The organism is Paenibacillus sp. JGP012 (assembly GCF_014203995.1).
GTDB classification, from domain to species: Bacteria; Bacillota; Bacilli; order Paenibacillales; family Paenibacillaceae; genus Paenibacillus; species Paenibacillus silvae.
Genome location: NZ_JACHKG010000001.1, coordinates 1 through 115,343 on the forward strand (window position 1 = coordinate 1; position 115,343 = coordinate 115,343).

At 47.8% G+C, this 115,343-nt stretch carries 102 protein-coding genes, 1 tRNA gene and 4 pseudogenes (1 of these 107 running past the window's edge); 80 read left to right on the forward strand and 27 right to left on the reverse strand.

Translation table 11 applies throughout. The features are described 5' to 3' along the window. The first annotated feature begins 214 nt into the window (after window positions 1-214). The 6 genes from HNR77_RS00005 to HNR77_RS00030 all read left to right on the forward strand — a co-directional run bounded on the left by HNR77_RS00005 (window position 215) and on the right by HNR77_RS00030 (window position 9,391). On the forward strand, window positions 215-1,216 hold the full coding sequence (locus HNR77_RS00005; RefSeq protein WP_184179405.1) for a globin-coupled sensor protein: 1,002 nt from the start codon (window positions 215-217) through the stop codon (window positions 1,214-1,216). Between the two features lie 136 nt (window positions 1,217-1,352). Then, on the forward strand, window positions 1,353-2,384 hold the full coding sequence (locus HNR77_RS00010; protein WP_184179408.1) for a LacI family DNA-binding transcriptional regulator: 1,032 nt from the start codon (window positions 1,353-1,355) through the stop codon (window positions 2,382-2,384). A gap of 376 nt (window positions 2,385-2,760) precedes the next feature. Then, window positions 2,761-6,021 carry an endo-1,4-beta-xylanase gene (locus HNR77_RS00015; protein WP_184179411.1) on the forward strand — a complete coding sequence of 1,087 codons (3,261 nt, stop codon included), beginning with the start codon at window positions 2,761-2,763 and terminating at the stop codon, window positions 6,019-6,021. A 294-nt stretch (window positions 6,022-6,315) separates the two neighbouring features. Next, window positions 6,316-8,799 carry a bifunctional diguanylate cyclase/phosphodiesterase gene (locus tag HNR77_RS00020; protein WP_184179414.1) on the forward strand — a complete coding sequence of 828 codons (2,484 nt, stop codon included), beginning with the start codon at window positions 6,316-6,318 and terminating at the stop codon, window positions 8,797-8,799. A 169-nt stretch (window positions 8,800-8,968) separates the two neighbouring features. Then, entirely contained in the window at window positions 8,969-9,202 is a 234-nt protein-coding gene (locus HNR77_RS00025; RefSeq protein WP_184179417.1) for a hypothetical protein, read from the forward strand. Between the two features lie 3 nt (window positions 9,203-9,205). After that, window positions 9,206-9,391, forward strand: coding sequence for a hypothetical protein (locus HNR77_RS00030; RefSeq protein ID WP_184179420.1), 186 nt, complete (start codon window positions 9,206-9,208; stop codon window positions 9,389-9,391). 225 nt (window positions 9,392-9,616) lie between these two features. On the opposite strand, the gene HNR77_RS00035 is transcribed toward HNR77_RS00030, so the two are convergent. Both HNR77_RS00035 and yhbH read right to left on the reverse strand, forming a co-directional pair. Beyond that, complete coding sequence (locus HNR77_RS00035; RefSeq protein ID WP_145403048.1) at window positions 9,617-11,053, reverse strand: SpoVR family protein; 1,437 nt, start codon at window positions 11,051-11,053, stop codon at window positions 9,617-9,619. Then, complete coding sequence (yhbH, locus tag HNR77_RS00040; RefSeq protein WP_145403047.1) at window positions 11,050-12,216, reverse strand: sporulation protein YhbH; 1,167 nt, start codon at window positions 12,214-12,216, stop codon at window positions 11,050-11,052. Before yhbH ends, HNR77_RS00035 begins: the two co-directional genes overlap by 4 nt. A 257-nt stretch (window positions 12,217-12,473) precedes the next feature. Between yhbH and HNR77_RS00045 the strand changes: the two genes are divergently transcribed. The 9 genes from HNR77_RS00045 to HNR77_RS00085 all read left to right on the forward strand — a co-directional run bounded on the left by HNR77_RS00045 (window position 12,474) and on the right by HNR77_RS00085 (window position 22,397). Continuing rightward, window positions 12,474-13,814 (forward strand): MFS transporter, encoded by a 1,341-nt coding sequence (locus HNR77_RS00045; RefSeq protein WP_184179423.1) that lies wholly within the window; start codon window positions 12,474-12,476, stop codon window positions 13,812-13,814. Window positions 13,815-14,125: 311 nt separating this feature from the next. Then, on the forward strand, window positions 14,126-15,397 hold the full coding sequence (locus tag HNR77_RS00050) for a sulfotransferase family protein (RefSeq protein WP_184179426.1): 1,272 nt from the start codon (window positions 14,126-14,128) through the stop codon (window positions 15,395-15,397). Further along, the gene (locus HNR77_RS00055; protein WP_184179430.1) at window positions 15,394-17,325 is read left to right on the forward strand and encodes an asparagine synthase-related protein; all 1,932 of its coding nucleotides are present in this window, start codon (window positions 15,394-15,396) and stop codon (window positions 17,323-17,325) included. Before HNR77_RS00050 ends, HNR77_RS00055 begins: the two co-directional genes overlap by 4 nt. 50 nt (window positions 17,326-17,375) lie before the next feature. Continuing rightward, on the forward strand, window positions 17,376-17,516 hold the full coding sequence (locus HNR77_RS00060) for a paeninodin family lasso peptide (protein WP_184179433.1): 141 nt from the start codon (window positions 17,376-17,378) through the stop codon (window positions 17,514-17,516). Window positions 17,517-17,651: 135 nt separating this feature from the next. Beyond that, window positions 17,652-18,596, forward strand: a complete 945-nt coding sequence (locus tag HNR77_RS00065) for an HPr kinase/phosphorylase (protein ID WP_184179436.1) — start codon at window positions 17,652-17,654, stop codon at window positions 18,594-18,596. Beyond that, window positions 18,593-18,898, forward strand: a complete 306-nt coding sequence (locus HNR77_RS00070) for a lasso peptide biosynthesis PqqD family chaperone (RefSeq protein WP_184179439.1) — start codon at window positions 18,593-18,595, stop codon at window positions 18,896-18,898. The genes HNR77_RS00065 and HNR77_RS00070 overlap by 4 nt, the downstream gene beginning before the upstream one ends. Window positions 18,899-18,902: 4 nt before the next feature. After that, window positions 18,903-19,385 carry a lasso peptide biosynthesis B2 protein gene (locus HNR77_RS00075; protein WP_184179443.1) on the forward strand — a complete coding sequence of 161 codons (483 nt, stop codon included), beginning with the start codon at window positions 18,903-18,905 and terminating at the stop codon, window positions 19,383-19,385. Further along, window positions 19,375-20,571, forward strand: a complete 1,197-nt coding sequence (locus tag HNR77_RS00080; RefSeq protein ID WP_184179446.1) for a nucleotidyltransferase domain-containing protein — start codon at window positions 19,375-19,377, stop codon at window positions 20,569-20,571. Before HNR77_RS00075 ends, HNR77_RS00080 begins: the two co-directional genes overlap by 11 nt. Beyond that, complete coding sequence (locus HNR77_RS00085) at window positions 20,568-22,397, forward strand: ABC transporter ATP-binding protein (protein ID WP_184179449.1); 1,830 nt, start codon at window positions 20,568-20,570, stop codon at window positions 22,395-22,397. The genes HNR77_RS00080 and HNR77_RS00085 overlap by 4 nt, the downstream gene beginning before the upstream one ends. Window positions 22,398-22,539: 142 nt before the next feature. Here the strand turns inward: HNR77_RS00085 and cysC are convergent, their stop codons facing one another. Further along, window positions 22,540-23,178, reverse strand: coding sequence for an adenylyl-sulfate kinase (gene cysC / locus HNR77_RS00090; protein ID WP_184179451.1), 639 nt, complete (start codon window positions 23,176-23,178; stop codon window positions 22,540-22,542). 147 nt (window positions 23,179-23,325) lie between these two features. Here cysC and HNR77_RS00095 point away from each other — a divergent pair, with 147 nt between their 5' ends. Beyond that, on the forward strand, window positions 23,326-23,733 hold the full coding sequence (locus tag HNR77_RS00095) for a hypothetical protein (RefSeq protein WP_184179455.1): 408 nt from the start codon (window positions 23,326-23,328) through the stop codon (window positions 23,731-23,733). A gap of 100 nt (window positions 23,734-23,833) precedes the next feature. Next, window positions 23,834-24,613, forward strand: coding sequence for a delta-lactam-biosynthetic de-N-acetylase (gene pdaA / locus HNR77_RS00100; protein WP_184179458.1), 780 nt, complete (start codon window positions 23,834-23,836; stop codon window positions 24,611-24,613). Between the two features lie 140 nt (window positions 24,614-24,753). Here the strand turns inward: pdaA and HNR77_RS00105 are convergent, their stop codons facing one another. Then, window positions 24,754-25,602 (reverse strand): DegV family protein, encoded by an 849-nt coding sequence (locus HNR77_RS00105; protein WP_184179460.1) that lies wholly within the window; start codon window positions 25,600-25,602, stop codon window positions 24,754-24,756. A 129-nt stretch (window positions 25,603-25,731) separates the two neighbouring features. Next, on the reverse strand, window positions 25,732-26,211 hold the full coding sequence (locus tag HNR77_RS00110; RefSeq protein WP_184179463.1) for a hypothetical protein: 480 nt from the start codon (window positions 26,209-26,211) through the stop codon (window positions 25,732-25,734). A 320-nt stretch (window positions 26,212-26,531) separates the two neighbouring features. Between HNR77_RS00110 and HNR77_RS00115 the strand changes: the two genes are divergently transcribed. After that, window positions 26,532-26,924, forward strand: a complete 393-nt coding sequence (locus HNR77_RS00115) for a DUF423 domain-containing protein (protein ID WP_184179466.1) — start codon at window positions 26,532-26,534, stop codon at window positions 26,922-26,924. Window positions 26,925-27,054: 130 nt separating this feature from the next. Here the strand turns inward: HNR77_RS00115 and HNR77_RS00120 are convergent, their stop codons facing one another. Next, window positions 27,055-27,591, reverse strand: a complete 537-nt coding sequence (locus HNR77_RS00120) for a hypothetical protein (RefSeq protein ID WP_184179469.1) — start codon at window positions 27,589-27,591, stop codon at window positions 27,055-27,057. Window positions 27,592-27,976: 385 nt separating this feature from the next. Between HNR77_RS00120 and HNR77_RS00125 the strand changes: the two genes are divergently transcribed. The 5 genes and pseudogenes from HNR77_RS00125 to ltrA all read left to right on the forward strand — a co-directional run bounded on the left by HNR77_RS00125 (window position 27,977) and on the right by ltrA (window position 31,315). Next, window positions 27,977-28,378, forward strand: a complete 402-nt coding sequence (locus tag HNR77_RS00125; RefSeq protein WP_184179473.1) for a sigma-70 family RNA polymerase sigma factor — start codon at window positions 27,977-27,979, stop codon at window positions 28,376-28,378. Continuing rightward, window positions 28,378-28,530: a YvrJ family protein gene (locus tag HNR77_RS00130; RefSeq protein WP_311768548.1), complete on the forward strand. Its 153-nt coding sequence runs from the start codon at window positions 28,378-28,380 to the stop codon at window positions 28,528-28,530. The genes HNR77_RS00125 and HNR77_RS00130 overlap by 1 nt, the downstream gene beginning before the upstream one ends. 4 nt (window positions 28,531-28,534) lie before the next feature. Further along, window positions 28,535-28,732: a helix-turn-helix domain-containing protein gene (locus HNR77_RS00135; RefSeq protein WP_184179479.1), complete on the forward strand. Its 198-nt coding sequence runs from the start codon at window positions 28,535-28,537 to the stop codon at window positions 28,730-28,732. Window positions 28,733-28,887: 155 nt separating this feature from the next. Continuing rightward, window positions 28,888-29,463, forward strand: a complete 576-nt coding sequence (locus HNR77_RS00140) for a lysozyme (protein WP_184179482.1) — start codon at window positions 28,888-28,890, stop codon at window positions 29,461-29,463. 619 nt (window positions 29,464-30,082) lie between these two features. Then, window positions 30,083-31,315 (forward strand): annotated as a pseudogene (ltrA, locus tag HNR77_RS00145) (group II intron reverse transcriptase/maturase). 78 nt (window positions 31,316-31,393) lie between these two features. Here the strand turns inward: ltrA and HNR77_RS00150 are convergent. Then, window positions 31,394-31,978, reverse strand: a complete 585-nt coding sequence (locus tag HNR77_RS00150) for a hypothetical protein (RefSeq protein ID WP_221443642.1) — start codon at window positions 31,976-31,978, stop codon at window positions 31,394-31,396. 385 nt (window positions 31,979-32,363) lie between these two features. Here HNR77_RS00150 and HNR77_RS00155 point away from each other — a divergent pair, with 385 nt between their 5' ends. After that, window positions 32,364-32,666, forward strand: a complete 303-nt coding sequence (locus HNR77_RS00155) for a YunC family protein (RefSeq protein WP_145403032.1) — start codon at window positions 32,364-32,366, stop codon at window positions 32,664-32,666. A gap of 923 nt (window positions 32,667-33,589) precedes the next feature. On the opposite strand, the gene mtnA is transcribed toward HNR77_RS00155, so the two are convergent. Next, window positions 33,590-34,678 carry an S-methyl-5-thioribose-1-phosphate isomerase gene (gene mtnA / locus HNR77_RS00160; protein WP_184179489.1) on the reverse strand — a complete coding sequence of 363 codons (1,089 nt, stop codon included), beginning with the start codon at window positions 34,676-34,678 and terminating at the stop codon, window positions 33,590-33,592. Window positions 34,679-34,682: 4 nt separating this feature from the next. Continuing rightward, window positions 34,683-35,900: an S-methyl-5-thioribose kinase gene (mtnK, locus tag HNR77_RS00165; RefSeq protein WP_184179492.1), complete on the reverse strand. Its 1,218-nt coding sequence runs from the start codon at window positions 35,898-35,900 to the stop codon at window positions 34,683-34,685. A gap of 340 nt (window positions 35,901-36,240) precedes the next feature. On the opposite strand from mtnK, the gene HNR77_RS00170 reads away from it, so the two are divergent. The 11 genes and pseudogenes from HNR77_RS00170 to HNR77_RS29895 all read left to right on the forward strand — a co-directional run bounded on the left by HNR77_RS00170 (window position 36,241) and on the right by HNR77_RS29895 (window position 45,083). Continuing rightward, the gene (locus HNR77_RS00170; RefSeq protein ID WP_184179495.1) at window positions 36,241-36,702 is read left to right on the forward strand and encodes a Dps family protein; all 462 of its coding nucleotides are present in this window, start codon (window positions 36,241-36,243) and stop codon (window positions 36,700-36,702) included. Between the two features lie 65 nt (window positions 36,703-36,767). After that, window positions 36,768-37,346, forward strand: coding sequence for a DUF1802 family protein (locus tag HNR77_RS00175; RefSeq protein WP_184179499.1), 579 nt, complete (start codon window positions 36,768-36,770; stop codon window positions 37,344-37,346). 438 nt (window positions 37,347-37,784) lie between these two features. Continuing rightward, window positions 37,785-38,567 carry a Fe-S cluster assembly ATPase SufC gene (gene sufC / locus HNR77_RS00180; RefSeq protein WP_145403029.1) on the forward strand — a complete coding sequence of 261 codons (783 nt, stop codon included), beginning with the start codon at window positions 37,785-37,787 and terminating at the stop codon, window positions 38,565-38,567. Between the two features lie 24 nt (window positions 38,568-38,591). Then, window positions 38,592-39,896 carry a Fe-S cluster assembly protein SufD gene (gene sufD / locus HNR77_RS00185; RefSeq protein ID WP_184179502.1) on the forward strand — a complete coding sequence of 435 codons (1,305 nt, stop codon included), beginning with the start codon at window positions 38,592-38,594 and terminating at the stop codon, window positions 39,894-39,896. After that, the gene (locus HNR77_RS00190; protein WP_184179505.1) at window positions 39,893-41,113 is read left to right on the forward strand and encodes a cysteine desulfurase; all 1,221 of its coding nucleotides are present in this window, start codon (window positions 39,893-39,895) and stop codon (window positions 41,111-41,113) included. Before sufD ends, HNR77_RS00190 begins: the two co-directional genes overlap by 4 nt. After that, window positions 41,103-41,534, forward strand: a complete 432-nt coding sequence (sufU, locus tag HNR77_RS00195; protein WP_184179508.1) for a Fe-S cluster assembly sulfur transfer protein SufU — start codon at window positions 41,103-41,105, stop codon at window positions 41,532-41,534. Before HNR77_RS00190 ends, sufU begins: the two co-directional genes overlap by 11 nt. A gap of 20 nt (window positions 41,535-41,554) precedes the next feature. After that, on the forward strand, window positions 41,555-42,952 hold the full coding sequence (gene sufB, locus HNR77_RS00200) for a Fe-S cluster assembly protein SufB (RefSeq protein WP_111271525.1): 1,398 nt from the start codon (window positions 41,555-41,557) through the stop codon (window positions 42,950-42,952). Between the two features lie 235 nt (window positions 42,953-43,187). Continuing rightward, window positions 43,188-43,400, forward strand: a pseudogene (locus tag HNR77_RS30040) (Crp/Fnr family transcriptional regulator); the annotation flags it as partial. 124 nt (window positions 43,401-43,524) lie between these two features. Then, window positions 43,525-43,864 (forward strand): annotated as a pseudogene (locus HNR77_RS00205) (darcynin family protein). Between the two features lie 175 nt (window positions 43,865-44,039). Next, window positions 44,040-44,753 carry a M23 family metallopeptidase gene (locus HNR77_RS30515; RefSeq protein WP_184179511.1) on the forward strand — a complete coding sequence of 238 codons (714 nt, stop codon included), beginning with the start codon at window positions 44,040-44,042 and terminating at the stop codon, window positions 44,751-44,753. A gap of 195 nt (window positions 44,754-44,948) precedes the next feature. After that, window positions 44,949-45,083, forward strand: coding sequence for a YjcZ family sporulation protein (locus HNR77_RS29895; RefSeq protein ID WP_216520192.1), 135 nt, complete (start codon window positions 44,949-44,951; stop codon window positions 45,081-45,083). An 87-nt stretch (window positions 45,084-45,170) separates the two neighbouring features. On the opposite strand, the gene HNR77_RS00215 is transcribed toward HNR77_RS29895, so the two are convergent. Next, on the reverse strand, window positions 45,171-46,217 hold the full coding sequence (locus tag HNR77_RS00215; RefSeq protein ID WP_184179514.1) for an HD-GYP domain-containing protein: 1,047 nt from the start codon (window positions 46,215-46,217) through the stop codon (window positions 45,171-45,173). Window positions 46,218-46,344: 127 nt separating this feature from the next. Further along, the gene (locus HNR77_RS00220; protein WP_184179517.1) at window positions 46,345-47,094 is read right to left on the reverse strand and encodes a molybdenum cofactor biosynthesis protein; all 750 of its coding nucleotides are present in this window, start codon (window positions 47,092-47,094) and stop codon (window positions 46,345-46,347) included. 120 nt (window positions 47,095-47,214) lie between these two features. Here HNR77_RS00220 and HNR77_RS00225 point away from each other — a divergent pair, with 120 nt between their 5' ends. The 7 genes from HNR77_RS00225 (at window position 47,215) to HNR77_RS00255 (ending at window position 53,918) form a co-directional block, all read left to right on the forward strand. Further along, window positions 47,215-48,645 carry a bifunctional metallophosphatase/5'-nucleotidase gene (locus HNR77_RS00225; protein WP_184179520.1) on the forward strand — a complete coding sequence of 477 codons (1,431 nt, stop codon included), beginning with the start codon at window positions 47,215-47,217 and terminating at the stop codon, window positions 48,643-48,645. A gap of 107 nt (window positions 48,646-48,752) precedes the next feature. Further along, window positions 48,753-49,838, forward strand: coding sequence for an HD-GYP domain-containing protein (locus HNR77_RS00230; protein ID WP_184179523.1), 1,086 nt, complete (start codon window positions 48,753-48,755; stop codon window positions 49,836-49,838). 210 nt (window positions 49,839-50,048) lie between these two features. Then, on the forward strand, window positions 50,049-51,185 hold the full coding sequence (yfkAB, locus tag HNR77_RS00235) for a radical SAM/CxCxxxxC motif protein YfkAB (protein ID WP_145403023.1): 1,137 nt from the start codon (window positions 50,049-50,051) through the stop codon (window positions 51,183-51,185). A gap of 46 nt (window positions 51,186-51,231) precedes the next feature. Next, entirely contained in the window at window positions 51,232-52,620 is a 1,389-nt protein-coding gene (locus HNR77_RS00240; protein ID WP_184179526.1) for a hemolysin family protein, read from the forward strand. A gap of 196 nt (window positions 52,621-52,816) precedes the next feature. Continuing rightward, a complete protein-coding gene (locus HNR77_RS00245) occupies window positions 52,817-53,077 on the forward strand; it encodes a spore coat associated protein CotJA (protein WP_145403021.1) in 261 nt (86 codons plus the stop codon). After that, window positions 53,046-53,324, forward strand: a complete 279-nt coding sequence (locus HNR77_RS00250) for a spore coat protein CotJB (protein ID WP_184179529.1) — start codon at window positions 53,046-53,048, stop codon at window positions 53,322-53,324. Before HNR77_RS00245 ends, HNR77_RS00250 begins: the two co-directional genes overlap by 32 nt. 24 nt (window positions 53,325-53,348) lie before the next feature. Beyond that, window positions 53,349-53,918, forward strand: coding sequence for a manganese catalase family protein (locus HNR77_RS00255; protein ID WP_184179532.1), 570 nt, complete (start codon window positions 53,349-53,351; stop codon window positions 53,916-53,918). Window positions 53,919-54,065: 147 nt separating this feature from the next. Here HNR77_RS00255 and HNR77_RS00260 read toward each other — a convergent pair whose 3' ends face one another. The 4 genes from HNR77_RS00260 to HNR77_RS30520 form a co-directional block, all read right to left on the reverse strand. Further along, a complete protein-coding gene (locus HNR77_RS00260) occupies window positions 54,066-55,058 on the reverse strand; it encodes a 3-oxoacyl-[acyl-carrier-protein] synthase III C-terminal domain-containing protein (RefSeq protein WP_184179535.1) in 993 nt (330 codons plus the stop codon). A 60-nt stretch (window positions 55,059-55,118) separates the two neighbouring features. After that, window positions 55,119-55,460 (reverse strand): hypothetical protein, encoded by a 342-nt coding sequence (locus HNR77_RS00265; RefSeq protein WP_145403017.1) that lies wholly within the window; start codon window positions 55,458-55,460, stop codon window positions 55,119-55,121. Between the two features lie 263 nt (window positions 55,461-55,723). Further along, complete coding sequence (locus HNR77_RS00270; RefSeq protein ID WP_184179537.1) at window positions 55,724-56,092, reverse strand: carboxymuconolactone decarboxylase family protein; 369 nt, start codon at window positions 56,090-56,092, stop codon at window positions 55,724-55,726. Between the two features lie 12 nt (window positions 56,093-56,104). Then, the gene (locus tag HNR77_RS30520; RefSeq protein ID WP_184179540.1) at window positions 56,105-57,742 is read right to left on the reverse strand and encodes a thiamine pyrophosphate-binding protein; all 1,638 of its coding nucleotides are present in this window, start codon (window positions 57,740-57,742) and stop codon (window positions 56,105-56,107) included. 345 nt (window positions 57,743-58,087) lie between these two features. Between HNR77_RS30520 and HNR77_RS00280 the strand changes: the two genes are divergently transcribed. The 9 genes from HNR77_RS00280 to HNR77_RS00320 all read left to right on the forward strand — a co-directional run bounded on the left by HNR77_RS00280 (window position 58,088) and on the right by HNR77_RS00320 (window position 69,107). Next, entirely contained in the window at window positions 58,088-59,065 is a 978-nt protein-coding gene (locus HNR77_RS00280; RefSeq protein WP_184179543.1) for a Gfo/Idh/MocA family protein, read from the forward strand. A gap of 18 nt (window positions 59,066-59,083) precedes the next feature. Further along, on the forward strand, window positions 59,084-59,770 hold the full coding sequence (locus HNR77_RS00285; protein WP_397365828.1) for an HAD family hydrolase: 687 nt from the start codon (window positions 59,084-59,086) through the stop codon (window positions 59,768-59,770). Window positions 59,771-59,956: 186 nt separating this feature from the next. Next, window positions 59,957-60,847 (forward strand): carbohydrate ABC transporter permease, encoded by an 891-nt coding sequence (locus HNR77_RS00290; protein ID WP_184179547.1) that lies wholly within the window; start codon window positions 59,957-59,959, stop codon window positions 60,845-60,847. 24 nt (window positions 60,848-60,871) lie between these two features. Continuing rightward, window positions 60,872-61,756 carry a carbohydrate ABC transporter permease gene (locus HNR77_RS00295; protein ID WP_184179550.1) on the forward strand — a complete coding sequence of 295 codons (885 nt, stop codon included), beginning with the start codon at window positions 60,872-60,874 and terminating at the stop codon, window positions 61,754-61,756. A gap of 120 nt (window positions 61,757-61,876) precedes the next feature. Continuing rightward, the gene (locus HNR77_RS00300) at window positions 61,877-63,619 is read left to right on the forward strand and encodes a sensor histidine kinase (RefSeq protein WP_221443631.1); all 1,743 of its coding nucleotides are present in this window, start codon (window positions 61,877-61,879) and stop codon (window positions 63,617-63,619) included. A gap of 14 nt (window positions 63,620-63,633) precedes the next feature. Next, the gene (locus tag HNR77_RS00305) at window positions 63,634-65,241 is read left to right on the forward strand and encodes a response regulator (RefSeq protein WP_184179553.1); all 1,608 of its coding nucleotides are present in this window, start codon (window positions 63,634-63,636) and stop codon (window positions 65,239-65,241) included. A gap of 132 nt (window positions 65,242-65,373) precedes the next feature. Beyond that, entirely contained in the window at window positions 65,374-66,774 is a 1,401-nt protein-coding gene (locus HNR77_RS00310; RefSeq protein WP_184179556.1) for an ABC transporter substrate-binding protein, read from the forward strand. A gap of 90 nt (window positions 66,775-66,864) precedes the next feature. Beyond that, a complete protein-coding gene (locus HNR77_RS00315) occupies window positions 66,865-67,200 on the forward strand; it encodes a cupin domain-containing protein (RefSeq protein WP_184179559.1) in 336 nt (111 codons plus the stop codon). Then, entirely contained in the window at window positions 67,197-69,107 is a 1,911-nt protein-coding gene (locus HNR77_RS00320; protein WP_184179562.1) for an alginate lyase family protein, read from the forward strand. Before HNR77_RS00315 ends, HNR77_RS00320 begins: the two co-directional genes overlap by 4 nt. A gap of 103 nt (window positions 69,108-69,210) precedes the next feature. Here the strand turns inward: HNR77_RS00320 and HNR77_RS00325 are convergent, their stop codons facing one another. Genes HNR77_RS00325 through HNR77_RS00345 form a run of 5 tightly spaced genes read right to left on the reverse strand, consistent with a single transcriptional unit; the run spans window position 69,211 to window position 75,559 of the window. Continuing rightward, on the reverse strand, window positions 69,211-70,386 hold the full coding sequence (locus HNR77_RS00325; protein ID WP_184179566.1) for a YheC/YheD family endospore coat-associated protein: 1,176 nt from the start codon (window positions 70,384-70,386) through the stop codon (window positions 69,211-69,213). 36 nt (window positions 70,387-70,422) lie between these two features. Next, the gene (locus tag HNR77_RS00330) at window positions 70,423-71,529 is read right to left on the reverse strand and encodes a YheC/YheD family endospore coat-associated protein (protein ID WP_184179569.1); all 1,107 of its coding nucleotides are present in this window, start codon (window positions 71,527-71,529) and stop codon (window positions 70,423-70,425) included. Beyond that, window positions 71,529-72,902 carry a YheC/YheD family endospore coat-associated protein gene (locus tag HNR77_RS00335; RefSeq protein WP_184179572.1) on the reverse strand — a complete coding sequence of 458 codons (1,374 nt, stop codon included), beginning with the start codon at window positions 72,900-72,902 and terminating at the stop codon, window positions 71,529-71,531. Before HNR77_RS00335 ends, HNR77_RS00330 begins: the two co-directional genes overlap by 1 nt. A 60-nt stretch (window positions 72,903-72,962) precedes the next feature. Further along, complete coding sequence (locus HNR77_RS00340) at window positions 72,963-74,162, reverse strand: YheC/YheD family endospore coat-associated protein (RefSeq protein ID WP_184179575.1); 1,200 nt, start codon at window positions 74,160-74,162, stop codon at window positions 72,963-72,965. A gap of 29 nt (window positions 74,163-74,191) precedes the next feature. After that, window positions 74,192-75,559, reverse strand: a complete 1,368-nt coding sequence (locus HNR77_RS00345) for a YheC/YheD family endospore coat-associated protein (protein WP_184179578.1) — start codon at window positions 75,557-75,559, stop codon at window positions 74,192-74,194. A gap of 231 nt (window positions 75,560-75,790) precedes the next feature. Here HNR77_RS00345 and HNR77_RS00350 point away from each other — a divergent pair, with 231 nt between their 5' ends. The 3 genes from HNR77_RS00350 (at window position 75,791) to HNR77_RS00360 (ending at window position 78,102) form a co-directional block, all read left to right on the forward strand. Then, complete coding sequence (locus HNR77_RS00350; protein ID WP_184179581.1) at window positions 75,791-76,138, forward strand: YlbF/YmcA family competence regulator; 348 nt, start codon at window positions 75,791-75,793, stop codon at window positions 76,136-76,138. A 111-nt stretch (window positions 76,139-76,249) separates the two neighbouring features. Beyond that, window positions 76,250-76,537, forward strand: a complete 288-nt coding sequence (locus HNR77_RS00355) for a hypothetical protein (protein ID WP_184179584.1) — start codon at window positions 76,250-76,252, stop codon at window positions 76,535-76,537. A gap of 230 nt (window positions 76,538-76,767) precedes the next feature. Continuing rightward, on the forward strand, window positions 76,768-78,102 hold the full coding sequence (locus tag HNR77_RS00360; protein WP_111271558.1) for a DRTGG domain-containing protein: 1,335 nt from the start codon (window positions 76,768-76,770) through the stop codon (window positions 78,100-78,102). Window positions 78,103-78,272: 170 nt separating this feature from the next. On the opposite strand, the gene HNR77_RS00365 is transcribed toward HNR77_RS00360, so the two are convergent. The 3 genes from HNR77_RS00365 to HNR77_RS00375 all read right to left on the reverse strand — a co-directional run bounded on the left by HNR77_RS00365 (window position 78,273) and on the right by HNR77_RS00375 (window position 79,527). After that, window positions 78,273-78,593, reverse strand: coding sequence for a YtpI family protein (locus HNR77_RS00365; protein WP_184179588.1), 321 nt, complete (start codon window positions 78,591-78,593; stop codon window positions 78,273-78,275). Window positions 78,594-78,687: 94 nt separating this feature from the next. Next, complete coding sequence (locus HNR77_RS00370) at window positions 78,688-79,176, reverse strand: sporulation membrane protein YtrI (protein ID WP_184179591.1); 489 nt, start codon at window positions 79,174-79,176, stop codon at window positions 78,688-78,690. A gap of 21 nt (window positions 79,177-79,197) precedes the next feature. Further along, entirely contained in the window at window positions 79,198-79,527 is a 330-nt protein-coding gene (locus HNR77_RS00375) for a YtrH family sporulation protein (protein ID WP_095288133.1), read from the reverse strand. Between the two features lie 287 nt (window positions 79,528-79,814). Between HNR77_RS00375 and HNR77_RS30060 the strand changes: the two genes are divergently transcribed. From HNR77_RS30060 to HNR77_RS00420, 8 genes are all read left to right on the forward strand, one after another. After that, window positions 79,815-84,194: a DNA polymerase III subunit alpha gene (locus HNR77_RS30060; RefSeq protein ID WP_260410197.1), complete on the forward strand. Its 4,380-nt coding sequence runs from the start codon at window positions 79,815-79,817 to the stop codon at window positions 84,192-84,194. A gap of 1,262 nt (window positions 84,195-85,456) precedes the next feature. Further along, window positions 85,457-85,948, forward strand: a complete 492-nt coding sequence (locus HNR77_RS00390) for a phosphatidylglycerophosphatase A family protein (protein ID WP_110893739.1) — start codon at window positions 85,457-85,459, stop codon at window positions 85,946-85,948. Between the two features lie 283 nt (window positions 85,949-86,231). After that, a complete protein-coding gene (locus HNR77_RS00395) occupies window positions 86,232-86,420 on the forward strand; it encodes a glutamate decarboxylase (RefSeq protein ID WP_090920220.1) in 189 nt (62 codons plus the stop codon). Window positions 86,421-86,825: 405 nt separating this feature from the next. Beyond that, on the forward strand, window positions 86,826-87,719 hold the full coding sequence (gene accD, locus HNR77_RS00400; RefSeq protein ID WP_184180413.1) for an acetyl-CoA carboxylase, carboxyltransferase subunit beta: 894 nt from the start codon (window positions 86,826-86,828) through the stop codon (window positions 87,717-87,719). Next, window positions 87,720-88,823 carry an acetyl-CoA carboxylase carboxyltransferase subunit alpha gene (locus HNR77_RS00405; RefSeq protein ID WP_184179594.1) on the forward strand — a complete coding sequence of 368 codons (1,104 nt, stop codon included), beginning with the start codon at window positions 87,720-87,722 and terminating at the stop codon, window positions 88,821-88,823. Window positions 88,824-88,930: 107 nt separating this feature from the next. After that, window positions 88,931-90,358 (forward strand): pyruvate kinase, encoded by a 1,428-nt coding sequence (gene pyk / locus HNR77_RS00410; protein ID WP_184179597.1) that lies wholly within the window; start codon window positions 88,931-88,933, stop codon window positions 90,356-90,358. A gap of 102 nt (window positions 90,359-90,460) precedes the next feature. Continuing rightward, a complete protein-coding gene (locus tag HNR77_RS00415; protein WP_184180415.1) occupies window positions 90,461-90,997 on the forward strand; it encodes an acyl-CoA thioesterase in 537 nt (178 codons plus the stop codon). A gap of 1 nt (window position 90,998) precedes the next feature. After that, the gene (locus HNR77_RS00420; RefSeq protein WP_184180417.1) at window positions 90,999-91,403 is read left to right on the forward strand and encodes an FxsA family protein; all 405 of its coding nucleotides are present in this window, start codon (window positions 90,999-91,001) and stop codon (window positions 91,401-91,403) included. Between the two features lie 84 nt (window positions 91,404-91,487). Here HNR77_RS00420 and ytvI read toward each other — a convergent pair whose 3' ends face one another. Then, window positions 91,488-92,606, reverse strand: a complete 1,119-nt coding sequence (gene ytvI / locus HNR77_RS00425; protein WP_184179601.1) for a sporulation integral membrane protein YtvI — start codon at window positions 92,604-92,606, stop codon at window positions 91,488-91,490. A gap of 474 nt (window positions 92,607-93,080) precedes the next feature. Between ytvI and citZ the strand changes: the two genes are divergently transcribed. The 4 genes from citZ to HNR77_RS00445 all read left to right on the forward strand — a co-directional run bounded on the left by citZ (window position 93,081) and on the right by HNR77_RS00445 (window position 97,163). Beyond that, entirely contained in the window at window positions 93,081-94,193 is a 1,113-nt protein-coding gene (gene citZ, locus HNR77_RS00430) for a citrate synthase (protein ID WP_184179604.1), read from the forward strand. 147 nt (window positions 94,194-94,340) lie between these two features. Next, window positions 94,341-95,633: an NADP-dependent isocitrate dehydrogenase gene (gene icd, locus HNR77_RS00435; RefSeq protein ID WP_111273158.1), complete on the forward strand. Its 1,293-nt coding sequence runs from the start codon at window positions 94,341-94,343 to the stop codon at window positions 95,631-95,633. Between the two features lie 28 nt (window positions 95,634-95,661). Then, on the forward strand, window positions 95,662-96,603 hold the full coding sequence (gene mdh / locus HNR77_RS00440; RefSeq protein WP_184179607.1) for a malate dehydrogenase: 942 nt from the start codon (window positions 95,662-95,664) through the stop codon (window positions 96,601-96,603). A gap of 134 nt (window positions 96,604-96,737) precedes the next feature. Further along, window positions 96,738-97,163: a hypothetical protein gene (locus tag HNR77_RS00445; RefSeq protein ID WP_184179610.1), complete on the forward strand. Its 426-nt coding sequence runs from the start codon at window positions 96,738-96,740 to the stop codon at window positions 97,161-97,163. Between the two features lie 216 nt (window positions 97,164-97,379). On the opposite strand, the gene HNR77_RS00450 is transcribed toward HNR77_RS00445, so the two are convergent. Next, entirely contained in the window at window positions 97,380-98,939 is a 1,560-nt protein-coding gene (locus HNR77_RS00450; RefSeq protein WP_184179614.1) for a histidine kinase N-terminal 7TM domain-containing diguanylate cyclase, read from the reverse strand. Window positions 98,940-99,311: 372 nt separating this feature from the next. Between HNR77_RS00450 and HNR77_RS00455 the strand changes: the two genes are divergently transcribed. The 12 genes and pseudogenes from HNR77_RS00455 (at window position 99,312) to HNR77_RS00510 (ending at window position 112,924) form a co-directional block, all read left to right on the forward strand. Beyond that, window positions 99,312-100,184: an SDR family oxidoreductase gene (locus HNR77_RS00455; protein ID WP_184179617.1), complete on the forward strand. Its 873-nt coding sequence runs from the start codon at window positions 99,312-99,314 to the stop codon at window positions 100,182-100,184. Between the two features lie 207 nt (window positions 100,185-100,391). Beyond that, window positions 100,392-100,733: pseudogene (locus HNR77_RS00460) on the forward strand (cupin domain-containing protein). 230 nt (window positions 100,734-100,963) lie between these two features. After that, a complete protein-coding gene (gene pnpS, locus HNR77_RS00465; protein ID WP_184179620.1) occupies window positions 100,964-102,793 on the forward strand; it encodes a two-component system histidine kinase PnpS in 1,830 nt (609 codons plus the stop codon). Between the two features lie 141 nt (window positions 102,794-102,934). Continuing rightward, window positions 102,935-103,663 carry a response regulator transcription factor gene (locus HNR77_RS00470; protein ID WP_110893600.1) on the forward strand — a complete coding sequence of 243 codons (729 nt, stop codon included), beginning with the start codon at window positions 102,935-102,937 and terminating at the stop codon, window positions 103,661-103,663. A 148-nt stretch (window positions 103,664-103,811) separates the two neighbouring features. Beyond that, window positions 103,812-105,260 (forward strand): methyl-accepting chemotaxis protein, encoded by a 1,449-nt coding sequence (locus HNR77_RS00475; protein WP_184179623.1) that lies wholly within the window; start codon window positions 103,812-103,814, stop codon window positions 105,258-105,260. Between the two features lie 216 nt (window positions 105,261-105,476). Continuing rightward, a complete protein-coding gene (gene pstB / locus HNR77_RS00480; RefSeq protein WP_184179626.1) occupies window positions 105,477-106,232 on the forward strand; it encodes a phosphate ABC transporter ATP-binding protein PstB in 756 nt (251 codons plus the stop codon). A 64-nt stretch (window positions 106,233-106,296) separates the two neighbouring features. After that, window positions 106,297-106,956: a phosphate signaling complex protein PhoU gene (phoU, locus tag HNR77_RS00485; protein ID WP_111273805.1), complete on the forward strand. Its 660-nt coding sequence runs from the start codon at window positions 106,297-106,299 to the stop codon at window positions 106,954-106,956. Window positions 106,957-107,244: 288 nt separating this feature from the next. Further along, window positions 107,245-109,899 carry a DNA polymerase I gene (polA, locus tag HNR77_RS00490; protein WP_184179629.1) on the forward strand — a complete coding sequence of 885 codons (2,655 nt, stop codon included), beginning with the start codon at window positions 107,245-107,247 and terminating at the stop codon, window positions 109,897-109,899. Between the two features lie 60 nt (window positions 109,900-109,959). Beyond that, on the forward strand, window positions 109,960-110,811 hold the full coding sequence (mutM, locus tag HNR77_RS00495) for a DNA-formamidopyrimidine glycosylase (protein WP_184179633.1): 852 nt from the start codon (window positions 109,960-109,962) through the stop codon (window positions 110,809-110,811). 135 nt (window positions 110,812-110,946) lie between these two features. Further along, on the forward strand, window positions 110,947-111,714 hold the full coding sequence (locus HNR77_RS00500) for an MntP/YtaF family protein (RefSeq protein WP_184180419.1): 768 nt from the start codon (window positions 110,947-110,949) through the stop codon (window positions 111,712-111,714). Window positions 111,715-111,767: 53 nt separating this feature from the next. Further along, window positions 111,768-112,364: a dephospho-CoA kinase gene (gene coaE / locus HNR77_RS00505; RefSeq protein ID WP_184179636.1), complete on the forward strand. Its 597-nt coding sequence runs from the start codon at window positions 111,768-111,770 to the stop codon at window positions 112,362-112,364. Next, complete coding sequence (locus HNR77_RS00510; protein ID WP_184179639.1) at window positions 112,361-112,924, forward strand: lytic transglycosylase domain-containing protein; 564 nt, start codon at window positions 112,361-112,363, stop codon at window positions 112,922-112,924. The genes coaE and HNR77_RS00510 overlap by 4 nt, the downstream gene beginning before the upstream one ends. A 97-nt stretch (window positions 112,925-113,021) precedes the next feature. On the opposite strand, the gene HNR77_RS00515 is transcribed toward HNR77_RS00510, so the two are convergent. After that, complete coding sequence (locus HNR77_RS00515) at window positions 113,022-113,243, reverse strand: alpha/beta-type small acid-soluble spore protein (protein ID WP_017689472.1); 222 nt, start codon at window positions 113,241-113,243, stop codon at window positions 113,022-113,024. Between the two features lie 115 nt (window positions 113,244-113,358). Here HNR77_RS00515 and nrdR point away from each other — a divergent pair, with 115 nt between their 5' ends. Beyond that, window positions 113,359-113,826 carry a transcriptional regulator NrdR gene (nrdR, locus tag HNR77_RS00520; RefSeq protein ID WP_111273799.1) on the forward strand — a complete coding sequence of 156 codons (468 nt, stop codon included), beginning with the start codon at window positions 113,359-113,361 and terminating at the stop codon, window positions 113,824-113,826. A gap of 191 nt (window positions 113,827-114,017) precedes the next feature. Then, a tRNA-Ala gene (locus tag HNR77_RS00525) sits at window positions 114,018-114,090 on the forward strand. Window positions 114,091-114,289: 199 nt separating this feature from the next. Here HNR77_RS00525 and HNR77_RS00530 read toward each other — a convergent pair. Next, window positions 114,290-115,343, reverse strand: the 3' portion of a protein-coding gene (locus tag HNR77_RS00530; RefSeq protein WP_184179642.1) for a site-specific integrase. Its footprint extends 77 nt past the window's final position; the window shows 1,054 of its 1,131 coding nt (coding positions 78-1,131); its start codon lies beyond the right edge, outside the window; it ends in the stop codon at window positions 114,290-114,292.

Sequence of the window (115,343 nt, forward strand, 5' to 3'; positions counted from 1 at the left end):
CCGCCGAATGGCGACTGGTGATGCAACATGAACATTTTTTAAGTTCGGTGTTTCAGCAAAATAAATTTACATAAATTAGATATTCAACACGCGTGATAGTTTCCAAGTGAATTAGTTCTTATGGTATATGAATATTTAGGTATTTTAGTCTATAATCAATTAACATATTTACAATTAGGAATAAAAAAATGACAAGGAGTTGATCTAATCAGATATGGGGAGCATTTCAGCAGATAGGCAGAAGCAATTGGATTATATGGGTTTAGGTGCAAGGGATTTGAAGCTGCTTGCGGACCATCGGCCTGTCTTTGAGAAGGTGGTTGAGGAAGTGGTGGATCATTTCTACAATCATGTAGGCAATTACCCGGAACTGATGGAACTGATTGCACGCTTCTCTAATATCGACCGGTTGAAGGAAACGCAGCGAATGTACTGGTTATCCATGACAGACGGCATTGTGGACGATGCTTATATTGAGCAGCGTATTGCAATCGGATTGGTTCATTCCCGAATCGGTTTATCTGAAGATTATTATCTGGGTACATATATGGTTTATTTGGACATTGCAACAAGTATATTTCAGCAGGTTATTCCGGATTCATGGCATCTGGTTGTACAGGCATTAAGCAAAATGTTTAATCTGGATTCACAGCTGGTGCTTGAAGCATATGAAAAAAAAGAGAAAGAGAAGCTTCACCAGCTCGCTGCAGATCAGAATAATACACTGCTGGCGATTACGCAGATTACCCAACAGCTTACGGGCATGATCAGTGAATTGAACGAAAATGCAATGTCCATCTCGAGTGTAGCAAATGAAACGGCAGTATCTCAGGAGCAGGCACATACACTTCTGGAGGAACTGACGGGAGAGATTCATCAAATAGGCAAAATGGGCGAGCTGATTCGTGAGATTTCGGATCAAAGTCATCTTGTCGGTTTGAACGCTGCGATTGAAGCAGCGCACGCAGGAGAATTCGGTCGCGGATTTGAAGTGGTCGCAAGCGAGGTCCGCAAACTGGCCGCCAGTTCCCGTGAGGCACAAGGTAAAATTCAGGCCAATCTGCAGGAGATTATGAGAAAACTGAGCAGTGTGCAGCTGGAGTCCGAGCGTACGTCCAAGGGCGCAAGAAGCCAGGCTTCACGTTCATCCGAACTTGCCGTATTTGCGACAACGATGGAGAAGCTGGCGCTGGATCTGAAAAAATTGGAGCAGTAACATGGATTCGCAGAGATTCATGTCGCATCGATTACCGTTTCGGCATGTAATAAGCTATAATGAGTAGACAAACCTGCCAATGGTATAGATAATATAGCCGAAGACAGGCGATTTATGAAGAGGTTGAGGTGATTAGATGGCTTCTATCCATGATGTGGCCAAAGAAGCGGGCGTATCCGTTGCAACCGTTTCCAAAGTAATAAATGACTACCCGGATGTTAGCGAAAAAACACGTAAAAAAGTGAATTCAGCCATCGAATTATTGAAATATCAACCCAATGTGGTCGCGCGTGGACTGGTTAAGCGCCGTTCATGGACAGTTGGTGTGCTGCTTACCGTTCCGTTTACGAATCCGTTTGTTGCCGAATTACTTGAAGGTATCAAAACAGCCTTGGAAAACAGCGGTTATGATCTCGTTCGCTTATCTACAAGATTTGATGATCCTACATATTCATTTATTAAGCATTGCCGCAGCCGAAACGTGGATGGTGTTGTTGTTTTCGGGGAAGGCCGGGAAAATACAAGTATTCAGGAACTGGTTACAGCCGAGATTCCAACCATGTTTATTGACACAGATTTGTTTGGCAAACGTGCAGGATACATCACAACGGACAATGTTAACGGGGTTGCCATGGCGGTCAAACATCTCTATGAGCTGGGGCATCGTAAAATTGCTTACATTTCAGGCACGCTGGGACCTGCTGTAGCTAATCTGCGTCTGGATGGGTACAAGGAAGGACTTCGTTTATGTGGTATTCCGTATGCAACGATATATCTCGAGGTATGTGACTATTCCTTTGATGGTGGTGCGAAGGCAGCACGGCGTTTATTGGCTCTTCGCGAACAGCCTACAGGTATGATCTGTGCATCTGATATGTCTGCCTTTGGAGCTATTCACGAGATTGAGAAGCATGGTTTTCGTGTGCCGGAGGATATATCAGTCGTTGGCTTTGATAATACGTATTACGCAGAAGTGTTCAAACCAAGTTTAACAACGGTGAATCAGAACATTTATACGATCGGCATTCGGGCGATCGAATATCTGATTGCTATGATTGAAAATCCATCTTACACACCGCCAGTGGTTACGGAGCCTTCGCATTTGATTGTTCGTCAAACGACAGCACCTGTGAATGAAATGTATTCTGAAGTACCTGCACAGCCATGAGGCTGTGCTTTTTTTTTTTGAGGCAGACAAGTCGGTTTTTCGTTATATAGACACATCAAAGGTAATCAGAAATATAAAAAGAGGGGGAAGGACACTAAATTTCCATATTTACAGTAAAATGCACAATGGCATAAATTTAATTATGTAATCGCTTACTTTTGTTAAGGGCAGGTTCCCCAGGGCATTATCGGGCTCACTTGAGGAGGTTAAGGACCGTGCATTGAATGTTCCTGATCCCACATCCGTGCAATCGTGTTACTGGTTGCCAGAGAATAAGGCAGCAGAGGATATCCATGCATGCAGAAGTGTGTCGTGAAAAGCCTGAAGTTTGACCGCGTTACAGGATGGATGAAGAAATTCATAAGGAGGAGTTTACGTGCGGGGAAAATGGTTGAGGTTATGCTTGGCAGCGGTTTTGATGGTTAGCTTGCTGCCAGGTCTCGGAGCAGGAGAATGGAAGGCAAGTGCAGCGAATGCGGGGGATATTCTGTTATCTCATTCGTTTGAAGATGGTACAACGCAAGGCTGGACAGCCCGAGGTGGAGTAAAAGTCGAAGTGACAGCTGATCAGGCGTATCAAGGCAAACAGTCCCTGCAAACAACGGGCCGTACAGAGGCTTGGAATGGTCCTTCGTTATCCTTGAGCGATGTCGTCCATAAGAATGAAGTTGTGGAAATCTCCGGTTACGTGAAACTGGTACCTGGCTCAGCTCCGGCTGATCTGAAATTTACTGTGGAGCGCCAGGATGGTAATGGGGATACACAATATGATCAGGTCAACGCAGCTGAGCAAGTGACGGATCAGAAATGGGTGAAGCTCCAAGGTCAGTACAGCTATGAGCAAGGCAGCAACCTGGTTCTTTATCTGGAAAGCACAGATGCAAAGGCTGCTTACCTGCTGGACGAATTCCAGATTCGTCTCGTTAAACCTGCGCCAGAGAATCCGGGTGAGCCGGGAGAACCAGGCCAAGCGCTGTTCAAGGCCGATTTTGAAGATGGAAATGTCGGGAACTGGCGTGCCCGGGGTACGGAGAAGCTGGAGGTTGTCAGCGGCATCGGACATAACAGCAACCGCAGCTTGAAAACCTCCTCCCGCAGCGAGACTTATCATGGACCGCTTGTAGAGGTTCTGCCTTCTCTGCAAAAGGGAAGCACGGTTCATATCTCCTTCTGGGCGATGTATGATGAAGGACCTGCAACACAGGTCATTAACGGTTCCCTGGAGAAGGAGTTCAATCGTGACACAGCTAACCTGGAATATGCTACGTTTGCCTCCACAACGCTGAACAAAGGCCAGTGGAAGAAAATTGAAGCAGACATTATTGTGCCAGCTGAAAGCACAGGCATCAGCGGCTTGCGCATGTATGCCGAAACACCGTGGAAGCAGTCTTCCGAAGTGACGGAAACAGATACGATTCCTTTTTATATTGATGATGTACAGATTACTGCTACCGAAGCGATTGCTATCGAGAAAAATATTCCGGACTTGGCCAAGACGCTAGGTACGTCGTATGCGCTTGGGGCTGCCATTGATCAGACGGCACTGGACCCTAAAGACCCGCACTCTGAACTGCTGACGAAACATTTCAAAAGCATTACGGCAGGGAACTTCATGAAAATGGATGCAATGCAGCCTACAGAGGGCAACTTTGTCTGGTCTGAGGCGGATAAGCTTGTCAACTTTGCTGCAGCGAACAACATGCAGGTGAGAGGTCATACGCTGCTCTGGCACAGCCAGGTGCCGGATTGGTTCTTCACCGATCCAAATGATCCATCGAAACCAGCGACGCGTGAACAGCTGCTGCAGCGCATGAAAACACATATTCAAACGATTGTGAGCCGTTACAAAGGTAAAGTACACACATGGGATGTAGTCAATGAAGTCATCTCGGACGGTGGCGGTCTGCGTAATCAGGCAAGCGGTTCGAAATGGCGTGATATCATCGGTGATGTGGACGGCGACGGGGATGACAGTGACTACATTGAACTGGCTTTCCGTTATGCACGAGAGGCTGATCCGGATGCGGTATTGGTCATCAATGATTATGGCATTGAAGGCAGCGTCAGCAAGATGAATGACATGGTTAAACTTGTGGAGAAGCTGCTGGCGAAAGGCACACCGATTGATGCCATTGGTTTCCAAATGCATGTATCCATGTATGGGCCAGACCTGAAACAAATCCGTGAGGCATTTAACCGTGCTGCGGCTCTGGGGGTTCACATTCAAGTGACGGAGCTGGATATGTCCATCTATTCCGGGAACTCCGAGCAGGAAAAACCGGTCACAGACGAGATGATGCTTGAGCAGGCATATCGTTATCGTGCACTGTTTGATCTGTTCAAGGAGTTTGATGATCGCGGTATAATGGATAGTGTAACGTTATGGGGACTTGCGGATGACGGCACATGGCTGGATGATTTCCCTGTCAAAGGCAGAAAAGATGCACCACTGCTGTTTGATCGCAAGCTGAAAGCCAAACCGGCTTACTGGGCACTGGTTGATCCTTCAACGTTACCCGTATATCGAAACGAGTGGACGGCATCCCAAGCGAAGGTATCCTTGCCTGATCGTAAAGGACAGGAGGATGTTCTCTGGGGAGCAGTCAGAGCTCTGCCATTCTCTCATGTTGTCGAAGGGGCTTCAGGCACAACTGGAGAAGTAAAAACGTTATGGGATGGAAAAAAACTGAATCTGCGCATTGAAGTGAAGGATGCTACACGTCTTAAAGGTGATCAGGTTGAGGTTTTTGTAAGCCCGGAGGATACGACCGCCGGCAAGAAAAACAGCACACCGAAGGACGGTCAATACATCTTTAACCGGGATGGCGGGAAAGGCAAGGATGAGAAGCTGTATCAGGTGAAGGAAAACAAGTCGGGATATGTTGTCTATGCATCCCTGCCGTTATCCTCTGCTGACCTGGCCGCAGGCAAGGTACTGTCTCTCGATTTCCGAATTACAGATAAACAGCCTAATGGCAAAACCTCGATTGTGGTATGGAATGACACGAACAATCAACAGCCGCAGAAAGCGGAGAATCGGGGCAAGCTCAAGTTAGGCTCTGACTTGAAACAAGCTAAAGTCACGTACGGAACACCAACGGTGGATGGCAAGGAAGATAAACTGTGGAAGAAAGCCGTGACAATTGCAACAGACGTCAAGGTAGAAGGCAATTCCGGTGCCAAGGCGAAGGCAAAGCTGCTGTGGGATGAAAAGTATCTTTATGTATGGGCTGAAGTCAAAGACCCGCTGCTTAGCAAAAAAAGCGCCAATGCACATGAGCAGGATTCCATTGAGCTGTTTATTGATCTGAACAAAAATCAGTCGAGCAGTTATGAGGACGACGATGCCCAGTACCGTGTCAATTTCAACAATGAAACTTCCTTTGGCGGCAGCCCGCGCAAAGAGCTGTTCAAATCAGCTGCCCGTCTGACGAAGGAAGGATATGTTGTTGAAGCGGCGATTCCACTGGAAAATGTTCGTGCCAAGGAAAGCAAATGGATTGGTTTCGATCTGCAGGTGAATGATGATGGTGCAGGAGACGGAAAACGCAGCAGCGTTTTCATGTGGAGTGACCCATCGGGCAATTCATACAGGGATACATCCGGTTTCGGCAGTTTGCTGCTGATGAAGAAATAGCATTGTTGTGTTCAAGCTCTGAAAAGGGTTGTTAAGACTAGGCTGAGACACCGTAAATGAGGGATAAACAGGCTCTGCTTCTGGAAATAAGTGTTGATTTTCAGGGCTGGGACGTTTAGACTATAGACATTCAACATAAGCGGGTTTCAGATGTATGCCATCGGTTTAAGACTAAGTCGCTGGTCGCAAAGTCAAATGATGCGGAGGGAGTGCCTGTCATCCGGACAGCGCACTCGCTTCTTTTTTACATTTAACATACATATGAGGTATTGCCCGGCTGAAAGGACAGAGTGAGTGGAGCACATACATGGAACGTACAATCTACAACTTGTTATTTTATCCTATATCATTGCTTCGTTAGCCTCTTATGCAGCACTTGATCTTGCAGGCCGTGTATCCATGACGAGCGGAAGGGCGCGTCACTGGTGGATTGCTTGCGGTGCCATCTCTATGGGACTGGGCATCTGGTCCATGCATTTTGTGGGCATGCTTGCGTTTGTGCTGCCTATGCACGTTTCGTATTCGACGGATAAAGTTATTTTATCCGTGCTGCTTGCTATTGCTGCATCGGGAGTCGCGCTTGATTTTGCTGGACGGAAGTCTAATAAAATAAGCAGGCTGGTTATTGCAGGGCTGCTCATGACCACTGGCATTACCTCTATGCATTATGTGGGGATGGCAGCAATGTCTACACCGGTGACATACAAGCCGCTGCTTGTGGTTTTATCGGCTGTCATTGCAGCTGTGGCTTCTTTTGCGGCGCTATGGCTCATGTTTTATTTTAACCGCCGCGATTCAAAGCATGACTGGGTCTACAAAATTGGCAGCGGACTCATCATGGGTGTGGGCATTACAGGCATGCATTATACCGGGATGGCAGCAGCTCATTTTCATCAAAGCACGGTAATTCCTGATACGTTGACCCGACAGATTGAGTCGGAGGTACTTGCATATTTGATTGCTGCGGGCACCATTATTGCGATCGGGCTTACGTTGTTCGGAAACTTTATCAATCAACGGATGTCCCAGAAGGATCAGCGTATTCGTGAGAACGAGCAGTGGTATCAGGCGCTGTACCATAATCATTCAGATGCCATCATTTCGGTGGACAGAGAAGGTATCATTAAAGGGATGAATGCAGCGGTAAGCACAATCACAGGCTACTCTGAGAGAAAGGTGATTGATCGCCCGGTTCATCAGATTGTAGAGCAAATTGAGATAGAGTGTACGAGTAGTGATAACATGTACGAATGGGATAGTCGGGATATGGAACAGAAGCACTATACGGCGAAAATGAGAAATACACAAAATGAACTGCTCGACTTGAGTATTGCAGTCATTCCAGTCATTATTGATGATTCCCATGTGGGCAGCCACATTCTGATTAAAGATATTACCGAGGAAACGCAGGCTCAGGAAAACATTCGTCATCAGGCTCTGCATGATCCACTTACAGGGCTGCCTAATCGGCGTAAATTGGATGAGGTACTGGCTAAGACGATTCACGTTTGCGGAGAAAAGCAAGCCAGATTCGCTGTTATGGTAATGGATATTGACCGCTTCAAGATGATTAACGATTCTCTGGGTCATTCCATCGGAGACGTGTTTCTCAAAGAAGTTAGCGACCGGATTGTAAGCACCATTGAAGCATCTCATCCTCAGGCGATGTCCAATGTTACGCTGGCCCGTATGGGCGGGGATGAATTTACGATGGTGGTTACAGGAGAGCAGGCGAACGAGCAAGAGATTATTCGGCTTGCCGAAGAAGTTGTTAAATCGATCCAGCAGCCGTATCGTTTGAAGGAAAATGATTTTTATGTTACTGCAAGCATTGGGATTGCGATGTATCCTGAGCACGGGGCAGGAACGGATGCGCTGATCAAACATGCAGACTCTGCGATGTATGAAGTGAAGAAAAATGGCAAGAACGGTTATCAGTTCTACACAGCCCAGCTCGACTCGGAACTGTATGAGCGGATTGAGCTGGAAGGGTATCTTCGGAAAGCGCTGGAGCGAAACGAGATGTTGCTGTACTATCAACCTCAGATTCGAACTCATGACAGCCGAATGATTGGAGTCGAGGCTTTGATTCGCTGGCAGCATCCAATGAAAGGGCTGCTTGCACCGAATGTATTTATCCCGCTCGCCGAGGAGACGGGGCTGATCTATGATATTGGTAACTGGACGCTGAGGGAAGCCTGCAGACAGATGAAGCTGTGGCATTCAAGCGGCGGGCCGCTCATACCGGTATCTGTGAACTTGTCCAGTCAGCAGTTTCACCAGTCGAACCTGGTGGAGCAGGTCAAAAATGCATTGATCGAGACGGGGCTGGAGGCCCAGTATCTGGAGCTGGAAATTACGGAGAGCATGATGATGGATGCTACCGTATCAACGGCAATTCTCAACGAGCTTACTGCCCTCGGTGTGAAGATCAGTCTGGATGATTTCGGTACGGGGTACAGCTCCCTGAGTTATCTGAAACATTTCCCGATTCACAAGCTCAAGATTGATCGCTCCTTTGTTACCGACATTACGGAAAGCCATAGCGATCAGGCGATCGTGGCTACGATTATCTCCATGGCTCAGAACCTCAAGATGGAGGTCATTGCTGAGGGGATTGAGACCAAAGGACAGCTGGACATCCTGATGCAAAATGATTGCAGAGAAATTCAGGGATATTATTTCAGTCGCCCGTTACCAGCAAGCGAAGTAGAGCACAGTTTCTTTGTACCGCTTCGAATGCTGGGAAATAGTAATGAGGCACTTCATTCTTTATAACATAGAAAAGCGGCAAATCTCGTTAATTAGAGATTTGCCGCTTATTCGTTCCGTAAATTTAATATAAAGTTGGGGTACATGTTAGAGTGCCTGTATTGTTGTTGTGCTATAATAATCAATAAGATTTTGATCAAAGGTTTTGTTATATGTTCAAAGGAGGTTGCAAGGGATGAACTTTAGTCTGAAGGCTCCTGATGGCACCGTCATTGAATCCTATGAGAAAGATCATAAGGAATTCATTCGAATTGCCGGCTTGGAATATGAAGTGTATAACCCGGTGGATGAGCTGGATTCCGATCCGGAAATACGACAAATGATTGAAGCATCTGAGAAAGACATCGAGCAGGGCAAGCTGTATTCAACAGATGATTTGATTGAACAGGTGAAGCGTGGTGAGCTGTAATTGATGGTTCAATGGACCGCAACGGCGATGAACCGACTTCGTCAGATTAAGAGTGAACATTTTACAGATCAGGAAACGATGGAATATAAAATGAATCTGATTCGCCGTGTGGAACAGAAGATAGTCACTATGGGCACATTAATGCCGTCCCGTGAGTACCGCAATACCTATTACTGTATCGTGGATTGATACGTTGTATCTTACAAAGTGTTGGACAAAGGTGAACGATATGTGATCACTTCATTTAAACATAGTGCAATGGATCGTAAATATCGATTTTAATCACAGAAGAAGCTATGCAAAAAAGATGATATAACATACTAAGCGGCAAGTTCCCGATTTTCAGCAGGGACTTGCCGCTTTTGTGTTACCGTAATATTAACACTAATGCTCAAGTAAGCTTAACTTCAATACTCACAAAAACTTGCGATGGTGCTTTTTGCCGTCATAGGTGAACCAGATCGGTTTTTCCTCCACACGGGTCTCGACGTGCACCGTGCGCCCCCAGAGGCGGTACAGATACGGAAGCGTACGCTCCATGTATTTCAGGTCCAGCTCAATGCCTTCATACTGGTGTTTCAGCACCAGCTCGCCAGTACGCAGATAGTCTGCGTCCTGTACGACCAGATACGGCGAACCGCCGTTAATGCGGGAGAATACAAGCTGGTCGCGGATGTTCTCCCAGGACTTGTCGGTAATCTTCCAGTCCGGGCCTTTTTTCTCGAACACGTAGAGATCCAGGTCTTCTGTTAACTTCTTGGTCATGTAGTTGCGGATGAAGGAGGTGTCCGAGTCGAACTCGCGTACCTCGAACATTTTGGCCCGGCCTTGACCCGGCTGTCGGCCCCAGCGTTCTTGCTCCTCACGCGTAGGGTGGTCCCAGCGGCGTTCGATGTCCTCGAAGATTTTCAGTCCCAGATAATATGGATTGAGGCTCTGCTTGGATGGCTGCACGACAGAAGAATTCAGCTTGGCAAATTCGATCGTATCCTCACTGCTCAGGTCGAGCTCGCGTATAATACGCTGATGCCAGTACGAAGCCCAGCCTTCGTTCATGATTTTGGTTTCCATCTGCGGCCAGAAGTAGAGCATTTCCTCGCGCATCATACTCATAATGTCCCGCTGCCAATCGGTGAGCACCTCGGAGAACTCCTGAATAAACCACATAATATCCTTCTCGGGCTCCGGCGGGAAATGATGCACCTGTACGCTGTCAGCAGGTTTTTCTTCAACCTGCAGCTGGTCGAGTGACCACAGGTCGTCATACTGACCTTCCGGTTTGGGTGTTTTCTCCCCACGCTGCTCACGGATTTTCATCTCCATGTACCGCTGTTTATCCAGGTGTCGCGGTTTGATGAGCTGCGGGTCTACATGCTCCTGAATGGCGAGAACGGCATCGATGAAGGATTCTACGGCCTCTGTACCGTACTCCATCTCATAGTTGCTGATGCGGTCTGCCGTGGCGGCCATGCTTTCGACCATATTGCGGTTGGACTTGGAGAAGCGGGCATTGTTTTTGAAAAAGTCGCAGTGAGCCAGCACGTGGGCTACAATCAGCTTGTTCTGGATCAAGGAGTTGCCATCGAGCAGAAAGGCGTAACAAGGGTTGGAGTTGATCACGAGCTCATAAATTTTGCTAAGACCAAAATCGTACTGCATCTTCATCTTGTGAAAGGTTTTGCCAAAGCTCCAGTGGCTGAACCTCGTTGGCATGCCGTACGCACCAAAGGTGTAGATGATATCCGACGGGCAGATCTCGTAGCGCATCGGGTAATAGTCGAGGCCGAATCCATCGGCAATCTCCATAATTTCGGCAATGGCGTATTCCAGTTCGCGGATTTCATCGGTCATCCCAGGCTGCCTCCTTCTCTTTTTTGAAAAAAGCTGCGAAGCGCTTTATACACTTCACCTTTTTCCTTGATGACGTAATACATAAACTGATCGATCTTGATATGGCGATAGGCGGACATCAGTGTGCTGCTGCGGTTGTACTGGTTCACCTCACCGTACCCGAACATGTTGCTGCGCTTCATCAGCTCTCCGATCAGCTTCACACATCTCTCATTATCCGAGGTCAAATTATCGCCGTCCGAGAAATGGAACGGGTAGATGTTATAGCTGGAAGGCGGGTAACGCTTATCGATAATATCCAGTGCTTTCATGTATACAGAGGAGCAGATCGTGCCGCCGCTTTCGCCGCGAGTGAAAAATTCCTCTTCGGTCACTTCCTTGGCTTCGGTATGGTGGGCCAGAAACACGATCTCAACTTTCTCGTACTGACGACGCAGGAAACGGGTCATCCAGAAGAAAAAGCTGCGGGCGCAATATTTTTCAAATGACCCCATCGACCCGGAGGTATCCATCATGGCAATAATGACCGCATTGGACTGAGGGATAATTTTGTCTTCCCATGTTTTGTAACGAAGATCGTCCGGACTGATATGGTGAATGCCCGGATTGCCCGTGGTTGCGTTGCGGCGCAGGTTCTCCAGTATCGTACGTTTCTTGTCGATGTTGGACTGCATGCCTTTTTTGCGAATATCGTTGAAAACGACGGTATGTGTCTCGATCAGATCTTTATCTTTCTGTTTCAGGTCCGGCAGCTCCAGCTCGGCAAACAGAATGTCTTCCAGTTCCTCGATGCTGACCTCGGCTTCAACAATGTCATGGCCAGGCTGATCGCCAGCCTTTTCGCCCTTGCCGGGCTTTTGAGACGCAGGGTCACGACCGATGACATCGCCAACCTGGCTGTCCCCGTCCCCTTGACCGACATGTTTTTGCTTCTGGTAGTTATACACAAAACGGTACTCATCCAGACTGCGGATTGGTACCTTGATGATTTGTTGTCCATCGGACATGATAATATTTTCCTCAGTAATCAGATCAGGCAGATTCTGCTTAATGACATCTTTCACCTTTTGCTGATGGCGCTGCTGGTCCTGGTACCCTTTGCGGTGAAGCGACCAATCTTCCCGGGATACGACGAACGAGTAAGGCTGGTGTGAATTTGACATGTAGGCACCCCCCATTGATTACGCGGCACAGTTTGGCCTGTCGGTAATTAAGTATATTCACGGGCAGGGACGATATGTGATGCGGACTCAACTAAAATGAATGAAATATGCCGGAATCGCTTTACGACACGCTGATCAACGGTACATGCCGAAATTTTACAAAAATCATGATCCGATGTGATGTCTTTCCTTTACAATAGAGGAAATAGACTGATTCTGAGCATCGAATTTTGATGCGTGTAAAGGAAGGATTATGTGTGGATAAACGTGCGGTAAAAGCCTGGATTATGTATGACTGGGCCAATTCGGCTTATGCAACAACGGTACTGGCAGCAGTGCTGCCTGTATTCTATGCTTCTGTAGCAGTGGCGACAGTCGATAAGGATACTGCAGCTTCCTACCTTGCCTACACACATTCGATCGGAATGCTGTGTGTGGCACTATTAACGCCTTTATTGGGAACGCTGGCTGATCTGTCTGGACGAAAAGGCAACTTTCTGCGTGTCTTTACGATCACTGGAGTTGTCGCCACATTAGGTTTCAGTGTAATCGGAGAAGGGGATTGGCTGCTTGCCTCTGCACTGCTGGTGTTATCCACGATTGGTTTCGCCGGTGGCAATACGTTCTATGATGCCATGCTGCCCGATCTTGTCCCGGCAGAACGAAGGGATATGGTGTCTTCCAAAGGGTATGCCTATGGTTATATTGGCGGTGGGCTGCTGCTCGCCATCAATCTGCTGATGATTCAGCAGCCAGGCTGGTTCGGGTTGCCGGATACACTGGCTGGCACGAGACTTGCATTTGTTTCGGTTGCGTTATGGTGGCTGCTGTTTTCCATCCCCATTTTCCGCCATGCACCGAGACGACCAGCATCTCCTGAGCTGCCTGCATCGTGGACGGGATATGCCAAGGTGGGCGTACGGCGCTTGCGTCAAACCTTTGGTCAGATTCGGCGTTTTCCGCAGCTGCTTCGCATGCTGGTGGCATTCTGGTTTTTCAATGATGGCATTAACACCATTATTCTCATGGCAACCATCTACGGCACAAGCATTGGCATAGGTACAAGTGACCTGATGCTGGCGCTGCTGCTTACACAGTTCATCGGTTTTCCGTGTACACTGCTGCTTGGTGCATGGGCTCAGCGGTGGGGAGCGAAGCGGGTGTTGATTGTAAGTTTAAGCGTATATATCTGTATTGTCGTTCTTGGATATTTTATGAACCAAGCGCTGCATTTCTATATTCTCGCCGGGCTCGTTGGGGTGGTGCAGGGGATAAGTCAATCGACCGCTCGTTCTCTGTTTAGCAACCTGATGCCGGCTGGTCGCACGGGAGAGTATTTTGGATTCGTTAATATAACAGGCAAATTCGCTTCGATCTTTGGTCCGTTCGTATTCGGTTATGTTGGACAGATTACGGGCTCCACGCGCTGGGGTATTCTGTCACTGATTTTCTTTTTTGCAGCAGGCATTGTCATGCTGTTGATGGTGAATGTGCAGAGAGGGATACAGGACGCCGGGTTAGCTGATCAGGAGGAACAGGAACGCATCCGAGGCATGAATATAGCGGGGAATGCGACAGGTGTGCCATTTACTCATTAAATGCAGTCCGGATTGTTCGCTGAAGTTTTATCAAGGCTCCAGACACTGCTCCTGACAGAACAGAGGTCCGGGGCCTTTTGGCATGCGCACATAAGCATCATTAAATGAAGAACCAGTGAACGTGAAGAAATTAAAATTATGAAAAGGTGAAAATAAAAGATTGACATGATACATATTGTATCATAGAGTAATGGTATAAATACATATTGTATCTGAGAGTGTCGAAACGGCCTGTCAATGACAAAACATGATCACCCGGTCGATCCGATCCCACACCGCATATTTATTAATATACAGAGGAGAGGCTGCCATTGATAGATACGCAAGGAAACGGACTTGTCTTTTTGTTATGCATTCCTCGAAGTGGCAGTTCGTTATCCACAGTGATGCTGCAAAATCACAGCCGTATATTTGCCACACAGGAGATGTGGTTCCTGATGAATCTTGTTGATTTATCCAGGGCTGACGCTCGCGCATACGGTGGTAGTTCCATTATTCGTCAATTTTATCAAGCGATGGTGTCCGAAGAACATTACGAAAAGGCATGCAGAAGCTTTGCTCTTGAAATATATAATGGGTTCCTGGAAGGGAGCGGAGCAGACTTCATCGTTGATAAATCTCCGCGGTATTATTATATGCTGGAATGGCTGGATCGTTTGTTCCCTCAGTCCAGACGTATTCACCTGCAGCGCAATCCCCTTTCTATAGCGGCATCCTTCAAAAAAGTAAATCGCAATATCGGCGAAGGCTTTAATCTGACGGAGAGTCTTCACAGCTCAAAGCTTAATATGAAGGCTATTGATCTTACACTTGGATTAGCTCGTTTAGATGCGTACTTCAGCGAGCCACATCGCTTAGCCTATGTATTGAAATATGAGCAGTTGGTGATGAGACCGCAGGAAGAGCTTGAGAAGTTATGTGTTTTTCTTGGTATTTCTTATGAACAGGGCATGGAACGGTACGGGCAGTATGTGAACAGTACCAAAGCGGACATGTTTTATAGTATGGGGGTGGGAGATCCTTTCCTTTCAACCCATGAGGAAGCACATCAGGATTCTGTTAACAACTGGAAAAACATACTTGATCGGCAAGAAATTGAATTGTACTGCCGTGTACTGGGAGCGAATCTGTTTCACCGGATGGGATATAGTGAGCAGCTGATGGAAGCGGAACAATGGACAGGAGTCCGGGTGGCAGCTGAGCCCGATCATGAAGTTATGGAGCGGCTTCACCGGCAGCTGGCCGCAGCAACGGGATGTAGCTGGGAGACGGACTACCGCATGAAGGCACCGGGCGAGGGTGACATCGTGAAAGTGGACTCGGTTCAAAGCGACGCAGGGGCTGAGCCTTCTGTGAAGCCGGACCCGACACTTGAGGCGATGGTTACGATTAGACAGCTTCAGGCGGCACTTAGGGCAGCAGATCAACGCCTGGAACATGGCTATACCGAACAGCAGCGTTTGAGGAAGCAGCTTGCCTCTGCTCACCATAAATTGCAGCGAATTAAATCATGGATACCATTTGGTCATCAGATCAGCGCGTGGGCATCCCAGCGTAAGATGGTTCGGGGAGGAAAGTCATGAGTGCCATAGCGGGAATTGTACATATGAATGGTCAACAGGCGCTATGGGAGGATAGCTGGCGGTTATATGCCAGCCTTGGACATATCCCGGCAGATACGACGGGGGTATGGAAGGGGGATGAAGCCTTTCTCAGCTGTCATGCACAGTGGATCACACCAGAGTCCATCTACGAGAGATTACCTCTGTATGACGAAGAGAGCAGATTGACGATTACCGCTGATGCCATTCTAGATAACCGTGAACAGCTGGCAGAGCAGCTGCGAATTTCAAGATCAGCACTCGTCGCTATGGCCGACAGTGAGTTGATAATGCTGGCATATCAGCGCTGGGGAGAAGAGGTGGCCTCATATTTGCTGGGCGACTTTGTGTTTGCAATCTGGGATGAACGCCGCCGCACACTGTTTGCTGCGAGAGATATTACAGGCATGAGAACCTTATATTACCGTCTTGATGGTCCGCGATTTGCATTCTGTACGTTGATGAAACCCTTGCTTGAACTTGAAGGGGTTCAGAAGTCACTTGATGAAACCTGGTTATCTGATTTTCTGGCTATACCTGACATGCTTGATACGGCAAATATTCACGCAACGGTGTATCGCGGAATAAATCAACTGCCCTCAGCGCATACACTCACGTTTCGAAGCGGCAAGGTCGAAATTAAGCAGTATCATCGCTGGGATAACGTGGAGCCGCTCAGGCTCAAATCAGATGATGAATATATAGAGGCTTTTCGTGATGTATTTAGCCAGGCTGTCGGAGCACGCTTGCGAACACATAGACAGGTCGCTGCCGCTTTAAGCGGTGGATTGGACTCAGGGTCCGTCGTTGGATTTGCATCTGGCACCCTTCGAAGCCAAGGAAAGCAGCTACATGCTTACAGCTATGTGCCTGTTCCGGATTTCACTGATTATACGTCGAAAACATTACTGGCAGATGAGCGCCCTTTCATTCAGTCTACGGTTAGTCATGTAGGCAATATCTCGGAAAACTATCTCGATTTCGAAGGTCGGAGTCCGCTCAGCGAAGTGGATACATGGCTGGATATGCTGGAGATGCCTTATAAATACTTTGAAAATTCATTTTGGATACGCGGATTTTATGAAAAAGCGAGTGAACAGGACGCAGGTGTTCTATTAACAGGAGCACGCGGTAATTTCACCATTTCATGGGGGCCTGCACTGGACTATTATGCCAGCTTGCTGAAAAGCGGCCGTTACTTCCGCTGGTTCCGCGAAATGCAGCAGTACAGCGGACGGACAGGTATGGCATTATCACGCATCGCCAGAATTACAGGCCGGAAGGCTTTCCCACAATGGTTTCAAACGAAAAATAAGGGTACAGCTCCGGCGTCAGGAGCACCATTGATACATCCGGACTTTGCCGCAAAAACAGGTGTGCTGGACCGACTCGGCTCCATCATCGTACAACAGGGTGGTGCACAGGCTGATGCGCTTAAAGTACGGGCCGACAAGTTCAATAATCTGGCGATTGCAAATAAAAATGGAACTGTCGCTACCAAATGCTCTCTTAGGTACAGAGCATGGGAGCGTGACCCGACGAGTGATCCGAGAGTCATTCGATTCTGTCTCGCTGTACCCATTGAGCAGTATGTGCGTCAAGGGACCGATCGCTCCTTGATCCGCCGCGCTGCATCACCGGAATTGCCGGATAAGGTGAGACTCAATCAGCGTGTAAGGGGAGTACAGCCTGCGGATTGGCTGCATCGCATCCTGCCTGATTGGGAGGCTTTTACTTCCGAACTTAGGACATTATGTTCTGACAGTCAGGTTGCAGGCATATTAAACACGGATCGGATTAGCACAGCTCTGTCTAACCTGCCGAGTCCGAGGCCTGAGCTGGCATCTCATCCAGACTTGCGGTTAATGATGCATAGCCTCATTGTATACCGGTTTATTCAGAAGTTCTGATTCATAGTAAAGAGCGCGTGGCCCAGTGCTCATGAAAGGAGGTGAATTCGATGCAAAACGAAAAAAAGGAATGGCAAGCTCCGGTACTTGAAGTATTGGAAGTTAATAAAACGATGGCAGGTACTGGCTACAGACAAATTGACTGGATTACGGATCATGATGCTGACTTATACGATCCAACAACGTCTTAATTCTGTTTTCCCATAGTAAAACCATACTTATAGGGCGGAATTGCAGCCAGTCAAGCTTTTTCGCCTCCGCCCTAATATTGAGCATATGAATATCAGGGCTTTTTCTTATATTTTTACACGAAGGAGGCATCCTTATTGTTGCCTGTGCATTATGAAGCTTACGGGTTAATCTGGTCGAGCCAGATATTTATGCCCGAATTGCAGCTTGCGACACCAGAAGCAGGGACGGAAAGGCAAGTTGATGTGCATATGGAGACCCGTGATCTGACGGACTTATGGACGAAATGGGATGTCGGGAGCGACAACTTTGTGGCACGGGACGGTTGTCTTTTTTTCAAAATCGAAGATACAGGTTTGTTTTTTATGGAGCAGGGCAAACGAATTATGGTATCCCCTGTACCGGGTGCGGATGAGAAAAAAATTCGGTTATTCCTCCTTGGGACATGTATGGCCGTCATTATGATGCAGCGTGGCATTCTTCCACTTCATGGAAGCGCTGTTGTTGTGGATGGATGGGCGTACGCATTTGTCGGGCATTCGGGTGCGGGGAAATCTACTTTATCCGCTGCGCTTGCTTCACGCGGTTACCCGCTTCTCACGGATGATGTCGTTGCGTTGACCTGGGACGCTGGTGGAAGAGCTATCGTATCGCCGGGATATCCGCAGCAGAAGTTATGGCAGCCCAGTCTGGATGGCTTTGGCATGGATAAGCAAAACTATGCAACTGTGCATGCAGAAATCACGAAGTATGCTATACCGGTCCAGCATTATTTTTACGAGAGACCCGTCCCGCTTGCAGCAATATTTGAGCTTGTACCACAGCCGGAGCACGAACCTGGACCCGTGCAGCTGGAGCAGGTTACTGGTCTGGAGCGTCTTCATTTGTTATGCTCGCATACGTTTCGCGGGGGACTGATCGCACGTCAGGGTTTGGCCCAATGGTTGTTTGAAACAGCTTCAAGACTTTCGGCCAGTGTCGAGGTTAACAGATTAAGCAGGACAGGTTCACATTTTACGGCATTTGAGATGGTAGAGCGAATCATTACTCATATACGCAAAGGGGTGCATACAGAATTATGACAGCCGGCACAAAAATCAATGCGAATGACCGGGTCAAACGTAAAGAGGGAAATCTGGTCAGTGATATGGGCGGGGAGAAGGTCATGATGAGCATCACTTCCGGCAAATATTACAATCTGGGAAACACAGGTGGACGGATATGGGAACTCATTGCCGAAGAGCAAACACTGGAGCAATTGATTCAGGCACTCGCGGCAGAATATGATATTGAGCCTGAACGATGCGGTGAGCAGGTTATGTCTTTTTTGGAGCATCTGCTGCGTGAAGATTTAATCGAAGTTACCGTATCCAGCGGAGTATGATGAGATGTTTCGTAAAATAAAAGCCTTTTTCAAGCTCTCCGGTTCGATGCGACGTTTGGTGTGGGAAGCTTATGTTCTTCTTGCCTGGGCACGGATACAGAAGGCGAAGCCGTTCGCTAAAATGGCTCAAGGGCTTGGCGCTCCGATGTTCGAAACGCCGATGACCGGGTTGAACCGCGATCAGATCGCTATGATAAAGAACATATCAAAGGCAGTTATAATTGCCGCCAAATATACGTTATGGGAAAGCCGCTGCCTTGTCATGGCTGTAGCCGCAATGAAGATGCTGGAACGACGTCATATTGAAAGCACGCTGTATATGGGGACAGCACGGAACGAGCAGGGACAACTGAAGGCTCACGCCTGGCTGCGAAGCGGAAAACTGATCGTGACTGGAGCAGACACGATGGACCAATACACGGTAGTTGGCGTATTTGGCAAACGATGTCCTGAGAAGGGAGCAGGGGAGATTGTCTATGACACATGAAAGCGAGCAGTATGCAGCAGAGTTCCCGAAGGAGCTCAGACTGATCTTGAGCATGCTTAGAGGGGATATGACAGCTCTGACTTCCGAGGAGATTGAGAGCCGACTGCATGGTGTGGATTGGTCGCTTTTTTTACGTCTTGTCTATCATCATCGACTGTATTCTGTAATGTATCTCTATTTGAAAAAGGAGACAGCGCTGCCCGTTCCTCAGGCGGTGATAGAAAGCTTGAAACAACAGTATACGATGAATACGTTCCGTATGCTGCATTTAACGGCCGAGATGGAGCAAGTTTGCGGAGCTTTTCGTGAGCATGGCATTCGAAACATTACACTGAAAGGTCCCGCAATGGCTCATGATCTGTATGGAGATGTGTCCATGCGAACCTCCAAAGACCTGGATATTTTAATTCCCGTTCAGGATGTGGAGGCTGCCGGAAGCATACTTCAGGGTCTTGGATACCAGTGCAAAGAGGGAGAACGAGCTCTGACGGTTCGCAGCTGGAAGTGGCGTGAGCATCATATCTGTTATATTCATCCGGTCAAGCGAACACAGATCGAGATTCACTGGCGGCTCAATCCGGACTCCGGCCGGGAAAGCGACTTTGAATCGTTGTGGCAGCGAAGCCGATTCAGTACGTATGCCCAGACACCTGTACGCATGCTGGAAGCGGAGGATTTATGGGTGTATCTGGTGACCCATGGCGCAAGGCATGGCTGGTTCAGGCTGCGCTGGCTGCTCGATATCGACCAGATGATTCGTACGATGCCACTGGATATGAAGAAGATCGAGCGGCGCTTGAAAGCAGAAGCACGTTTGTCCATCGGTTCGCAGACTTTACATCTCGTTTCGAATCTGCTGCATACCCCGCTGAATGATGCATATAGATCCATCATGTCGATGAATGCGCGTGCTGGAAAACGTTTGGCTAGAGAAGGTGTGCTGTTTATAAAGGATATGCTGGACAGTCCGGCAGATTTAAACCAGTATAATTCTTATTTATTTGCCCTGCGCAGCACCAGGCAGAAATGGTTTTTCTTTATTGAGCGTTTATATCCAAGCACATGGGATGTGCACCAGCTGCCGCTTCCACGTTCACTGTACTTTTTATATTTCCCGTTACGCCCGGTTCTCTGGTTCTGGCGGCGCTTGAAAAGGAGCACGGTGACAGAGAGGGGTAAAGTATGAAGTCGGAATTACGTTATTTTATGCGAAAGCTTCACCACGTTACGGGGCCTGTATTATATTGGAATCTGCTAGGTATGGTCTGCATTGGTTTAATGGAGGGCATCGGCATTTATATGCTAGTTCCAATGCTGAGTCTGATCGGCATTTTTGATATGGGCACTTCCGGAATACACATTCCTTGGTTAACCGACTTTCTCCATCGATTCTCGCAGCATTATCAATTAATCCTAGTATTGTTTACCTTTGTACTGATCGTGTCAGGACAGGCGTGGATGCAGCGCCTTCAGACGATTCGCAATGCCCGCATTCAGCAGCAATTTATACGAACGCTGCGTATGGAAACCTACAGCGCCATCCTGATGGCGAAATGGTCCTTTTTTCTCCAAAAACGAAAATCCGATTTTAACCATATATTAACGACCGAGCTTGCACGTGTCAGCCAGGGGACGAGTATTATGCTGCAAATGGCCGCTTCGCTTGTTTTTACTGCGATTCAGATTGGCCTGGCCTTCTGGTTATCTGCCAGGTTAACCGCGCTTGTACTTGTCTGCGGTCTCGTTTTATTTTTCCTGCTCAGAACGTTTGTGAAACGTGCGAAACGCATCGGAGATCAAACAACGGAATTGTCACAAATGTATTATAACGGGATCACCGAGCATTTTAATGGAATCAAAGACATCAAGAGTAACATGCTTGAGCATTCACATATCCATTGGTTTGATCGGATGTGCAGACGAATTGAGCGCAATGTTGTGCAGTTCAGTCAGCTCAATACGGGTACACAACTGATTCATCGTGTGTCTGCGGCGTTAATTATCGCAGCGTTTATCTATTTATCCCTACGTGTGATGTCAGTGCCTCCAGCCAGCTTGTTATTGATTATTTTGATTTTTTCACGATTATGGCCAAGATTTACAGCTATTCAGTCCAATCTGGAGTACATAAGTTCCATGCTGCCTGCATTTCGAATCGTGAGAGAACTGCAGGTACAAACCGGGAAAAGCCGTGAAATCAGTGACAGTATAGTTGCAGCCCCACAATCTGCTGCTGCATCGGCTCATTCTATCGTTCCCATGGATCTCAAGGACTCCATTATCTGTCAGGATGTATATTACCGTTACGAAGGAAATGATAACTATTCATTGTCGAATGTGTATGCAGCCATTCCAGCCAAAGGAATGACAGCGATTGTTGGTAAATCGGGGGCAGGCAAGAGTACATTAATTGACCTGATTATGGGGCTTATGCGGCCTGAGAGCGGGAACATCCTGATCGACGGGAAATCTTTGACCGAGGAACGACTGCTTAGCTGGCGCAGTTCCATTGGTTATGTATCCCAGGACCCTTTTTTGTTTCATACGAGCATTCGTGAAAATTTACGTCTGGTCGATCCTGACGCGAGTGAAGAACAGATGTGGCGGGCCCTTCAGTTTTCTGCTTCTGCCTCGTTTGTTCGCAAGCTCCCCCAGGGGCTGGATACAATCATAGGGGATCGCGGAATCCGCCTGTCAGGCGGTGAGCGTCAGCGTCTGGTGCTTGCCCGCACGATGCTCCGTAATCCTTCCGTGCTGGTTCTGGATGAAGCCACAAGTGCGCTGGACAGTGAAAATGAACAGTATATTCATGAAGCGCTTGAGCAATTAAAAGGGCATGTTACCATTATTGTTATTGCCCATCGCTTATCCACCATTCGTACGGCAGACCGCGTGATTGTTCTGGAGGAAGGACGTGTGATTCAGGAGGGCGGTTATCAGCAATTATCCGCAGATCCGGTGGGCACGTTCAGCAGATTGCTGAATATGCAGGCTGGTGCTGCCGGGCAGTAGAAGAAATGTATTGTGTATGAGGGGGATTCAATGATCTTGTTCTCGAATGAGTCAACGTTAGAGTGGATGAGTAAAGGCGTACCGTTTGCGGTACGCCTTTGGCACTTCAAGGTCTGCTTGGCATTAGAGTTTGAATTGGAAATTAACCGGTCAGGACCGAGCCGGGCTTCAAAGGTAGATGTAATGCTCCGATCTGCTGCAGATGCTGAATGATGTCCTGAACCGCTTCTTCAATGGTGCATTGTTCTGTATCTATGATGAGGGAAGGGCATTGCGGAACATCATAAGGGGCAGAGATGCCTGTAAAATGAGCAATTTCACCTCTGCGAGCTTTTTTGTAAAGGCCTTTGGGGTCACGTCGCTCACATTCTTCTATGGAACAACGTACATAGATTTCAATGAAATCATCTGGTTCAAACATGTTGCGAACCATGGCCCGATCCGAATCATGTGGAGAGATAAAGGCGGAGAGCACAAGCAATCCTGCATCAACCATCAGCTTGCACACTTCTCCGATCCGTCTCAGGTTTTCCTGCCGATCTGCTGCAGTAAAGCCAAGGTCCTTGTTCAGTCCATGCCTGACATTATCTCCGTCCAGTACATAACTGCGGACTCCCTGCTCGTGTAAGTATCTCTCTAGTGCAAAAGCAATGGAGGACTTGCCCGAACCGGATAAACCTGTAAACCACAATGTACGGCTGTGATGCCCGTTATTATTTTCGCGATCCTGCCGGCTTAGACTTGATGCTTGCCAGGTAATGTTGCGATCTTCGTTCGACATGTTATCCCGCCCTTTATACCTGTGATTTGTATAATATTTTAACATATTTACTAGATTATAGACTATGAATGTTTTCTGCAAAATAAGCGTGAAGGGTCTGTATATCGGGTATAGATGTTATACATATAGAGCAGGAGGCCAATATTTATGCGTGAACACATTCAAAACATACAAGTAGGATTCAAATGCCCTGATTGCGGGCATGACGTGAGCACGCATTTTCTACAGGAACAAGTAAGCACCGTTCGCTGCGAGGGCTGCAATCGAGCATATACGCTATTGAAGCCGACGATTGGAGATGAGATTTTGCTGGATTGGGAGCAGGAGGCGTTGTATCACAAGCTGCGGGCGGAGCGTTCGGAAAAGGACAACCATAACATGTCGGCACTTATTATCAAAGTCATTGAGTTGCTTACCTGGCGCGATCAGGGTGACGGTCAGACCCGTGCTATTCAAACAGTGAAGGAGTGGCTGGCTACCAGCGGCAAGCCGCAGACTTTGCTTGAACTGTTTCATCAACCTACATCCATTAAACGTGAAAATAAACGGTTGTAGCCTTAATGTTACATAATATAGATGCTCCTGCGGCATATTACCTGAAGGTGTTTGTAAAGCTATATATCAAACCGAATATTCAGGAACAGGAGCGGATAACATGAAGCGAATCGTTCGCTATCTGCTGCTCGGCTTGTTAACTGTTAGCATGCTGGCATCATATGCAGAGGCATCACCCATTAACGGAGCGTATCACTTTGGTTTTAAGAAAAGTCAGAACGGTCAGCTGCCTTCAATTGATCAGGAAGGGTTCAAATCCATACTAGAACATAATCATGCCATTTTTCTAGGGGATACCAAACAAAAAGAATTATATCTGACGTTTGATAACGGCTACGAAAATGGCTTTACCCCTGCCATATTGGATGTGCTGCGAGCCAAGAAGGTACCGGCGGCTTTTTTTGTCACAGGTCATTATCTCAAGGATCAGCCTGAGCTAGTGAAGCGAATGGCGGCTGAAGGCCATATCGTGGGCAACCATTCCTGGAGTCATCCTGATATGACTCGAATCTCCAATGGCCAGATTAAAGAGGAACTGGAGAAAGTAAAATCCGAGATAGAGCGGCTTACAGGGCAGAAGGACACCTTTTTACGTCCACCCCGTGGTATCTTTAACAACCGTACGCTTGCCGAGAGTTATGCGCAAGGATATATTAATGTGTTCTGGTCTGTAGCTTATAAAGACTGGGATACCAATGTTCAGCGGGGAGCACAGTACGCTCACCAGCAGGTGCTGAAGCAGCTTCATCCAGGGGCAGTGATTTTGCTGCATTCGGTGTCCAAGGACAATACCGAGGCACTTGGCTCCATTATTGATGAGGCACGAAAGCAGGGATATGCATTCAAAAGTCTGAATGATTTGAAAACAAAAACGTATTAATGTTGTCGGGTTAATTGGACGAGAATAAAGAACAAGGGCATGCCAGCGATTATGCTGAGCATGCCCTTTTTAGGTTATGCTGATCCAAGAGCGCCAACAGACATCCATATCAATTGAATATTTTCGAATATGAAGTTGTTCTAAAATGTTGTGTTATAAATGATACCGATCGTCTTGGGACCACAGTGACTGCAAATAACGCAGCCTGCCGTTGCTAACTCTACGCATGCACCCGTCTGTTCCTGGAGCGTTTGTTGCAATGCGATGGCATCTTCCTCCGCCATAGTATGAACAACAATCAATAAATCTCGATCAATCCGCTCCTTGTCACTGAGTGTATTTTGTAACATTTGCTCAAGCGCCTTTTCCCGTTTGCCACGCACTTTGTAGGCCGGGGTCATTTTACCGTCGGTTACGCGAATGACAGGGCGAATTTTAAGCAGGCTTCCAATCAGGTTCTGCATACCGGAGCAGCGTCCGCCTTTGTATAAATACTCGAGTGTATCGATTACAAATTCGGTGCGAACAGTTGGTTTCATCGCTTCAATCAGTTCTGTAATCTGTGCCAGATTCTGTCCTTGCTCCGCCGCATGGGCAGCTTTCATCACCATCAAGCCGATGCCTGAGGAGAGGTTTAGCGAATCGATGACAGAGATACGTGCCTCCGGAAATTCGGAGCTGGCGATCAGGGCATTTTGATAGGTGGATGAAAGTTCAGAAGATAAGGAAATATAGAGAATATCATCGCCTTGTTCTATGTAGGGTTGAAATGCTGCCATAAAATCTGCGGGTGAGGGAGCAGCAGTTTTAGGCAGAGCACCATCACGGCTTACACGTTCATATAATTGTTCTGGTTTAATCTCGGCTCCATCCTTCAGTGATTGCTCGCCAAATACGACATACAGAGGAATGATCCCGATATCATATTGCTGAACCCATTGGGGTGTCAGATCACTCGTGCTGTCCGCAAAAATTTTAATTCGTGCCATGTCAATCTCCTTTATCAATCCATATTTTTCTGCGAGTTATAAATGATTATAATTGTAGGTGGGGACCATTGCAGATCATGCACGGCCACTGAGTTTAATTATAAAGAAGCTGCTCTTTCATGCAAAGCATTACATCATGTATATGCCTCCGAGCAGCAGCCCTGCGAATAACAGAATGAGCAGGCCATTCAAAATGGTGCCGATGATAGCAAATACTTTTTTGCGATTTTTGAGCACCAATCCAATAACGCCCAGAATGATGCCGGCCAGGTTAAGAATCAGACAGATCAGGAAGGCTAATGATGCCAAAACGATGGCTGGATGGAAGGAAAGCTCTTCCCGACCTACTGATGAATCCAGAAGTTCAACGGAGCCGTACAATGCAAGAGAAGCCAGCACAAAGGTGATGATGTGCCCGATGAGTCCAACCAGACCCACAATGAAACTGGCTATGCCCGGACCTGAATGCTTGAGCCGTGCCGGAGGATGTGCTCCTGAATCAGAGGAAAGCATGTAATCGGTGTTACTGGAGCTATAGGGATCTGAATAGCCTGATTGGGAGGAGGAATTATTATTCCAGCCTGAATTTTGAGAGTTATGGTCATCCATGCGTAAGGACTCCTTTTTACAGATCATATAGTCTAAACAGCTTTACATAACTTATAATTTAAACAGCATAATGAAAACGTATTACCCCGTTTGCAGTGGAATGATTCGCATCTGCTCTGAATACGGCATTCCTTTCTACTTTTCCACAATTATCGAGAAAAAGCAAGGTTTCATGCATGAGGTTTGTAATAATTCGTTGGAAATATTCATGCGTAAAGTCTTGGAATCATGAGATGAGACATTTCAAGCTGGCTGGTAATGCGATCATGAATTAGCTACAATAATATGAAGTCAGAAATGAATCTAGGGAGAGAATGAATATGCAGCGAAAATGGATGATGTTTGGAGCGATTTTAACGATGCTGTCTGTAGGTATTGGTGCATTTGGTGCACATATGCTCAAAGACAAAATTGGGGCAAGTGCAATCGCTACATATGAAACCGGAGTGCAGTACCATATGATTCATGCTCTGGGTCTGCTTATTATTGGATTGACGGCAGGACAACTTGGCGAATCCCTGAAGCTGAAATGGGCGGCGCGTTTGCTGTTTGCCGGTATTATCATTTTTTCGGGCAGTCTGTATGTGCTGAGCATCTCGGGTATTAAAATTCTGGGGGCAATCACACCCATTGGCGGGGTAGCTTTTATCATTGGTTGGCTGCTTTTCGCAATAGATGTTTGGCAGCGAGGTCAGAGCAGGTCAGCGAACTAAAGTCATGCTATCGATCAAATGTTATGTTACAAGAATGGGATTATAATAAAAGCAACCTGCGATCGAATGTTTTGCATTCCAGCTCAGGTTGCTTTTTGTGTTTTTTCAATTAGCGTTATTTCATTGAAAGTTACAGCAAAAACTCATCAATTTCGTTTGTTCGGAAAGTATAGACCTGTTTTTCATCCACATGGTAGATACTTACCACATTATTATCCCGATCAAAATTAAGAATACGACAAGGAATGCTCTGATGTTTACCATTTTTGTTGTTCACTACAATTCGAGTGAGGCGATTTTCTTTAATCAAGGATTGAATCCAGGCTTCGAACGAATTGGTGTCAGCCACATGAGATGAGTCGGAAGCAGGAACAGAATCAGTCTTATCCGACTTGTTTGAGGTCTGCTGTCCATCGGGTACTTGTGGTTGTTGCTGCAAATCCAACTGAATGGGCTCAGTGGCGTTTGTTATGTTCTGCTGAAGCATCGCTTCAATAATGTTACCGAGTTCTATTCCGGAATGAATCCGAAAGTCCGCAATTTGTTCCTGTTTGTTGATGAACTCCATCAGGGACTGCAGTGCCAGTGCATTTGATCGGCTTTTGATAAGTATATCGACGTTAAATAAAAAGCCGATGTCATCTTGATTGGATACGGTTTGTTTCATTCATCCCAGCCCCGTTAAATAGTGTGTCAGCACAAACGTGCTCCAATACACTATAGCATTAATGTGCTGGAAATCATAGTACTAGAGACTTATGAAACAGGTATGAAACAGGTATGAAACAGGTATGAAACAGGTATGAAACTAGTGTGAAACTCTTCTATGTTGTGCGAATAGCCTTCTTTTTTCAGCCCGGAATCACCCCTTTTGCAGGCTTCACAAACCATTTACGCAGCTATAATTTAGTAAAGCAGGTCAGGAAGCAACAGGGGGAATAAATAATGAGCACTTCATATCACAATCGTTTGAGATACGTATTCAAGGTTACATCTTCCCGTATTCGAAAAGCGGATTATCATCTATCTTTAAGAAGAATGGGGTGCTTATATTGAAAACGGATGATGACTTGAATCGTCGTTTTATCACGTATATGGCCAATCTTATATACTACAACTCTATTAATTATGACAAAAAGAGACGAATGAAGGACAGCCGATTCCAGCTAACTTTAGACAACGATGAGAACTTAGATTCTGCCTTACTTGCAGCTTATGACTCAGAATCTGTGCCACCAAATTTAAAAGATCACATTGCGGATCAGTCACTTTATCAAGCGTATGAATCCCTTTCAGCACAACAACAACAGATTTTATCTTTTGCTTACGTACAAGGACTAAATGACAAGGAAATAGCCAGAATATTGGGAGTATCCCAGCAAAATGTCTCGAAACACCGCTTAAAAGCTCTCACTAAATTGCGCAACTTAATAACGGAAGGGAATGAATTATGATGGAGGGTGACATTGCTACTGTTATTGCTAATTTAGGCTTCCCGATTGCAATTACTTTGTATCTACTTATTCGATTTGAAAAGAAAATATCTGATCTGAGCGATGCTATTAATGGCTTAAAGAATGAAATACAAAAAAATGTAAAGAGGTGATTTTATGTTGGCCGAACTTTTAGTACAAGCACAGCAGCATCATGATCAGGAGGCAACATTACATATTCTAGAATCCTTCACACCTAAGATCAAAGCCTCCTTGCGACAAGTACCTGCCGATCATCGAGATGATCTAAAACAGGAACTCTATGTCAAAATGATTGAAGTGATACAGACTTTTAATATTAGTGCGTTGAAATAAAATTTAGAGAATGGTTGTAAAAAAAGAGACTCACTTCTCTTTATACATATGTGAAGGCAATACGGCATTGCAGAAAACTTGGGAATGGTTGTTCTCGCTATGATTCCTCCATATTGCCCACATAACTAATATAATAACATTAGGAGTGATTTATTATGGCAAATCTAAGCGCAAATGGAGTAGCTTTTATGAAAGGGCATGAGGGACTTAACTTAAAATTCTATGGCGATATTTATGGATATCCAACAGTTGGATATGGACATCTGATAACAAAGTCTAAAGTATATACCAAAAATACAAATTTAACGCAGGCACAAGCTGATGCTCTATCTAAAACTTTGGGGCTCAGTTATACTTCTCCAATTACTCAATCTCAGGCAGATACATTCTTTTCCAATGATACTGTAAGTGCTGTACAAGCAGTAAATAATCTGACACTTCCTGCCGGTATGTCGCTTTCACAAAATCAGTTTGATGCACTGGTTTCGCTCACTTTTAATGCAGGTCCTGGGGTCCTTAATACCAATGATGTAAAAAATCTGCTTGCTTACAAACTAATCTATTCATCTTTTCAAGGCCCACGTTCAGATGTAGAAAAAGATAATTGTTCGAAACTAGTCAGCAAAGCATTTTCATATGACAGAAACTTAACAAGACGAAGAAATGAAGAAGCAACTTTGTTTTGTAAAGGGCAGCCTTACACTCACAAATATCCAGTATATTCACTTTAGTTCAATCCTTTTGTAACATAACAAGAAGGTCAGCCTAGGCTGACCTTCTATCATTGTACGCCCAGCATGGGCGTCATCTCTAGGGTGAAAGTCCCGAGCGGGGGCTGGCAAGCGCCTACCGTTAGCCAAGGGCAAGGGTGTCCACCGTGAGGTGGAATCTAAAGGAAGCCGGAGGCATAAGCACGGCCTGAGGTACACGAACCCAATTTGAGGCGGCTGCAGCCGGATGAGTCACCCATACATGACAAAATCCAAAGCTGCCAAAGGCTACAGCCGTAGACTTGGGCAGGCGCAGGCGGAAAGATGACGTTCTTATCTGGGGAGGCCTGTCGGATAAGCAAGAAAAGAAAACTTGTAACCGTAGCTGAGAGGCTGCGCTGAACCGGCAGGAGTCAGCAGAGGCCATAGTACGTCAACTGTTGCAACAGTAAGGGCTGAACCGAAAGGAGAGAGGAAAGCGATGCGTTCGCATGAAGAGCAACGACAGCCGAATATCTCGCAAGAGAGCTGCCAGCAAAGATAAGCGGTGAAGCCGCCAGGGTATGCCGGAGCGCCGAGTTCTTCATCGGCACAAGCCTCCTCTTCCTCTCGCAAAGCAGAGAGCAACCTGCAGGAGCGAATGCTCGAAGGAGAAAACCTTCGACTCGCGTATAAACGAGTGGTACAGAACGGAGGAGCACCCGGTGTGGACCATGTAACGGTAGCGGATCTACAAGCTTACCTGAAAACACATTGGGAACCGGTGAAAGCCGAACTTCTAGCAGGTACCTACAGAAAAGCGCCAGTCAAACGAGTGGAAATCCCCAAACCCGGAGGCGGCGTAAGGCAGTTAGGTATTCCGACCGTGATGGACCGCTTTCTCCAGCAGGCTCTTCTACAAGTCATGAATCCGATCTTTGACGCAGGGTTCTCGTGGTACAGCTACGGCTTTCGGCCGGGGAAAAGCGCACATGACGCCGTGAAACAAGCACAAAGATACATCCAAAATGGCCTCAGATGGGTCGTAGATCTCGATCTGGAGAAATTCTTTGACCAGGTGAATCACGACATGCTCATGGCAAGAGTGGCGCGGAAAGTAGCAGACAAAAGAGTACTAAAACTGATTCGTGCTTACCTGAACGCAGGAGTGATGGTGGATGGAAAACGGGAAAGCAGCCGGGAAGGAACACCTCAAGGCGGTCCGCTAAGTCCACTTTTGGGGAACATCCTACTGGATGATCTGGATAAAGAATTGATGGGACGAGGGTTGCCATTCGTACGCTATGTTGACGACTGCAATATCTTTGTGGCGAGTAAGCGTGCCGGTGAGCGCGTCATGGAATTCGTAAGTCGATTTGTAGAAGGGGAGCTGAAACTGAAAGTGAACCGGGAGAAAGTGCGGTACCCAGACCCTGGAACCGGAAATTTCTAGGGTTCAGCTTCCTAAGCCAGAAACAGGCAACGATTCGCATAGAACCGAAGACCCTCTATGTATTTAAATAGAGGGTCCGCGAATTGACGAATCGAACAGAGTTCATTTCTATGGAGGAAAGAATTAACCGATTAAACCGCTATCTGACGGGGGGGGGGCGGCTATTTTCGTCTAGCCTCGGCCAAGACGCACTTCAAAAAGCTGGACCAGTGGATTCAGAGAAGACTGCGAATGTGCCTATGGAAGCAATGGAAACGAGTACGAACACGAATTCGAGAACTCCGTGCCCTTGGGGTCCCAGAGTGGGCTTGTTTTACAATGGCGAACTCAAGGCGAGGCGCATGGGAATTGTCCCGGAACACCAATAACGCCCTCCCGACTTCCTATTGGGAAGCGAAAGGGCTGAAAAGTTTACTTTCACGATATCTGGAACTTTGTTAACCTTTTGGAACCGCCGTATGCGGACCCGCATGTACGGTGGTGTGAGAGGACGGAGGCTTGCCGCCTCCTCCTACTCGATTAATCCGAAATTTTCTTAAGCTCAAAGATAGTTGCCTCTGATAACAAGATAAGCCTCTCGTTATTAACAACAAAAAAACTTAAACTTACAGGTATACTACGTTTTGTAGAAGGGTCAATTACATCTATTGCTTTTACTACATCATTTTTATTTAAGTCTGGAATATCTATTTTATATAATCTATAAAAAGAATCTGAGTTATTGCATGTCGTTGTAACCTCATATAATGGTTTTTTTAGTTCAGTTTGATATTGACTGTAATTTTTAATTCCTTTTGATGAAAAAAAGTCTTTTTTGATGATTATTTCATCTCCGATAAATTTCTGCCCTGTGGGATGTTCAGAAGCATCATTATATGAATTTGCAAATCCTAAAAGCTTCTCAACTTTCCAAGTTCCATAGAAATAATTTTCAGTTTCACTATCCAAACTTGTACGTTCTACAGTACAATCATCATTATTTTGCTGTGTTGTTACTTGTTTACTGGGGGACTCACCCGAACCTTGCGTATCGGTTGCAGGCTTATCTGGTCCACCACATCCTGAAAGTAAAACGAAGCTCAACATCATCAATACACCAAGCATTTTTTTCACCCTAAAATCTCCTTTCGTCTATTAGATGAAATTATATCAGAGCAAATGAACCTAAGAATGACATAACATTAACATTATTTACGATTAAAGTTAAATTTATGTTACATGATCGGAAACAATACTGCTCTTCGTCATTCACACTGGTTCTCAAATTTATTTACTTTGCCGCTATACCAGGAATGTCTTTACGATATCCTTTTTCCATGTATCCTTGAGCTTTCAAATATTTCATACCTCAAACCTATCGGTGAGAACAACTCTACTTCTGACGAAATAAATACACTTTTTCTTATCTCACGGCTGGTGTCCACACGGCGATCCGCCAAAAGGCATACACTTATCGTGATCTGTGGAAGAGGAGGTGGATCGGGAGATTATGGTGACAATGGAACCGATCGTAGTGGGAGACCATGTGCTCGTGGGGGTAGAAGTCAAACTTCCCAAAACGACACTGCTAACAATTAATACATCCAAAGGATACATTATGTGCGGAGCGCTTGATGTGGGGTTGTTGAATGAAAAGCTGGGGGATCGCAAGATCGTGGCCGCTAGGGCTGTGGGTGTTCGAACGTTAGAGCAGCTGCTGCATGCACCGATGGAATCGGTGACGACTGAGGCGGAGGCCATGGGAATTACAGTTGGCATGACAGGTGTAGAAGCATTGTTGAAAATGATGTAATGAAATGATGTGACATGAATGGTCTGATCAGGAGCAGCCTTTAAGAGGCTGTTTCTGGTATAGTTTTTAACGTATGCTGCTGATGATGCGCGTGTGGCTTGGGACCTGACTGCAAGATATGCGCTTGGAAAATGTAAAACGAAGAAGAAGGGACCTTCAACGCATCGCATTTCGGCCGTGAGCAAATCAATGGCAGAATGTTGATTCTGAATTTTAACGATTCTCACAAACCTTATTTCGGTGAAATTACAGGTTTAATAAACGTAACGATTCCCAGTGACGCTATTTCCTTCGGAATAGGGTATTATTTTGAAGGATTTTATAACAGAAAGACTAAAATAGCGTTTCTCGGAATCGTTACGTTCTCAGAAGGGCAGAAATACATCAAATAGCGTCGTCTCGATTCGTTAGCGTTCATACCATGCTGTCCAACACCCAACAAACTCTCAAGCGCATCTTCTCATCATATTACATCTCAATGCATCACCTTGACTAATCATTCCACCTCTCCATGCATCGCACACGACATACCGCACACGACACATCGAACACCACATCACTACACCGCGCACACCGCACACAGCACATCACACACGGCATACCGCACACCGCACACCGCACACAGCACATCACACACGGCATACCACACACCACATACACCTCACATCACACGCTGCACTATATCAGCCCACATCACATTGCTCCACCTGGCCACCACTACAACTACCATCACTGCAAAAAAAATAGCTGCCGAGATATTCCGGGCAGCTTGGACAAAGTCGGATGATTTCCTCCTTTGTCCATTCTACAATGACAAACGTCCAATCGTTGTTGGACGTATCCAAGTCCGGCGCAGGGCAGAGCATCTTATGCGCCAAGCTCTTTACACCACGTGCAAGGAGATGCACACCGTGCGAAACTAACTACTTATTCTCAGCAAACAAGGCAGCCAGGTTCTCCTGAAAAGGTGCACGAACGATGCCTTTTTCCGTAATAATCGCTGTAACATACTCGTTCGGCGTAACATCAAAGGCCGGATTGTAAACTTTAACACCCTTCGGTGCAGTACGCTTTCCGAATCCTTCGGTGACTTCCTCAGCGGCACGCTCCTCGATGGGAATCAGATCACCAGATGCAGTGGACAAGTCAATGGTGGACAACGGACTTGCGACATAGAACGGAATGTTGTGTGCTTTGGCAAGCACAGCCAGGCTGTACGTACCAATTTTGTTGGCGACATCTCCGTTGGCTGCTACGCGATCCGTACCCACGATGACAGCTTGCACCCAGCCTTTGGACATGACCATACCTGCCATGTTGTCACAAAGCAAAGTAACATCAATGCCGGCTTGCTGCAGCTCAAACGCTGTCAGGCGAGCGCCTTGCAGTACAGGGCGCGTCTCGTCAGCAAACACCTTGAGATGAATGCCTCGCTCCTGAGCAAGATACATCGGGGCCGTCGCTGTCCCGTATTTGGCCGTAGCCAATCCGCCTGCGTTGCAGTGAGTCAGTACACCCATCCCGTCTTCAAACAGGGGCAGGGCATGCTCTCCGATCATGCGGCACACTTCCTCGTCTTCCTTCTGAATGAGCAGTGCCTCCACTTCAAGCGCATCGGTGCTTTCTGCCAGACTCAGGCCCGCTTCTGCCGCTTGATTCGCCTTTTGCATCATGCGATCAAGCGCCCAGAACAAATTAACCGCTGTTGGACGGGATGTCGCGAGGTGTGCGCAGACGGACTTGACATGATCGAGCCAACCTTGAATGGCGATGCCATCATAAGCTTTGGCTCCGAGCACGACACCAAATGCTGCCGCAATGCCAATGGCAGGTGCACCGCGCACTTTCATGGAATGAATGGATTCCCATACTTCCTCAGGAGTGTACAGTTTCAGCATTAGAATGGTTTCGGGCAGCAGACGCTGATCGAGCATTTCGAGCTTGTCCTTTTTCCAATTGAGCGAAGACAGAGGCTGATGTTCAGGGGTTGTCATAGATGTTCCTCCGTTCATAATATTAGGCTTTAACTGCAGTTAGGGCAGAAGATACCATGTCCAGCACTTCACCAATGGTGTTCACTTGGCGATGCTTCTTGAGCAGCGCTTTTCCGACCGCCAATGCTTTGCGCTGTGCACGCTCACGTTCCGCATCGTCTGCAATCGTGTCAATGTCAGCCACATGCGCAAGTCCTACGATGCGGCGCACCATTTTGGCTCCCGTGAATCCAATCGAATCCCGGAACAGCTGCTGTACATACAGATGTTGATACCCTGGCGTTTTTGCCATCGGGTCAACGAGATCGGAAGCCCACAACGCACGAAAACGAGCTTCGAACTCGGTCCAGACGTCATGCACCATGTTTAAAATCTCTGTCTCACGCTGTTCTCTTGCTGATGGTTCCTGAATGCGACCTGACAGTGAAACATAATGAAGCAGCAGGTTCGCCAGCACGGCACCTACGTCAAAGCCCATCGGGCCATAGAAAGCAAACTCGGGATCGATGACTTTGGTTGACTCGGGTGTGACAAAAATACTGCCTGTGTGCAGGTCGCCGTGCAGCAGTGCTTGTCCATGGGTCAGGAACTTCTCACGCAGCAGGGCGATTTCCAGATGCAGCTCTTCATCTGTACGCAGCGCTTCGGCTTCATCTTCAATGGCAGCGTCATAGTTATTATTTTGTGCAATCCGATACGGCTCATCAAAGATCAGGTCTTCCGTAATTTTACATTGGTCAGGGTTAACGAATCGTCCCTGCTGTTCCTTCTTCTGCTGCTGATTCATACCAAGGTCTGAAGTGAAAAACAGTGTTCTTGCCATAAACTCTCCGATATGCCCCGCAAAAAGTGGATAGGAGGCACCGTCAATCAGGCCTTTACGCATAATAACGTGATCACTCAGATCCTCCATAACCGTCAGAGCGAGATCGTCATCGTAATGGTACACTTCAGGCACCATGCCTGGGCACAGGCGGTATTCCTCTTGTAAAATTTCACGTTCAATCCGGGCACGTACAAGCGATAGCGGCCATGATTCTCCAACCACTTTCGCATAAGGAAGCGCCTGTTTGATAATGATACTTTTATCGGAGTTCTGGTCCGTAATGTGGAAAACGAGATTCAGATTGCCGTCACCAATCTCACGACATTCCAGATTCGCATCTGCCGTAAACGGGCCCGGTAATGTTTTGGCCAGTTCAATCGCTTCATGGGGAGTTAAAGGATGATATTCAGTCACAGGTGACACCTCCGTATATATGAAGAAAGAGGAAGCTCTGCTCAAGAAACAGAAAACGCTGCTTCAAGCAACAGGAAAACCCACTTCTTTGCTTGGTTTATGACAGTATATCGGATATAGTCTCGTTTTTGAACTTTTTTTTGAGACAACTCAAGTATGCTGTGATTCGAAGATCAGGTCTGCGGGTAAAAACAAATAGGCCGGGCAGTTAAGAAAAACCGCGCCAGAAAACAACTTCGCCAATCAGGCGATCATGATCATTAACTCTCTGTCTTGCATGCAGCAACCTCGACCTGTTAGTGGACAGACTAAAATTTTAAATTAAAGGATGGGATTGAATATGGCTACAAAAAACAAAACAGATCAAGCGAAATCCGTAGAACAAGTACTTAATCGTCAGGTAGCAAACCTGAACGTGCTGTATGTCAAAATCCATAACTATCACTGGTATGTTAAAGGCCCGAACTTTTTCACGTTGCATGTGAAATTCGAAGAATTTTATAACGAAATTACCGTTCAGATGGACGAGATTGCTGAGCGCCTGCTCACACTGAAAGGCAGCCCGGTTGCCACCATGAAAGAGTATCTGGAAATGGCTTCGATTCAGGAGGCTTCTGGCAAGGAAGATGCGAATGCAATGGTACAGAACCTGATTGAAGACTTCGCAACACTCTCCAGCGAATATCAGGAAGGTATTGATTTGGCCGACGCGGCTGAAGATCAGCCGACTGCCGATATGCTGACAGGCTTTAAGGCCGATCTGGAGAAACATATGTGGATGCTTCGCGCTTACCTTGGGTAACAAGTTGTCAGAAGCGCATTAACCGTCTATACTGCTGTCAAGAGTGACAGGGGAGGACGAGTTGGATGGTAGACGGAGCAGCGGTACCGGCATTGAAAGAATGGGCCTCAGCGATCAAAGCGCTGGAGGATGGTCGCCAGATCATGGTGATGCGCAAAGGCGGTATTGTGGAGGAAACGAAGCATTTTGAGTTGAAAAGTCCAGCATTTTACCTGTATCCGACTTATGAGCATCAGCGTAAAGAACTGATCAAGTCCCCGGATCAATCCTATGTTGAAGAGTCGCTGGCCGAATGTGAGCCTGAAGCTTCAACGATCCGCATTACGGCTTATGCTGAAGTAACGCAGGATTTGGAGATTCGGGATCAGGAGATGCTGGATCGACTTCTGGAATATCATATGTGGACAGCGGATTTTGCCGAAGCCCGTTTGAAGTGGAAAAAGAAAGATCCGCTCCACGTATTGATTTTACGTGTATACCGTTTGCAGGAGCCGATGGAAATTGCTGTACTGCCTGAATATAATGGCTGCCGTTCGTGGATTTCCATTCCGAATGGTCCGGTGCCGCGCGCGATGACGCCAGTGCTGGACGTTGCGGATTTTGACAAACAGGTACGGAAGATAAACGAAACGCTCAAAATGTAATGGCTTGGCTCATCAAACTTGAGATGATGAAGCGGAGAGGCTTATCCAGAGATGGATAGGTCTTTTTTTCATAAACAGCGCGCAAGCTGAACAAACTGTGAATTTTGTGATAAATATCACTGTCTGGCCGAGCGGAATTTGTTTTCTCATTTGATTCAAACAGGCATTTATTATAGAATCAGAAGGAATGAAGTTTCCTGAAAAGGATAACAACTGATAGGAAATGACTTGATAATCATTGAGAATCAGTTTAGAATTATTCTAAAGTGATTGTTGCTTTTAGCGTGCGTGAAGAAATGCTTTGGAGCGCATGTGAAAATTGCTTCACCCAAGGCATACCGAAACAGAGAAAGTCAGGGGAAGCCCTGTTCAGATATAATAGGCGCTTTTTCGTTTTCGACAGCAAACATCAATTTTAAATGGAGGGAAACATTACACATGACTACGAATTTCGTCATTGAAGGTCTGAAAGCGACCATTGAAGGTAAAGAAATCCTGAAAGGCATTAACCTGGAGATGAAAGGTGGAGAAATCCACGCGATCATGGGACCGAACGGAACAGGTAAATCCACTTTGGCTTCTGCTCTGATGGGACACCCTAAATATGAAGTAACAGACGGTTCAGTAACACTTGATGGTGAAGATGTACTCGATATGGCTGTAGATGAGCGCGCACGCGCGGGTCTGTTCCTGGCGATGCAGTACCCAAGTGAAATTGCGGGTGTAACTAACTCTGACTTCCTGCGCAGTGCGATCAATGCACGTCGCGGCGAAGGCAACGAGATCTCCCTGATCAAGTTCATTCGTCAGATGGAAGCTAAAATGAAAGAACTCGACATGAATCCTGAGTTTGCTCATCGTTACCTGAACGAAGGCTTCTCCGGCGGTGAGAAAAAACGGAACGAAATTCTGCAAATGATGCTGCTTGATCCGAAAATCGTCATTCTTGATGAGATTGACTCCGGTCTGGACATCGATGCTCTGAAAATCGTAGCAAACGGCGTAAATGCAATGAAGAGCGAAGATCGCGGTTTCTTGATCATCACGCACTATCAGCGCTTGCTTAACTACATTACTCCGGATTATGTACACGTAATGATGCAAGGTCGTATCGTGAAATCCGGCGGTCCTGAACTGGCTCACCGTCTGGAAGCTGAAGGTTATGACTGGGTTAAAGAAGAACTGGGAATTACAGACGAAACTGTAGGTCAAGAAGCGTAAAGACAAAACGGAGGAGGATAATAAATGACTACACAAACAATTCTTCCGGTTGAATCTGAAGCGCTTCGCGCCTTGTCGGAAAGCAATAATGAACCCGGCTGGTTGACTGAGCAGCGGCTCGAAGCCTTGAAGCTTGCGAGCGAGCTGGCGCTTCCTAAACTGGAAAAGCAAAAAATTGAACGCTGGAATGTCAGCGAGTACGGCACATACAAGGCAGGTTCCGCTATTTCTTCTCTGGAAGAAGTACCTGCATCTATCAAGGAACTGGTTCAGGATCAAGCAGAAGGCAGTCTGGTCATCCAGCGCAACTCTGGTGCGGTATACTCCAAATTGTCTGCTGATCTGGCAGCCCAAGGTGTGATCTTTACGGATCTGGCAACTGCTGTGCGTGAGCATAGCGATCTGGTTAAACCATATCTCAACACGGCAGTAAAAGCTGATGAACATTCCATCGCTGCGCTGCATGCTGCATTGTGGAATGGCGGGGTATTCCTGTACGTTCCGAAAAATGTAAACATTGAAGTTCCGCTGCAAGCTGTACTGCTTACGGATGATGCTACTGCAACTTTTGCTCCTCACGTACTGGTAGTTGCTGAAGCGAACAGTTCGGTGACATACGTGGACAACTACGTATCTGGCGAACTTTCCGCACCGGTATTCCATAACGGTGTTGTGGAAGTGTTCGTTAAAGCAGGCGCGAAAGTACGCTTTGCAACGGTTCATCAGTTGAATGTGAACGTTACAGATGTATCCTTCCGTCGTGCAGTTCTGGAAAACGACGGTTCCATTGAATGGATCGTTGGCGAAATGAACAACGGAGATACAGCAAGCAATACGATGAGTGTACTGAAAGGCAACGGATCAAGTTCCGACTCCAAAGTCATTGCTGTCGGTTCCGGTTCACAGAAGATTAACTATACAACTGAAGCTCGTCACTTCGGTAAAAATACACCGAGCCAGATGATCACACGTGCAGTTATGCGTGAAGAGGCATCGGCAATTATCAATGGTATTACGAAGATCGAGAAAGGTGCTACAAGAGCCGACGGACAGCAAACAGAGAAAGTGCTGATGCTGAGCCCTAAAGCGCGTGGAGATGCCAACCCGATCCTTCTGATTGACGAGGATGATGTAACAGCAGGTCACGCAGCTTCTGTGGGTCAAGTGAATGCGGAGCAGATCCATTACTTGATGTCTCGCGGGATTAACCGTACGGATGCGGAACGCCTCATTATTTATGGCTTCCTCGCACCGGTGGTGGCGGATATTCCTTTGGAAGCACTGCGTACCCAATTGCAGTCTCTGATTGAGAAGAAGCTGGGACAATGAACCCATCCATTCGCGAGCAGTTCCCGATCCTCCACCAGGAAATCAACGGACATCCGCTCGTATATCTAGATAGCGCTGCAACTTCGCAGAAGCCTCGTGCTGTAATTGATGCGGTGAAGCATTATTATGAATATGAGAACTCTAATGTGCATCGTGGTGTGCATACCCTTGGAAGCCGGGCAACGGATGCTTACGAGGGTGCTCGTGAGAAAGTGGCGAAGTTTATTAATGCACGCCGCACGCAGGAGATTATCTTTACTCGTGGTACAACGACAGCACTGAATCTGGTGGCTTCCTCCTATGCGCGTGCCAACTGCAAAGAAGGCGATGAAATTGTTATTACGCAGATGGAGCACCATAGCAATCTGATTCCTTGGCAGCAAGTCGCCAAGGAGACAGGGGCTACATTGAAATACATTCCGCTTCAGCCAGATGGTCATATTGAACTGGCTGATGTGGAGCAGACAATCACAAGCAGAACAAAAATTGTTGCGATTGCTTATGTATCCAATGTGATGGGGCTCGTTCATCCCGTTAAACAAATCGCTGAGATTGCCCATCGAAACGGTGCGATTATCGTTGTGGATGGTGCACAAAGCACGCCGCATATGAAGGTCGATGTGCAGGATCTGGATTGTGATTTCTATGCGCTGTCCGGTCATAAAATGTGCGGCCCTACTGGAATCGGTGCACTCTACGGCAAAAAGGCGCTGCTGGAGTCGATGGAACCGATCGAGTTCGGCGGTGAGATGATCAATGATGTTGGACTGTACGATTCCAACTGGAAAGAGCTGCCTTGGAAATTTGAAGGCGGCACCCCCATTATTGCTGGAGCAGTAGGCCTGGGTGCTGCTATTGATTTCCTGGAGCAGATCGGCATGGATGAGATTGCTCACCATGAAGGTGTGCTTGCCGCTTATGCAACAGAACGTCTGTCAGAGATTGATGGACTCCGCATTTATGGTCCGGCGAAACGGCATGTCGGCGTAGTTACTTTTAATCTGGGAGATGTTCATCCCCATGATGTGGCTACGGTGCTGGATGCGAGCGGTATAGCGATTCGTGCGGGACATCACTGCTGTCAGCCGCTTATGCGCTGGCTTGAAGTAAGTTCAACGGCTCGTGCGAGCTTTTACCTATACAACAACGAACAAGATGTAGATCGGCTTGTCAGCGCCTTAATTCAGACAAAGGAGTATTTTGGCGATGCAACTTGATGATCTGTACCGGCGTGTTATAATGGACCACTACAAGAACCCGCGTAACCGCGGAACGTTTGACAATGACGTCGTTACGGTGAATTTAAACAATCCAACGTGCGGCGACCGGATTTCACTGCAGCTGATGCTGAATGACGGAATCGTTCAGGAGGCCAAGTATACGGGGGAAGGCTGTTCGATCAGCATGTCTTCGGCATCGATGATGACCGAGGCTGTGCAAGGCAAAACGATTGAACAGGCACTCGATCTGGCTAACCGTTTCTCCTCATTGATGAAAGGGGAAGAAGTCGATTTCGACGATTATGAAGATCTCGAAGCCCTATCCGGTGTGAACAAGTTCCCTGCACGCATCAAATGTGCCACTCTGGCCTGGAATGCATTACGCAAAGGAATTGACGAAGAGGACAATGTACAATAACGATAGGGAGGTCGAGCAAGATGGCTAAAAAAGCACCAGAAATGGAAGAGTATAAATATGGTTTTCGCGATGAGCATCAATCCATCTTTCAAACCGGTAAAGGTCTGACGGCGGAAGTCGTAACTGAAATTTCCCGGATCAAGAACGAACCGGAATGGATGCTGGAGTTCCGTTTGAAATCTTTGAAACAATTTGAAAAGATGGCAATGCCTAATTGGGGCGGCAATCTTGATGAGCTGGATTTCAATGACATTCAATACTATGTTCGCCCTTCGGAAAAGCAAGGAAAAACATGGGAAGAGGTTCCTTCCGAAATCAAAGAAACGTTTGACAAACTGGGTATTCCAGAAGCAGAGCAGAAGTTTCTGGCAGGGGTATCCGCTCAGTATGAATCCGAGGTTGTATACCACAATATGCAAAAGGAACTGGAAGACCAAGGCGTAATTTTCATGGATACAGATACGGCGCTCAGAGAGCACCCGGAAATTCTGCGTGAATACTTCGCTACGGTTATTCCGCCAGCGGATAACAAATTTGCTGCCCTGAACAGCGCGGTATGGTCGGGAGGAAGCTTCATCTACGTACCAAAAGGCGTAAAATGTGAAGTGCCTCTGCAAGCATACTTCCGGATTAACTCCGAAAACATGGGTCAATTCGAGCGTACATTGATCATTGCAGATGAAGACAGCTTTGTTCACTATGTAGAGGGCTGTACGGCTCCAATCTACAGCACGAACTCCCTGCACAGTGCGGTGGTTGAGATCATCTGTAAGAAAAATGCCCGCGTTCGTTACACAACGATCCAAAACTGGGCACCAAACATCTACAACCTTGTAACCAAACGTGCGGTTGCAGAAGAGAATGCAACGATGGAATGGGTCGATGGCAACATCGGTTCCAAACTGACGATGAAATATCCGGCGGTTGTACTGAAAGGCCGTGGAGCGAAGGGTTCCGTTCTGTCCATCGCTGTTGCAGGTAAAAACCAGCATCAGGATGCAGGCGCGAAAATGATTCACCTTGCTCCAGATACAACATCGACAATCGTATCCAAATCGATCAGTAAGCATGGTGGTAAAGTAACGTACCGTGGTTTGGCTTCCTTCGGACGCCAGGCAGAGGGCGCGAAATCCAACATCAAATGTGACACACTCATTCTCGACAATGAGTCCACATCGGATACGATTCCTTACAATGAGATCATGAATGACAACATCATGCTGGAGCACGAAGCGACGGTATCGAAGGTTTCCGAAGATCAGCTCTTCTACCTGATGAGCCGTGGTCTGACCGAAGCGGAAGCTACACAGATGATCATTATGGGCTTCATCGAGCCATTTACGAAAGAACTGCCAATGGAATATGCCGTTGAGATGAACCGTCTCATCAAGTTCGAAATGGAAGGTTCCATCGGTTAAGTTAATATATGTGGATTTTTCACAAGAGAAGACGAACCGTTCTGGTTCGTCTTTTTCTTTGTTTGCCTTTTTAGTACAATACAGTACATATCATATGTGAATGTAAGATGACGTTTAATTTGAATCTAATCTGGGAGGTGTGTATGCAGTATCATTACAAAGCCCTTCACATGGCAGCCTTGGAGGTCGGAATCTCAGCAGAAGAATGGGAATGGTTTGTGCAGGGAACCTCGCCAGTCATCATTGGGAGCGCTTTGTGCGTAAGGCGGTTGAGCGACTGTATATACGCAAGGAGGAACGAGAGCGAGAACTGTTATGTTTATCAGCACTTGAGCGTTATGAAGCATTCCTGCACAAATATCCTGGACTCGAAAACAGAATTCCTCAATATCATATTGCCGCGTATATTGGCATCTCTCCTGTTTCCCTTAGCCGCTTACTCAGGTAAACGAACGTGCCCCTTATGTCATTAACCTATGTTAATGCTTGACGGCTACAGTGTGCGTTACACTATGACTAGTTAAAAGGGGTGGATATCCATCCCGGATCAGATGCACAAGGAGAGATGAGTCATGAGACATATGATGATTGTATTACTTGAATTTTATCCTTCCTGGCTAGCTTTGCCACGGGAACAGCCGTAGAATGCATGCTGCTGCTTTACAGGCTACAATCGAAAAGTACAGCGGTCAGGTAAGCGTCAGATTTTTCGATGCAGAGGCATTGCCAGGTAAGGACTACACCGATTTTGTCGTATGCGAGACAGAGGATCTCAAAGCCTATCATTATTTATGGGAGGAAATTCGTGATTCAGAACCGTATACAAAAGGATATATGAAAATCAAAGATGTCATCATGGGATTAGAGAATGCATTTCAAGCATATGAACGGGAAGCTTTAGACATGCCTTAGTAAGGGTGAACTGATTTGCATCAAAATAATATTATACTGACCTCACAAGCGCTGCACCGTAGATATACAATCGGGGCGGCGTTTTTGGTTGAATTAATCCTTCTCCGCAGCAGGATACAAGCACAAGCCATTGCATCACACAGCGCATGTAATGATAGAAAAAGGATGTGAAGCTATGAATGCAAACCCTTTCGAAGGGTATCGGATTACTAGTTCCTTCGGTTATCGAATTCATCCTATACATGGGGGACAGACGTTTCATCGAGGTGTGGATCTGGTTACCGAGCCATGGAATGGCCCTGTGTATGCTTTTCTGGACGGAAGCGTACGTTTTGCGTCTGAAGGGCAAACAGGCTCCGGCTTCGGCGGATATGGACTTACTGTGGCTCTGGAAGATCATCGGGGATACCTGCATTGTTATGGTCATCTTTCTCGAATTGCCGTTAAGGTTGGTGAGCGAGTGAGAAAAGGACAACTGGTCGGTTATCAAGGCAGTACGGGCCAGAGCACGGGCCCCCATGTGCACTATGAGATTCGTAAAGCCAATTCGCCTTCCTATGGATATACGTCCAGTGAAAAAGGAGTGGTTGAGCCGGGCGCTTATTTGTTAAAAGAGTATGGCATAGTGGCTCAGGAGGAGGAGGGTCAACCGATGACCGGTGAGGAAAAGCGGATGTTTACACTGATGCAGAAGCAATTGGAGCTTCAGGGAAGCTGGATTCAAGAGCAGAAGCGTTTGTCCAATATGAGTTGTCCCGAATGGGCACAGGAGGCGCTGACTTATTATCGGCCTTATATCAAGGATAATACAGGCAGCTACGACTTCTGGAGAATGCTTGTGATCATGTACCGCAAGGAAACGGGGAAACAGGTGAAGGAAACAGACTAATGTTGTTAAAGCATATTAAACCCTGACGGAAGAAGAAGGAGAATGGAACCATCGACATGAAGCGATGTTAAATGTTACTCAATCACATCGGCTCCCGGGCTAAAAACCAAATGCGGAAGATTGCCGTTTCGCCCGGTTCATCCGGAGCTCAAGTGTCATATGTTAGGGTATACCTTATAAAGAGGAGGCAATCACATGAGCGAAGTAGGTTATGGCTGTGGAGGAAATAATGTTGGCGGCGTAGGTGGATACAATCCATGTACATCCGTTGGTGCGATCTTGGTACTGTTCATCTTGTTGGTTATCATCACAAAAGCTTTCTGTGTGTAACACAATCCTCAAATAAGATGAAAGACCAAAGGGAAGCTCGATTGAGCTTCCCTTTTCATGATGTTATTTTACATCGGTTATCCCGGCTTACTGAACATAAATCTCAACAATTGCAATATCTCTTTCTTTCGCTAAATCAATAAAGGCTTCAGAGGTCTGAACGAGCGGGCGAAAATAATCAGCCGGGTTATTCATGACGATGACACCCGTGTGTCCGGTGGTGAGTAACACTTTTTTGCCAATAAAATTTGGCAGCATATGTTTGATCAATTCTTGTGTTGCCTCGGCATTCAATTGGCCGAAACTAAGGCTATACAATTCGCATAACACGGAGATAAGTTCTTGCTTGGTCTGATAGACCCGGTTTGTTGTCATCGCGCTGTAGACATCGGCTACAGCCGTTATACGTGCATAGGGGTGGATTTCATCGCCGCGTAATCCATATGGATATCCACTCCCATCCTCGCGTTCATGGTGCTGCAGGGCAACGAGTGCAATGATCTCGTCCTCTGTGGAGGCTTTAATAATATCGTAACCGTAAAAGGTGTGCTTTTTCATTTCTGCGAATTCTTCGGTTGTTAGCTTGCCTGGTTTATGTAAGATTTCAGCAGGAATCTTCGATTTGCCGATATCATGAAGATATCCAGCCTTGGCTACAGTAAGACATTCTTCCGGGTTATATCCCATCCAGCCGGCAATATAAAAAGCAAGCATACCGACCTGCAAGGAATGGTTATAGGTGTAGTCACTATCGCCATCCAGCATAAGCAGCAGGGAGACGACGTCCTTTTGCTTTTCGAGTTGCCCCGTCAAGGTGCCTACGATTTCATCAACCTGTGATTCATCAACAAAGCCTTGTTCTATAGCTTGCTCAAACAGGGAATGCGTACCTTTGATCGTGTCGTTAAACAGATTGGTTAACAGACGGGTTTGATCGGAAGGCAAGGTTTGTTCATCAGAGTGAAGGTTGGATGCAGGTTCTACATCTGCGAAATCAATTCCATGCTGCAGCAATTTGGATATATCATCTTCACTGAGAACGGAACCTTTCATCAGCATGTGGAGACCTGAAGCGTTGTAGATATCGTTTTTTAGCAGGTCGCCGGGTTTAAGATCTGTAACATGCACTCTCACGTATAAACCACCTTTTTCCTCGACTAATATCGACACATATCAATATAATAACAAGAAAAAAATGGGCTGACAACGACTTGTTTACTATTCATAGGTTTCTGTAAACCGCGTGTAGTCTCATTTTTTTCTAGTCCATAGGGTTCCAAGGACCCAATTGATGACCTTTCCATTCAGAGCCATCTTCCCAGACTTCTTTTTTCCAAATGGGGACCGTTTGTTTCAGTTTTTCGATTGCATAACGACTCGCATCATAACAGTCACTACGATGAGGGGAAGACACAGCGATGACGACACTGATCTCTTCTACATCCACTTTACCGATCCGATGACTGATGGCAGTTTGCACACCGGGCCAGCGTTCCGAAATCTCCGCTCCGATGGCGGACATTTGGGAGAGAGCCATCGGTACATACGCTTCATACTCCAGAAAAACAGTGCGCTGATCGCCTGTCATTTCCCGGGTTGTGCCTACAAAAGTCAAAGTAGCCCCATGATTGGCAGTGATCACCAGATTGGTGGTGGCTTCAACAGACAAGGCAGCATCGGTAATGAGGAACAGGCCATCTTCAGTGCGATGCTCTTGTGTTTGAGGGGAATCCTGCTTGTTATACTCGGGACTTGAAGAACCATCTCCTCCAGATACAGGGGGAATCAAAGCAAGTTCGTCTTCCGCTCTAAGTATAGTATCGGCCGGAGCGTACTTTTGATTTACTGCCAGAAAGGATGAACGAATCTGGGAGGCCGCTTCAGGGTAAGCAGCGCTTAATTGTTCCTTGAGTATGGAGGCTGTAGGTGTATCACCATCGAATTCAAACAATAGCTGTGATGTATTTAAACGTTCTGCAATGCCTGCAAATAGTTGAATGGTCAATTTCATAGATTGAATCACCTCTTTTTGATCTCTAAACCTTATAAATATATCATAACGACGTAGAAAATGTTATTCTTATCTATTAGAAGAATGTACGTTTTAATGAACGGCAGGGGAGGCACTTTAATGCACAGCAGCGAGAAGCAGACATTAACCATTTTACACACCAATGATCTTCACAGTCACTTCGGCTCTATGAGTGCGATTGCTGCTATGATTAGTCAGGAACGTGCACAGGGCGGACACCTGCTTGTGCTTGATATTGGTGATCACATGGATCGAATGGCTGTTGAAACGGAAGGCACACTCGGCATGGCGAATGTCGATGTAATGAATCTGACGGGTTATGATGCGATAACGATCGGAAATAACGAAGGCCTGACCTTTACGGCGGAACAACTTGCACAAGCCTATAATGCACTTCTCTGTCCGATTGTATGTGGCAATGTAGTGGAGCGTGCTACGGGACAACCTCCAGCATGGATGCAGCCATCTGCGATTATTGACAAGGGGCCATTCCGAATCGGCCTGCTGGGCGCAACGGCTCCTTTTAATACATTTTACGAGTTGCTCGGATGGCAAGTGCTGGACCCGGTAGAGACGTTAAAGGACCAGGTTAACAAGCTGCGCGGACAAGTGGATGTCATTATCGTGCTTTCACACCTTGGTCTATCGACGGACCAAAGGCTGGCAGAGCAAACGGAAGGTATTGATGTGATTCTTGGCGGACATACCCATCACATTCTGGAAGAACCGCTCGTTATAGGACAGACGGTGCTTGGTGCTGCAGGCAAATTTGGACAATGGCTCGGAAAGGTTGTGCTGGAACGAAGCATTGAAGAAGGAACGCTGCGTCTGGTGAACAGTGGCTGTGTCCCTATACAGGAGGAACTGCTGGAAGAGAACGTATCGTTGGCGATTCGGGCGAACGGAAGAGAAGCCGAGCGTGTGCTGGATCAGACGGCCGTTATTACGGAACGGGAGCTGTCGATAGATTATGAGCGGGAATCCGCTTTTGCCACCTTGCTTGCGCAAGCCGTAAGGCAATTTACAGGAGCTGAACTGTCACTTGTGAATGCGGGTCAGCTGCTTGGAAATCTTCCACAAGGGCATATCACCAAGGGATTGTTACATTCCTTATGTCCATCTCCGATAAATGCTTGTACAATATGCTTGAATGGAAGCCAGATTCGTGAAGCACTTGAGCAGTCGCTGCTGCAGGAATTTGCTCATAAACCTATCGTAGGATTTGGCTTCCGGGGCAAGATTCTGGGTATGTTATGCATGGACGGAATGGAAGTAAGGTATGACCCGAATGCACCTGCATATCACCGGATTCAATCGATTGTGGTGAACGGAGCTCCTATGGAAGATCAGCGTGAATATGTTGTTGGAACGCTTGACATGTTTACGTTTAATGTGGGATATCCATCCCTGGCTCAAGGAAGCAATATCAAGTACCATCTTCCAGAGTTTATACGAGATTTGGTGGAAAAAGAATTAAAGCGGCCCGGGGCGCTGGAGGAGAGCCTGCGGTCTCGCTGGTTTCAAAGCTAGAACGACAAGACTGCCTTCTGCTGAAGAGCGGCTAGTGTTCATTACATCTACGGAGCGGGAGAGGATAGGCTGTGCGTTTAGTACATATAAACTTATTGCAGCCTGGCATGAAGCTGGGAAAACGAATTTTTAGTGAGGAAGGTCTGGTCTTGCTCAGTGAGGATGTAGAACTGACGAGTCGGTTGATCGGGCGATTGAAGGATCTCGGGATTGGATATGTGTATATTCAGGATGCAGCGACAGAGGATATTGTTGTACCCGACATGCTTCAGGAAGAAACGAAGCGAAGAGCGCTTGTGGAGATCAAGCAGCAGTTTCAACATATGTCCGGCTTCAGAAGCAAAAGTCAGATTCCTCATTTTGGCAAAGCGCTTAGTGGTGTAATGAATAGTATACTGGAGGACATTGGAAGTCAAAAAGAAGCGATGATCATGTTAATGGACATGAACTCCAGTGACTTCGACCTGTATAACCACTCGCTGAATGTATGTGTCTATACCCTTGTTCTGGGCGTAGCCTCAGGCTACTCGCGCCAGCAGCTCATGGAGATTGGCTTGGGTGCTCTGCTGCATGATATCGGAAAAACACAGATTGCCTCTGAAATTTTACATAAACCCTCACGTCTCAGTGACGAGGAATTTAAAATTATTCAGCAGCACACCACATATGGGCATCGCATCCTTAAAGATGAACCCGGAATTCCGCTGCTGGCTGCACACTGCGCTTTGCAGCACCATGAACGCATTGATGGCAGCGGCTATCCTTCCGGTTTGAAAGGCAATGAAATCCATGAATACGCCAAGTGGATTGCTCTTGCCGATTCCTACGATGCGATGACGACCAATCGGGTGTATCGTAAAGCTTTGCTTCCTCATCAAGCTGTGGAAGTGTTATACACCGGCTCAGGTACGCTTTACGAGCAGCGGATGCTTGAAAAATTCAGAGACTGTGTCGCGATTTACCCCGTAGGTCTGTCTGTAACGCTGAGTACGGGAGAAGTTGGCGTGGTGGCGGCCATTCAACCGCGTGTGCCGCAGCGACCGCTTGTTCGTGTGCTTAAAGATGCAAGAGGTGAAATGCTCGCTTCACCGTACGAAGTCAACCTTGCTACAGAGCTTTCGGTGATGATCACAGGGGTGGAAGGCGTGGACTCTAGTGCTGCAATTCCAATGGGCGAACCGCTGAATAACTGATTAAGCAGGATATGGCCAAACGCTTAAGTGTATACCGGGAGCTTAAAGCTAATTTCCCGAAGCTGCACGAGCGTTTTTTGTCATCCAGGGCGTGTCTGTGCAGTATAATTCATAATTGTGCTATGATAAAAGATAACTCCTAAAAGAGTGATCTCGGATATGATGTAAAATGAACATTTTAGGTTAATAAAAGGAATAAGGTGAAGAACTATGACCATGCTAAACTCAGGATCGGTACAACCGATGCCTTTATCGCCCGCGAATGATCCGTGGGACCCGATCGGCTCTCTGCGCAAATATGGACGGCATGTGCTGACCAGTGTAGAAATGACGGTGACACATCTGTGCAATATGCGGTGTGAACACTGTGCCGTAGGGGATATGCTTACTATGCAGGAGGCACCGGCTCTCCCGCTTCCATTGATGCTGAAACGCCTGGATGAGGTGGAGCACCTGCAGACCATCAGTTTGACAGGGGGCGAGCCCAGCTTCAGCCAGAAAACGGTGGATGAGATGATTATTCCACTGCTTAAATATGCCAAGGAACGCGGAATCCGTTCCCAGATCAATTCGAATCTGACACTTGACATCAGCCGATATGAAAAGCTGCTTCCGTATCTCGACGTCATGCATATCTCTTTCAACTATTTGAATGCCGATGATTTTCATCAGGTCGGGTTTGCGAACAGCGGCAGACCGGTGAAGCGTGAAGTGGCGGTGAAGATGTATGAAAAGATGATCGAGAACTCACGTAAGCTGAGCGAAGCTGGCATGTTTATTTCTGCCGAGTCCATGATCAACTATCGTACACATGACAAGCTCGAAGGCATTCACCAGCTGATTCGGGAGATGGGCTGTGTGCGGCATGAGGTCCATCCAATGTACAATTCCAACTTTGCCTCGTCGCTGCCTGTGTTGTCACTGGACCATATGAGAGCAGCTATTCATCGTTTGCTGGATGTACGTGATAAAGACATGTGGATGCTGTTCGGAACACTGCCATTTTTTGCATGCAGTGCGGCTGAACAGGATCGTGAACTGATTCAGCGGTTGTACAGCGAGCCTAATGTGACGGTTCGCAATGATCCCGACGGGCGTAACCGTGTTAATGTCAACATGTTTACCGGTAACGTGTACGTTACGGATTTTGCTGATATTCCGGCTTTCGGCAACATTCATGACCGTAAACTGGATGATGTGTTCCATGAATGGTCTGCGGAGCATCCGCTGAACCAGACGGTGAACTGTCATTGTGATGCAGCTTCCTGCTGTGGTCCGAATTTGCTGGTCGCTGACATGTATTACAAAGGTGTTGACTTTAAATCAAGAAAAGCAATTACACGTTGATATTCCAGGTTCATTCCTGAAATAGATAGAAAAGGGGAGTTTCAACTTGGAAGTGCATACCGAGTTTCATTTTGGACAGCTGGCATTTAATTTGATCTGTGTCTTTTTGCTCGTCTTTTTGAATGGCGTATTTGTCGCTGCGGAGTTCTCTCTGGTCAAAGTACGACAGACACGCCTGACGCAATTACAGAGTGAGGGGAATCGTCTGGCCGGGTATGCATTGAAGGTGAATAGTAGACTCGACGCTTATTTATCAGCAACGCAGTTCGGGATTACACTAACGTCTCTCGGGCTAGGGTGGCTGGGGGAGCCCGCCATCTCCAAACTGCTTGTGGAGCCCCTTATGTTCAAGCTGGGTGTTACGGATACGGGGCTGATCGCAACGGTATCGGTCATCATCGGATTCTGTATCATTACGTTTCTGCATATTGTTCTTGGTGAGCTGGCACCCAAATCTCTGGCGATTCAGAAAACAGACGGGATTGCGCTGCTCTTGTCAGCGCCACTGCTGTTATTTTATAAAATCTTCTTTCCGTTCATCTGGGTGCTTAACGCCTCAGCGAATGCTTTATTACGTCTTGCTGGTATTGAACCAGCTAGTGAAAGTGAAGCCCATTCCGAGGATGAGCTGCGTATCCTGATGAAACAGAGTGCCAAGAGCGGTGTCATTGACAAGGATGAGATCAAGCTGATGGACAATATATTTGATTTCTCCGACATGCTGGCTCGGGAGGTCATGCTGCCCCGTACAGACATGGACTGTTTATATACCCATCTCTCGCTGGAGGAAAATCTGAAGATCATCAATGCGACCAAGCATTCCCGTTACCCGGTGGCTGTCGAGGATAAGGATGAGATTATCGGTTTCATCCATATTACCGATCTGCTGCTGGCTGAACCGGAGCAGCAGCAGGATCTCGCTGCACTGGTGCGCCCGATTCTGAACGTACCCGAGTCGATGGAGATTAGTCATGTGCTGCGCCTGATGCAGAAGAAGCACTCCCAGATGACCCTCGTCGTGGATGAATACGGTGGAACTGCCGGGCTGCTGACAGCGGAAGAGATTCTGGAAGAAATCGTTGGTGATCTGTATGATGAGTTTGAAGATGAGCGACCGCATATGGAGCGAATCGGTGATGCTTTTTCAATAGACGGACGTTCGCTGATTGAGGATGTTCATAAATGGACTGGAGCAGTGATCGAGGACGAAGACGTTGATACGATAGGCGGCTGGTTGTTCAAAGAGCTGGAGGGCAGTCCGGCTAAAGGTAAAACCAGGGAACAGAACGGATATGTTTTCGAGGTGGAGGAATCCACGCGGCTGCGCATCAATCGGGTGAAGGTGTACAAGCAGATGAAAGACCCGGATACAAGCGCAGAAGCGAAAAACGGTAATCCATTGCCAGTTCAAGAGGAAGACCATAACAACAAGTAAAGCAAGGCCTTTGAAAGCAGTGTGCATACACGTCTTTCAAAGGTCTTTTTTTGTGCTCATTTTATAAAAAGAGGATTATCCTCTGCTAGCCTGACATATGGTTATAAGGACAGGGAAGGTTGGGGCTGTAAGCATAGTTGTTTAAATCAAGTATTGCTGGAATGCAAGTCAGTGGAGTACAAAGGAGGCTGTTGGAATGAAGGATCCGCAGGTTCGGGCATATGTGCCTTTTAGAGGTCCATTTGATCCGTGTAAGCCCATAGGCATTCGTACGTACCTGGTTCCACCGCAGTTGTTTATCCCATTTCAGCCGATGGGCTGGCCACAATACAGTCCGGCTGAGGCGTTGAGAGTAGGCACGTTGTGGCCCGCATTATTTAGTCCGTATACATCGAAGAAAACGAAGGAAAGGGCGGTGGAGAGCGATGCAGAAGGAGCAGCAGCCGAAGGCTTGTGACGCCAAATATTATGAACTGCTGGAGGAGCTGCAGGCGCTGGATTTTGTGCTGGTCGAGCTGAATTTGTATCTGAACACACATCCGGGAGATTTTCAAAGCATTGAGCAGTATAACAAATTCAGTCAGGAGCGCATGCGCGTGGCACATGAGTTTCAACAGCTATATGGTCCGTTGACTAACTTTGGTCATGCATTTTCCAAATATCCGTGGGAGTGGTCACAGACACCTTGGCCTTGGCAAGTCTAAAAATCGAAGGAGGCGTCCTGTACAATGTGGGTTTATGAAAAAAAATTGCAATATCCGGTGCGGGTAAGCAAATGTGATCCTCATATGGCAAAGCTGCTGATGGAGCAATATGGCGGTGCGGATGGAGAACTCGCGGCAGCTCTGAGATACCTGAATCAACGTTATACCATTCCTGACAAAGTGATCGGTGTGCTGAACGACATCGGTACGGAAGAATTTGCGCACCTTGAGATGATTGCAACGATGATCTACAAACTCACCAAGGATGCCACCATCGAACAGCTGGAGCAGGCCGGGCTGGATGCCCATTATGTTGCACATGACAAAGCACTCTTTTACAACAATGCTGCTGGTGTTCCCTTCACGGCAACCTATATTCAGGCCAAGGGTGATCCAATCGCGGATCTGTATGAGGATATCGCAGCCGAAGAGAAGGCCCGGGCTACATATCAATGGTTGATTGATTTAACGGATGACGTGGATTTGCAGGACAGTCTGAAATTTTTGCGGGAACGGGAGATTGTGCACTCGCTGCGCTTCCGGGAAGCCGTTGAAATTCTCAAGGATGACCGGGAGACGAAAAAAATTTTCTAGGGCATGTCTGAAAACGCTGAAGACAGCAGAGATTATCGGCAGTCCGTGAGGGCTGTCTTTTTGTACGGGGAAATGAAAAAGGACGAATCAGAGGGATGTGCCCCTTAAATTCGCCCTGCGGGTATAAAATGATGATGCATAAATGCATTAATATTCAACAACCATGGCAACATTTTGCCACCCGGCGCCAACGGTCCAGAACAACACCTTGTCACCGCGCTGTACCTTACCCGAAGTAATGGCTCGATGCAGTGCTATAAACGGACTGCTGGTAGAGGTATAACCGAACTCGTCTCCAACATATACGGCGATATCATCAGCGATGCCGATATTCCCCGATACCGCACGGATATTCGCTATGGACAGCTGGGAGAAACAAGCGGCTTTGATCTCGTCCAGTCTGATCTCGTTCCGCTGCAGCAAGGTCCGAATCGATTCGGAGGCGGCGTCAACACAGATCGAATCGTCAAACGGTATGAATTTGACATGAAAGGCTCCTGCATCCACTCCGGTGCTCCCCAGCTTGGCGAGTCCTTCGGCGGGGAATAACGAATTTTGATACACACAGGTATCCGTCTGATAGATCGAATCGATAAAACCAACAGCGTGCTCATCCCGTTCAACAATGACGGCCGCAGCTGCATCTCCGAAATTGGCGAAATATACCGGATCATCCGGACTCGCGTGGGGAGCAATATAATCCGAGCCGATAATCAAGGCACGTTTGATTCGCGGATTGCCGAGCATTTGACGACTGACCTGTTCAAAGGCTGCGGTCATGCCTGCACAGTTGGCATTGCTGTCGATGCAGATGGTGTGGGCTGCTCCGCTGATCAGATGATGAATCATTAAGGAATTCGTAGGGAAAATATACTCCGGTGTTTGGCTTGCGTACGCAATCAAGTCTATATCCTGGCCGGTGAAGCCGGTTTTGGCGAGAAGAAGTCGCGCTGCCTCAAGGGCCATAGTCAATGAATTTTCGTCATCGCGATCAATCTTGTAACGCGAATCACGTCCGAGTGCTTTTAACAAACCGCGTATATCCACCCCTCTTGCATCAAAATGTTCAATGTAAAAGTCATTGTGCACCTTGGTTTCAGGGTGATATATATCGATATCTACAATACGAATTCCAGCCATCGTCATCCTCCTCGTAAGTGGAAAGGCAGAGTTGTAAAAAACGCCAGGTGATGCAGATCGTTACGCTGAAATAATCTCCAGATTGTCGAGCCCTACGGACCGACCTAGTCGGGCAAGCTGCATTTTCAGAATGGCATTGTTCTCCAGAGTTAACACGACTTTTTGAAATTCATCCTTTTTGAACATGGTCAGGCATCCCTCAAGAAGAGGCACAATCTCAGGAGCAGTGACATTAAGCTTTTTGCAGTCGATGTCCAGGCTGTACTCTTTGGTGTTGATGGAAGCGATGGTATCCTGATACGCCGAAATGGAACGAAGACCATCCTCTTGAGAGAAGGAACCTTCCAGCTCAATGTGCAGCACTTTCTTTGAAGCATCCGTCTTTAGATTGAAATTTCCCATTGCGCATAATCTCTCCTTTGTCATATGAATGAAAGCTATCCTCTATGGAATGAAGCAGTCCAATAGACCCTAAGACAAATGGTACGGGTTGTTATAGGTCGGAAGGATAATTTACCCATATTATAAAGGTATTGTTGTAAAAAGATCAATAAAAAGGTCGAATGATGTATATATATGTAGAACGATGAATTACTGGATTTCCCCGAACGATAATTTGCTGGGTTTCCCTTAACGAAATTTACTGGGTTTCCTTTAACGGAAATTTACTGAGTTTCTTCAATAGTAGCAAGCAGTACATTAAATGCGCTGATAATTCGCGGAGCACCTACACAGGGCGCGAGATGAAGCAGGATGCCCTTCAGTTCCTCCACGGTGATGCCCACACTTAGTGCCATAGCATAATGAACCCCGAGCTGCTCATACTGCCCCTGTGTAATTAACGAGGAGATAATTGCAACTTCCTTCCACTGCTCTGTTATGGTTGTACGCTGAAAAATATCACCATACGCCGTTCCCATAATAAACTCGGACAGATCTGGAAAATGCTCTTTGATCGGTGCAAGTGCCTTCGCACCATACTGACCGGAAAGTTTGGCAAAGCGGTCTAACCCCTGTGTTACCTGATCACTCATGTCTCATACCTCCTAATTCAAATGGACTACCCGGTGAGCCGTTGGTGGAATTTCATCCCGATCGGTCAGCAGCTCGATGACAGCGACTTGTTTGAGCTTCAACGCGTCCTCCAGTGCGGTAGAGAACTGCGGCAGCGTTTCTGCCCGGTAGGCTGTGGCTCCCAAAGCTTCCGCAAATTGAACAGCATCCATCGGAACTTCATACAATGTGCCATCAATGCGGCCCGTCGTTTTTTCCATGCCTTTCAGTGCCATATCCAGCTGTTTGTTGTTTACAACGATAAAAATGACAGGCAGGTTTTTGCAGACAGCAGTATTGATTTCCGTGCCCAGCATCATGAAACAGCCATCCCCGGTAATACACACCACCGTCTCTTCAGGTGCAGCGGCCTTGGCGCCGATCGCCATGCCAATGGCATTGCCCATGCAGGCGAAGTAGGCATCAAATATGAAACTGCCCGGTTTCTTCACTTTATATCGCTGTACGGCATGGAAGCCATGACTTCCATCATCTACAAACAGCTTGTGATCATACGGAAGCATGTCACTCATTCGATCCAGCACAGCCGCGAGAGACAGATGTGGCAGCTCGGGTAATCGGGACTGATACGGTACAGGTTGGCTGAAACCTTCGGAGACAGCAGCAGGCTTCGGAGGCAGGATGCTCAGCAGATACTGCAGATTGTCTTTGATGTCGCCAGTAATATGTAAGGTCTTGGATTGAAGGATTTTACCTACGAAGGTTGGGTCGGTATCTATCTGGATCAACTGTGCCGGATGATTGTGCGGCTTGAGATTACAGAGCGTCATATCACTTAGCCTGGAGCCAAGCACAAGGTACAGATCACTTTGATTCAACAGTTCGTCCCCATGCGGGAAGCCGCCTACGCCGCAGGGGCCATGATACAAGGCATGATCCCATGTGATGGCTCCTTTGCCGCCGGGCGTTGTAATCACAGGAAGGTTTAACGTTTCAGCGAGCTGCCGCAGTTCCTCATGAGCCCCGGCGCGAGTTACCCCTTTGCCTGCAATAATTAAAGGATGCTGTGCTTGCTCGATTAGCGGCAGGATTCGATTCAGATTCGAGATGCTAAGTAATGGCTCAGGTTCGGGAATAGCGATATGGCAGGCGGGAAGCTGCTCGGTTTGTACGTCAAAAGGAAGACAGAGATGTACAGGGCCTTTGTTCGGGCCAAGTGCAATAGATATGGCATGGCTCAGAATGGTGCCAAAGTGATCTCCACGCTCGATGAGTTTGCTGAACAGTGTAGCAGGTCTGAACATTTCGGCCAGATCGGCCAGATAAGAAGAGGAGTCCTGACACTGAGGAATACCCAGCTCCTGAATGGATTGATGACCCGTAAGGAACAGAACAGGCAGATTGTTGGCTTTGGCATGGGCCGCTGCAGTAAGCAGATTGGTTCCTCCGGGTCCTGATGTAGCGAAGGCTACACCGAGACGACCTGTCTGCAACGCGTACCCCGAGGCGGCAAAGCCTGAACTGGCCTCGTGGCGACCGGGGATGAATTCCAGACCGTGATCGACCATCTTCAGAAGAGCGGGACAGATTGATTTTCCGATAATACCAAATACATGAGTGACGCCCAGATTGCGCAGTGTTTCTGCCAAGTAATCCGCAACAGTTCTCACGCGTGAACACCTCGTTTCAAGTAGTAGGTTTTTAGAACCAGGCGGTTTATCCGATTGTACATGTTGGTATTTCTCTAAGGTTGTAAAAGGAATAATTCCTTGATATTAGAAATCGTATCTTTTTTTGTGTTTTCTTGTCAACACTTTCATGAATCTAATTTCCTGATTCTAAAGTTGTGAACGCTTCGATTTTAATGAATACGATTACACAAATGTGATGTATTCTCTATAACTAATTACCTATATGCATTAACGTAATGACGCAATGGTGCGATGATGTAATGATTGAACAGCGTATCTGACACAGGATTTCTGCTATACTGAAAGTGAACTGGAGGTAATATGATGAATGCATTGAAAATGGCTGTAATCGGTCTGGGGAAAATGGGCTTACATATGATTGAGCAAGCGAAGAATACACAGATGGAACGGCCCGTGGAAATTGCTGCGGTGTGTGATGCAAATGAGGAAGGTTTGAAAGCTTTTGCTGCAGCCCATCCATCTGTGAAAACATATGTTGACTACCAGCAGCTGCTGGACGAGCAGCAGATTGATCTGGTGTACGTTGCTGTGCCGCCGAGATATCATTATCCGGTCGTTATGGAAGCGCTGAAGCGCGATATTCATGTGTTTTGTGAGAAACCGCTGGCGAACAGTCTCGAAGAAGCACGCCGGATGCTGGAAGCTGCGGAGCAAGCGGCAGAGCGGGCTGGAGTAGTTAACGCCGTTCATTTCTCTATGCCGCATGAACCTGCGGTGCTCAAGCTGCAGGACATGATTAGACAGCATGCTGCAGGCAGCATTCGCAAAATAGATCTGATCCTGCAGTTCCCGCAGTGGCCGCGCTCCTGGCAGCAGAATGACTGGATTACAAGCCGTGAGCAGGGAGGCTTCATCCTGGAAGTGGGCATTCACTGGATTCATATGATGCAGCAGGTGTTTGGACCGCTTCATGTGCTGGAGGCTCAAGTGACTTATCCTGCAGATCAGCCGAATGCGTGTGAGCAGGAAGTACAGGCCGTGCTTGCACTGTCTGATGGAACGCGCATTCATGTACAGGGCATTTCTCACTTTGCTGGCGAGGAACGGGTATCTATGGTTGTATACGGAACGGAAGGCACGATTGCGCTGGAAAACTGGGATGAGCTGATGAGCGGACCTATCGGACAGCCGCTGTCTGCGGTGGACGTGCAGGAATCCTCCAGCGAGCTGCCTGTTCTGAAACATGTGATCAACCGTATACAGGGTAAACCTGGAAAAATATACACATTCCAGGATGGGTATGAGGCACAAAAGGTGCTGGAGGCATTGCGGAAGAATTAATCGAAAGGAATGATGGATATGACGAAAAAAACGGTACTGCGCAAACCGGAAGCGATGATTTTTGATATGGATGGCACGTTGTTTCAGACAGAGACCTTGCTTTTGCCTGCTTACCATCAGTTATTTGATACGCTGCGTGCAGAAGGACATTTTGAAGGCGAAACGCCGCCGGAAGAACGGATGCTTGGCAGTCTGGGCATGCTGCTGGAGGATATCTGGAAGGTGGTTATGCCTGAGGCATCGGAAGCGGCTCATCGCCGGGCAGATGAGTTACTGCTGCAGCTGGAGATTGAAGGACTGGACGGTGGCAGCTCCAGGCTGTATCCCGGTGTGAAAGAAACACTTGAAGCGCTGAAGGCGCAAGGCATTCGTCTGTTTGTTGCCAGCAACGGTCTGGAGGATTATGTCAAAGGGGTTGCGTTTGCCCACGAGATCATGCCTTTGTTTGAAGGGGTATACAGTGCCGGACAGTATAAAACACCTTCCAAAATCAATCTCGTACAGATTCTGCTGCAGAAACACCGGATTCAGGATGCATGGATGGTGGGGGATCGTTCCTCGGATGTCGAGGCGGGTAAAATGAATCATCAAACCGTCATCGGCTGTGCATATGCCGGATTTGGAAGAGACGAAGAACTGGCTGGATCAGATGCGCTGATCTCCGATTTTGCAGAGCTGCTGCGACTTTATGAAGAAGCGGAGTAAGCTGTTAGACGAATTTATCATACTATATCACAAACCTGCATTACAGGCGTGACCCACGCCTGTGCAGGTTTTTTTGTTCTGATCACGCAGTCACATCCTCCCCTGTAGAAAGTTGATTTCCCTATCCCGCATCGGTTGTAAATCCCTCTATACTTTCATTCAAAAGCTATAGGGGGCCTGAAACTGATGAAACCATCCAAACTGAACGCCTACATCTTCATACTGCCAAGCCTTTTCCTCACATTGGTATTTGGAATCTATCCGTTGTTATGGGCTCTGCGTTATATGTTCTATGACTATCAGGGCATCGGCAAACCCGTATTTATCGGACTGGATAACTTCGGGCGGATTATACGGGACGGACAGTTCTGGGAGTCTGTCAAAAATACGGGAGTCTACGCGCTTGGGAAACTGGTCGTTACGATCCCACTTTCACTCATTCTGGCAATCATTCTGAATCGCAAATGGCGTGGGCGCTCGCTGTTCAGGGCTGTTTTTTATCTTCCGACCATCTTCAGTGCTTCGGTTATGGCTATCGTGTTTTTTATAATTTTCAACTCATATAACGGTATTCTGAATCAGCTGCTGCTCAAATATCACATCATTGGCGAGCCGATCAGCTGGCTGGGGGCGGATCATGCGATGCTGACGACCATCATCATTGCCATCTGGGGCGCTGTCGGCAACTACATGTTATTGTTCATCGCAGGCTTGCAGAGCATTCCAGAGGAACTATATGAGGCCGCCTCACTGGATGGGGCGAGTGAGTTTCAGAAGCTCCGCAATGTAACCATTCCGCTGCTTGGGCCAGTTCTGCAGATGATCATTATGATTGCCATTACAACTGCGCTTAAAGGTTACGAGAGCATTATGGTATTAACCGAGGGTGGACCGTATGGAAAAACAGAGGTTATGTACCTGTACCTGTTCAAATTGCTGTTCCCGGTATCAGCAGATACGCAATCCCTTCAACAGTTGGGATACGGAAGTGCAGTCGGCTTCACAACGGCTCTCATTGTAGGTGCGGTTACGCTTATTTACTTCCAGATTTCCAAAAAGCTAAATGATGTCTACTAAATGAATGAACAGGGGGAAACGATGATGACTCAAACCGTGCTTGCACCTTCAAGTTCAACTGCTACAGGCTCATTCAGGTGGGCGCGCTGGACCAAGCGAACCGTACTCTTTATATTTCTGATTATCATTGCGCTATTATCGTTGTTCCCGATTATTCTCGTACTGCTAGGTTCATTCAAATCTAATCAGGAGCTGACAGGCGGAGCAACCATCTGGCCGAAAATATGGCAGTTTACAAACTATGCCCAGGCTTGGAAAACTGCGAATTTTTCCGGTTTTACCGTCAACAGCGTTTTTGTGAGCATTGCGACAACCGTGGGCACATTACTGGTATCTTCCATGGCAGCTTATGCAGTAGACCGGGTTAACTTCAAAGGAAAAAAAGCCTATACCCTGCTCATGGCGTCCACCTTGTTCATCTCCATTGGAGCCGTGGTGCTCCGTCCGCAATTTGATCTTATGGTCAAACTCGGATTAAACAATTCGTTATGGGGCGTCATCATTATACTGATCAGTGCTCATGCAGCAACTTATTTTATTCTGGTCGGTTTCTTCAAAAGCATCCCCCGCGAGCTGGATGAGGCGGCCATGATCGACGGCTGTAATTTCTTCACTACTTACTGGCGCATTATTTTGCCGCTGCTGCGTCCGGGTCTGGCGGTTGCCGGTTTGGGTGTGTTCCAGAACTCATGGAACGAGTATATCCTTCCTTTTGTATTTACGATGAGCAATCCCAAGCTGCAAACATTGCCTGTTGGTCTCGCGAATCTGCGCTACGGGATCGGAGCAGCGGCAGAGGTGCAGTTGATGATGGCCGGGGCCTGCCTGTCCATTTTGCCATTGTTGATCGTGTATATTTTTGCCAATAAATCGTTTATGCAGGTTACGCTTGGGGCTGTCAAAGGCTAGATGGTCAAACGGAACAATGGAGATTCAGGGGACGGTATTCCGAGCAGATTCCGCTGTGCTATACTCTTGTTAAATTACAGTGGACAAGACAAGCCCTCGTTCAAGGAGTGACCGCCAATCATGTCTTACTTCTACCAGATGTCCTTGAAAAAACGGATACAGCTTATATATATTTTTCTCGTTGTTTTATGTATCGGTGTAACGGGCATTTGCTCTTATCTCTTTGCTGCCCGGAGTATAGAGCGGAATGCCCTGCAGCTGAAACAGAGCATCCTGAACAAGTCTGTGCAGGTCATGGACGAGCATCTGCGCCACATTGTCGTTTCGTCTTATTCGTTTATGCTGAGTGATACGTTCGCACAGGTGATGCAGGATGTTCGCAATCATAATGAAACCCGTTATTATCAGAATCTCTCCCTGCTTCAGACGACCTTTGCCCAGCTGAAGCTGGTAGAGCCGCTGATTGATACAGCATACCTGAAGACACCGATTGGCGACTTTTTCCCAACAAAGGATTTCCCGAACCAAAGCACGGCTTTTGAACAGGAATACGGTCAGATTGTGAAACAGCCCGGCTGGAATACAATGTGGTTTGGTTCACACTCCAGCGCCTTGTTCCAATCACGGGACAATGTGTTGTCCTTGCTGCTCAAGCCGATTGTGGTGGATAACCATACATTTTCGGAAGTATACATGGTTGTGAACATGAAAGAAGCCGCGATGCGGGACATTTTGAATCAGGATTTGATGAACAGTCAGGTACAACTGTTTTTGTTGCATAAAAATGGAGGCGAGATCATTCGTCCCGGCTCGGGGACATTTGATCTGGTAACGGAGCCAGGTTTCGCACAACGATTAAATCGCGGATCGGGCGACTTTACCTATACGAACGGACAAGGAAAAGACATGCTGGTGAACTATTCAACGCTCTCCATGAATGAGGAATGGGTGATGGTGAGCGTTCAGTCCAAGGCCGATTTGTTGTCACCGCTCAAGAAAATCCGGTGGCTCGTTATCCTTATTATGCTGTTTTGCATACTGCTCGCACTCGGGTTATCCGACCTGTTATCCTCCGCACTCTTGAAACCGCTCAACAAACTGCGCCGACTCATGGTTGAAGTGGAATACAATGATCTGGATGTAAGATTCCGCAGCAAATATGATGATGAGGTCAGTGCAGTGGGACATCGGTTTAACCGGATGCTGGACCAGATCCAGATTTTGTTTGAAGAGGTACGAGCCACAGAGCGGGACAAGCGGCGACTTGAAGTGAAGGCGCTGCAGGCTCAGGTTGACCCCCATTTCCTGTACAACACCTTGAATACGATGTTCTGGAAAAGCGAGAGCGGAGAGAAACAAGATGTGAGCGCAATGATTGTGTCACTCTCCCTGCTCTTCAGGCTTGGCCTGAATGACGGAAAGGACATCACCACCGTTGAGCAGGAGATCAAACATGTCGAGCAGTACATGCAGCTTCAGCAGAAATGCTACGAGGACTTGTTTGAATACCGAATCGAGGTGCACGAGTCCTGCAGAAGCATTGAAATTTTGAAAATTTTGCTCCAGCCTCTCGTTGAAAATGCGATACTGCATGGCTTTAATGATAAAGAAGATGTGGGATTCATTCTGATCCGAATTGAACGTCATGAGCACACCCTGCGCCTGGAGGTCGCTGACAATGGATGCGGCATGGACGTGGCCAAAATTCATGCTGAAGAGCTGCCAGCAGGAGAGCGAAAAGGGTACGCCATATCGAATCTCGTTGACCGATTAAACCTGCAATACGGCGAACAGGCTTCGCTTGGTTTTCATAGTGAAATCAATGTGGGAACCACGGTGGTTATCACCATTCCGATCAGCTAGGAGGGAGCGTACGTATGGAGCAATTGACGATGTGTGTTATGGATGATATTCAGGCTGTAGTCAAAGGCATAACGTCCACTATTCCGTGGCAGGAGCATGATGTCCGGATCGTTGGCACAGCAAACAATGGAGAGCAAGGCTGGTCCCTTCTGGTGGAACAGCAGCCGGATCTCGTGATTACAGATATCAAAATGCCTCGGCTCAGCGGACTCGAACTCATGAAGCAAGCAATGGATGCCGGACTGCAGTCCAAATTTATTTTTATCAGCGGGTATTCCGATTTTCACTATGCCCAGGAAGCGATCAAGCTGGGAGCCTTCGATTATCTGCTTAAACCGTTTACCCCGGAAGAGATTTTGGGCGCCGTGCTCAAGGTAAGACAGGTGATTGAGAATGAACAAGCGAAGTCACAGCAGCTCCAGAAGCTCAAGCAGAAAGCGGTCAGCAGCAGTGAATATGAACGTCAAAGCTATCTTCTGGGTTTGCTGCGGCACGAGATTGGCGGGTTTCTGAATGAAAGCCGATGGGATGAGCTTCACATTGAGCTGGATTCCTCAAATCTGAATGTGATGGTCATTGAGGTGGACGGGTATACACGTTATGGTTCCACGATGCATCTGGATGCCGAGATTGTTCCCTTTGCCGTGCAAAACATCGTGAGCGAAACGTTGAATCGGTATACCCGGAGCGTTGTGCTGCGTGAAACCCGGTATCGGCTGGCCGCCATATTCAACACATCCGATCAGCTTGAGGTATCCGAGCTGATGGAGCAATGTCGTCACAATGTAGAGCAGTACAGCAAAAAGACCATCTCGATCGGACTGGGCACGATGGCCCGCAGACCTCAGGAAATCTGGATGTCCTATGCTAACGCCGATAAAGCCATAGCTTATCGCTTTTACAGCGAGGGGAACTGCATTTTTCAGTATGCAGAGCTGGAGAATCAGGACGTGGTCGCCCCGGTGTATCCCTTGGAAAAGGAAAAGGAGCTCTTCTATGCATTGAAATGTGGCAATGAGGGCACTTGTCATCGGATCATTGATGAGATTCTGGAGTCATGGCAAAATGCCAAGGGCTTTCCTGAGCCGCTGACGATGATTCGTCTGTTGTCCGGGCTGGCCTTTGCCATCTACCGGGCGTTCTGTGATGAGATTACGGAGGAGGAACGTCTTCGTCTGGAGGCAGATCTGACCGTGCTTGAGGCGATGCGTTCGTTGACCTTTGACGGCTGGGGTGCTTACATCAAACATTTCAGCAGTATGGGCTGTGAGATTATGGACAAAAAAAGACTCACGGATGTGAAGCAGGCGATCAGCAAATCCCAGGAGTTTATCAGCATGAATCTGTCCGAAAACCTGACATTGCAGACTTGTGCCCAGTCGGTTCATTTAAGTCCAAGCTACTTTGCCAATGCGTTCAAAAAGGAGACAGGCATGACCCTGATCCAGTATATTACGAAGTTGAGAATGGAAAAGGCAAAGGAATTGCTCGTTGCAGGTGTGCAGGTGCAGGAAATATGCCAGATGCTGGGGTATGAGGACAGGCCTTATTTCAGCGGTCTGTTCAAGAAGTATTGCGGCATGACACCTACTCACTTCAGACAGATGTATGAGAATGGATAGGTTATAGATCGTCATTTTTCCCACCATGCATAGTCAGAATGTCCCTCACTTCGACATCAAGAGAGCGTTTATCATTACGTTAACGGGGAACCAAACAAAGGGTTGTCCATACAAGCATAAGGGGGCATTTCAATGGTTAGAAAGTGGATGATGACTACACTAAGTGCTGTGCTTGCATTAACGGTAGCTGGTTGTTCTACGGATAGTGGAACGAACACAGACGGGGGGACAGCGGCTGGTGGCGGAGGTCAGAACAGCAGCAAAACGAAAGTGGTCTACTGGACTCCGGACCGTCATGATGCTGATTTCATGAAGTCCAAGATTGATCAGTTCAACCAGACCAACAAAGACAACATTGAAGTGGAAATGACCGTCATGGGAGATAATTATCCACAGGCCGTCGATATTGCTTTTGCGAGCAAACAAGCTCCCGACGTTTTCCAAGTCAATGATTTTCAGACCTATTATCAGAAGGGGTATCTTGCCCCAATCGACGGCTACATGAGCGAAGCCATGAAAACGACGTTCAAGGACAGCCTGATCGAAAATAAAAACACCATCGACGGTAAAATCTATTCCTTGCCAAATACAGGCCAGATCTGGAGACTGGTATACAATAAAGATATTTTCCAAAAAGCAGGCATTGCTGCTCCGCCTAAAACGATCGCAGAGATGGTAGCGGATGCAAAGAAAATTACCGAGGTCGGCAAAAGTGAAGGCATTTATGGCTTTGCCAGCCCATTCAAGAGCGGCAGCGGTTTCTGGAGAGCGGCAAACACCATCGCTGGTGCAAGCACCAACGTAGGTATCGACGGTTTTAACTACAAAACAGGTCAGTTTGACTTCAGCATGTACAAATCGATTGCAGAGGCACTTCGCCAAATGAACCAGGACGGCAGTATGCTGCCAGGGGTGGAAAGTCTGGATATTGATCCGCTGAGAGCGCAATTCGCACAAGGTAAAATCGGCATGTACATCAATCACTCCGGTGAGCCGGGCGTGTATAAGGATCAGTTCCCGACCAAAGAAAACTGGGGCGCTGCGCCTGTACCAACGGATGACGGCACGATTAAAGGTGCCTCGCAGGTTATTGGCGGTTCTTACATCGGCATCAACGCGGATTCTAAAAACAAAGACGCGGCATGGAAGTTCATGGAGTATGTCTACAGCACAGATCTTCAAAGTGAATACTATGAAAAAGGTTATGGTATTTCACTGATTCCTGCCGTGCTCAGCTCCGGTAAAAAACCAAGCATTCCTGGCATTGAAGGTTTCCTGCCGAAAAAAGTTGACGCCATCTTCCCGGCCAATCCGGGTGTCATTACGGAAAGCTCCCTGGAAGGTATGAAATGGGCAGAAGCCTTCTCCGCTTATGTATTTACTGGCGGTGATCTGGATGCTGTGATCAAAGATCTGGATACTCGTTATAATGCAGCACTTGAGAAAAGCAAAGCGGCTGGCCTGACCAAGGTAACGGCTGATCCATCCTTTGATTCATCGAAGCTTCAAGGTAAATTGTCTACAGAAGAGTAAGCACTGCATAAGGCGGCCGTTGTCTAAACACTTCGGCTGCTTCTATTTAATAGAAGATATATTTATTTTATGGAGAGAGGGGTAAAACAAATGATCATTAATCAGCAATCCGTAGAACCACACATCATTAACGAGACAAGTTCGCGTAAAATTTTAGGTATGGGCGGTACACTGATGATGGTGGAGGTTACGTTCAGCAAAGGTGGAATCGGTGAAGTCCACTCCCACAATGCGCATGAGCAGGTCAGCTACATTGTAAAGGGAAGCTTTGAGGTTCAGGTGGGGGATGAAATACGTATTCTCAAAGCCGGAGACAGCTTTTATGCCGGCTTGAACGTGCCTCATGGTGTAAAGGCGCTGGAGGATGCGGTCATACTGGATGTGTTTACACCGTTTCGTCAGGATTTCCTTGAGGCAGACCAATGAATGACTTTTACCTTTCAGCTGATGAACTGCAGCAGGCGGCACTGTATTACCAGCAGCATTTCCCGGAGGAAGCCCGTAATTCAGTGACGATCGCGAATCGTGCCGTGCTGAATGAATTCATCGTACCGTATACCAATGATCTGACGAACTGGATTCCGCTCGGAACGCCGGTGGATTGGCTTCATAATCCGACGAACGACCTGGAATTTACCTGGGGTATTAACAGACACTGGCATATGCTTGATCTGGGTAAAGCCTATCTGATGAAAGGCAATCCGCTGTATGTGACGACTTTTATAGATCACTTCCGTACCTGGAGAGAGCAAAATCCGGTACCCGTAGATTTGCCATATGATGAGGCTGTATATTTTCAGAAGCCGGGTCCATGGCGTTTGCTTGAAACAGGTCTGCGTGTGCAATCGTGGATTGCAGCGTACAAATACATGGAAGGAAGTCAGCAGCTGGACGAGGCTTTTCGCAGTGAATTTCTGCAGGGGCTGGAGGAGCACGCGGAGTTCCTGACACATTATCTGGGCAGTACGGAGATCAATCATGCCATTATGCATATGCAGGGTTTGTTCATGATTGCCGCATTTTACAAGGAGCATCCGCGCAGTCCTTTCTGGCGTCAGGTTGCTGCAGAGCGACTGGAGCTGTGTCTGCTGCATCAGTTAAATGAAGAAGGCATTCAGGTGGAGCTGAACACCCATTATCATAACGCAAGTATTGAAATGTTCGGCACACCTTATCTGCTGGCAGGCATTACGGGACACCCGTTCTCGGCATGGTATGGTGAGTGCCTGCGCAACATGGCTGCGTTTACCGAAGCCATGATCAGACCGGATCATCAATCGACAGGCATCGGGGATTCGGACTGGCTGGGCGATGGTCGTCAGCGGCTGACGCTGCTGGGTGCGATTTTGAACGATGAGGATTTGATGGCAAGGGGGACGGACAGCTCGGAGTGTCTCTGGTTAGTCGGCGCAGCCCAATATGAGCAGTGTGTCAGGCTGCAGTCGGAGACCGGGCGTGTCCTGCCAAGTCGTTCCTTTACGCAGACAGGGTACTATATCATGAGAGATGAGCGAAACTATTTGTTCTTTGATGCAGCTCCGATGGGCGGCGCGCACGGTCATGCGGATGCGCTTAATATCGAGTGGATGTGGAAAAAACGCTTGTTCTTCACAGATACTGGGCGCTATACGTACGAGGAAGGACAGTGGAGACATTATTTCAAAAGTACACGAGCACATAACACGGTTACGATCGACGGAGCCGACCAGACCCCTTATGTATCTACACAGCAGTGGGGTGACCCTGAGGCAGAAGCGATAACCCATCGCTATGAAAGTCATGCACTCTATCACTTTATTGATGCTTCCCAGGATGGATACACACATCTGCCTGATCCGGTAACACATCGCCGCTGGGTGCTTGCGGGTAAAAGGGTACCTCTGCTGCTGATTGTAGACTGGCTTGCTGCAGAGAATACCCATACGCTGGAGCAGCGGTTCCATCTGCATCCTGAAGCGCGACTTGTGCTGGTCAAGGACGACCTTGCCAAGCAGCGGGCAGGCATTCGATTTGACGATGCTCCTGACAAGGTGTGCATCAAATTTGTGATGGAAGGAAAGGGCAGGGAAACGTTTGGCATCACCGAACAGGAGGGCTGGGTTTCCGAAATGTATGGCTCGAAGTCTGAAACGGCTGTGATTCAGGGCAAAGCGCAGTTTTCAGGCAAGGTGGGCGTTGCCGCGATCTGCCTGCCATCGGATGAGATAGAAGAGGCAATCCAAGTGACGGACTATACACTGGAACCAGAGCACATGAGGTTCACGCTGTCCTATATGTATCAAGGTCAGGAAGGTCAGATTGTGATTGATGAGCACAAGGTAAGCTGGGCCTAGATGCAGGCAGATAGTCTGCAAAAAGTAGTTAATAAAGCGAAAAACAGGATTGAGGTTCAAGTTGATGAATCTTCAATCCTGTTTTTATTTCCTAAAGCGTTTTTCATCTCACCTTGCGGCCTCGCTTCACTCTTGCAGCTTTTGGCGCAACGGGTCTGGGAGAAGGTTTTTTGACCATGCCTTCTGGCCGATTGCGGTATACCCACAACGCATATTCCAAAGGCTGTGTAATCGCTTTGGAATAGGTGCTGCGCTCACCAATGCGGGCAAAGACTTCACGAGCAGGCTTGGGGTTAACCTCCAGCAGATAGATGTGTCCGTTTTTGTCTATCGCCAAATCCAGGGCAAGCTCGCAAAGGGCCCCGTACGTATCCTCCAGAAATGTGGCCACATCAATCCCGAATTTCTCGGCAGTTTCCGTCACTTCCGACCGAAGCTCCTCTTCTTGAATCCACTGCTTCAATAATCGTTCCATGGCAACGGCCTGACCACCGCCATGCAGGTTGGAGGTGACACTTTTCTCTGCGCCCATCCGTCCTGCGCACCCCGTAAGCTCCCACTTGCCTTCTCCATTCTTCTGAACCAGCATACGGTAGTCATGCACTCTTCCATTGGGGAGCTGAAGCTGAATTCCTTTTTGCACGAGATATTTATCTTTCATGTTCCAGTGCTGGAGAAGCGGGCCGAGTCTGGATAGATGCACCCTGCGTGGTGAAATGATACGCCGCTTCTGATCCCGTCCCTGAACCAGCACCGTGTTAGGCTCCTTGCTGCTGCGTTCTATGCGCAGAATACCGCGCCCGCCCGTGCCGTTGATCGGCTTCAGGTAGATCAGCGAGGAAGCCTTCAGCATACGGTTGACATCGGACATATCCTGAAACAGCACGGTCTCGGGCAAATGCTGCCGGAAGGACGGTTTCTCGGAAAGTGTCTGATGAATCGTCCACTTGTTACGGAGCGGACGATTGAGAAAGAGCAGATGCCCATACTTTTGACGAAAGGCAAGCAGCTGCTGGAAACGATGGTTGCGTTGAATACGGCATCGGTCGAAAATCAGATCAGGGAATGAGCGCCATTCCCTGGACCATCCGTTTTTTTCATCATACACCATCGCTTCGATCTGCCTGCCGCCGGAATGCACATCTGCAGGAGTGAAAACATAAATATCGAGTCCCCGTTTGCGCCCTTCAAGAATCATCCGGCGGTAGATGCTTCGTTCTTCAAGAGCGCGGTGTTCGTTCAAGTACAACGTCATAATGCCCAGAACAGGTGAGGACACAAACAATCACCTTCTTTATATACGAATTTCTGTCCGTCATCGTGCAGACTGGCGGGCGAGATAAGCGCTGTACTGGAAAATGCGCTCCAGTGAACGCCGTCTGATCTGTGGTTCGTCGAACTTCATCGGCTTGGCATTGGCTTCAAAGAACCAGATTTCCCCCAGATCATCCACACCCAGGTCCATAGACATTTCTCCCAGCTTATAACCTGAACCGCGTTCAACCTGTCTCGCAATCATAAGGGAAGTGGATTTTACCCGCTTCATCAGGGTTGTAGTCATCTCCTCCCCGAACAGATCGGTGAGCAGTTCCTCGGGGTCTTCGACTGTACCACCGCGAGGCACATGGGTTGTGATGCTGCGGGAGCCAGCCAGCCGTGCCCCGATGCCGGTTACACTCCATTGTCCCTTTCCGTTTTTCTGCACAAGCACACGGAGGTCAAAAGGACGGTTATGAGAGGAGGCGAGCTCGATGCCCTGCTGCATGATATAAGGCGTACGCCCGGTTTCCTTGCGGATCCTTGCCCAGAGCTTGGATAACGTTGCTGCCTTGTAAGTCATGCTTTTGCGGGTATTTTGTATTTTAAGCCGGTAAGGCAGTTTTTCTTTTTCCTGAAATTTGAGCATCATAATGCCTTTGCCCGCTTTGCCGCTCTCCGGCTTGAGATACAGATAAGGATAGGTTCGCAGCACGGTGCCAAGTGAAGATGCACTTCGCATCCGCCGGGTATATGGAACCAGCTGCTGGGTGGACTTGGATTTTTTGAGCCATTCAAACAGATTCCATTTGTTGAAAAAGAACGGGTTATACAGCTCGATGCCGGATTGCAGACATTCATCAATTTTGCGTTGAACTGAAGGTTTGCGCTCGTCTTCCCGGTTCGGAATGCGGTTATACAAAACATGAGGGAGCGGGAACGGCTGTGAAATCCATTTGCCGCTCCCTTTGTTATACGTATATCCCTTCACTGTAGGTACATTCACATCAAGGTCCCGGACCGTCACGATATAAACGACATATCCCATGCTCTCGCCCGTCTGCAGAATATCCTGAAAATTTTGATGATTTCCTCTGAACATTCGCTGTTGATCATGCATGGTGAGCACGGCGATGACAGGTTTGAAATCATCGTGAAGGCTCATCAAATGCCTTCCTTCTTCCGGAATTTGCTCAGATACAGGCAGTGCTCCAAAATGTGTTCCACCGACGATTTTCCCTCCAGCCGGAGTGAAGGGTGACGGAAGATGGAGCGCCCGGGTTTGGCGTTCGCTTCGAACATCCATACATGTTCCTCCTGATCAATGCCCAGGTCAAAGCCAATCTCACCAATCAGATGCTGGTGCTGGGATTCAATCGCCTGGGCCAGTGTGATAGCGACGGCTTTCGCCTGCTGCAGAACCTCGCCCGCCCGTTCACCAAAATTGCGGCTGAGCGCCTGTTCAGGCGTCATCAGAGAGCCACCATTTTTGATGTGAGTGGTTACACTTCCGCGTCCTGCCTTTTTGGCCCCGATGCCGACAACGACCCACTGGTTGTTTCCGTTTTTGTGCATGTGAAAACGAAAATCAATCGGGCAATCATCAATCTCGATCAGGCGTATTCCCTGTTGAACAACGTAACCACGCAGGTGCTTGCCATGTCTGCCCTGGAGCATACGCATCAGGCTGTTAAAAGAGCCAAAGCGAAGCAGTGCATTGCCGCCCTTTTTGCGATACCGTGCAAAATATCCGCGTTTGGGCGAATAGGTCAAGCGATAAATTCCGTTGCCGAGACTGCCCGCGGTCGGTTTATAATATACGAACTGGTGACGCTCCAGCATTTCCTTCATTTGTTCCACCGTAGGATTGGTGATGGATTCTGGTATATAACGTCCTGCGGTCGGCTCGTTCTCCAGCAGGTTGTATATATCTGATTTGTTGAAGAAGCTCCAGTTGAAAAAAGGAATTTTGCGGCGAACAAATCGCTCCCTCAGCTGATTGATGGCTGGTGAAAAGTCAGAACGGCGGCTCGGCAAACGGTTGTAAACCACATCCGGCAGCGGCACAGTTCTGCGGATAAAGCTGCCGCTATCGTTCAGAAAGTAACCGGAAACCGTCTCGTTCTGCCAGTTGATATCCCTCGGAGTGAACGCATAAATATAAGATTTGCGGCTTCCTTCACGGAGAAGCTGCTTGATGAATCCTGTACGCGAGCCGAACGGATTCGAGCTTGAGGAAGTGCCGTCGGATAACACGCCGATGAGCGGGCCTAACTGAACCTCGTCATTCTGGAGGTTGCGAAGATAAATGCTGCCGCGTTTAGGTACGTTCATTAGATTACGAATGCCGGATGCCAGATACAGATGTTTCCCGGCCTTGCGAATCGGTTTGATGGTAGCAGGCACACGATCACGGCCAAAGCGAAGATGAATTGTTTTTTTGCCGGACAGGTTGAGGCTTTTCATTAAAGCATTGGATACATAGACTACTTTTTCGGGTTTTTGAGTGAAATGCAGATTACAAAAGGTCAAACTCATGATTTATCCTCCTATCCTGAAAAAGATCCTTGTGCTCCATGGCAGCAGGCAATACAGGCCCTAGCCGCCTGGAATCAGGATGCGTTTCAGGCCAGCTTTGCTGGATGAATTCGGCATTTTCATTGGACGCGAGACGTCCGCGAGAACAATTTGCTGCAGCAGATAACGGGCATAAGCAAGCGGCCGTGTATACGTCAGGGCGTGCATGTGTTCATCCTTCGCTTCCGCAAATGAGGTGCGGCCTGGCTTGGAGTTCACTTCAATCATCCACAATCTTCCATTCGTATCCGCTCCAAAATCCAGACCCAGTTCTGCAAGCCTGCCGAAACGGCTCTCCAGCAGCGGAGGGATGAGAGCAGCAGAATGCCTGATTTGTTGCAGCAGCAGTGCAGCCTGGTCTGTGCCGTATCGTTCGGCAAGGTATTCATCAGCTGGATACGCGGTACCCCCGCCGTGAAGATTTGAGGTGAGAGAGCCTTCGGGACCTTCCCGTACCATGCAGCCTGTGAGCGTCCAGCGGCCATGCCCGTTTTTTTGCAGCAGCGCCCGGATATCAAATACTCTTCCGAGATGGCTAAGCTCCAGATAAGGCTGCACAATCATCTTTTGTACAGCCTGATGTGATTCCAGCCAGGAAGATACGTCCGATGCTTGCTGAAATGTCAGATGAAAGTATTCGTTGTCTGTGTTTCGGCCTTCCACGATCCAGGCAGATGGCGTCTCTTGGGTAGACAGACGAAAGGTGTTTTTGCCATGAGTTCCTGATGCGGGTTTGAAAAATAAACCTTTGGGCCAGCGTGCAAGCCAACTTTCCCAGGGAATAGACGACCTCACCCGTGAAGTAGGTATGAGCACTTTGCGAAGCGGACCGGGCCCCGACAGGGCTTGATAAATGTCCCATTTGCCAGGCAGACTGGCTGACCATGAGCGCTCCCGCAGACTGCATGCAGGAGGCAGGCAGGCTTCAATCTGCTGCCTTGCCCTTCGAGAGAGAGGCCGCAGGCAGCGGTTCATAACCAGATCAATGGTTGGAATGTGAACGGCCCGCCACTGCTTCTGATTTTTCCAATCATAGATGTAACCTCTGCGAATGTGACTCTCCCTCAAGCTGTCTGGAATGGGAATGACAACAATTCGCATCCCGTATCTGGAGCTTCCCACACTGAGCCGGCGGCAGAAATATTCATCTGCGAAAGGAGGTGCACCTGTTGTTTCGCGGACGAGAACAGCCATCGTATAGCGCTGCGTAGATGTAAGCATAGTGCTGCGCCTCCTTCATAAGATGAACTTCAAAATCCGGCCAGATATGTGGAGTATTCAAGCATGGCCTTGACCGAAGGGCGAATTTTGCTTTCGCTCAGCGGTGTATTATCATTTTTGGATGGTTTGGAATTGACCTCAAGCAGCCAGACACGTCCGCTCGTGTCCAGAGCCAGATCAATGCCAAGTTCGCCGAAATGGGCAGGAATAGCACTCTCGATGCCTTTGGCAATATCCAGGGCGGCTGTATGCAGTCCAGCATACGCCGAAGCTTTTGCACTACTGGACAGCTGTGTTTTGGATACGGCCTCCTTCACTGTGCTGAGACTTCCGCCCCGTGCCAGATTGGACACATAATGACTGCCGCCTGCAATGCGGGCAACGATGGAGGTTACGCTCCATTTGCCCTTTTTGTTCTTCTGCACAAGCGCGCGGAAATCAACAGGTCTACCGCTGTTATCAATGAGGGTCAGCCCTTGCTGGATTTGATAACGCGTTGTTTTCATTTTTCCGGACATACTGGCATACAGTTTATCCAGAGAAGCATACGTTTGCTTGCGGGTACCTCCGACACTTGTCGCCAGAGTCATATAACTTCCGTCCGGCTGGCGGGATACCCGGATGATGCCTTTGCCCAGTGAGCCGCGTACCGGCTTTAGAAAGATGACCGGATAACGCTGACACATCGTCTTGAGCATGCTGGATGCTTTGAGTAAATGGGACTCAGGCAGAACCCGTTTAAGTGTCGGGATGGACTTGAGTGCGTCAAACACTTCATTTTTGTCCAGAAACTTTTCATTAAAGGTGTGTGTGCCGTACTGCGATTTTACTTCTTTCATAAAATGCTGTACGCTAGGTTTGTTCTCGAGTTTGCGGGACGTCAGCCGGTTGTTGACTACATCTGCTATCGGCAGAACGGTCTTTTTCCAGCCCTCATCATACACCCAGCCTTTCATATAGCCGGTTACTGCTCCGATGTCCTCTGGTGTAAAAAAGGATACATAGGCGCCCTGCTTTCGGCAGGCATGCACTAATTCCTGACAGAACATCGTAATAGAGCCAAAGGGCCGATCAGGCTGATCGGGGTAATCCTGGCTGACCATAACGCTGATGTAAGGTCCAAGGCGAAGCGTATGGCTGGAAGCACGGTAAGATACCCTCAGGACCGAACGGGGCACAAGGCCGGTTTTGCTGGCTACCGTCTGATTCAGTCTCAACCCGTCATACCGGGGAACCGGAATGACGGTAACTTCACGGCGGTAAGAGCCGAATTGCAGCTGAAGAGGCCTTCCTGAAGGAATCTTGAGTGCCTTGAGGACCCCTTCGCCCAGCATGATGACGTCGTCCTGCAGGATGCCCGAGCCGGTAACCTGTATCGTTACTTTTTTAGTGGACATCACGGATCTCCTTCCGGGCGGCAGCTTGATGTCTGATCTTGAAGTTGAACGGCATCTGAACATGGCATGTGCTTCATCATATGAGGACATATACCCCTTGGTGATTGACCCACCCGGAATTAAATGTGTTTGATTCGGGACTTTTCGGGCGGCTTGATCCAGAGCTTTGGTTTGAGAGCATAGCAATACGAATTCACATGGATGAAACAACCAATTCGAGGAGGAATCATAATGAATATTTATGACAAGGCCAATGATCTGGCAAAAGCGTTGAGAGAAAGCACGGAGGTAGAGGAGATTACCTCTGCGATGAAACTGATTGAATCCGACCCCGATGCGAAAGCGATGCTGGATAACTTCCGCAATCAGCAGATGGAATTGCAGCAGCGTATGATGAGCGGGGACATGCCTGCACCGGATGAGATGGAGAAAATGGAGAAGCTCTTCGAGGTATTGAGCCTGAACCTGAACATCCGCCGTCTGTTTGATGCAGAGCGTCGCCTTAGCGTAATTATCGAGGATGTTAACAAAATTATTGCAGACAGCCTCGCTCATCTGTACGGCGGAGCGGAAGCCTAAGACAGACACGTACTTGTCCGTTTTTTTCTCTAAACCTCTCATATTCCTTCCAAGTTGTTCATAGACTAGCAATATAGAGTTGAATTCGAACAACGAACGAAGGAGCTGTGAATGGTGAAGAGGTTGAATAAAACAAAGCATGTCATCTATCTGCTGATTGCATTGTCGATGCTGGTTATTGCACTTCCGCGAATTTCCTTTGCCGGTGGGTTGGACTGGGTTAATATTTTTGGCATCGTATGGGTGCTGTTTTCCCTGTTGATTGTAGGAGCTCATCTGCATTTCATTCTTGGTGTCGATGAGGAGAAGAAACGTGCGCTGGAGGCAGTACGACGGGCGAAGCTGCGGCAGTGGGAGATGAAACTGCTGGACAAGCAGGAACAAAGAAAGTCTGTATAAAGATTGTACGGGTCCTGCCCGTGTACCTGAATAAGACCGAAATCCTTGATTGTTATAGGGTTTCGGTCTTTATTTGTAATCAGACGTGGTGAAAGACACTTTGGAATAGAATGCACAGTAAGGCGCTGTGCATCATTCTCTAAGGCCCATAGCCCGTATGGGGTTATTTTCCTTCAATCGTGTTATAATAGGTACAGTATAGTACAGATGCAACTTCGGGGGTGATACAGATGGACGGGCAAGAGGAAAACGTAACGAAGCATGAGCAGCTTCTTCAGCATATTGAGCAGTTGAAGGTCGGAAGCAAAATTTCCGTGCGTGGATTGGCACGTGAACTGGGCGTGAGTGAAGGAACAGCATATCGTGCGGTCAAAGAAGCAGAAAACTTCGGATTGGTCGTAACCAAAGAGAGAATCGGGACCGTTCGGATTGAGAAAAGACCACGGGGAATGTCCGAGCAGCTGACCTTTGCTGATGTGGTTACGATCGTTGAAGGACATGTACTGGGCGGCAATGAGGGTCTGACGAAACCGCTGCACAAGTACGTGATCGGGGCGATGAAGGAGCAGGCCATGGCACGTTACATTGATGCTGGAAGCCTGCTGATTGTGGGTAACAGAGAGGATGCGCACTCCCTTGCACTGGAGCAGGGGGCGGGTGTACTGATTACTGGCGGATTTGGCACAAGCAGGGACGTGAGAGTGATGGCAGACGAGCTGGGGCTGCCCATCATTTCCTCCAGGCATGATACATTTACGGTGGCTTCCATGATTAACCGTGCGATTTTCGACCGGCTGATCAAGAAAAAAATTATGCTGGTAGAGGACATTATCGGCCAGAAACCACGGCTGCAGGTGCTCAAAGTGAACAGTTCTGCCGCAGATTTTCATATGCTGGTATCCGAGACCGGAGAGCATCGTTTTCCCGTAGTAGATGAGTGGAATCGCGTTATCGGCATTGTCAGTCTGAAGGATGTCAGTGAACTGCAGGCAGACCAAAGCATTGAAAAGTGTGTGGTTCGCCGCCCGGTTACAGCATCCTTGCAAACTTCTCTGGCGTCGGCCGCGCAGATTATGACCTGGGAAGGCATTGATTTTCTGCCAATTGTCGACCGCAACCGTAAACTGATCGCTTCCGTTACACGCAAGGAAGTGCTTCAAGCTATGCGGGATGCCCAGAAGCAGCCGCAGCTTGGCGAGACATTTGATCATCTGATCTGGAATGGATTCGCAGAGGAACGCGGGGAGCATAATGAACTGCTGTTCCACGGGTTTATTATTCCCCAGATGGCAACGGATCTTGGCACGATCTCGGAAGGGGTATTGCTGAATATTATGACACAAGCTGGACGCAGGGCTGCCTGGGATGTAACAGGAAACGACCATGTCGTGGATAATGTTACGACGTATTTTGTGCGTCCGGTGCAGATTGAGGATCAGATTATTGTACGTCCGATGATTCTGGAGACCAGCCGTCGTACATGCAAAATGGACATTGTCATCACCCGAGAGGGCAGTGTGGTGTGTAAAGCCGTAATGACCCTGCAATCCATAGATCATGCGTAGTAGGGTGAGCATCTCGTAAATAGATTCGTAAAATCGAATTGGATTGAATATTAAAGACAGATTATATTTGAGCTAAAAGGCATCACCCAAAAGAGAGCACCCCGGTCCAGCGGGCATGCTCTCTTTTTTGGTGATGTTTTTGCGCTGCGCAAACTGAAGTTGTTTGGTCGTTAAGCTGATGCGTCACCGGAACGCTGTTGAAGCCTGGCGTAATAACTGCGGTTGCGCAACCCGGCAAACACGTTATAGGCACCCATTACCAGGAAAAGCGCTTCCACTATAACAGACAGTGTAGAGCCGGTGTAGACAAACATCAGGATCAATGCAAGAAGCATAAGCATACATCCCATCCAGATATTCGTCCAGGAACGATACAAGCCTGCAAGATGCGGGTCTGGAGTCCGGCGCGAGCGAATGCTGTTCAGTGCGGAACAGATCATAACGATGGCAAACAGGGCAATGAGCACATATTTGAATACTTCGATCAACACGCAGAAGCAGCTCCTTTTCTGAAAAAACTATATTGCCCTTATTGTATCATGTGCCAGTGCAGACAAGGGCGGTTTTTTGAAGTTTTTCCTGAGATCAAGCTGGTACGTGCATTCGAATCTGTACCCAGACCTGAAGCACACCTTCCATGACAAGCATCGTTTTGACCTGAACGACATATTCTTTTTCTCTGACCGTATAGATTTTCTGATTGAGCATGATCCGGGTCATTTTGCTGTACTCATCAATGTTAAATACATCTCTTCCACGCAGTACCTCCAGATCGTCCCCCAGCTTCTGAAGCATCAATTTCAGTGAAGCCTCATCCGGCCCTTTATCGGATTCCTCTGCGCGAATTTTGATCTCCTTGATTACCGTTTGGCGTTTACTGTATTTTTTCAGCGTTTTGATATCCTCCTCGTTCTGATGCAGCTGCAGCTGCAGCTCCTGGTTGTTTAGCCACAACTGGTTGTAGCTCACATGAAACACTCCGTTATACACGACACATCCAGCGATCATTCCCAGCACAAAAACAGCAGTCATACGCATCAGCGGGCGGTAACGGGAGAAGGGAGGAAGTCTCATGGCTCGTTATCCCGGGTCAACTTAACCCCGGCCTCCACCGCATACCCACTTGACGAGCTCGGTTCCCATATGCGCACCCATAAACGCTGAGATCAGATACAAAATTTGTTTGACCGCCGGTGACAGGTTGCCATCCAGAACGTTGCTCTCGATTACACGCATTGGATCGATCGTACCGCCTACAGCGGCAGCGAGTGCCCATATTTTGATTTTGCCGGAAATATCGAGCATCGTCTGTGTAGGAGGCTGGAGAGAGATGACTGCACCAATGCCTCCAATCATCGCGCCGCCCAGCACGATTCCAAATGCAATAAAAAAATCAAGAATGGCTTTGGATAAAAAAGTGCTCACTGGCAACACCCCTTTCAGACCCAGCAGCACACCTCCTGTCTCGAGTCTGCAACAGGGGGAGCGGCTTGTACTTCTATTGTATGGGCGAGCCCCCTGTCGTTATGATAAAATAGAATAATAAACTCTTTTATATATAAGGAGCATTCTTATCGTTATAAAATCATTCATTTAACGCGTGTCTTCAGGAATCCGAAGGATTCGAATAATACGCATAAGGGATACATTAGGGCAGCACGCAGCCTGCGCTGAGTGCTGTCACTGTTAGCGGTGAAAGGAAGTAAAAAAACATGAGTTCTTTTGTGCATTTGCATGTTCACAGCGAATACAGTTTGCTGGATGGCGCTGCGCGTATTCCGGATCTCGTGGATAAAGCCGCAGATCTGGGAATGACAACCCTGGCGCTGACCGATCATGGCGTAATGTATGGTGCGATACCCTTTTATAAAGCTTGTCTGGAACGGGGCATCAAGCCCATTATTGGCTGTGAGGCTTATATGACTGCAGGTTCTCGCAAGGAGCGTGGCAGTCGCAAGGATCAGCCGATCTATCATTTGATTTTGCTGGCGAAAAATATGACTGGATACCGGAACCTGATGAAGCTGTGTTCTATCGGACATTTGGAAGGTTTCCATTATAAGCCGCGTATTGATATGGAGAGTCTGGCTGCGCATCATGAAGGGATTATCTGTCTAAGTGCCTGTCTTGGCGGCGAAGTGCCACAGCACCTGCTGCATGGGCGTGAAGAAGAGGCGCGCCGGGCCGCAATGCGTTACAAAAATATTTTCGGGCCGGACTATTATCTGGAGCTGCAGGATCACGGGCTGTCTGAGCAAAAGAGAGTTAATCCGCAGCTGATCAAGCTGGCGGCTGAACTGGATATTCCGCTTGTGGCAACGAATGATGCCCACTATCTGTCGGAGGAGGATGCAGAGCTGCAGGATGTGCTGATCTGTATCGGTACAGGCAAAACGGTAGAGGATGAGACTCGTTTACGGATCGGATCGAATCAGTTGTATTTGAAAAGTGCAGAGCAGATGTCCCGTCTGTTTCCTCATGTGCCGGAGGCTATTGCGAATACGGTGCACATTGCAGATGCCTGTGAGCTGGAACTGGAATTCGGCAAATCTATTTTGCCGGAATACCGTCCGTTGCCTGAGGGGCTGAGCCCATCGGCATATTTGCGTCAGCTGTGTGAGGAAGGCATGAAATCCCGTTATGTCGATTCCGAGCGCTGGAACGATGCGGGGCTCAGGGCAGAGCTTGAACAACGACTGGATTATGAGCTACGTGTCATTGACAGCATGGGATTCTCCGATTATTTCCTGATTGTATGGGACTTTATCGCGTATGCACACCAGCAGGGCATCGTTACCGGGCCTGGGCGGGGTTCATCTGCGGGAAGTCTGGTGGCATATACGCTGCGTATTACGGATGTAGATCCGATGAAGTACAATCTGCTCTTCGAGCGGTTTCTGAACCCTGAACGGATATCCATGCCCGATATAGATATCGATTTCAGTGACGAACGTCGTGACGAGGTCATTGATTATGTGGCAAAGAAATACGGCAAAGCCCACGTTGCCCAGATTATTACGTTTGGAACGATGGCGGCCCGGGCTGCTGTTCGTGATGTCGGGCGGGCGCTGAATGTGCCATATGGCGAAGTAGACAAGGCCGCGAAGCTGATTCCTGCACAGCTTGGCATTAACATTGAACGAGCGATGGAAGCTGCACCTGAGCTAAAAATGCTCTATGAAACAAAACCGAAAACACGCGAGCTGCTGGATATGGCGATGAAGGTTGAGGGCATGCCGCGTCATGCCTCCACTCACGCCGCGGGTGTGGTGATCTCCCGTGACCCGCTGACCGATGCGGTGCCGCTTCAGGAGGGTAGTGAAGGAACAGCATTAACCCAATATCCGATGGAGAGTCTGGAATCGATCGGACTGCTCAAAATGGATTTTCTCGGACTGCGGACACTATCTATTATAGAACGGTGCCTGCGCTGGATCGGGGAACGTGCAGAGGTTCCGGATTTCACGCGCATTGCGGATGATGACCCGCTCACATATGAGATGCTGGGACGCGGGGATACGATGGGCATATTCCAGCTGGAATCTGCCGGAGTGCGCCGTGTGTTGAAGGAAATGAAGCCAAGTGTATTCGAGGATATTATTTCGGTGCTGGCCCTGTATCGTCCAGGTCCGATGGAGTTTATCTCCAAATATATTCAAGGAAAGCACGGACAGATTGAAGTCGATTATCCGCATGGAGACCTGGAGCCGATTCTGAAAGATACGTATGGCATTATCGTGTATCAGGAGCAGATTATGCAGATTGCTTCGCGGATGGCGGGTTTCTCACTGGGCGAAGCCGACCTGCTTCGCAGAGCGGTGTCCAAGAAAAAGCGGGAAGTGCTTGATGAGGAACGCGGACACTTTGTTCAGGGCAGTCTGAAACAAGGGTACAGTGAGGCCGAAGCTGATCTTGTTTACGATATGATCGTCAAGTTTGCGAACTATGGCTTTCCACGTGCACATGCCGCTGCGTACGGGGTGCTTGCTTTTCAAACCGCTTATCTGAAGGCGCACTATCCCGTGCATTTCATGGCCTCCATGCTGACGGCTGTGATGGGAAGTCACCGGAAGGTTGCAGAATATGTTGTCGAATGCAGGCACATGCAGATTGACGTGCTTCCGCCAGACGTTAATGAGAGCGGTGTTTTATTTACACCGGTGTTTGCGGCTGCGGGTGACAAGAGCACTGGCCTGTCAACGAATATGAAAGAGACAATTTCTGAAGGTAAACAGGAAAATGCCCTTATTGAAAGTGAATTGAAAAATTTTGCTATTGAAAGTGAATTGAAAAATGCTGCTATTGAAGGTGAATTGAAAAATGCTGCTATTGAAGGTGAAGTGAAAAATGCCAATAGTGGATATTCAAAAGAACTTGAGGCCGATGAAGCTCGTGAAGCCAATGCAGCTCATGAGGCTCACGGAATCAGTGAAGTCCATGTAATTTATGATGATCGTACGCATGCTCACTACGGCGAGCATATGGACTATGGGAGTGCACCGTTACCGGATGATCCGGGTCCGATGCCGGAAGAGGATGGTAGCGGGGGCTGGCAGGCTGTATCCGTTATGCCTGCGGATGATATGTCCACAGGACGGACTGATCCGGGCTTGGTCAGCGTATCGGCGTCACAACCGGTGCAGCTGCAGGCTCGGGAGCATGATCAGAAACACGATCGGAAACAAAACCAACAACATGATCAGAAACACTATCAGCAACAAGATCAGATGAATGCACAGCATGAAGGTAATCAGGCTGCACATTCATCTCAACCTGTACAGCAGGGCTCGTCAGTCGAGGGGAGAACAGAGCTTTCACGTGATGGAGAAACCGGGGAGATGACGACATCCCTCTCAGGGGCGATACGTTTTGGCCTGGCCGCAGTGAAAAATGTCGGGACACAGGCGATGGAAAGCATTATGGCTGTAAGACAGGAAAAGCCGTTTGACAGCCTGCTTGATTTTTGCCGTCGTGTCGATCTGAGGGTGTGCAATAAACGTGTTATTGAATCGCTCATTCAGGCCGGGGCGTTTGACAGCCTGCCTGGACACCGTGCTCAGCTGCTGGCGATGCTGGACGAGACGGTGGAGGCGGCACTCAAGTGGCGTAAAGAACGCGAGGACTTGCAGATTCAGCTGTTTGATTTTGTAGAGACGCCGAACTGGGAGATTGAATACCCTGAAATTCCACCGTTCTCTGCCAGTCAGCAGCTGGAACTGGAGCGTGAATTGCTCGGCTTGTATCTGTCGGGTCATCCCTTGGATGATTACGAGGCTGTGCTGGCATCCAGCGGGGCTGACCGCATCATGGAGTTAACAGAGGCGGCTGACGATACGATGGCTGTCGCCGCAGGTATGGTGGTGTCTGTGAAGTCGATTACGACGAAACAGGGCAAGGCCATGGCGTTCATGGAGCTGGAAGACCAGGTCGAACGCTGTGAAGTGGTTCTCTTTCCCGAGGTATGGCGGCGCAGCCAGCAGCATGTCGGGAAAGGTGAACTGCTCGTCGTGCGTGCCAGAGTGCAGCAGCAGGACGAAGGGTTCAAGCTGCTGGCCGAGGAAGTGTCGCCGTTGACACCGGCGGCACTGGAGCAGCAGCTGCGCAGCCGCGAGCGCCGTGGCAAGCCCGGCAGCGGCAGCGCTTCGCGCCCGGCGCAGGCGGCTTCGCCGCAGCGTCCGGCGGGCGCGGGAGCCGCAGCGCAGCGCAGCAGCGCAGGCGGTAACGCTTCCGCTGCGCGTGGCAGCGGAAGCCGTGGCCCTGCCTCGGCGCGCAGCGAGGCAGGCACAGGCGCCGCAGCCGGCGCGCGCGCGGGCAGTGCGGCGCCTGCGGGCAGCGCGGGGCCGAGCCGTTCCCCGCGGGGGGCCGAGCAGCGGGTGTTCGTGAAGCTCACCCCGCAGGCCGAGCAGCCCGAGCTGCTGGTGCGCCTCAAAGAGCTGCTGCAGCAGCACCCAGGCCCGGTGGCGACCGTGCTCTTCTACGAGCAGCATCAGAAGCTGCTCGCCCTGAGCGACGCCTACCGGATCAAACCTTCACCGGCCCTGTTCTCCGAAATGGAGAAAATGCTTGGTGAAGGCACAGTCAAAATCAAATAAAGCTGAAGCACGTAAGCATCCGCTTCAGCCAGAATGTCCGCCGTGCATGAGCTAAACGGCGGGCATTTTTTCCATCTAAAGCTTTTCTACAGGAACACAATAAACCACTTCATATACAACCTCTCGATGTATTATCCCATAGACGTTCAACGAGAAGGTTTTTCGCTTCGCTCTTCACTAAGCTCCAAGCTCTAACGATTCCTACAAACCTTATTTTGCGAAAATAGAGGGGGTGATAATTCTAACGATCACCAGAAACGTTATTTCGCTGAAAAATAGAGAAAAACGCCGAAAAGTCCTACCTTTTGTTGAAATAACGTCCCTGTGAATCGTTACAATTTTTAAACGTCGATTTGGAGGTGAATAGCGTCATCTGGGATCGTTAGCGAGTTCGTGAGTCTTATCCAGCTTCCTGTATCTACATCCCCGTTAGTGTGCAATATCTATCAGAGCGCTCCCATCCTCAACGTAAGTCCAGTAACCCATTCGTGTGCTCCTGCATCCCTGTAAGTCAGTCACCCATCCGAGCTTCCGCACCACCGTTAGTCAGTAACCCATTTTATGTGCTCCTGCATCCCTGTAAGTCAGTCACCCATCCGGGCTTCCGCACCACCGTTAGTCAGTAACTCATTCGTGTGTTCCTCCATCCCCGTAAGTCCAGTCGCCCATTCGAGCTTCCGCACCACCGTTAGTCAGTAACCCATTTTATGTGCTCCTGCATCCCCGTAAGTCCAGTCACCCATTCCAGCGCTCCCACCCTCAATGTTAGTCAAACAACTCTCCCGTAGGCTTTTTCGTCAACGTTGCTTATGCAACTCGCACATAATTTCCATGTATACATGCTTTTAACAGCCCATATACGTTGAACTAAAGATTTTACACAATACACTCCGATGACAGAACAACCTGGAGAGTAGCGGTTATCCCCAGGTTTTTTGGATTCCCTTTTCATTAGGGAAAATCGGTTATAAAGGCGAAGCCTATGCTTCCGATGCAGCTTTCTTTCAGAAAGCTTTCAGTTCCGCTTTTTCAGGCTTTTTCTGTCCTCTCCGTTCACGTGTAAATATATAGTTCAACTTATATATCTATATAAACGATGTACTCTTCGTCCACTGATGATTACTGAGAAGTTCATTTATACAGCGGCCTTGCTTACCTGGCACATTCGCATATTTTATGAACATTTTGCGAGTTTGCTGCATACACTTGAGAACACCGAAGGACCTTGAGGACCTCGGGGGATTGATGCGGGAGGTCGAGATATGTCATATGAAATCGTGGAAGCCATGCTGGCCCGGCGGGGTGTACAGATTGATGCGATCGCAGAAATTGTATATCGTTTGCAAAAAGGGTACCACCCGGAATTGACCATGGACGACTGTGTAACCAGCGTAAAATCCGTTTTGCAGAAAAGAGAGGTGCAGTATACGCTGTACACCGGCATTGCGCTGGATGAGCTGGCTGAGAAGAAGCTTCTGCCCCAGCCGTTACAAGCCATTATGGAAGCAGATGAGTCCCTGTATGGAGTGGACGAGACTCTGGCTTTAGGTATAACACATGTGTATGGCATGATTGGTTTGACCAGCTTTGGTTATCTGGACAAAGAGAAAATTGGCGTCATACATGATCTGAACGAGCAGCGCTCGGCTGTACATGTGTTTCTGGATGATCTGGTTGCAGGGCTTGCGGCAGCCGCCTCTGCCCGAATTGCACACAAAAATATTAAAGCCAAAAAGTACCCCTCGGACCTGTAACCCCCTGAATTACCATGTGTCATACTGTGGACATTCCGTTGAGCTGCGCGGGAGGAACAAGGGCGGCTATAGCTGCCCTGCAAGGCTTTTGCCCGTTTTGAAAAAGCTGCGAATTTAATCACAGCACTATGACCATCCTGTTCGCCAAGCTGGGGCCGACGTCCCGAATAATCCGATTTTCTCGTCAAAGGTCCCGAACCCTTCCTTGCAGAAAAAAACGGAGGTATGGTATCATTAGTCCAATATACGGGCTCTGAACATTAGCTTAGGGGGCGGACAAGGCATGTGGACGGTGATTTACATTGCGCCGACAGCAAAGGTTGCGGACAAGATCAAAACCAAGCTTTCGGAAGAAGGTTTTCTGGTACAGACCCGTCCTATCAGTTTATCCAAGCAACAATATGAGATTCGCGTCCCTTCTGGGGAATTGGAAGAGGTTCAGGAAGTGTTGAATTCCATTCTGCATTCCTGATTTACTCGATATTGAAGTGCCTTGGCAGATGACAAAGTACCATGGGTACATAAGGGGCTGACCGCGAAAGCGGAGAGAGGAATCGACTTGCATGTGTGTATTGCTGTCCTTCCTTCTTTTTTTGTTAAGATATAGACCTGATGTGATGCTCCCAAAGGCTCTGCCAAGCGGATTCAAACAAAGGCGCAACAGTCTTTCGGTTATTGCAGGTAACATCAATTGCGCGGAGAGAAACCGCTGATTTTTGCCTTGTACCGGCGGATTTTTTTGTTGTGGATGCTGGACAGGTCTAAGGCATCATATGAATGATAAGCGTAAGCGGTTCACCGCAGCATGCAGATCAAGCTGGTTTTGCAGCGAGCTGCAGACTGCGGCCATCAAATCAATGGCTGGAGAGGTGTAGTTGTGTTCAAAGATATATTCCAAAAGAAACGGAAGTACGCTACCATACCTTCCGAGCGTGCAGTTCCAGGCGAACGTCAGGAAGCCATCGAGCGCCCGAAACGTGAAATACCAGAAGGGCTCATGAACAAGTGCAGCAAATGCGGCACGATTCAATATAGCAAGGAACTGGAGAAAAATCTGAAGGTCTGTCCTTCCTGCGGCTACCATATGCGCCTTAACGCCATGGAGCGAATTGCTATGGTGCTGGATGAAGAAGGCTTTGTGGAGTATGACGCTGATATGGTGTCGGTTGATCCGCTCGGGTTTCCGGGATACAGCAACAAGCTGGAGCAGCAACGTCTGAAATCCGGTCTGAAGGAAGCTGTTATTACGGGACAAGGTACGATTGAAGGCCTGCCTGTTGTCGTTGCGGTGATGAGCTTTGATTTCTTCACAGGCAGCATGGGCTCCGTTGTAGGTGAGAAGATCACACGCGCCGTTGAGCAGGCGATCGAGAAAAAGCTTCCGTTAATCATTTTCTCCACTTCGGGGGGAGCACGGATGCAGGAGAGTATTCTAAGTTTGATGCAAATGGCTAAAACAAGTGCAGCTTTGGCTCGTTTGGACGAGCAGGGCGGTTTGTATATTTCCGTGATTACCGACCCGACAACGGGCGGAGTATCGGCTAGTTTTGCGAGCCTGGGCGATATCAATATCGCTGAGCCGGGTGCTGTATTCGGTTTTGCGGGCAGAATTGTAATTGAGCAGACCATACGTCAGAAGCTGCCTGATGATTTCCAAACGGCAGAGTTTAATCTCCAGCATGGTCAGCTGGACATGGTTGTTCATCGGAAAGAACTTCGGGCAACCCTCAGCAAGCTTCTCGATATGCATAGTGAAAAGGGAGGGGTCTAAATGGCGGGTGGTTTGCCATATGAAGCGCCTCTAATTGAGATGCGCAAAAAGATTGAAGAACTCGTTCAGTTCGGACAGGAAAAAGGGATTGATTTCACTGAAGAGATTGCTCGCCTGGAAGAACGTTATCATAGACTGGAAGAAGAGATTTACACGGGCATTACGGCAGCTCAGAAAATGCATCTTGCCCGTCATCAGCAGCGCCCGACAGCGCTGGACCTGATTCAGCTTATTTTTACGGACTTTATGGAGCTGCACGGTGACCGTATGTTTGGCGATGATCTGGCTGTTGTTGGCGGATTGGCCAAGCTGAACGGACAGACGGTGACAGTTATTGGACAACAGCGCGGTAAAGATACGAAGGATAATATTGCTCGTTTTTTCGGGAGTGCTCATCCGGAAGGCTTCCGTAAAGGACTGCGTTTGATGAAACAGGCTGACAAATTTGGACGCCCGATTATTACCTTTATTGATACTAAAGGAGCGTATCCGGGTAATACTGCAGAAGAGAGAGGTCAATCAGAAGCGATTGCACGCAACCTGATGGAGATGGCCAAGCTTTCTGTTCCTGTCATTGTTGTTGTCATCGGTGAAGGTGGAAGCGGCGGTGCGCTGGCTATGGCCGTAGGCAATCGTGTGCTGATGCTTGAGCATGCCATTTATTCTGCCATTTCTCCGAACGGGGCAGCTTCAATACTGTGGAAAGATGCATCCAAAGCAGACCAGGCAGCCGAAGCAATGAAAATTACGGCCAAAGACCTGCTGGAGATGGAAGTCATTGAAGAGATCATTCCTGAACCGCGCGGCGGCGCGCATCGTGATTATGATGAGGCTGCGGCAGCCATCTCAGAAGCGCTTGTTCGCCATCTGCAAGAGATGAAGGGATGGAGTGCGGAACAGCTGAAGCAGGATCGCTATGAGAAATTCCGCAAAATCGGCTCAGTAACCTTTGAAACGCCAGCATCCGAGGCAGAATCCGCTGAAGAAAGCGAGTCTCTAGGCGAAGCGGAACCACAAACCGGGTCTGAATCCATTGAAGTTCAAGCATCGGAACAGCCGCTGCAAGCTGAGCCTGTGAGAAATTTGTCGGGAAATGCAGAATAATATGACGAATTTCCTATACAAATAGGAAAAAGTATAGTAAATTTAATATTTGGAAAAAGAAAAATAGAGATATAAAGAAAGACCTTTAAAATCGGAGGAAACCCAAAATGCGCAAAACGAAAATTGTATGTACGATTGGTCCATCCAGTGAATCCCTGGAGAATACCAAGAAACTGATTATGGCTGGCATGAACGTAGCCCGTCTGAACTTCTCCCACGGTGATTTCGATGAGCACGGCGGACGGATCAAAGCGATTCGCCAAGCATGTGAAGAGCTGAACAAAACTGTAGCAATCCTGCTGGATACCAAAGGACCGGAGATTCGCACGGGTAAACTCGAAGTTGAACCGATTGAACTGGTTCAGGACGAGTACATCACTTTGACAACAGAAGAAATTCTGGGAACCAAAGACCGTCTTTCCATTACGTATGCAGATCTTCCTAATGATGTTGAAGCAGGATCTACGATTCTGATCGACGACGGTCTGATCGGACTGACTGTGGTGGAAGTACAAGGCACAGAGATCAAATGCCGTATCGTTAACGGCGGTACGATCAAAAGCAAAAAAGGTGTTAACGTACCAGGCGTAGCCATTTCCCTGCCAGGTATCACTGAAAAAGACGCTAACGATATCGTGTTTGGTATTGAGCAAGGCATTGATTTCATCGCGGCTTCTTTCGTGCGTAAAGCAAGCGATGTGCTTGAAATCCGTGAATTGCTTGAAAAACATAACGCAGGTCATATTCAAATCATCTCCAAAATCGAAAACCAGCAAGGTGTGGACAACCTGGATGAAATCCTTGAAGTGTCTGACGGCCTGATGGTTGCTCGTGGAGACCTTGGTGTAGAGATTCCTGCTGAAGAAGTACCGTTGGTACAAAAACGCATGATCGAAAAATGTAACGTTGCAGGTAAACCGGTAATTACAGCTACACAAATGCTGGATTCCATGCAGCGCAACCCGCGTCCAACTCGTGCAGAGGCGAGTGACGTAGCGAATGCCATCTTTGACGGTACAGACGCGATCATGTTGTCTGGTGAGACGGCTGCTGGTAAATATCCGGTAGAATCCGTTCTGACGATGTCACGCATTGCTGAAAAAGCAGAATCCGCTCTGCCTTACCAAGAGCTGTATCTGAAACAACGTGTTGCTCAACAAACAACCGTTACTGAAGCAATCAGCCAATCCGTTGCGCTGTCCGCTCAGGATTTGAATGCAAAAGCGATCATCACTTCGACTGAATCCGGTCATACAGCACGTATGATCTCCAAATACCGTCCGGAGGCACCGATCATTGCCGTGACTACACAAGACAGAACTTCCCGTCGTCTGGCACTGGCTTGGGGTGTAACTCCGGTTAAAGGCAGACTGGTAGATTCTACAGATGCTTTGTTCGAAAATGCAATTGAAGGCGGCGTGAAATCCGGCCTGGTTAAAGAAGGTGACCTCGTTGTTATCACAGCAGGTGTACCTCTGGGTCGTTCAGGTTCTACGAACCTGATCAAAGTAAGCCAAATTCCAAACAACGCTTAAATCAGGGCAGGCTTGGAATAGGGACAAGGAAAGAAGCAATGGGGCGTTCGTGCCCCGTTGCTTTTTTCAATATTAATGACACGATTCTACGTTGGATTGCGTATGAATGGTAGAGCCAAGGAGGCTGGAACTGTGCAAAAAGAGAGTAATGGCAGCTGGTATGCCGCACAGCTTCGTGTGCGTTATCAGGAAAGCGATCAGATGGGCGTTGTATATCATGCGAACTACTTGAATTGGTTTGAGATCGGACGAACCGAGATGATTCGCCAAATGGGGTATACATATCGTAAAATGGAAGAGCAGGGGCTGTTGCTTCCCGTAACCGCGCTGGATGTGAAATATCACAAACCGGCACGCTACGATGACGAGATTATCATCTTTACTCGAATCACTGCCTTTAGCGGTCTGCGTTTGACATATGAATATGATGTTAGACGTATATCTGAAGCACTTGAGCATTCACAAGTTACCGCAGAGCGTGTGTGGTCATCAGGCGAAACACTACCAGGTGAAAGGCTGGTTACAGGCTCCACCCAGCATGTATGGGTTAATGGGGACTGGAAGCCGGTTCGTCTGGATAAGGCAGCGTCTGAGCTATACAGTTCGCTTGAGAAGGTGTGGCTTACAGGAAAGGAGTAGTATATTAATGCGAAAATGGATGTGGGTACTGCTTTTAATCATTCCGGTGATTGAGCTGTTTGGGTTTATTCTGATGAGTGACTGGATCGGGGCCGGAAAAACGCTGCTTCTTATGATTCTCACGTCCTTGATTGGTATAGCCATGCTGCAGTTTGAAGGGCGAAAGGTGCTGTTTGATGCCAGAGCCGAGATGGAGCGAGGGCAGGTGCCCGGGCGCAAGATGGTCGATGGATTGTTTATTTTTGTGGGTGGCTTCCTGTTGTTAATCCCTGGATTTGTAACGGACATAGTCGGCTTCACGCTGGTCTTTCCGTTAACTCGTCCAATCTACCGGCTGTTCTTCTTGGGCTGGCTGGAGAAAAAGTTGAGAAACGGCAGCATCACCTTTTATCGCCGCCCCAAATAAAGCGGTGTAGATACTTACGCCAAAGGCTCCGTTCCACAGACTTAACGGTCTGGAACGGAGCCTTTTTTCTAATAAGTATCCGATTTATCGGACCCTGCCATTAATGATATAGGTCCTCAGGTCACGCAGTACATTTGCGCGGTTAAAGGCATCGAGAATAACGAGACTGACCGGACCGATAATGAGACCAAGTACGCCAAACAGCTTCAAACCAACAAACATGCCTACAAGGGTCGCAAGCGGGTCCAGACCTACACTGCTAGCAAGCACTTTCGGCTCGATGATCTGGCGGGCAACAAGCAGGATGAGATAAATGACACTAATGCCTATACCGAGATACAGGTCCCCGTTCATGAACAGATATGCTGCCCAAGGTACCATAACCAGTCCCACGCCAAGATAAGGGAGCAGGTCAACCAGGCCAATCAGAAGTGCGATGGTGAAGGCCGATTTGACTTGAAGGATCAGCAGTCCGATCATGACAAACAGAGCCGTAATCGAGATCATAATAAGCTGTGCTCGTACATAACCGAAGAGAGCTTTCTTCAGATCATTCCATATGTCGGAGATCGGCTTGCGAACAGAGGACGGAACCCAGCCGGATACCGTGATGCTATGGCGTGTCCAGCCTTTGCTGATAAAGAAGGTAGACAGGAGAACTACGATCAGTACAGCGCCCATATTAGGTAAGGACGTCAGCAGATTCAGAATCATATTAAAAAAGCCGGTTACGAGGTCAGACACTGCTGTGCCTACAGTCTCTGTTGTTTTGCTGATATTGCTATTGATGGTTTCCTGATAATTTGGATTTTCCTTGTAAAAATCATTAATTTGTGCGATCAAACTTTGAATCGTATCGTTCTGTGTCCAGCGGACAAATGTTGCCTTGATCTCGTCTACATGAAGATCAAAGCTGTTGGTGAGTGAAATAACTTCTTTGACCATTCGGGTGATCGCCGCAGACAAGATGACAGCAATCGCACCAAAATACAGAATCAGGGACAGTGTGACCGCGAGCCAGCGCGGGAATCGAAGCCTGTTCTGGAGCAGCTTGACCAGCGGGTTCATGGCATAAGCAATAATCCAGGCAATGACAAAAGGATATAACAGCGGGAGCAGCAAATATATTGCAACGGCAATCAGCAGGGCGGCGATTAGGACCCACAGACCGCGAAACAAGCGTTTGACAAGAATTCGGTCCAACGATCAACTCTCCTTTATGTAAATCATGCGTTAATCTTAATTAATATAGAGCAATCCCAAGCTTTTGAAACGCTAAAGACATGTGTTCAGCCTCAGAGTTGAATTTCCTCTTGCATATCATCTGCCTAGAGTATGCCTGAGGTTTACAAAATATAGCAATACATTTTTTTGCTTTTGTATGAATTGTTTAATACACATTAAATGTCAACCTTGCTTGTGTAAAGGTTTTCAAAAATGCTTTATCGCACCGATAAATATGTTTGATGTGCGAATGAACTCTCATCATGTTCACATAAACGACAAAATCCAGTATGATGATATAAGTAAATACCGATTGACAGATAATAAAACCGTATTTTGGAAACCTGCGTCATTTTTTAAAATGAAACGGTTTACAAATGAGGTTAGGTGCACTTCGGCACTGATATGACTCTGAATGATTCCTGATTTCGCTTATTAAAGGAGAGATGTAATATGACAGCTACCAAAGGTCTGGAAGGCATCGTTGCAACAACCTCTTCGATCAGCTCTATTGTAGACGGTGTGCTTACATACCGTGGATACAATATCGATGATTTGGCTGAACATGCGAGTTTTGAAGAAGTTGCCTATCTGCTCTGGTTTGGCAAGTTGCCAACAACAGATGAATTGAAGTCACTTCGCAAAAGCCTGAGTGATTACGCGCCGATTCCGAGCGAGTTGATTGCTCAAATTAAATTGTATCCTAAACACATCAGCACCATGGCAGCCCTTCGCTCTGCAGTATCGGCACTAGCCCTGTATGATGAGCAAGCGGACGTGATGACAGAGGAAGCAAACGAAAACAAAGCGGTGAAACTGCAGGCTCAATTGCCAACAATTGTGGCGGCGATCTCACGTATTCGTAAGGGACAGGAGCCTGTGGCACCGAAAGAAGGCGCTTCCATCGCTGAGAACTTCTTATACATGATGACAGGGGAAGAGCCGTCCGAAACGGCGGTAAAAGCACTTGATCAGGCTCTCGTGCTGCATGCAGATCACGAACTGAATGCTTCGACATTTGCTGCCCGCGTTACGGTGGCAACTCTCTCTGATATTTATTCAGGTGTCACTTCTGCCATCGGCGCCCTCAAGGGTCCACTGCACGGTGGTGCAAACGAAGCTGTGATGAAAATGCTGGACGAAATCGGTACACCGGATCGTCTGGAAGCGGCTATTCAGGAAAAACTGAACAACCGCGAGAAAATCATGGGCTTTGGACACCGCGTTTACAAAAACGGTGATCCACGTGCGAAGCATTTGCAAAAGATGTCCAAAGAGCTGGGTGAGATGAACAATGATACACGCCTGTATGAGATGTCTGTGAAGATTGAAGAGATCGTGACAGGTCAAAAGGGACTGAAGCCGAATGTCGACTTCTATTCCGCTTCGGTTTACACGCAGCTGAAGATTGATCAGGAATTGTTCACACCAATCTTTGCCATCAGCCGTGTGTCCGGTTGGACAGCGCACATTCTTGAACAGCTTGCGGATAACCGCATCATTCGTCCGCGTGCCGAGTATACAGGACCGACAGATCAAAAGTACGTCGCTATTGATCTTCGCTAAACGACAGCAAAAACAGTATAATCATATAGATGAGGTGAAGGGCTTGCGGGTACGAGGCAGTGCTGCCTTGTAACAACAGCCCTTCCTTCCTGCAATAATATGGTATGCTTCATACTGTGAAACCAAAACTTAGGAGGAATTGTAATTATGAAATTGGAAAAATTTGCACTCCCAACTGAAGGCGAAAAAATTCAAATTGATAACGGTACGCTTCAAGTACCTAATAATCCAATCATTCCATTCATCGAAGGTGACGGTACAGGCCGTGACATCTGGAAAGCTTCTGTACGCGTTCTGGATGCAGCGGTAGAGAAAGCATACAACGGCACTAAAAAAATCGCTTGGTATGAAGTGTTTGCTGGTGAGAAAGCATTCAATACATACGGTGAGTGGTTGCCGAATGATACACTTGAGGCAATTCGTGAGTACATCGTAGCGATCAAAGGACCATTGACTACACCAATCGGCGGCGGAATTCGTTCCCTGAACGTAGCACTGCGTCAAGAGCTTGACCTGTACACTTGCCTGCGTCCAGTACGTTATTTCAACGGTGTACCTTCCCCGGTTAAACGTCCTGAGCTGGTAGACATGGTTATCTTCCGTGAGAACACAGAGGACATCTATGCAGGAATCGAGTACGCAGAAGGTTCTGCAGAAGTGAAAAAAGTAATCCAGTTCCTGCAGCAGGAGATGGGTGTTAATAAAATCCGCTTCCCTGAAACTTCAGGTATTGGTATCAAACCTGTATCTGAGGAAGGTTCAAAACGTTTGGTTCGTGCAGCGGTACAATACGCTGTTGACCACAACCGCAAGAGCGTTACACTTGTACACAAAGGTAACATCATGAAATTCACTGAAGGTGCCTTCAAAAACTGGGGTTACGAAGTGGCTGAAGCAGAATTTGGCGACAAAGTATTCACATGGGCACAATACGATGTGATCAAAGAAAAAGAGGGCACAGATGCAGCCAATGCAGCACAAAAAGCAGCAGAAGATGCTGGTAAAATCATCGTAAAAGATGCCATTGCCGATATCGCTTTGCAACAAGTATTGACTCGCCCGGGTGAGTTCGATGTCATTGCAACGCTGAACCTGAACGGTGACTACCTGTCCGACGCGCTTGCAGCACAAGTTGGCGGAATCGGTATCGCACCAGGGGCGAACATCAACTACGTAACTGGACATGCCATCTTCGAAGCAACACACGGTACTGCACCGAAATACGCGGATAAAGATGTCGTGAACCCTGGTTCCGTAATTCTGTCCGGTGTAATGTTGCTTGAGCACCTGGGCTGGCAAGAAGCGGCTAACCTGATCTACAAAGGTATGGAAACATCCATTAACAATAAAACAGTAACTTATGACTTTGCACGTCTGATGGACGGCGCAACTGAAGTGAAATGTTCCGAATTCGCTGATCAAATCATTAGCAACCTGTAACAAAAACCTGTAAGGGGAGATGTGAATCGTGACTATTCAGCGCAAAAAAATCACAGTTGTCGGTGCCGGTTTTACCGGTGCTACGACTGCACTGATGCTTGCCCAGAAGGAACTTGGGGACGTTGTACTGGTTGATATTCCTCAACTGGAGAACCCGACCAAAGGCAAAGCGCTCGATATGATGGAAGCCAGCCCTGTGCAAGGTTTCGACAGCCATATCGTGGGAACTTCCAACTATGAAGATACAGCTGGTTCGGAGATTGTCATTATCACCGCTGGAATTGCTCGCAAGCCGGGCATGAGCCGTGATGATCTGGTGAATACGAACGCAGGCATTGTGAAGTCCGTGTGTGAAAATGTGAAAAAATATTGCCCTGATTCCATCGTCATTATTCTGAGCAACCCGGTAGATGCAATGACGTATGCGGCGTACCAGACGCTCGGTTTTCCGAAAAACCGCGTGATTGGACAGTCCGGTGTTCTCGACACTGCCCGTTATTGTACGTTCATTGCGCAGGAGCTGAATGTATCCATAGAGGACGTTCGCGGCTTCGTGCTTGGCGGTCATGGTGACGATATGGTGCCGCTCGTTCGTTATTCGAGTGTAGGCGGCATTCCGATTGATACCCTGATCCCGGCAGATCGCATTGAGGCGATCGTGCAGCGTACCCGTGTAGGCGGCGGAGAGATTGTAAACCTGCTGGGTAACGGCAGTGCTTATTATGCTCCGGCAGCTTCACTGGTTCAGATGACCGAGGCTATTTTAAAAGACAAAAAACGCATTATTCCAGTCATTGCTTATCTTGAGGGTGAGTATGGATATAATGATCTGTTCCTCGGTGTGCCAACCATTCTTGGTGGTAACGGGATCGAGAAAATCTTCGAACTGGAGCTGACTGCGGAAGAAAAAGCAGCGCTTGATACGTCTGCCAATTCGGTACGTAATGTCATTTCAATTGTTAATATCTAAGTTTGAAGACTTTTTGAACAGAGAAAGTGAGAAAACCTCCGTAAACGCGGAGGTTTTCTTTTCTTTGGATAAGTTCCCCAGTATAATAAGATGTGATGTACAGCACACCGAAAATGTTGAGGAGGATGAAAATTTTGACAATGATTATGTATCTGCTCCATATCGTCGGAGCGCTGGCTATGGGATTCTATCTGATCCTGCCATTTGCAGTTGGTAAAATTCGCACATTAAGTGCAGCAGCGCAGGAGGGAGCATTTGCGTCACTTCGTACGTTGAACAAAATTGCACAATATGCACTTGTTATTCAGCTTCTGACAGGTGGTTATCTGATGACCAAGGGTGATTACTCCCATATGTGGATGGCTGTAGTCGTTGTACTGCTTCTTGCTATTGCGGCAATTGGCGGAATTATGGGTAAACCGCTGCGTCTGGCAGCAGAGGGTGCCAAAAATAATCAGGATGTTGCGCCACAGCAAAGCAAAATTCGTATGTTCAGCACTTTACTCGCCGTGTTCCTCTTGATTATGGTGTATCTGATGGTAGAGAGAACAATCTTTTAATCTGGCTTTGAAGTGATGGTGAAGCGTTTGCAGCTATTGGGGACAAGCAGTATAAAGAAAAACGTACTGTATAAATGCTAACCGTGTATATGATGATTATAAAATTCTGCACGCAGCAAGGTTGAGTGATCAGCATGTACAGCCGGCTTTATGTAGAGCATTATTAACAAAACAGACAGCCACAGGGGCTGTCTGTTTTGCATTCTGGAATCCTTGCTACACGACATTTACAGCGTGAACGCTTACTGTATTGCGGCCGTGTCGTTTCGACTCGTACAAGGCATGATCTGCATCACGCAGCAAGGATTCAAGGGTATCTGAGTCACTGTCACACTGGGCCACACCAAAGCTGGATGTCAGGGATACTGTCTTGCCTTCTACCTCAAGAGGTTCACTTAACAATGCGGTTCGCAGCTGTTCTGCTTGATCATGTGCGTCCTGAAGTGTCATATTGGGCAGGGCGATCACAAACTCCTCACCCCCGTAACGGGCAAATAACATTTCGGAGCTCAAGTAGCGATTACATACGGATACGACGTGAATAATGGCCTGATCCCCGACATCATGTCCATATGTATCATTAATGCGCTTGAAATGGTCAATATCGAACAGTATAAAGGAGATCGGTTGCAGATTAAGCCGAGCCTCGCTCAGCAATTCTCTGCCTTTGTACAGAAATTGAGTACGATTATAGATCTTGGTTAACCCGTCAAAATAAGCAAGCTGCTTCAGCTGCTCCTCAAGGAAGCGCTGCTCCGTAATGTCAATCAGCATAATAAGAATGCCTACAGCCTCAGAGCTTTTATTATAAACATACGATGTCCTGACCTGATAACAGACGGTTTCACCATTGAATTGCCAGTACAGGTCCGTTTGAAGTCCCTCTCTGCCATACTCAACGGGAAAGGTTTCTCCTGCGAGCTCAAGCCAGATGTCATTCAGAGGTCGCCCAACCATTGTTGTTTGAATTTCAGGCAGCAGAAGCCGCAGCGATCGGTTGAAATCCACGAGACGATATGAACTGTCCAGCACGATAACGCCTTCGCGCATGCTTTCAAAAATGCTTTCCTTTGCTATCGGCACAATAGTCAGCAGGCGAGAGGACAAAATGGCCCAAATATACATGGTCGATGTGACACACATCAGGATAGGAACAGGGTCCAGACCAAACGGGGTCAACCCGAGCAAGTACACAAATGCGGCAACCATAGGAATAATCTGTGAAGCAATCAATGTAAGCAGCTGCCGGCGATACATTTTTTTCGTGTGCCGCCATTGACCAATTAATATAAGACCAGCACACAAAAGACATGAGAAGGTAAATGCACCATGAACGACGTACCACTGACCAATATCCAGAGCCATAATGGGCACTGTACTGTCCTCAAGCAGCCACACTCGTTTGTAATAAAGGTGATGCCAATCATTCGTAGTGACCATAAATACGGTAATGGCGGGAATGATAAACAGAGCTGATGTCTGGAGTTTGGATAATTTTTTACCCGTGTACCTGATCATCAAAAGCAGACCTAGCGGAGCGGAGACAGGCATGCCAATATACTGGATAATATTCCAGAACTTCATCTGCTCCAACGTATTGCTGGCCAGACCGATCGCGTATCCGAAGGTGTAAACGGACAGGGAAGCGGTGTACAGAATAAAAAGGTGGGCACTTGGAAAATGAGCTCTTCTGAAAAAAGTATACATACACAGAAACAGATTCAGCACCGCTGACGTGGTTACAAGTGTAATGTATGAATTGATATGCGCTTCCATGTTCAGATCTCCATGTCCAATAAATTAGTCTCATCCATGAGATGAGTGATGAAATACTCGAGCCGTATGACTGAATGATTTCTGGGAACAATCCGTATATTTTACATTGTACATCAGCCCCACCTTCATAGGAATACACTTTGAATCAGTAAAAAGGTGGAATTGAAAATTTTTAAAATGTTTAGAATCACTCTATTCTCGATTCATGTTTGTTTAATTTCCGATAAAAATGGTAAATAACGATAGAAGTGGTAAATAACGATAGAAGCGACATGCAGAAATGATGATGCTGTTGATCGACAGAAGAATAATCTGGTCGGTTCATGCCATCCTACGAAGTGAAACATGATTTTATTGAGAGGAGAGAGTTCAATGTCGAGCACGACTACACAGAATCAGAAAACCATGCCTGCACAGCATCAGGACCAGCGTCCGGGAATTGAAGCTGAAATGAAACCCAAGCCGGAATTTGAGAAACCACAGTATAAGGCGGCTGGAAAGCTGTTAGATAAGGTGGCTTTGATCACAGGTGGTGACAGTGGAATAGGACGGGCAGTTGCGGTTACGTATGCAAAGGAAGGCGCCGATGTGGCGATTGTATATTTGAATGAGCATGAGGATGCCGAGGAAACCAAACGTCAAGTCGAACAGGAAGGACGCAAGTGTATTCTGATAGCGGGTGATATTGGTGATGTGAGCTTCGCCAAGAAAAGTGTGCAGCAGACTATAGATGAACTTGGCAAACTGGACATTGTCGTTAACAATGCTGCCGAGCAGCATCCGCAGCAGAATCTGGAGGACATTACGCCAGAGCAGCTGGAGAAAACATTCCGTACCAACATTTTCGGTATGTTTTATATCACACAGGCAGCCCTGCCACATCTGAAACAAGGCAGTACAGTGATTAATACGACATCCATTACCGCTTATCGAGGAAATCCAATGCTGCTGGATTACTCCTCCACCAAAGGAGCGATTACGTCGTTTACCCGTTCCTTGTCGATGAATCTGATTGAAAAGGGCATTCGTGTTAACGCTGTGGCCCCGGGCCCGATCTGGACACCGCTCATTCCTTCAACGTTTGACAAGAAAAAAGTGAGTGAATTCGGAGCAACTCAGCCAATGAAACGGCCGGGACAGCCGGATGAATTGGCTCCAGCCTATGTGTATCTTGCATCCGATGACTCTTCTTATGTTAGCGGACAGGTGATTCATGTGAACGGTGGCGAAGTCGTCAACGGTTAAAGTACAGGCTTATATGAGGATGCCGGAGAGAAAAGAGACAGAGTTGAGTTCACAGAGATATAGACGGAGCGCTGAAGGGTTAACGGCGTTCCGTCTTTTTGTTATGGATGGTGGGAATGGCTTTACACAAATCTGGTTCTACGTTGATATATCTATGATATTTTAATGTGATATGATAGATCGGACAAGTTACAAGGGGGCGCACAAATGAAGATTAGCAAACAAAAGGCAGCACACTATATATGGGGAGCGCAGTGTGATGGCTGGCACCTGGTTCAAGGTGAAACGCTGAGCGTAATTCATGAACGAATGCCAGCTGGAACTACAGAAACAAGACATGTACATAGCAAGAGCCGCCAGTTCTTTTTTATCCTTAGTGGTGAGGCTTGCATGTAGCTTGGCGGAGAAACGTACGTATTGGAGCCGCATGAAGGCATTGAAATTCCACCGGGAGCGCCGCATCAGATGCAAAATCAAAGTGAGGCAGACGTTGAATTTCTGGTCATTTCACATCCCACGACACGCGGTGACCGCACCGAACTTAGCTGATAAAAAACAGCGTATTTTCATCATTTGAGTTTACTCATTTACATATGAACGGAGAGGACAGAAAAAACCTGAAAAAGCGAAGCGTTCACCTTTATCACCGGATTTTTTCCTTGGAAAAGGGAATCAAAAAAAATCTGGGGATAACAGTGATTGGAAGGTTATTCTGTCATCGGAGTGGCTATGTAAATTGTCTTGTTCAACGGATAAAATATAGCAGAAGGAAGAGATTAATGAGACCGTTTCGCATTCGCCTGGCCCTGATTATGATGATACTGATTGGCTTATCCGTCATTGTAGCCGGATATACGATGGGCAGAGTTTTTAAAACAACCCATATCAATGCACTGGAGCAAACGATGGTGCGTGAGATTAATTTGCTCAAGGCAACATTTCCGTTTCATGATGCTTCTGATCCGACATCAGCAGCAACGCGCAAATACTACTCGGACCGAGCGCTGGAACTGGATCGTCTCACCGATTCGCGGGTAACCTTTATCAATAAAGATGGTGTCGTGATTGGAGACTCGGAGAGTGACCCGGCCACGATGGATAATCACCTGAATCGTGAAGAGATTCGGACGGCTGTAGACGGCAGTTATGGACAGTCCATTCGTTACAGTGAAACGCTGAGACAGGATATGCTGTATGTTGCGCTGCCTGTAAATTCCGACCAAAGTGACATGATTGAGATACCGAGCGGTAAATTCGATGGCTACATTCGTTTGTCCATGAGTCTTCAGGCGGTAGATCAGGGGCTTCAACGTGGATGGATGATTATGATTGGCGCGCTTGGACTGCTGTTCCTGATTGTGGCAATTGTCAGCTACAGGGTGGCCCGTGGTCTGACGTCCCCGATCGAGCATATCACCAAAGTGGCTCATCGAATCACCAGGCTGGAATACGATGCTCGTGTCAAGGTTACGCGCAGAGACGAGATTGGTCAGCTTGGGCTTGCCATTAATGGAATGGCAGATAGCTTGCAATCGCAGCTCAAGACGATTCGAGATAACGAAGCCTTGCTTCAAAGTGTACTCGCGAATATGACAGGTGGAATCGTACTGATTGATGCGGGGCAATCCATAGCACTGGTCAATCGCGAAGCAGAGCGGATGCTCTCGATTCAGGCATCAAAAGTGACAGGCAAGCCCTATACGGAACTCAAACGCCATTACGAGCTGAGACGCACCATTGAAGAGAGCGTAGCTCTTCAGGAACGTATGCACGAAGAAGTGAGTGTATTTAGCCCGGAGGAACGCTTGATACGTATGGATGGAGTGCCGATGTATGAGGATCATGGCGGTTATCGCGGCATGTTATTTCTTTTGCAGGACGTTACTGCGATTCGCCGCTTGGAGTCGATGCGCAGCGAGTTTGTTGCCAACGTATCTCATGAGCTCAAAACACCTGTCGCAGCGGTTAAGGGTTTTGCTGAAACCTTGCTAAGCGGTGGTGTACAGGATAAGGAAACGGAGCGTTCCTTCCTCAAGATTATCTATGATGAAGGTGACAGACTCAATCGGTTAATCGGAGATATTCTGGAATTATCGAAGATTGAATCCAAACGTGCACCTTTGGAATGTTCGCCGGTGCATGTGCACTCCTTTTTCGAGATGGTGCTGGGAACGCTGTCCAAGGTGGCGGAGAAAAAGCAGATTCGTCTGGAGATGAATGTGCCAGAAGAGCTGTATATCGAAGCAGATGAGGATAAAATGAAGCAAATTTTCATTAATCTGTTATCGAACGGGATCAACTATACACCCGAGGGGGGCAGAGTTAAACTTCAGGTGAAGATGGATGAGACGAGTGAGGAAGAACAGGTTGTTTTCGCAGTGTCAGACACCGGAATCGGCATACCGAAAAAGGATTTGCCGCGAATCTTTGAACGCTTCTACAGAGTGGACAAGGGCAGATCACGTAATTCGGGCGGCACAGGGCTTGGACTGTCCATCGTAAAACATCTGGTAGAGCTGCATCACGGGAAGCTTTCCGTGGAGAGTGAACTGGGCATGGGCAGCACCTTCCGTGTCACTTTGCCATTAATTCAGGAAGAAGAAAACTAGTTTTACTTCAAGCAAAAAGTTATAGGTATCAGGGAGCAAAATGTAAAATGAATATTTATCTTTACACAGCGTTAACAAATAAGTGCTATGATAAAAAAAGTGTTGTGGCAACAGACAACCTATGAAGAGAGAAGGGGTATCATGGCGCAGCGTTTGCTGGTTATTGAAGATGAACCGACATTATCGAGATTGCTTACGTATAACCTGACACAGGAGGGTTATGACGTAACGGCAGAGGATCATGGGTCAGCAGGATATGACCGGGCCTTGTCGCAGGATTTCGATCTGATTCTACTGGATTTGATGCTTCCGGGCATGAACGGTCTGGATATTCTGAACAAGCTGCGGATTCAAGGAGTAAGTACACCAGTCATCATTCTTACAGCGAAGAACGGTGAAGCCGAGGTTGTGCAAGGGCTGAAATCGGGTGCAGATGATTACATTACAAAACCTTTTGGTGTATCCGAGCTTTTGGCACGTGTAGATGCGGTACTCAGACGTTATTCGAATGGCGACGAGTTACCGCAGCCTGAAGATAAAGACGGTTCACGAATTATTCTTGGAGAACTAGAGATTTATCCATTGAAGTATGAAGTGACTTTGGGAGGACAATCGATCAGCTTGCGTCCGAAAGAGTTCGAAGTCCTATTATATCTTGCTAAAAAACCTGGCGTGGTGCTGACCCGGGATGATCTGATGAATGCAGTCTGGGGTTTTGATTATATCGGAGGCCAGCGAACCGTAGATGTACACGTCAGCTCATTACGTAAAAAGCTGGAACTTGATCCTGAATCGGTTCATATCGATTCCATCCGAGGTGTAGGCTATAAATTGGTTGTCAAAAGAAAAACTCCCCATCATTCTAGCTAAATGATCGGGGAGTTTTATTTTACGTTTCGTTTACATAAAGGAAGAATTTCCTTTATTAATAGGGAGTAGCATGAAGTCATCCAAGTGATACTTTGTACCTATAACTATATCTTGGGGCAGAGTTAACACGTAAAGGAGATGCGCAATTATGCCCATACTTTTAGAAGAAAGACCCGAAGTTCTGGAGGAAACACATCAGGATAAGGAACAGAAAATGAACGAACAAAAAGATAATCAGCAATATGAAAACCAACAACCTGAAAGCCAACAAAAAGTTAATGACCGGCAGCAAAACGATCTGAAGCATAATGATCTGAAGCATAACCAACAGCAAGATGAGCAACAGCAAGATGACCAGCAGAAGTATAAACAACAAAAGCGTGTTACACCAAGAGAGGTGTCGCAAAACGTAGAGCAGGAGCCTCTCCGGCCTGAGATGAAATCCGACCAACGGATTACCCCCCTTCTTCAGGAAGAGAATAACGTTTGTATAGAAGAGAGTAACGGAGCTATAGAAGAGAACAACGTATCCATATATGAATATTGTCGTCAGGTACCTACAGCTCAGGAGAGCACGACATGCGGAGAAGCAGCAGCGATGCTGAATGACGGCCGTGAACATCCGTGTATTGTGTTATGTGATAAGCAGCTGAAGCCGACAGGTTTGATGATGCGGGAGAACTTGTATCGTTTACTGAATGGCCGGTTTGCTGCAGATTTATTTTATCGCAAACCGATTATTAATACGGCGAATACATCTCCGGTTATTGTAGATATACATATGGAGCCTTCAGCCATTATTGATGCCGCATTGCGGCGAGATGAGGAGCACTTTTACGATTGTCTGCTTGTAACGGAGCGGGGCCGTCTGGTTGGTGTGCTTACGATGCGTGATGTGATGATGCTCTCCCGCAAGCTGCAGCAGGCAGCATCGTCAGACCGTATACGCACGGTGACGGAGAGCGGACGGGAGATTGCCCGGATTCACGAGGCGGTAACGAGGCTGGTGCAAGCAGCGAATCAGACTGTACAGGAAGCAGGACAGATGATTGCCTTGTCCAGCGAGGGAGAAGGCCGCCTGCGGCAGGTCGAAACATCGTATAGCCAGGTTCATGAACATATGGGCATCCAGGGGAAACATGCCAGTCAGATGCTTGAATCGATCAAGGCTGGCTCGGTTATGGCGCGTTCCATTCGTACGCTGGCTGATCAGAGCGGGCTGCTGGCTTTGAATGCATCCATCGAGGCGGCGCATGCCGGGGAGTACGGACGAGGGTTTCAGATCGTTGCAGGAGAGGTCAGAGCTCTTGCCAAGCAGACGCGGGAATTCGCTGAGAAGCTGTCTTCGTTGCTTCTGGGCATCGAGAGCTTGACTCAGCAGACCGTATCACTTATTCAGGCCAATGGAGCCGAGATTGATGGCAGTGCAGTATATGTGCAGGAAGGAGCCGCTGTGTTTGGCAAGTTAAATGGTGCCGTGCATGCACTATCCAGTATCGTAGAGAATATCGCTCATGAGGGTGACCAGGCGGGGCAAGTGGCAGAGCATATTCAACTGAAACTGAAGAGCATGATTGCAGAGCAAGCAGAGCTGTGAATGAGCTTTCTGCTGAAGAAGGGGCCTAGGTGGCAAGGAGCAACCTGGGTCTTTTTCAGTTGTTTTTACATTGCGTTAACATGAAGGTGGTACTGTTTTTACAATATTAAGTTAGGATATTAAAGATGACCGACCCGGTTCATAAGAACATGAACGCCGGTCTCAACGTAAAGGGTTGACGACCATCCCTGGAGCGAAGGAGAAGTGAACACATACATGAAAGACCTCATTCACATTGATGGACTTAATTTATATTATGACACGCATCATGCGCTTAAAAATATATCGATGGACCTGCCGGAGAAAACGGTCACGGCGTTTATCGGGCCATCAGGCTGCGGTAAATCCACCTTGCTCCGCACATTAAACCGGATGAATGATATGATTCCGGGTGTTCGTGTGGAAGGACAAGTTATGCTGAACGGTTCGGATATTTACAGTAACGAGATCGAAGTGGAGACGCTGCGCAAGCGGGTGGGTATGGTATTTCAGCAGCCGAATCCTTTTCCCAAATCAATCTATGATAATGTAGCCTACGGACCACGTCTGCACGGTGTAACTCAAAAGAAGGAACTGGATGAGCTTGTCGAGCAAAGTCTGGTGCATGCGGCACTATGGGATGAAGTAAAGGATGTGCTCAAGAAATCAGCGATGAGCCTGTCTGGTGGACAGCAGCAGCGTCTATGTATTGCACGCGCACTGGCTGTGCAGCCGGATGTGCTGCTGATGGATGAGGCAACATCGGCACTGGACCCGATATCCACATTGAAAATTGAGGAATTGGTCAAAGAGCTGCATCATAAATATACGATCGTTATGGTTACACATAACATGCATCAGGCAGCGAGAGTATCAGGCAAAACGGTGTTTTTCCTGAATGGTGAAGTGGTGGAGGCAGCTGATACGGAGACGCTATTCTCCACACCGCAAGATTCCCGTACCGAGGATTATATATCCGGCCGGTTCGGTTAAGGCGAGCTGATTAGAAAAGACCCCGGCCTGCCCGGAGATGATTGAGAAGGAGGACATGAAACCTATGATTCGCAGAAAAGAATTTGATCAGGAGCTGGAAGAGCTGCGCACTCTGCTTCAACAAATGGGTGACCATGTAGCAAAGGCACTGGATGGTGCAATTGAAAGTTTACAAACGATGGATGCGGAGAAAGCTCAGGTCATCATCAAAAATGATGCGAATCTGAATGCCCTTGAGGACAAAATTATGGAGCTGGGCTCCAAGCTGATCATTACACAGCAGCCGGTAGCCAAAGATCTGAGACGCATTATCGTAGCGTTCAAAATCTCCAGCGATCTGGAGCGGATGGGAGATCTGGCCCTCGACGTAGCGAAAGTAACTCTTCGCATGGAGGGTCAGGAATTGATCAAACCGCTGGTGGATATTCCGCGCATGGCTGAAGTCGTGAAGTCGATGGTGGACGAGTCGATTGAGTCTTATCTGAAGGAGAATACGGATCTGGCCTATAAAATGGCTCAAACCGATGATCAGGTTGATCAGCTGTACAGCAACATGATTCGAGATCTCTACACGTTAATGACCGATCATCCGACTCAGGCATCTCAGGCGATGCTGCTGCTTATGGTTGGACGATACATTGAACGGATTGGCGACCATGCGACCAACATTGGTGAGAGCACTGTCTATCTGGTTACGGGTCAACGCCCGGATTTGAATCAGTAATTACGAATGAGGCAGCGTTCTGCTGTACCCATCGATAATTAACACTATAGATCGAAAACATGATCGAAATGAAAAGAACTTTCTTCCGGCTGGCCTGTACACAGGCTGACAGGGAAGGAGGTTCTTTTTTGCGCAAAAAAATGTGGTGAGAAAGGGTGTAACTTTTTTTGATGTGTGTGGCAGGTATGGTATCATGAAAGAAGGTTGGGAAAAAAGGTTTAATCCATATAAAATGTGAATAAGAAGTTTCAATAAAAAGGTTCGACCATATGATACGTGAGGTGCTGCATGGACAAGTTGATTCTTATAGATGGCAATAGCATTATTTACCGGGCATTTTTTGCAATGCCTCCTCTGACGAATTCGAAAGGGTTGCATACCAATGCGGTGTATGGCTTCACAACGATGCTGTTAAGGCTGCTGGAGGAGCATAAACCGACACATGTGATGGTGGCGTTTGATGCAGGCAAAGTGACGTTTCGTCATGAGGGTTATCAGGAGTACAAGGGTGGGCGCGAGAAAACCCCGCCGGAGCTGTCAGAGCAATTTCCTTTGCTCAAAGAACTTTTGCAAGGACTCGGAATTGCACAGTTTGAGCTGGCAGGTTACGAAGCGGATGATATCATCGGTACACTGACCAAACGCGCGGACGATGCAGGCAGACAGGTGCTCGTTGTATCGGGTGACAAGGATATGCTGCAGCTCGCTTCTGACCATGTACATATCGGGCTGACACGTAAAGGGGTTACCGAGATTGAGCTGTATGACCCCGCTCAGATTAAGGAACGTTACGGATTAACGCCGCTGCAAATTATTGATCTGAAAGGTTTGATGGGAGACGCCTCCGATAACATTCCGGGCATTCCTGGGGTCGGGGAGAAAACAGCGCTCAAGCTGCTGCATCAGTTCGGTTCGGTGGAAGAGGTGCTGAACGGTACAGGTGAGCTGAAGGGCAAGATGAAGGAAAAGATCGAAGCTCACGCCGAGGACGCTCGCATGAGCAAACAGCTCGCGACCATTCACCGTGAGGTTCCGCTGGAGCAGACGTGGGAGGATATGCAGTTTGATGGACTCAAGGAAGCCAGTGCGGGACCTGCCTTGGCTAAGCTGGAGTTTAAGTCATTGCTGGAACGTTTGTCCTTCAGCGGCAGTATCAGCTCTGAGCAAGAAGCTGTTCCCGCTGCTGAAGTTGAATCCACAATTGCAACAGAGGAAAACCTGGCTGAACTGATTGATGCATTGGGTTCGATCGATGTGCTTCATGTTGAAACGCATGGCGATAACCCCCATCAGGCAAAGCTGGTCGGCCTTGCTGTGGGCTCAGGGGAGAAGTACATATACCTTTCTCCTGAACTGCTTCAGTCTGATGTGGCAGCACCTGTACGGGAATGGCTCGCAAATAGCGATCAGCCGAAGCGCGGGTATGATCTGCATCGGGTGGATCTGGCTTTGCATGCGCATGGCATTGAATTCGCCGGTGCGGCGTTTGATGTGCAGCTTGCAGCTTATTTGCTTGACCCAACGGAGTCGAATCAGACGATTAGCGGCCTGACGTCCAAGTACGGACTGCCATCACTCGTTGAAGACGACGCCGTCATGGGCAAAGGCGCCAAGTACAAAGTGCCGGAGGCGGATGTACTCAGCGACTTCCTGTGCCGGAAAGCGGCTGCGCTGGCTGCGATTATCCCGCTTCAGGAGCAGGCGCTGGAGAGCGATGAGATGAAGTCGCTGTTCCATGAGCTCGAAATGCCGTTATCCCGCATTCTTGCGGATATGGAGAAGCAGGGAATCAAGGCCAATACAGCGGACCTGCAGGCTCTCGGGAGTGAATTCGAAGAACAGATCGGTAAACTGATGGCTGAAATCTACAAGCTGTCTGGAACAGAATTTAATCTGAATTCACCGAGACAGCTGGGTGAGATTTTGTTTGACAAGCTGGGGCTGCCTGTTGTGAAAAAAACAAAAACCGGCTACTCGACAGATGCCGAGGTGCTGGAGAAGCTGGCCCCGTATAATGATGTGGTGCAGCATATTTTGCAATATCGTCAGCTTGCCAAGCTGCAGTCTACGTATGTTGAAGGTTTGCTGAAAGAGATATCGGACCGGGATGGCAAGGTGCATACGTTCTATCGGCAGACAATTGCAGCGACAGGACGGCTCAGCAGTCAGTTCCCGAACCTGCAGAACATTCCGATTCGCATGGAGGAAGGACGCAAAATTCGGAAGGTATTTGTACCGTCCGAGCCGGGCTGGTCTATTCTCGCCGCAGACTATTCCCAGATTGAGCTGCGTGTGCTGGCTCATATTTCCGATGATGAGCGGCTCAAGGAAGCTTTTGTACACGATATGGATATCCATACCAAGACAGCTTCCGATGTATTCGGCGTCAAGCCGGAGGATGTGGACAGCGACATGCGTCGTTCCGCCAAGGCGGTTAACTTCGGCATCGTATATGGCATCAGCGATTACGGCCTTTCCCAGAATCTGCACATTACACGTAAGGAAGCGGCACAGTTTATTGATCAGTATTTTGAAATTTTCCAGGGTGTACGCCGATATATGGATGACATTGTGAAGGATGCACGCCGGGACGGATATGTCAAAACGATGCTGGAACGTCGTCGTTACCTGCCGGAAATCAATGCAAGCAATTTCAATCTGCGCTCGTTCGCAGAGCGTACGGCGATGAATACACCGATTCAGGGCACGGCTGCCGATATTATCAAGCTAGCGATGGTGCAGATGGATGAGGCGCTGCGTGAACGCAAGCTTCAGAGCCGCATGCTGCTTCAGGTACACGATGAGCTGGTATTCGAAGTGCCGCCAGAGGAGCTGGAGCTGATGAAGGAGCTTGTGCCTTCGGTGATGGAGAAAGCATTGGAGCTGTCGGTGCCGCTAAAAGCGGAGGTTAGCTTTGGACAGAACTGGTACGAGGCGAAATAGACAAGAAGGGGTCCCGCTGAGCCTCATCTTCCGTTATAATATAAGGGAGGTGAGAACATCATGCCGGAATTGCCGGAAGTCGAAACAGTCAGAAGAACGTTGAATCAGCTCATTGTGGGCAAAACCATTGATCACGTTACCGTTAGCTTGCCGCGGATTATTCAGCGGCCGGACGATATAGATGCATTTGCACTGGAACTGGCGGGCCACACGGTGATTGGCGTAGAGCGTCGGGGTAAATTTTTGCGTATTTTGCTGGACAGGCTTGTGCTGGTCTCCCATCTGCGGATGGAGGGACGGTACGGTGTGTACAATCAGCACGAAGAGGTGGAGAAGCATACTCATGTGATCTTTCACTTTAACGACGGCACTGAATTGCGTTACAAGGATGTGCGTCAGTTTGGAACGATGCATCTGTTTAATTCAGGTGAAGAACTGGTATCCAAACCACTGATGAAGCTGGGTCTGGAGCCGCTTGATGAAGCTTTTACCGTTGAAGCGTTCCGTGATGCAGTAGGGAAACGTACAACCAAAATCAAAGCAGTTCTGCTCAATCAGGCATATGTTGTAGGCATCGGGAATATTTATGTGGACGAGGCTCTCTTCCGCGCAGGTATTCATCCCGAGACGATTGCCAGGACGTTAAGCGAAGCTCAGCTAAAGGTGCTGCATGAAGCCATTGTGGCTACGTTACAAGATGCCGTGAATGCTGGAGGCTCATCCATCAAATCCTATGTAAACGGACAAGGCGAGATGGGTATGTTCCAGCATCAGCTGAAAATTTACGGGCGCAAAGCAGAGCCTTGTGTAACCTGCGGCACGTTGATTGAAAAAAGCGTAGTTGGCGGTCGGGGAACGCACTTTTGCCCGAATTGTCAGCCGTTACCGCTCTTAGATCCATCGCTGGCCTGAACTGAATGAACGAAATGATGAAATCATAGCACCCTTGGATTCCTCCCTCCATATACTGATATGGCAGAAATAAGCGGGCATATACCCATACTGGCATCTTCAGTTGGCACGTACCGCACAGGGGAGGAATCCGGGGTGCTGCATCATTTTATTTCATTACTGGCGCTTGCTTTTGCGGTGAGTTTAGATGGTTTTGGAGTTGGAATTACATATGGACTTCGGAGGACCAAAATTCCGCTCTTATCCATTGCTATTATTTCTCTTTGTTCGGGATTGGTTATCGCACTGTCTATGCAGGTTGGGGTGTTATTATCTCATGTCGTGTCACCAGGTGTGGCGTCCATTGTGGGAGCATTTATTCTCATCGGGATTGGAGCCTGGTCGCTCTTGCAGCTAATTCGCCGTCGTGGCAAGGAGCGGGAGGAAGCCGAGAATGAAGTGACACAGGGGCCTCTCTTACTGGAGAGCGCGACAGATGGAGGTCAATTCTCATCTTCCAAAGGCAGACATCAATTGATGGCACTGGAAATGCAGCCATCACCAACCGATGGATTAGTGGAACGAATGGTATTTACTCTTGAGCTGCGCAAGCTTGGAGTGGTCATACAGATTTTGCGCAGCCCGTCCAAGGCGGATATGGATAATTCGGGCAGTATCTCGACACAGGAAGCGATGTGGCTGGGGATCGCCTTGTCACTGGATGCATTCGGAGCAGGTCTTGGCGCGGCGTTACTCGGGTTTCCTACGCTGTGGACTGCACTGGTCATTGCGGTGTTCAGCGGAGCTTTGCTGTCGCTTGGCATGAAGGTGGGTTTGCGATTTGCAGCGCAGCGCTGGATGCAGAAGCTTGCAATTCTGCCGGCTCTGCTGTTAATGATTATGGGCGTGATCAAGCTGTTATAAGGTTGATAACAGCTGTTGTAAGCATGATAATGAAGCTGTTATGAGGTGAAACGATGAATATAGGCTTAACTGGCGGAATCGCAACAGGCAAAAGCAGTGTTTCCGCCTATCTCGCCAGTAAGGGAGCGCTGCTCATCGATGCAGACGTTATCGCCCGGGAAGTCATGATGCCCGGGCATCCCGTTTTGGCTGCCGCTGTTCAGCGGTTTGGACAAGCCATACTGAATGCGGACGGAACACTGGATCGGAAAAAGCTGGGAAGTATTGTGTTTCAGCATCCTGAGGAACGTAAAGCACTTGAGGCTATCACACATCCAGCCATACGGAAGGAGATGCGTGAGAGAGCCGCTGCATACGAAATGCAGCATCCGGACAAGCTGATTGTGTCAGATATTCCACTACTGTATGAATCGGGTCTCGAGGACGGCTTTGAGGAAATCATGGTGGTGTATGTGCCTAGAGAGGTGCAGCTGGAACGATTAATGAGCCGTGACCAGATGACTCAGGCTGATGCCGAAGCACGTATTGCGGCACAGATGGATATTGAACGCAAAAAAGAGCGAGCGAACATCGTTATTGATAACAGCGGTTCATGGGCTCAGACGGAGAAGCAGCTTCAAGTATTTTTAACACGTAAGGGTCTGCTATGAAGATATTACGCAAAAAACGTGTGCTGCTGATCATGTTCATTTCCTTTGTACTTGTATTATTTCTGAATACCAATTGGATGGCGTGGTTCTACCCGATCCAGTATAAGGAAGAAATCCGGGCACAATCCCAGAGTTATGAGGTGGACCCGTTTCTGATCGCTTCGATTATCAAGGTGGAAACCAATTTCAAAACGAGCAAAGAATCCAAACGCGGCGCCATCGGGCTGATGCAGCTTATGCCGGATACGGCTAACTGGATTCTGGAACAAGCCAAAATTCCGAATACGTCGCTGGACGAGCTTAAACATGAGCCTGAACGTAATATCCAACTTGGCACATGGTACTTGCGTAATCTGTCGGATCAGTTTCATGGCAACGAAATCGTAATGATTGCGGCATATAATGCCGGACCTGGTAAAGTCAGCAGCTGGTTGAAAAATGGTGTATGGGATGGCAAACTTGAAACGGTAAAGGATATTCCTTTTGGCGAGACACGCCACTATGTACAACGGGTTATTTACTATTATAATCAGTATGTGAAGATCTACGATACGTTCTGATGGGATTGCTGAAAATGGGATAAGCAGAAGCACGGAGCAGACCGGTAATGTACCGGCCGCCCCATGCTCCTCTTTGTAACGTATTACGATGCAGATATTATTGGTATTGACCTGCCAATTGCTGTTCTGCAATTGTTACCAGACGTTTCGTGATGTATCCACCGATCGAACCGTTCTCGTAAGAAGTCATGTTACCTTGGTATCCATCTTGTGGGATGCTGATTCCGAGTTCTTGAGCTACTTCGTATTTCATTTGCTCCAGAGCTGCGGAAGCTTTAGTTACTACCAAGTTGTTGGAGTTACCGTTGCTTTGTGCCATTGCTGTTCACCTCCTCGCGGTTGGTAAAAGTATTATGTGTCGCCAATACGATTTTCATAACAAAACAGGATCAGGGAATATGTGGTAAAAAGTAAAACGTGGGAAGTGATCTAATTTGAAATGTCCTTATTGTGGTTATCTGGGCACGAAAGTGCTGGATTCCAGACCAGCCAATGAATCGAAATCCATCCGCCGCCGCCGCGAATGCGAGCAGTGTGCCAGAAGGTTCACGACCTTCGAAATGATCGAGGAAACACCGTTGATTGTTATCAAAAAGGATGGCAGCAGGGAAGAGTTCAGCCGTGACAAAATTTTGCGTGGCCTGATTCGTGCTTGTGAGAAACGTCCTGTCTCGGTGGAGACGCTGGAGATGATGGTATCTGAAGTGGAAAAGTCACTGCGTAATACAGCCGAAGCTGAAGTCGAGAGCCGCCAGATTGGCGAGCTGTTAATGGAGCAGCTGTTTCCCGTGGATGAAGTGGCTTATGTACGCTTTGCGTCCGTATACCGCCAGTTCAAAGACATCAACATGTTTATGAAAGAGCTGAAATCGCTGCTGTCCAAAGAAGAGCTGGAGGACTAGTATAGTGGGGAAAAGGAGAAGAGCAATCCGGGGTTATATTTTGATATGTGCCCGTAACATGAATGTTCTTCTCCATATGATTTCGGTGGTTGAAAAGGGGTATTGACAGCCCCGAAGGGATTTTATATGATATAGGAGTCGCCTGCAAAATGATTTTGAAATAAGCAGGACAAGCTTGAATTTCATATCCCGGGGCCTTAGCTCAGCTGGGAGAGCGCATCGCTGGCAGCGATGAGGTCAGGGGTTCGATCCCCCTAGGCTCCATAACTAAAGAACCCGCTAAACACAAGGATTTCCGAGTGTTTGGCGGGTTTTTGCTATGTGGAAATGCTTTGTTCTTAGCGTCATGGTCACACGAATGGTCACAACGAAGAAATTTTTGATGATTTTTATGATTGAGTGCCACTAATGTAGCGCATAATATCATCCAGAATTACGATACGTTTAGTCAGTTGATGTGGAGCTATTGCTGGGACCCAAATAACATTTCCCCATATTGCGAAGCGGTCTGCTTATGAACGACAGGTAAGACATGAGAGTACGTATCTAACGTTACTCTGATGTCTGAATGTCCGAGGATTTCTTTTACAATTTTAGGGTTGATGTTCTGAGCGAGCATGAGGGAGGCTACAGTGTGTCTAAGATCATGAAAACGAATCTGAGGAACATCTGCTTTAAACATAAGTCGATAAAAGTTGCGGAGTAAATTTCGTGGATTAATTGGTTTACCTGAACTTGTACAAATGACCAAGTCGTGGTCTTCATAGTCAAAGTTAGCTGCCAGCTTTTCTTTTATATTGATTCTTTGTTGCTTTTTTAGTTCAGGTATCAATTGCGGGACTAAAGTGATCGCTCTTGCACTTGATTTAGTTTTCGTAGCTTGTATTAAAGTTTTACCATTGTGACTTAATGTCTGTCGAACCCGTAAGACATTTTCATCAAAGTCAATGTCTTTCCATCGCAACGCGAGTATTTCAGATTGGCGCATTCCTGTAGTTAAAGCGAGCAGAAACACAATGTAAAGAGTGTCTTCTTTTGCAGATTCCAAGAACTTATTAACATCGTCGAGGTTCCATACTTTCATTTCCTTGTGATGAACTTTTGGTGCTCCTGCATCTTCAGCTGGATTATATGCTAAATATTTTCGTTTTACTGCCGTTTTGAACGAACTCTTAATGAGCTTTTGGATGTCCTGTATAGAACGTTCTGAAAGGCCAGTCTCTTTCAATAAATGTACATAAAACTTCTCTATTGCAGCAGCCGTGATTCGCTCCATTTCCTGATTTTCAAAATAAGGTTGTATGTGATTTACAATGTTGGATCTGTATGTTTTATAGGTCACTGATCTGAGTGTAACTTCTTTACTTGGTAACCATTCATTTTTGAGGAAGTCCACGTATTTCAAATTACTCTTTTTGACATATGTGTTCTCATCAACTTGCTGCAGAATTTTTCTCAATTCTCTTAGTGCTTCTTTTTCGGTTTTAAAGCCACGTCTTCTAATCTGTCTTCGTTTA

Bases quoted from the DNA above. Each gene is read 5' to 3' on its own strand.
- HNR77_RS00265 (WP_145403017.1), bottom strand. From the start codon at position 55,460: ATGGGAAATTTCAATCTAAAGACGGATGCTTCAAAGAAAGTGCTGCAC.
- icd (WP_111273158.1), top strand. From the start codon at position 94,341: ATGAAATTGGAAAAATTTGCACTCCCAACTGAAGGCGAAAAAATTCAA.
- HNR77_RS00320 (WP_184179562.1), top strand. From the start codon at position 67,197: ATGAATGACTTTTACCTTTCAGCTGATGAACTGCAGCAGGCGGCACTG.
- HNR77_RS00220 (WP_184179517.1), bottom strand. From the start codon at position 47,094: ATGAAATTGACCATTCAACTATTTGCAGGCATTGCAGAACGTTTAAAT.
- HNR77_RS00060 (WP_184179433.1), top strand. From the start codon at position 17,376: ATGCAAAACGAAAAAAAGGAATGGCAAGCTCCGGTACTTGAAGTATTG.
- HNR77_RS00350 (WP_184179581.1), top strand. From the start codon at position 75,791: ATGAATATTTATGACAAGGCCAATGATCTGGCAAAAGCGTTGAGAGAA.
- phoU (WP_111273805.1), top strand. From the start codon at position 106,297: ATGATTCGCAGAAAAGAATTTGATCAGGAGCTGGAAGAGCTGCGCACT.
- pstB (WP_184179626.1), top strand. From the start codon at position 105,477: ATGAAAGACCTCATTCACATTGATGGACTTAATTTATATTATGACACG.
- HNR77_RS00105 (WP_184179460.1), bottom strand. From the start codon at position 25,602: ATGGCACGAATTAAAATTTTTGCGGACAGCACGAGTGATCTGACACCC.
- HNR77_RS00370 (WP_184179591.1), bottom strand. From the start codon at position 79,176: ATGAGACTTCCTCCCTTCTCCCGTTACCGCCCGCTGATGCGTATGACT.
- HNR77_RS00305 (WP_184179553.1), top strand. From the start codon at position 63,634: ATGGAGCAATTGACGATGTGTGTTATGGATGATATTCAGGCTGTAGTC.
- HNR77_RS00230 (WP_184179523.1), top strand. From the start codon at position 48,753: ATGAAGCTGGGAAAACGAATTTTTAGTGAGGAAGGTCTGGTCTTGCTC.
- HNR77_RS00085 (WP_184179449.1), top strand. From the start codon at position 20,568: ATGAAGTCGGAATTACGTTATTTTATGCGAAAGCTTCACCACGTTACG.
- pyk (WP_184179597.1), top strand. From the start codon at position 88,931: ATGCGCAAAACGAAAATTGTATGTACGATTGGTCCATCCAGTGAATCC.
- HNR77_RS00110 (WP_184179463.1), bottom strand. From the start codon at position 26,211: ATGGATGACCATAACTCTCAAAATTCAGGCTGGAATAATAATTCCTCC.
- HNR77_RS00295 (WP_184179550.1), top strand. From the start codon at position 60,872: ATGACTCAAACCGTGCTTGCACCTTCAAGTTCAACTGCTACAGGCTCA.
- HNR77_RS00330 (WP_184179569.1), bottom strand. From the start codon at position 71,529: ATGAGCCTTCACGATGATTTCAAACCTGTCATCGCCGTGCTCACCATG.
- HNR77_RS00315 (WP_184179559.1), top strand. From the start codon at position 66,865: ATGATCATTAATCAGCAATCCGTAGAACCACACATCATTAACGAGACA.
- HNR77_RS00470 (WP_110893600.1), top strand. From the start codon at position 102,935: ATGGCGCAGCGTTTGCTGGTTATTGAAGATGAACCGACATTATCGAGA.
- HNR77_RS00395 (WP_090920220.1), top strand. From the start codon at position 86,232: ATGTGGACGGTGATTTACATTGCGCCGACAGCAAAGGTTGCGGACAAG.
- cysC (WP_184179451.1), bottom strand. From the start codon at position 23,178: ATGTCGAACGAAGATCGCAACATTACCTGGCAAGCATCAAGTCTAAGC.
- sufB (WP_111271525.1), top strand. From the start codon at position 41,555: ATGGCTAAAAAAGCACCAGAAATGGAAGAGTATAAATATGGTTTTCGC.
- HNR77_RS00075 (WP_184179443.1), top strand. From the start codon at position 18,903: ATGTTTCGTAAAATAAAAGCCTTTTTCAAGCTCTCCGGTTCGATGCGA.
- pdaA (WP_184179458.1), top strand. From the start codon at position 23,834: ATGAAGCGAATCGTTCGCTATCTGCTGCTCGGCTTGTTAACTGTTAGC.
- HNR77_RS00360 (WP_111271558.1), top strand. From the start codon at position 76,768: ATGGACGGGCAAGAGGAAAACGTAACGAAGCATGAGCAGCTTCTTCAG.
- HNR77_RS00190 (WP_184179505.1), top strand. From the start codon at position 39,893: ATGAACCCATCCATTCGCGAGCAGTTCCCGATCCTCCACCAGGAAATC.
- HNR77_RS00175 (WP_184179499.1), top strand. From the start codon at position 36,768: ATGGTAGACGGAGCAGCGGTACCGGCATTGAAAGAATGGGCCTCAGCG.
- HNR77_RS00055 (WP_184179430.1), top strand. From the start codon at position 15,394: ATGAGTGCCATAGCGGGAATTGTACATATGAATGGTCAACAGGCGCTA.
- HNR77_RS30515 (WP_184179511.1), top strand. From the start codon at position 44,040: ATGAATGCAAACCCTTTCGAAGGGTATCGGATTACTAGTTCCTTCGGT.
- HNR77_RS00345 (WP_184179578.1), bottom strand. From the start codon at position 75,559: ATGTCCACTAAAAAAGTAACGATACAGGTTACCGGCTCGGGCATCCTG.
- HNR77_RS00070 (WP_184179439.1), top strand. From the start codon at position 18,593: ATGACAGCCGGCACAAAAATCAATGCGAATGACCGGGTCAAACGTAAA.
- mutM (WP_184179633.1), top strand. From the start codon at position 109,960: ATGCCGGAATTGCCGGAAGTCGAAACAGTCAGAAGAACGTTGAATCAG.
- HNR77_RS00005 (WP_184179405.1), top strand. From the start codon at position 215: ATGGGGAGCATTTCAGCAGATAGGCAGAAGCAATTGGATTATATGGGT.
- yhbH (WP_145403047.1), bottom strand. From the start codon at position 12,216: ATGTCAAATTCACACCAGCCTTACTCGTTCGTCGTATCCCGGGAAGAT.
- HNR77_RS00510 (WP_184179639.1), top strand. From the start codon at position 112,361: ATGAAGATATTACGCAAAAAACGTGTGCTGCTGATCATGTTCATTTCC.
- HNR77_RS00225 (WP_184179520.1), top strand. From the start codon at position 47,215: ATGCACAGCAGCGAGAAGCAGACATTAACCATTTTACACACCAATGAT.
- HNR77_RS00300 (WP_221443631.1), top strand. From the start codon at position 61,877: ATGTCTTACTTCTACCAGATGTCCTTGAAAAAACGGATACAGCTTATA.
- HNR77_RS00280 (WP_184179543.1), top strand. From the start codon at position 58,088: ATGAATGCATTGAAAATGGCTGTAATCGGTCTGGGGAAAATGGGCTTA.
- HNR77_RS00250 (WP_184179529.1), top strand. From the start codon at position 53,046: ATGCAGAAGGAGCAGCAGCCGAAGGCTTGTGACGCCAAATATTATGAA.
- HNR77_RS00140 (WP_184179482.1), top strand. From the start codon at position 28,888: ATGGCAAATCTAAGCGCAAATGGAGTAGCTTTTATGAAAGGGCATGAG.
- HNR77_RS00150 (WP_221443642.1), bottom strand. From the start codon at position 31,978: ATGCTTGGTGTATTGATGATGTTGAGCTTCGTTTTACTTTCAGGATGT.
- yfkAB (WP_145403023.1), top strand. From the start codon at position 50,049: ATGACCATGCTAAACTCAGGATCGGTACAACCGATGCCTTTATCGCCC.
- HNR77_RS00255 (WP_184179532.1), top strand. From the start codon at position 53,349: ATGTGGGTTTATGAAAAAAAATTGCAATATCCGGTGCGGGTAAGCAAA.
- sufD (WP_184179502.1), top strand. From the start codon at position 38,592: ATGACTACACAAACAATTCTTCCGGTTGAATCTGAAGCGCTTCGCGCC.
- pnpS (WP_184179620.1), top strand. From the start codon at position 100,964: ATGAGACCGTTTCGCATTCGCCTGGCCCTGATTATGATGATACTGATT.
- sufC (WP_145403029.1), top strand. From the start codon at position 37,785: ATGACTACGAATTTCGTCATTGAAGGTCTGAAAGCGACCATTGAAGGT.
- sufU (WP_184179508.1), top strand. From the start codon at position 41,103: ATGCAACTTGATGATCTGTACCGGCGTGTTATAATGGACCACTACAAG.
- HNR77_RS00270 (WP_184179537.1), bottom strand. From the start codon at position 56,092: ATGAGTGATCAGGTAACACAGGGGTTAGACCGCTTTGCCAAACTTTCC.
- HNR77_RS00260 (WP_184179535.1), bottom strand. From the start codon at position 55,058: ATGGCTGGAATTCGTATTGTAGATATCGATATATATCACCCTGAAACC.
- HNR77_RS00025 (WP_184179417.1), top strand. From the start codon at position 8,969: ATGAACTTTAGTCTGAAGGCTCCTGATGGCACCGTCATTGAATCCTAT.
- HNR77_RS00130 (WP_311768548.1), top strand. From the start codon at position 28,378: ATGGAGGGTGACATTGCTACTGTTATTGCTAATTTAGGCTTCCCGATT.
- HNR77_RS00455 (WP_184179617.1), top strand. From the start codon at position 99,312: ATGTCGAGCACGACTACACAGAATCAGAAAACCATGCCTGCACAGCAT.
- HNR77_RS00515 (WP_017689472.1), bottom strand. From the start codon at position 113,243: ATGGCACAAAGCAACGGTAACTCCAACAACTTGGTAGTAACTAAAGCT.
- HNR77_RS00335 (WP_184179572.1), bottom strand. From the start codon at position 72,902: ATGAGTTTGACCTTTTGTAATCTGCATTTCACTCAAAAACCCGAAAAA.
- HNR77_RS00415 (WP_184180415.1), top strand. From the start codon at position 90,461: ATGAATGGTAGAGCCAAGGAGGCTGGAACTGTGCAAAAAGAGAGTAAT.
- HNR77_RS00290 (WP_184179547.1), top strand. From the start codon at position 59,957: ATGAAACCATCCAAACTGAACGCCTACATCTTCATACTGCCAAGCCTT.
- HNR77_RS00450 (WP_184179614.1), bottom strand. From the start codon at position 98,939: ATGGAAGCGCATATCAATTCATACATTACACTTGTAACCACGTCAGCG.
- HNR77_RS00010 (WP_184179408.1), top strand. From the start codon at position 1,353: ATGGCTTCTATCCATGATGTGGCCAAAGAAGCGGGCGTATCCGTTGCA.
- HNR77_RS00405 (WP_184179594.1), top strand. From the start codon at position 87,720: ATGGCGGGTGGTTTGCCATATGAAGCGCCTCTAATTGAGATGCGCAAA.
- HNR77_RS30060 (WP_260410197.1), top strand. From the start codon at position 79,815: ATGAGTTCTTTTGTGCATTTGCATGTTCACAGCGAATACAGTTTGCTG.
- HNR77_RS00035 (WP_145403048.1), bottom strand. From the start codon at position 11,053: ATGACCGATGAAATCCGCGAACTGGAATACGCCATTGCCGAAATTATG.
- HNR77_RS00115 (WP_184179466.1), top strand. From the start codon at position 26,532: ATGCAGCGAAAATGGATGATGTTTGGAGCGATTTTAACGATGCTGTCT.
- HNR77_RS00080 (WP_184179446.1), top strand. From the start codon at position 19,375: ATGACACATGAAAGCGAGCAGTATGCAGCAGAGTTCCCGAAGGAGCTC.
- HNR77_RS00390 (WP_110893739.1), top strand. From the start codon at position 85,457: ATGTCATATGAAATCGTGGAAGCCATGCTGGCCCGGCGGGGTGTACAG.
- HNR77_RS00095 (WP_184179455.1), top strand. From the start codon at position 23,326: ATGCGTGAACACATTCAAAACATACAAGTAGGATTCAAATGCCCTGAT.
- HNR77_RS00155 (WP_145403032.1), top strand. From the start codon at position 32,364: ATGGTGACAATGGAACCGATCGTAGTGGGAGACCATGTGCTCGTGGGG.
- polA (WP_184179629.1), top strand. From the start codon at position 107,245: ATGGACAAGTTGATTCTTATAGATGGCAATAGCATTATTTACCGGGCA.
- coaE (WP_184179636.1), top strand. From the start codon at position 111,768: ATGAATATAGGCTTAACTGGCGGAATCGCAACAGGCAAAAGCAGTGTT.
- HNR77_RS00355 (WP_184179584.1), top strand. From the start codon at position 76,250: ATGGTGAAGAGGTTGAATAAAACAAAGCATGTCATCTATCTGCTGATT.
- citZ (WP_184179604.1), top strand. From the start codon at position 93,081: ATGACAGCTACCAAAGGTCTGGAAGGCATCGTTGCAACAACCTCTTCG.
- HNR77_RS00310 (WP_184179556.1), top strand. From the start codon at position 65,374: ATGGTTAGAAAGTGGATGATGACTACACTAAGTGCTGTGCTTGCATTA.
- HNR77_RS00340 (WP_184179575.1), bottom strand. From the start codon at position 74,162: ATGCTTACATCTACGCAGCGCTATACGATGGCTGTTCTCGTCCGCGAA.
- HNR77_RS00245 (WP_145403021.1), top strand. From the start codon at position 52,817: ATGAAGGATCCGCAGGTTCGGGCATATGTGCCTTTTAGAGGTCCATTT.
- HNR77_RS00030 (WP_184179420.1), top strand. From the start codon at position 9,206: ATGGTTCAATGGACCGCAACGGCGATGAACCGACTTCGTCAGATTAAG.
- HNR77_RS00120 (WP_184179469.1), bottom strand. From the start codon at position 27,591: ATGAAACAAACCGTATCCAATCAAGATGACATCGGCTTTTTATTTAAC.
- HNR77_RS00475 (WP_184179623.1), top strand. From the start codon at position 103,812: ATGCCCATACTTTTAGAAGAAAGACCCGAAGTTCTGGAGGAAACACAT.
- HNR77_RS00135 (WP_184179479.1), top strand. From the start codon at position 28,535: ATGTTGGCCGAACTTTTAGTACAAGCACAGCAGCATCATGATCAGGAG.
- HNR77_RS29895 (WP_216520192.1), top strand. From the start codon at position 44,949: ATGAGCGAAGTAGGTTATGGCTGTGGAGGAAATAATGTTGGCGGCGTA.
- HNR77_RS00285 (WP_397365828.1), top strand. From the start codon at position 59,084: ATGACGAAAAAAACGGTACTGCGCAAACCGGAAGCGATGATTTTTGAT.
- HNR77_RS00170 (WP_184179495.1), top strand. From the start codon at position 36,241: ATGGCTACAAAAAACAAAACAGATCAAGCGAAATCCGTAGAACAAGTA.
- mtnA (WP_184179489.1), bottom strand. From the start codon at position 34,678: ATGAACGGAGGAACATCTATGACAACCCCTGAACATCAGCCTCTGTCT.